Here is a 115343-nt window from a genome sequence, read left to right as displayed (position 1 = left end):
AAGCCATAATTTATTGTTCTTCTACTCTTGCAGGTAATTGGTAATACCAATTTTAAGTTGGTGCAGAAATTAACATAATTAAAACGCCACTGTCCAGCCGAAAATTGACCTAAATCATAGAACGAGCTTACTTCCAACACTCTGATAACAATCGACTGTTAAAACAGCAATAGAATTGGTATGACCAATTACATAAAGCATACAAATGGGAAGTCGACGTGCTAGCAATTTTGGAAAAGAAATACAGAAAATGACAAAATTATCAGTCTATTTCTTCACCAAAATGGCGTATACGAGCGTAAAAATGTAGTTAACTTTTAACAATCATTAATATTTCTGGTATCAAAAAAAGGCATACCTGATCGTATGCCTTATTTATTTCGCTTTTTTGAATTTACACTTTCGCTACAAATCAACGCTGTATAAGCTGTCTATATTTCACCCAATCAAAGCTTAGACCAGGATCGCTTTTTCTCAAGGGCGCAATATATTGATGACCGGTAATTCGTGGCAGGGTGATGTGGGGATAAGACTGCATAATTACCTCAGTGATCTCTGCAAGTGATTGATATTGCGCTTCTGTGTAGGCAGTAAATTCTGTCCCTTCAAGCTCGATACCAATGGAATAGTCATTACAACGCTCCCTGCCCGCGAAACTGGATTGACCGGCATGCCATGCTCTATCGAGAAAAGAAACAAATTGAACGACCTCGCCGTTTCTCTTAATCAAGCAATGTGCAGAAACGCCCATTTTGTGAATAACTTCAAAAAATGGATGTGCATTTGAGTCTAGCTTGCCAGTGAAGAAGTCCTCTATATATGGTCCACCAAACTGCCCAGGAGGCAAACTGATGTTGTGTACCACCAGCAGAGAGATATCGTTTATATCAGAGCGGGCATCAAAAAATGGTGACGGAACATGCTTTGCCTGTGTCAGCCAGCCATTCTCGATAATTGGGCGCATATCAACCTCTCTTCTTTGCAAATTAACTGCTGAAATTATTGACACCGGAGAGTATCATCCGTTGCCATCTCCCTTTCAAGACAAGATTTGCGATGAAGAACACACACAACATTCAAGAACGCCTAGAATACCTTAAACAACAACTCCCTTTAGAGATCACTCGCTCTGTCGCTGATACCTTAAAAGAAGATCTAGGTGGCAGTGTCGACGCAGATAACGACATTACTGCATCTTTGATCCCTGCCGAGGCGGTTAATACCGCAACGATTATTACTCGTGAGCATGGGGTGTTCTGTGGTCAAGCATGGGCTGATGAAGTTTTTAAACAGCTCGGTGGTAAGGTCAGCATTGAATGGCACGTAAAGGACGGCGATAAAGTCGAACCTAACCAAACCCTTTGTACGCTGACAGGCCCTGCTCGTGACTTGTTAACTGGTGAGCGTAACGCAATGAACTTCATCCAAACGCTGTCTGGCTGCGCAACAGTTACCGCAGAGTACGCTGAAAAAATCGCGCATACTGAGTGTCGTCTACTAGACACTCGCAAAACCATTCCTGGTCTGCGTAGCGCACTAAAATACGCCGTGACATGCGGTGGTGGCTTTAACCATCGCATCGGCGTGTTCGATGCTTACCTTATTAAAGAAAACCACATTATTGCTTGTGGTGGCATCACTCAAGCCATCCAAAAAGCGAAAGAGCTCAACCCAGGCAAACCGGTAGAAGTAGAAACGGAAAGCTTAGAAGAGTTGAAACAAGCGATAAACGCTGGTGCCGACATCATCATGCTAGATAACTTCACAAAAGAAATGATGCGTGAAGCCGTAGCGATTAACGCAGGTCGTGCCGCTTTAGAAAACTCCGGCAACATTACGCTAGAGACCATCGCAGAATACGCAGAAACCGGTGTCGATTACATTTCGATAGGCGCGTTGACTAAGCATCTAAAAGCGATGGATCTTTCGATGCGCTTCAAATAATAAAAGCAACACAATCTAAATTACTTCAACTAACTCAGTGAGTTGTGAGTAATTCATCATTAAAAAGGGCCAATAGGCCCTTTCTTTTTATCCATTAAAAAAATAGTACTACTCGCAAAACTCTGCATGCAATATGCAACTTTCTACCAAAGAGTTTTATCTCACTCGAGAGCCCATCTCTTCCCCATTTTCAACCCACCTTAACTCTCCATAATCTTTCGCTAATGCAAGAGCATTATTAATTTTTAGGAAAGGGTTAAAAATGAAAAACAGTAAACAGAAAAAACAACAGGGTTTTACTCTGATCGAATTGATGATTGTGGTGGCGATTATTGGTGTTTTGGCTGCTTTTGCAATTCCTGCATACCAAAATTATACAAAGCGAGCTCACGCGAGTGAGATGTTACACGCGTCGAATGCATTTAAAACCGCCGTGGGTGTCTGTCTATTAAGTTCTGAAACGGACTGTACGGACGGTACTGGTGGGGTTCCTAACGGACAAACTTTTGATAAGGCAACTGGTGACGATAAGTTTGCTATAAGCTCTTCTGTATTGCAAACAACACTAGGAACAGTTGATACGGACACATTTATCAGCGCAACTATTGATGCTACTGATGGCAAAGGTGGATTACCAGCCGGTTTTGAAGTGCGTTTAACACCAACTTTAAGTAACAGTGGAGTGGTATGGGGAGTAACATGTAATTCTACTGGTGGTAACCACGCAGATTTCTGCCCAACTAACTAGTAATGCTAACCAACCTCTCAACGGTTCTTCGTCAAGCGGGAATACTGTCTTTTTCCCAAGAAGAATCGTTACTTGAGCAAGCTAAAGCTTCTGGCATTTCGATGCCGGAGGCTTTGCTCAGTTGTGGCTTTTTCCAATCACATGAGCTGACTGAGCACCTTAGCTCTATCTTTGGACTTTCCTGCACATCACTCAGTCAGTATGAGTACTCGTCGCTGTGCCAAAAGCTTGGCTTGCGCGATCTGATCACTCGACATAATGCCTTGCCACTCAATCGCACATCTTCCACATTAACACTCGCGGTTGCAGACCCAACTAACTTACAAGCGGAAGATGACTTTCGTTTTGCGACAGGGTTGCAAGTAGAGCTTGTTCTCGCTGATTTTCGCGAGCTGACCGCTGCGATTCGGCGCTTATATGGCCGAGCACTTGGGCAAGAAAAGTCTGGATTAAAAGAGATCAACCAAGAAGAGTTAGCCAGTCTGGTTGACGTGGGCGCAGATGAAATCGACAACATTGAAGACTTGAGCCAAGACGAGTCGCCCGTCAGCCGTTACATAAACCAAATTCTGCTGGACGCTGTGCGCAAAGGCGCATCCGATATCCACTTTGAGCCTTATGAAAAGATGTACCGCGTTCGCCTACGCTGTGATGGCATCTTAATTGAAACACAGCAGCCACCAAGCCACTTAAGTCGCCGCTTATCCGCTCGTATCAAAATCCTCTCTAAGCTTGATATTGCAGAGCGACGTTTACCGCAAGACGGGCGTATTAAGCTCAAGTTGAATCAAGACACCGCAATTGATATGCGTGTATCCACGCTACCTACTCTATTCGGAGAGAAAATTGTATTACGACTGCTCGACAGCAGCTCTGCGTCACTGGATATCGACAAGCTTGGTTATAGCGAACAACAAAAACAATTGTACTTGGATGCGCTGCGTCGCCCACAAGGCATGATTCTAATGACAGGCCCAACTGGGAGCGGGAAAACCGTTTCTCTGTACACTGGGCTGAGTATTCTCAATAAACCAGAAATCAACATTTCCACGGCAGAAGACCCAGTAGAAATTAACTTATCGGGCATTAACCAAGTTCAAGTTCAGCCTAAGATTGGTTTTGGTTTTGCCGAAGCCCTGCGCTCTTTCTTACGTCAAGACCCCGATGTAGTAATGGTCGGTGAGATTCGTGACTTAGACACTGCGGAAATAGCCATAAAAGCATCGCAAACCGGTCACTTAGTACTTTCAACCTTACATACCAATTCTGCGGCTGAAACGGTGATTCGTTTATCAAACATGGGCGTAGAAAGCTTTAACTTGGCCTCCTCTCTTAGTTTGATTATTGCCCAGCGCTTGGCCCGTAAACTGTGCTCGCACTGCAAACAATCACAAGAGCTTACCGTTCAGCTACAACATCTCGGAATTCAAGAAAGCGACAACATTTTTAAAGCCAATCCCGATGGATGCAATGAGTGTACCCATGGTTATTCCGGCCGAACGGGGATTTATGAAGTAATGCGCTTTGATGAATTTCTTTCCGAAGCGCTTATTAAAGGCGCCTCGGTACATGAACTAGAAAAACTCGCCATCGCAAATGGTATGAGCACGTTACAAATGTCGGGCATAGAAAAACTCAAACAAGGGATCACAAGTTTTAGTGAACTACAGCGCGTACTTTATTTTTAATCCTTTAATCAGCAATCACCTCTATGAAAAGCACTACACCACAACTTAAAAACTTCCGCTGGAAAGGCATCAACAGTTCAGGCAAAAAGACATCTGGACAAACCCTCGCGATGACGGAAATTGAAGTACGCGAGCGTCTAGACGCACAGCACATCAAGATCAAGAAGTTAAAGAAAAGCAGTATCTCGTTTCTCACTAAACTCAGCCATCGCGTGAAAGGCAGAGACATCACGGTGTTTACCCGCCAAATTTCGACGATGTTGATAACCGGTGTGCCCTTGGTTCAGGCTTTAAAATTGGTATCAGAGAATCACAAAAAAGCAGAGATGAAATCCATTTTGATGAGCGTGACACGCGCCGTTGAAGCGGGGACGCCCATGTCAAAAGCCATGCGCACTGCAAGTGAACACTTTGACCCACTCTATACCGATCTTATCGCCACAGGTGAGCAATCCGGTAACTTAGCAGAAGTGTTCGAGCGCTTAGCCACCTACCGAGAAAAAAATGAACAACTCCGTGCGAAAGTGATCAAAGCACTGATCTACCCAGCGATGGTAGTGCTCGTAGCGTTAGGCGTGTCGTTTATCATGCTCACCAAAGTCATTCCCGAGTTTGAAAAAATGTTTGTTGGTTTTGGTGCTGACTTACCGTGGTTTACCAGGCAAGTATTAGATCTTTCCGCCTGGACACAAAACTGGAGTCCGTTTATCGCACTAGGCTCCATTAGTTTATTCATCTCGGCGAGAATCCTCTCTAAGCGTTCAGATTCTTTTCGCTTAATGCTCAACCGCTCTGTGCTTAAATTTCCTGTTCTGGGCCCTGTATTATCAAAAGCCGCTATCGCCAAATTTAGTCGAACACTCGCCACAAGCTTTACAGCGGGTATTCCAATTCTAACCAGTTTAAAAACTACATCAAAAACATCAGGAAACTTGCACTATCAACTCGCCATAGAAGAAGTTTACCGTGATACCGCCGCAGGTATGCCAATGTATGTTGCCATGCGTAACTGTAACGTGTTCCCTGAATTAGTGTTACAAATGGTTATGATCGGTGAAGAGTCTGGTCGACTTGACGATATGCTCAATAAAGTTGCAACGATCTACGAGTTTGAAGTCGATAACACCGTCGACAACCTTAGTAAAATTCTAGAGCCGCTAATTATCGTTTTTTTAGGCATCGTTGTTGGCGGATTAGTGACAGCAATGTACTTGCCAATCTTTAACTTAATGAGTGTATTGGGCTAGAATGAGCTGTTAACTCCTTTAAAACAGCATCTTGCTGATTTCACTCATCGCTCAAGAGACAAATATGGAAGTATTCCAGTACTACCCTTGGCTATTCGTTGTGTTTGCCACCATCTTCGGTCTGATCGTGGGTAGCTTCCTCAATGTGGTTATTTATCGACTACCTAAAATCATGGAACTAGAATGGCGACGCGAATGTGCCGAGTCATTTCCTGAATACAAAATAGAACCTCCTAAAGAAGTGCTGACCTTGAGCGTCCCACGCTCCTCCTGTCAGAAGTGCGCAACGCCGATACGTATTCGAGACAACATCCCTGTGATTAGCTGGCTGCTTTTAAAAGGCAAATGCCACAACTGTCAGACAGCCATTAGCGCACGCTATCCACTGATTGAACTGCTCACTGCGTTCTGCTCAGGCTTTGTCGCTTACCACTTTGGTTTTAGTTACTTTACCGTTGCCCTACTCTTTTTCACTTTTATCTTAATCGCCGCAACATTTATCGATCTCGATACTATGTTGTTACCTGACCAATTAACATTACCATTAACTTGGGCTGGCATTGCCTTAGCATTAGTCGAAATAAGTCCTGTTACTCTACAAGATTCTGTCATTGGTGCTATTGCTGGTTACCTATGTCTCTGGTCCGTTTACTGGGGCTTTAAGTTACTTACCGGTAAAGAAGGAATGGGATATGGTGATTTTAAACTACTCGCAGCACTAGGGGCTTGGCTGGGCTGGCAGTCACTGCCGATGATCATTCTACTTTCTTCTGTGGTTGGCATCGTATTTGGCATCATTCAACTACGCTTGCAAAAACAGGGAATTGAAAAAGCTTTTCCTTTCGGTCCTTACTTAGCAATTGCTGGTTGGATAAGCTTAATTTGGGGCGACCAGATTTTAAACTGGTACTTTACTTCAGTTCTAGGAGTGTAAATGGCTTTGGTTATTGGTTTAACAGGTGGTATCGCTAGCGGTAAAACAACCGTCGCGAATCTGTTCAAACAACAATTTAAAATCGATATCGTCGATGCAGACATTGTAGCAAGAGAAGTTGTCGAGCCAGGCACTCCCGGCCTAAACGCGATTATTGAACATTTTGGTCACGATATCGTTCGTGAAGACCAAACTTTAGATCGCGCAAAGCTGAGAGAGAAAATCTTTTCAAACTCAGATGAAAAAGCATGGCTCAACGCACTGTTGCACCCGATAATTCGTGAAAAGATGATCGAAGATTTGCAGCAAGTCACCTCAGAGTATGCGTTACTTGTGGTGCCGTTGCTCGTAGAAAACAAGCTAGACAGTTTGTGTGATCGAGTTCTTGTCGTTGATGTAGAACCGAATACACAGATATCTCGCACGATGAAACGAGACAATGTGAGTGAAGAACAAGCTCGCGCTATCCTTGCCTCTCAAGCATCAAGAGAGCAAAGACTCGCGCTTGCAGACGATGTGGTTAAGAATAATCCAAGTGACCCAGATCTTTTGCTTCAAATCACAGATTTGCACGAAAAGTACCTAGCCATGTGTAAGAAAAATCTGCGAAAATAGGAACGAAACTCACAAAGGCTTATGTCGATGACCACGCACAAATTTGAACATCCGTTAAATGAGAAAACTCGTATTTATCTAAGAGTGGAGTCTCTGCTGCGTCAGGCTCACTTGGCCTCTGGGTTTAGCGAAAATCACCAGTACCAACTGTTTTTCCGTGCGTTATTCGATATGGTTGAAATCTTCGAACAGATCCAGCTAAAAAGTGAACTGGCCAAAGATTTAGAGAAACAACGATTGTCGTACCGCCATTGGCTAAATGTTGATGGCGTCGATCAAGACGCATTAAATACCCTACTACAAGAGATAGATGTCGTTCATAGCCAACTGATGGGTGCAGAGCGTTTTGGTCAAGCGCTAAAAGAAGATCGCTTCTTAAGCTCTATCCGCCAACGCTTTAATCTACCGGGTGGTTCATGCTGTTTTGATTTGCCAGCGTTACATTACTGGCTTCACCTACCCATTGAACGTAAAAAGCATGATGCACAGCAGTGGCAAGTAAGCTTAAAGCCCTTATCTGATGCGCTTTCGCTATGGTTGAAACTCACCAGAGAGACCGGACATTTCAAAGCTCAAATCGGTCGTGCGGGTTTCTTCCAAAGTGACGCTGATGAAGCCAATATTCTAAGGCTCCACATCCCAATGGAATATGGCGTTTATCCTATGATTTCTGGCCATAAAAACCGCTTTGCGATAAAGTTTATGTCGTTTGAAAACGGTCAAGCGTGCACACAAGATATTGAGTTTGAACTTGCTGTGTGCAGTTAAGGCGACACTAAGCCTCACCCCCACAATCTAAAATTCAACGCTTTATTGCGCTTATATTGGATAAAATTTCGTAGCAGCAATAGCGCGTTGAATAAGCCATCTTGAATTCATTTAGGTATACTACCCTTTAACACCAATTAGTAATGGGACGCTCAACTATGTCTAAAATTACCATCGTTCAATGCCCACAATGTGGCGCCGACGTAGAATGGGGAGAACAAAGTCCTCATCGCCCTTTCTGCAGTAAACAATGCCAAATGATTGATTTTGGTGAATGGGCAGATGAAGAAAACACCATCCCAGGCGCCCCCGATATGTCCGACAGTGATGGCTGGTCTGAAGACCAGTATTAAATTGAGGCCTAGGGTAAGGGAATATCCTAGGCTCCTAGGTTTTAGGCTCTAGTGAAGTGGCAATGGAATACGGAGCACTTGGCTTACAACATACAGAAAGGACAATTTAACTCCACCATCTGTACTCCCATCATTCCGAAGAACTATCGCAACATCACGACTCTATTCACAGCAAGGGGGCAGCTAACAACTTAAACACTTGCATTCTCGGCTAGTAGATTCTGAATCACGCTCCTTCGTCGCTGTCCAGAATGACGAATTTAACCACGGTGCCCTGTAATCTTTGACCATCATTTCCCGTCATTCCGAGGAGCCATAGCGACATCAGAAATCTACTCACAGCAAGGATGAAGCTAACAACTTAAACACTAGTGCTCTCGACTAGTAGATTCTGAATCCCGCTACTTCGTCGCTATCCAGAATGATGAATTTTAACCATTGCGGTCTGCAATCGGTATTCATTCCCCTCTTTTCAACTCTGACTTCTAGCAAAGCTATTTTTATTCGAGCAAGGCGGAAGCGTGGAGAGTATGCCAGTGCATGAGCATCGACAGTACAGGTCGGGTGAAAAGAAACGAGCAAGCTAATTACACAAATAAAAAAACGGAGCCCTAAAAGGACTCCGTTTAAGATGAGAACGCTAGTTATAGCATTACTTCTTAGCAAGTTTCTCTTTGATACGAGCAGACTTACCAGAACGCTCACGTAGGTAGTACAACTTGGCACGACGTACTGCACCACGGCGTTTAACTTCGATGCTATCAACGATTGGAGAGTGTGTTTGGAACGTACGCTCAACACCTTCACCGTTAGAGATTTTACGTACAGTGAAAGCAGAGTGTAGACCACGGTTACGGATTGCGATTACAACGCCTTCGAAAGCCTGTAGACGCTCACGGTCACCTTCTTTTACCTTAACTTGAACTACAACAGTGTCACCTGGTGCAAATTTAGGTAGGTCTGATTTCATTTGCTCTTCTTCAAGAGCTTTGATGATGTTACTCATTTTTTAAATTCCTAGAATAAACTGATACTAAATAAATTAGGTTACTTTGCGTTATGTTCACTAATGAACTCAGCAAGTAATTGTTCCTGTTCGTCAGTCAGAGCTAGGTTTTCCAGGAGCTCTGGTCTTCTAAGCCAAGTTCGGCCCAGCGACTGTTTTAGTCGCCATTGACGAATGTCCTTGTGATTGCCTGACATCAGTACCGCTGGTACTTCTTTGTCATCCAATACTTCTGGACGCGTATAGTGAGGGCAATCTAACAAGCCATTTGCAAAAGAGTCTTCTTCTGCTGACGCGAAATCCCCTAGTACACCCGGAACAAACCGAGAGACAGAGTCGATTAACGTCATGGCTGGTATCTCACCACCCGTCATCACAAAATCACCAATCGACCATTCTTCGTCGACTTCAGATTGAATGATGCGCTCATCTATCCCTTCGTAACGACCACAAATCAGAAGCAAGTTCTCATTTGTTGCCAGTTCTTCTACTCCTTTCTGGTCGAGCTTGCGACCTTGAGGAGAAAGGTAGATGACTTTCGTCTTGCCCGGTGAGGCTGCTTTCGCGGTATGAATGGCATCGCGCAAAGGCTGAACCATCATTAACATACCAGGGCCACCACCGTAAGGTCGGTCATCGACTGTGCGATGTTTGTCGTGAGTGAAATCTCTAGGATTCCAAGTCTCAATCGACAAAAGACCTTTTTTAACCGCTTGACCTGTTACTCCAAAATCAGTAACAGAACGGAACATTTCTGGAAAAAGGCTAATAACGCCAACCCACATGTTTATCTCGCTCTGTAATTTTGGAGATTAGAATCCAGGATCCCAGTCAACTTCGATCCGTTGAGCTTCGCGATCAACATTAATGATCACTTGCTCTTCAAGGAACGGGATTAATCGTTCCTTCTGCCCGAAAGCATCTTTAAGATTTGCTTTAACAACCAGAACATCGTTTGAGCCAGTTTCTAGCATGTCAGTAACGACACCTAGATCGTAACCTTTAGTGGTTACAACTTGCATCCCAAACAATTCGCGCCAGTAGAACTCATCTTCTGACAATTCAGGCAGTACCGCAGGGTCAATAGCAATTTCAAAGTTCGTCATTAGATGCGCGTCTTCACGAACATCCATGCCTTCCAGCTTAGCCACCATACCTTTGTTATGGCGCTTCCAGCTTTCTACTTTGTACTCAACCCACTTGCCCTTTTGGTTAATATACCAAGGGCTGTAATCGAAAATGCTTTCAGCATTGTCTGTGTAGGAAAAAACCTTAAGCCAACCTCGAATGCCGTAAGTAGCACCAAACTTGCCTACAACAATCTTTTCGTTGCTCATTGTTTCTTTACCTTTCATCGACATAAACTAGTTTCTACTTTTCAAGTAAAAAATTAAGCCGCTTTTTGAGCGTCTTTAACTAGCTTAGCAACGCGGTCAGATACAGACGCGCCTTGACCAACCCAGTGGTTAACGCGGTCTAGGTCTAGACGTAGACCTTCTTCTTGACCTTTAGCAGTTGGGTTGAAGAAACCAACTTTCTCGATGAAACGGCCAGTTGCAGCGTTGCGGCTGTCCGCTACTACGATTTGATAAAATGGACGCTTTTTAGCGCCGTGACGTGCCAAACGAATGGTTACCATGTCGTCCTCTTTGCTTTCTCAAAAATAAAATTAACCCCAAAAACCATTCAAGAAATTAAATAGTTTGGGGTCTCGTGCCAAAATAAAGCTCCGGAATTTTACTCTTCTCCCGGAGCAATGCAAGGAGTTTAGTTACTTTTTCACCAACATAAATTGAATTTAAAGTTTGTGACGTACCTAACACCCTGAATCTATGCGTGATCGATTAATTAACGACCAAATGGGTTGAAGCCACCGCCTCCACCCATGCCGCCCATCATGCCTTGCATGTTGCGCATCATGCCTTTCATGCCACCTTTTTGCATCTTTTTCATCATCTTCTGCATTTGGGTGAACTGTTTTAGTAAGCGGTTTACGTCTTGAACCTGCACACCAGAACCAGCCGCAATACGTTTCTTGCGTGAGCCTTTGATAATCTCTGGGCGTTGACGTTCTTTCATTGTCATGGAGCTGATGATCGCTTCCATCTGCTTGAACATCTTGTCATCGACTTTGTCTTTCACATTGTCTGGTAGCTGAGACATGCCAGGAAGCTTATCCATCATGCCCATCATGCCGCCCATGTTTTGCATCTGGCCTAGCTGTTCACGGAAATCTTCAAGGTCGAAACCTTTCTTCTCTTTGAACTTCTTCGCTAGTTTCTCTGCTTTTTCTTGGTCAACATTGCGTTGTAGGTCTTCAATCAGTGACAGTACGTCACCCATACCTAGAATACGCGATGCAACACGATCAGGGTGGAACGGTTCTAGCGCGTCAGTTTTTTCACCGACACCCAAGAATTTGATTGGTTTGCCCGTTACATGGCGTACTGACAGTGCCGCACCACCACGAGCATCACCATCAACTTTAGTTAGAACTACACCGGTAAGAGGTAGCGCATCGCCAAAGGCTTTTGCTGTATTTGCTGCGTCTTGACCCGTCATAGCGTCAACAACAAATAGCGTTTCTACTGGGTTGATAGCTGCGTGAAGATCTTTGATCTCCCCCATCATCTCTTCATCAATCGCCAAGCGACCTGCGGTATCGACAATCAATACGTCGTAGAATTTTTTCTTCGCATGGTCAATCGCTGCATTGGCGATATCAATAGGCTTCTGGTCTGGTGATGATGGGAAGAAGTCAACACCGATGTCTGATGCCAGCGTTTCAAGCTGCTTGATTGCCGCAGGGCGGTAAACGTCGGCAGACACAACCAAGACTTTCTTCTTGTCACGTTCTTTTAAAAGCTTAGATAGCTTACCTACCGATGTGGTTTTACCCGCACCTTGTAGACCTGCCATAAGAAGCACAGCAGGTGGTTGAGCGGCAAGGTTTAGCGCCTCATTCGACTCACCCATTACGGCTTCAAGTTCTGTTTGAACGATCTTGATAAATTCCTGACCAGGAGTCAGAGATTTAGAAACTTCTACACCTACCGCTTTTTCTTTAACGCGGTTAACAAATTCACGAACAACCGGAAGCGCAACGTCAGCTTCAAGTAAGGCCATTCGTACTTCACGTAGGGTCTCTTTAATGTTGTCTTCGGTCAGACGACCTTTGCCACTGATATTTTTCAGCGTTTTGGATAATCGATCCGTTAAATTCTCAAACATCTTTGTCTCTTCGCTAAAATGGCGATTAATTAGTGTGAGTATACATTAGCCAAGGTCTGAGTCATACCCGTACCGCTGCTCTATTCTTGTCTCTATTTCTATATGGTGCGGTAACTTATTAATTTCAATATCTCATCTCTCACGATTGATGTCGGATATAACGTAGCCCCAAAGTGTAATGCAAGGTATAATTTCCTCATTGTGCACAATAATATTTAGGATTCATGGATAGCTTAATAGCCATCGCGGCCGCCATACTTTATGTTTTGGCGATAGCGACCATCATACCCGGACTCTCACAGCAGTCAGGAATCAAAGCAAAAACAGTGTTTGCTAGTGCTGCCTGTGCGCTTGTTTTTCATGCGTGGATTTTGAGTGATCTGATTTTTGATGGTTCAGGTCAAAACCTTAGTATTCTAAACGTAGCCTCTTTGATCAGTTTTATTATTTCTCTGGTCATGAGCCTTGCTATGTTGAAAAATCGGTTGTGGTTTTTATTGCCTGTCGTTTATAGCTTTGCTGCCATCAATTTATCTGCTGCCACATTTTTGCCAAGCACGTTTATCAAGCACCTAGAGAATGACCCTAAGCTACTCATTCACATTTCTTTTGCGCTGTTCTCATACGCAACTTTAACTATCGGTGCACTCTACGCACTTCAGCTGGCTTGGTTGGATCACAAACTGAAAACAAAAAAATCTTTGGCGATTAACCCAAACCTGCCGCCTTTATTAATGGTAGAGCGTCAGCTATTCAAAATCATTTTGATCGGTAACTTATTATTAACTGGCACGCTCATTACTGGCTTTGTCTTTGTGCAGGATATGTTTGCTCAAGGTAAAGCGCATAAAGGCATTCTTTCTTTCATCGCTTGGATTGTGTACTCAATACTGCTTTGGGGTCATTATCAAAAAGGTTGGCGTGGTAGAAAAGTTACTTGGTTCGCTGTCGCAGGGGCAACGCTGTTAACTCTGGCGTATTTTGGCAGTCGCTTTGTGAAAGAAATCATCTTGAATTAAGGAGCTCTAGGGCTCCTATCCTTTATATTTTAGGCTAGATAAAATACAGTACGCCTTAACCCTTTGACTTAACGGACTTACTCAACCGTTATATAACCCAATACTTACAAGGAACAGCAACGTTTTGGACGACATCTCTACGGGTATCTTGTTTGCGCTACTCGCGTGTCTTATCGTCATATCAGGTTACTTTTCCGGCTCAGAAACAGGGATGATGTCTCTGAACCGTTATCGCTTAAAGCACTTAGCCAAAAATGGGCATAAAGGCGCTAAGCGAGTCGAAAGGCTATTAGACCGTCCAGATCGTTTGATTGGTCTTATTCTTATCGGCAACAACCTCGTTAATATTCTCGCGTCCGCCATCGCGACCATTATTGGTATGCGTTTGTATGGTGATTTAGGTGTCGCTATCGCAACCGGTGCACTGACTATGGTTGTATTGGTTTTTGCTGAAGTTACCCCAAAAACAATTGCAGCGCTGTACCCTGAACGCGTGTCTTACGCGAGCAGTATCCTACTGACCATATTGATGAAGTTACTATCGCCTTTGGTGATGCTCGTTAACTTTATTACGAATGGCTTTATTCGTTTACTTGGCGTAAAAGCCGATCACTCAGTAGAAGACCATCTTAGTTCCGATGAGCTGCGTACCGTAGTAAACGAAGCTGGCGGATTGATCCCTCGCCGACACCAAGACATGTTGGTGTCTATTTTGGATCTTGAGCACGTCACTGTGAACGACATCATGGTGCCACGCAATGAGATTACCGGTATCGATATTAATGATGACTGGAAATCCATCGTTCGTCAGCTTACCCACTCACCACATGGACGCATTGTTTTTTATCGTGACCAAATTGATGAAGTGGTTGGCATGCTGCGCCTGCGTGAAGCTTACCGCCTGATGCTGGAAAAAAACGAGTTCAATAAAGAGACGCTATTACGTGCCGCGGATGAAGTCTATTACATCCCAGAAGGTACGCCACTGAACGTGCAAATGTTAAAGTTTCAACGCAACAAACAGCGTATTGGTCTGATTGTTGATGAGTATGGCGACATTATTGGCTTGGTGACATTGGAAGATATTCTGGAAGAAATCATTGGCGAATTCACGACCTCGATTTCTCCAAGCCTTTCTGATGAAATCAGTCCTCAAGGTGACGGAAGCTTCCTCATTGAAGGCAGCACCAATATCCGAGATATCAACAAAGGCCTGAAATGGGACTTACCAACGGATGGCCCAAGAACGTTAAACGGTCTTATTTTGGAGCACCTGGAAGATATCCCAGAGAGCCATTTAAGCGTGAGAGTGGCTGGTCATCCAATGGAGCTTGTTGAGATTGAAGAAAACCGCATCAAGCTCGTTCGTGTTTATCCTAAAAAGAAAAAATAGCCACCTATCTACAAATCACGATGAGAAAAACTCACGATAAGAAATAAAAAGAAAAGAGCCTGATCATGTCAGGCTCTTTTTAGTTCTGGATAAATATGCTTCTTGATAAGTTTTTAGCAACTAGTCGATGCGCAGCTCTTTTAGCATCGATTCAGGCAAAGCAAGTTCATCATTTTTGTTCACCGATACACCAGCATCCAAAATGCTCTTTGCGATCTGTTGTGCTTCTTCTAAAGAGTGCATCGCTGCCGTGCCACATTGGTATTCGTTGAGTTCAGGGATCTTGTTCTGGCTTTCTACCTTTAGTACGTCTTCCATGGCCGCAATCCAAGCATCCGCTACTTGCTGCTCTGATGGAGTGCCAATCAGGCTCATGTAAAAGCCCGTGCGGCAACCCATAGGCGAAATATCGATGATCTCAACAGAATCGCTGTTTAGGTGATTGCGCATAAAGCCTGCATAAAGGTGCTCTAGTGTATGAATACCTTTTTCAGAAAGGATGTCTTTGTTTGGCGCGGTAAAGCGTAAATCGAAGACAGTAATCGTGTCCCCTTTTGGGGTCTGCATGGTCTTCGCCACTCGCACTGCCGGTGCATTCATGCGAGTGTGGTCCACGGTAAAACTATCGAGTAAAGGCATTACATCTCTCCTGATTGTAACTCCAATACCTCTCGGTACTGGATAAATGTCATTCATCCCTTCAGCACATAAACAGGCTGTGGGTTAAAAGAACCAGCTGCTGTTGTCTTCCAATTCCTGACGACATTGCTTCAGCTGCCAGCCATAAGTTTTTGCAGTTTGTTCAACACGTCGAGCGACTTTGATCAAACTAGGCTTTCGCTTATAAGTACCTCGCTTGTACCCACCTCGACCTTCATGATAAGCCAGATATTGACTGTATGGGTCCCATAACGAAATCCCTAGTTGGCGCCTCGTTTCGTGAGTATACCAACCGACAAACATCATTGAATCATCAAAGTTGGTACGAGAACCGCCCTGACCCGTCGCATCTTGGAAATCTTCCCAAGCAGGATCTTGAGCTTGAGCGTAACCATACGCACTGCTGACTCGTCCCCAAGGGATAAATCCCAATAAATAGTCTTTGGGTGGTTTCGCATCGTGCCGAAAGCTGCTTTCTTGTTTAATAATAGCCATAGCGACATGAATGGGAGTTCCCCACTTTTCTTCCATATCTTTGGCATCATCATACCAGCCGGATTTCTCTCGAAATATCTCACATAAATTATTCTGCTGCTTTGGCGGTGCCGTGGCACAACCTGTAAGTAACATGCTTCCGAGTACCGATACTACTAACGGTTTAATGTTCAATCCCACCCAACCTTTACCTATTCACTACTGCTTCAGATAAGCAAAGTAATCTTCCAAAAAATCATCAAAAGATAGCGTGTCACTTTGTTCCGCTTGCTTTTGCTTTTCTACTGACGACGCCACTTCCGTTTCCATCGTATCTTGCGAGTAGTACTGATAACCGTGAGCTAGATTTTCCTCGCGGTACTTCATGCCAAGCGCACAGCCGACTTTACCTAACCCACCAAGCTCTTTCGTCAGCTCTAATAGTTGACCTGAAATCGTTAGTTCTGGGTTATCAATCCATGTCTCGAGTTTATTACACACATCTTGGTATGCACTGCCACCAGCAGCCATATCCATTTGCTGTGCTATCTGACGCAGCTCGACAAACACTCGATGCGCCCAATCTTGCAGAGATAGACGTTCACCTTGGCAACCAATTTGAAGCATTAGCCCTTTTTCACGACCAGAAACAATGACTTTGTTCCAGTTGTCGCGCCAACACTCTAATTCACAGTTGTCCATTGGATCCGAGTCTGACAAGGCCGCCCAAGTCAGGAAGAGATCAAGGAATCGTACTTGCTCTTCATCCAACCCCACTGCGCTGAATGGGTTAACGTCTAGAGAGCGAACTTCAATGTACTCAACCCCACCGCGTCGTAACGCATCTGAAGGCTTCTCACCACTTTTCGACACGCGTTTCGGGCGAATTGGAGCGTATAGCTCGTTCTCAATTTGTAAAATATTGGAATTAAGCTGGCGGTATTCACCGTCCACTTTGACGCCTATTTTCGCAAACTCTTCTGATGGGTGACGAATCGCATCGCTCAAACCATCCAGATACTGATCAATGCTGTTAAAGCCAATTTTCAGTACACTTTGCGCACTATTGGTGTAGCCCAGATCGCTCAAACGCAAAGACGTCGATTTCGGCAAATACAAAGTGCCGCCAATTTTCTCGAATGGCAGATCGGTTTCACGACCTTGAATAAAAGAGCCGCATAACGCTGGCGATGCACCGAAGAAATACGGAATCATCCAACCAAAACGGTAATAGTTACGGATCAGCGCAAAGTAGGCATCAGACTTCGCATCTTGGCGGGCTTGTTCATCTTGCTCGCCGTATAGCGCATCCCAAAATGTCTCAGGGAACGAGAAGTTAAAATGCACACCTGAAATGATTTGCATCAGGCTGCCATAGCGGCGTTTTAGGCCTTCTCGGTACAGGGTTTTCATTTTTGCTGCATTCGAAGAGCCGTACTGAGCAAGCTGAATATCCTCTTCCGAGCCAACATAACATGGCATAGAAAGAGGCCACATCTTTTCTTCACCCATTTTTGTCTGCGTGAAGTGATGGATATCTTTCAGTTGTGCCATCAGTTCTGGAATTTCATGTGACACAGGAGTAATGAACTCTAACAATGATTCAGAAAAATCAGTCGTGATCCATTGGTTTGTGAACGCTGAGCCTAACCCCTCTGGATGAGGTGTTGTTGCTAGATGTCCATCCTGACGATAGCGCAAAGTTTCTCGCTCAACACCGCGTCCAAACTGCTTAAATACTTCGGGGTTTGATGCAACTTTTTTTAGTCGCGCAGCAAAATCAGTCAAAATGAGGTTCGCTTATATTGGGAGCAGGACACTTATCACAAAGGACAAGCGTAAGCTAAGTTATTGATATTTAATGCATCTAGATAAATAACCCACGAAAAGTCGCTTATCTAGATGAATAGCGGAGAAACGTTTCTCCGCTATTAAATGTGTACTCTATCGAATGATTTCAAGCTCTTCTACGTCTTTCCCCAACTTTTCTAATTGAGGACGCAGTGATTTAGCATCACCAACGACGATAATTTGATAGTCATTTGGATCAAACCACTTTTGAGCCAATGCATTCAAAGTCTGCTTATCGACTTTTTCTACGATAGCGTTTCTTTGCTGCAAGTAATCTTGATCGAGGTTGTACTTAAGAATATCACTGATGAGTTCCGCTTTTTGTGTTGGCGTTTCATATTTCAGTGCATCTTTTTGACCGACCGCTTGACGCATAAATTTCATCTCTTCATCAGTAATTCCTGACTGCGAGTATTCATTTAGCTCATTTTCCATCTCAATGATAGAAGCAACCGTTGCATCCGCTCGTACTTGCGCGGTGAAAACAACCGAGCCAGTTTCTGGATTTCCAGAGAAGTAGCCGTAAGCGCCGTATGTGTAACCCTTGTCTTCACGTAGGTTTTGGTTAATGCGGCTATTGAAGTTTCCAGCTAAGTTGAAGTTTGCCAGTTGGCTTAGGTAAAAATCGCCCGTTGCATCGTAAGGCATACCTTGACGAACCATCATGACCACACTTTGTGGTGCACCTGGTTTATCAACAAGATGGATCTTTTGCTCACCTAATGCAGCGATGCTTTGCGGTGCATACAATGGCGCAGCTTCATCCTGCCAGTTTTTCCAGAACGTCAGTTGCTGTTCAATTTCCTGTTGATCAATGTCACCAACAACGACGATTTGCGCACTTTGTGGCGTGTAATGCTTCGAGTAGAATTCACGGACATCATCCAACGTTAGTGCACTGACACCTGCTTGCGTGCCGTCTTTTGGTCGAGCAAAGACAGAATCCCCATAGAGCACCTGGCGAGTCGCTTGTGATGCCATCCAACTTGGGTTTTGATGCTCATACACAAGACCTTCTAGCGCTTGCATCTTCACACGCTCGAAGTCTGCTTGCTTAAATGCAGGAGACAGCAACATCTCTTCGACAATTTTCAACGTCGGCTCTAAGTTCTTTTCTAAAGCAGAAACGCTGATGTTTGTTGTGTAGCCCGTTGCATTCACGGAGATGACACTACCTAGTTTATCGAGCTCAGCTTGAATCTCTTCGACACTACGTTTCGTTGTGCCTTCTTGCAACATCGCGGCGGTCAATTGGGCAAGACCTTCTTTGCCCTTTTCAACAAAACGTGTTCCCGCAGGTAAACTAAACTGCATCATGACCGTTGGTGTTTCATCGCTAACCGCACCAAGCAATTCCGAGCCATTATTGAAATGAAGCTCGTACAACTCAGGCATCGTCGCTTTCACTGGCTCCCCTACAGGCGGTTGCACAGAGCGATCGAAGTTATCGGTCGCACGACGATACGCCAATTGATCATCAGTGATCTTCTCGTATTCTGGTAGCGTACGCTTTGGCGTCACAAAGGTCGCTGGTTTTACGACAAGGTCAGTTTTTCCTTTTGGTACCACGCTTAGGGTCACTTTGTTCTTACCTTGGATAAAATCCGTATACGCTTTTTCTACCGATGCAGGCGTGACTGCGCGGATCTGCTCAAGCTGTTGCTCAAGACGGTCTGGATCGCCGAAGAATGTCTCGTTGGATGCCAACTGCGTTACTTTGCCTTTAACACTTTCTAATGCAAAGATAGCATCCGCTTCCGCCTTACCCTTCAATTGTTCAAGGCGATCTTCTGTCACGCCTTTTTCTGCAAACTGATTGAGTGACTGTAAAAGCTCGTCGTACAGTTTTGATAGATCGCCTTTGTCCCCTGAATCACCCATTGCATAAACGTAAAAGTTACACGCCAGTTCTGCACAGTCATGGAATGAGCCCGCATCGACGGCTTTTTGAGTCTTGACTAAGTCTTGGTAGAGCACGCTGTTTGTACCGCCACCTAGCACTTCAGATAGCGTATCGAGAGACGCTTGGCTTTCTTCGCCGTTGTAAGTTGTTGGCCACGCGATCATCACCATCGGTTGTTGAATGCGATCTTCTAGCGTGATGTATTTGTCTTCTTGCAGTTTTGCAGGTTGTTTCGGCGCATTTTCAACCTCTGGCCCACGAGGAATCGAACCGAAGTACTTATTTACCCACTCAAGAGTTTGTTCAACGTCTAAGTCCCCACCGATAGTGATAGTCGCATTGTTTGGGCCATACCAACGTAAGAAAAACGCTTTGAGATCGTTCACATCAACACGATCAAGATCTTCAACATAACCAATAGTTTGCCACGAATACGGATGACCTTCAGGATATAGCGCTTCAGACATGCGCTCCCAAATTAAGCCATAAGGACGATTATCGTAACGCTGAGCTCGCTCATTTTTTACAGTAGAACGCTGAATTTCAAATTTGCGTTGAGAAACCGCATCCAGCAAAAAGCCCATACGGTCAGACTCTAACCACAGCATTTTCTCTAGCTGGTTAGCCGGGACAGTTTCAAAGTAGTTAGTACGATCACGGTTTGTCGTACCATTTAACGTACCGCCAGCCTCTGTGATGATTCTGAAGTGCTCTTGGTCACCAACGTTCTCTGAACCTTGGAACATCATGTGCTCAAAGAAATGCGCAAAACCAGACTTACCCACTTCTTCACGAGCCGAACCAACATGGTAAGTCACATCCACATGGACCAATGGGTCAGAATCTTCAGGAGCTAAGATCACCGTTAAACCATTATCGAGTTTATACTTTTGGTATGGAATCTTAACTTTGCCTTCTTCAGCTTTCGATGACTCAACGAAAGTTACCCCTTTCGGCAGTGATGAAACAGGCGTATTTGATGCACAACCCGTGATCACCAAAAGTGAACACGCGCCAACCCAAAACATCTTCATGTACTTTCCTTAAAATAATCCGAGATAGATAGCCGCAAGTAAGCTATACCTGGCAGCCTTTCCTAAAAATATTAAAATCACGCAAGGCAGAAACTTCATTCTCAGCCACCCTGCGGCTAAACACAGCGGGTCTCCAATTATGGGTAACCAGCTAAAAAACAATCCCCAATAGCCATACTTAGACAGCCAGTTTAATGCGGTATGACCGTGCTTTTCTTCTTGCGCTTTGTTGGGAATCCACAAGCCAAGCCAATAATTTGTTAAGCCACCAAGCGTATTGCCGATAGTGGCGACCATAATAATTAACGAAACGGAATATTGATTTAATGAGAGAGTGGCAACTAAGCCCGCCTCAGAACCACCAGGTAACAAAGTGGCACTGAGAAAACCGGTCATGAAAAGCACCCATAATGCTGAATCTGAAAACCAAAGCGCTAAACTTTCAAAGCTCGTATTAAATGCTTCTAGCATGTCATATCAAGCAACACCTTGCCTCTGGTTCTTCCTGATTCAACTTGCTGGTGAGCAGCAATCACATCGCTCATCGGATAAACCTGTTGAATTTCAGTCTTCAGTAAACCAACGCCAACCATGTACAACAAGGTATCTAACTGCGCAGGATCTGGTTCAACCAACATGCCACTAGCCTCAAAGCCTAGGAGTTTGGCTTTTTCACAAATCAGCTCAGCTGTTATGGTTGGAACGGTGATGACTCTCGCACCGTCTTTCAGGCATTTAAGCGCATCTAACGCGGCATCTCCACCTACTAAATCAATCAAAACATCAACGTCTTCAACACGTTCTGACACTGGTGCAAATTGATAGTTCACTGCGTGAGCGCCAAGGGTAGCCAGGTAGTCTAAATTTCGTTCACTGCAGGTTGTAAAGACTTCCGCTTTAGTCGCGACCGCGATTTGTACCGCTAGGTGTCCAACGCCACCGGCTCCAGCGAGGATAAGTACGCGATCGTTTTCTGTCACATTGGCTTTGCTGAGTGCTTGTGCCGCAGTTTGGCCAGCCAACGGTAATGCTGCTGCAGCCTCTAAAGTAACTGAACTGGGAACATGACTTAACTCAGCTTCTGGAACACATATGTACTGACTGTACCCACCGCCTCGGACTGGGAAACCGATAAATCCAGCCACCTCATCACCATCATTAAAACGCGACGCCCCGTCTCCACAGGACACGACTTTTCCTGAGATGTCGTAACCTGGTACCCAAGGTAAATTATCCTTGTTCTGCGCAGCTGCCCAACCGAGTCCGGCTCGAGTTTTAACATCAATAGGATTTACGCCTGAAAAAGCGACTTTTACTAAGACTTCACCAGGCTGTGGTGATGGTGTAGAAGCATGTTGAATCGCGAGTACGTTGGCATCACCAAATTCAGTGATAACGATCTGTTTGTGTTCCATAAACCATTCCCTGCAAGAAAACAAAAAGGGATGCGAAAGCATCCCTTTGACTATAAACCATTTTGTTAACCGAAGTTAATCGTGATTTTGTAAATTGGTTGATCATTCCATTTTCGGTAATGACTAGCCGACAAGTGCTAGCAAGATACCAGCGGCAACCGCTGATCCCAATACACCTGCAACGTTTGGTCCCATCGCATGCATCAACAAGAAGTTTTGCGGGTTAGCTTGTAAGCCGACTTTGTTCACCACACGCGCGGCCATTGGTACCGCAGAAACGCCAGCCGCACCGATAAGTGGGTTGATGTCTTCTTTCGAGAACTTGTTAAGCAACTTAGCCATTAGCACACCAGCACCCGTACCAATACTAAACGCAACCGCACCAAGACCTAGAATGCCTAATGTTTCTAAGTTCAGGAATTGATCCGCTTGCAGCTTCGAGCCAACCCCTAAGCCCAAGAAGATCGTCACGATGTTGATCAGCTCATTTTGTGCGGTTTTCGATAGACGATCGACCACACCCGCTTCACGCATTAAGTTACCAAGACAGAACATACCGACAAGAGGCGTTGCTGAAGGTAGGAAAAGAATCGTCATGAGTAATACTGCCATCGGGAACAATACCTTTTCCCATTTACCCACGTGACGCAGTTGCGCCATTTGAATCTCACGTTCTTCCTTAGTGGTTAGCGCCTTCATGATTGGCGGCTGAATGATTGGCACTAAAGCCATGTAGCTATACGCGGCTACAGCAATCGCACCAAGCAAATCTGGTGATAACTTACTTGCTAAGAAAATCGCCGTTGGGCCATCCGCACCACCGATGATAGCGATAGACGATGCATCCGCCATGGAGAACTCCATGCCAGGTACATAGTTGAGCAAAATAGCGCCAAACAGTGTCGCAAAAATACCAAACTGAGCTGCCGCACCTAGCCACAAGGTTTTTGGGTTTGCGATCAAAGCACCAAAGTCGGTCATCGCACCCACACCCATGAAGATCAACAACGGGAACACACCCGATTCAATCCCAATGTAGTAAACGTAGTAGAGCAATCCGCCAGGCTCAGTAAAGCCAGCATTTGGAATATTCGCCAAGATAGCACCAAAACCAATCGGCAATAACAGTAAAGGCTCAAAGCCTTTTTTGATTGCCAAAAACAGCAAGGTACAACCAACCAGCATCATACAGATTTGGCCGAACTCGAAGTTAGCGATCCCTGTTTCTGCCCAAAGGGTTAACAATCCGTCCATGATACTCCCTTACGCCAGGCTCAACAGAGGCGCACCTACTGTGACAGCATCGCCTTCTTTAACGTTCAACTCTTGAACCACACCACCACGCGCCGCACGCACTTCTGTTTCCATCTTCATTGCTTCAAGAATCAGTAGTACATCGCCTTCAGCCACTTCAGCACCAGGCTGAACATTCACTTTAAAGATGTTACCGGCAAGAGGAGCAGGCACCGCTTCAGCAGAAGCGCTAGAAGGTGCGCTAGGTGCCGTCGATTTTGCAGGCGCCGCAGAAGGAGCGACAGAGGTTAGCTCGCCTTGAGGACCAACTTCCACCTCATACACCTGTCCGTCAACACGTACGCTATAAGTTTCTACTCCACCAGTTGCTGGTTGCGCCGCAGGTACGGCAGGCTTCGCGGCTTCTAGCGTTGGTGCAGGTTCAAATGCTTCTGGGTTTTCACGATTCTTAAGGAACTTAAGACCAACTTGAGGGAAAAGCGCATAAGTAAGTACATCATCAACACGTTCACTTGCTAGCTTAATACCTTCTGATTTCGCTTTCTCCATTAGATCAACAGTAAGCGTCTCCATTTCAGGCTCAAGCAAATCGGCAGGACGACACGTAATAGGCTCTTTGCCATCAAGTACTTTAGCTTGCAGCTCTGCATTTAACTCGGCTGGCGCTTGACCGTATTCGCCTTTCAATAGACCAGCGGTTTCCTTAGTAATGCTCTTATAGCGTTCGCCAGTAAGAACGTTAATCACCGCTTGCGTTCCGACGATCTGCGAAGTTGGAGTCACCAATGGAATGAAACCAAGATCTTCGCGAACACGAGGGATCTCTTCTAAGACTTCATCAATGCGATCCGCCGCGCCCTGTTCTTTCAACTGGCCTTCCATGTTAGTCAGCATGCCGCCAGGCACTTGAGCAATCAGGATGCGAGAGTCTACACCTTTCAACTGACCTTCCCACTTTGCGTACTTCTTACGTACTTCACGGAAATACGCGGCGATAGGTTCTAGTTGCTCGAGCTTCAAATTCGTATCTCGCTCGGTTCCTTCTAGCATCGCGACTACCGTTTCCGTCGGTGTGTGACCATAGGTACAACTCATTGAAGAAATCGCTGTATCGAGAATATCAATACCAGCTTCAACTGCTTTTACCGCTGTCGCAGTAGACAAGCCTGTCGTCGCGTGACAATGAAGTGCTAATGGCACATCACAAGACGCTTTGATACGCGTGATAAGCTCTTCCGCTTCATAAGGCTTGAGTAAGCCAGACATATCTTTAATACACAGTGAATGACAACCTAAATCCTCTAGGCGTTTTGCCAAGTCAACCCAAGTGTCTGCGTTATGCACAGGGCTTGTTGTGTAAGACAGCGTACCTTGAGCATGTGCGCCAACATCGACCGTTGCTTTAACAGCCTTCTGGAAGTTTCGCACGTCATTCATTGCATCAAAGATACGGAATACGTCCATACCGTTAGCATGTGCGCGTTCAACGAACTTCTCTACTACGTCGTCGGCATAATGGCGGTATCCTAAAAGGTTTTGACCACGCAGTAGCATTTGCATTGGCGTATTAGGCATCGCTTTTTTCAACTCACGTAAACGCTCCCAAGGATCTTCCCCTAAGAATCGAATACAAGAATCAAACGTTGCGCCACCCCAAGTCTCTAGAGACCAGTAACCAACCTTATCCAACTCAGCTGCGATAGGCAGCATATCCTCAATACGCATACGCGTAGCAAATAGTGATTGATGGGCATCACGAAGGACCACATCTGTAATAGCTAGTGGTTTAGACATGCTCTTAAACTCCTTTTTAATCCTGGTTCGGCTACTTCGCGAATGAGGCGCGATGTTTATGAATCGCAGCCGAGATCGCCGCCACTACTTGTGGACTAACAGCTGAAGAGGTTGATTGAATATTAGTATTTGTTTTTGGTGCTGCGATCGGCTCTGGTACTTCTTCTGGTACCAATTTCGACATTAGCCGAACGAGATAAACAAGAATAGTGAGGAAAATAAATACGACCGCCATCCCCGTTAGCATCAGAGTGGCCGCATCTACTAGCAGGCTTCCTATATTAGTCATGTTGCTTCCTTTCTTTGTCATCCTGACAACGTGCAGGACTTTAATAGCGTCAAATCCCGACCAATGGATTATCTCGATTGGTTAAATTTTGTCAATTTTGTTTAAGGAAGGTTTGTAATAATCCTGATAAATGATTATTTATTCACTACCCAGATCACAGTTCATGACAAAATAATTACTGCGAATCTGCTATCTCCTTACGAACAGAGTAAAGGAGGACATAAATAAAAACTGCGATTTGGATTTCAAAACCAAATCGAGATTTACACATAAAAGCCAATAAAAACAAAAGGATGTCATTTAATAACAATTAATAAACAAATAAAAAACAAAGAAGTTACATTTAAACAATTGAAGTGAAAGAAACGGAAATCAATATACAGGAGAGATAGTAAGGATGGATTCACAAACTACAGCAGAAACTTTATTCCAAATTGCTTAGATAAGCACATATTCGCTTTTGGAAAAGAAGGACCTCGCCTCTAACAACTCTAGGCTATCGTTCCTGATGTCCAGATACAAAAAAGCCTCGCAATTGCGAGGCTTTTTCAGTAAATGGCGCGTCCTGGAGGATTCGAACCTCCGACCGCCTGGTTCGTAGCCAGGTACTCTATCCAGCTGAGCTAAGGACGCGCAGTTTTCGATATCAACTTTCATCAATATCAGGGCAATACCCTTTAATAAGTGGCGCGTCCTGGAGGATTCGAACCTCCGACCGCCTGGTTCGTAGCCAGGTACTCTATCCAGCTGAGCTAAGGACGCGCAGTTTTCGATATCGACTTTCATCAATATCAGGGCAATACCCTTCAATAAGTGGCGCGTCCTGGAGGATTCGAACCTCCGACCGCCTGGTTCGTAGCCAGGTACTCTATCCAGCTGAGCTAAGGACGCGCAATAATCTTATTTTACTTTGTATAACCCGTTTATCAAACGAATTATTAAATAGTGGCGCGTCCTGGAGGATTCGAACCTCCGACCGCCTGGTTCGTAGCCAGGTACTCTATCCAGCTGAGCTAAGGACGCGCAGATCTTCTTGCTAGGAAGTTGTGAAGCAAATCACATTCATTTCTTACGAAACAAAAAAAAGGCCATCGGGCCAGTCAATGAATGGCGGTGAAGGAGGGATTCGAACCCTCGATACGGGATAAACCGTATACTCCCTTAGCAGGGGAGCGCCTTCAGCCTCTCGGCCACCTCACCGTTTTCATTGTTATATCTCAAAAGAGATATGGCGCGTCCTGGAGGATTCGAACCTCCGACCGCCTGGTTCGTAGCCAGGTACTCTATCCAGCTGAGCTAAGGACGCACTTTTTTGTTGATTTCTCAACGTTGCAAGAATGGCGGTGAGGGAGGGATTCGAACCCTCGATACGGGATAAACCGTATACTCCCTTAGCAGGGGAGCGCCTTCAGCCTCTCGGCCACCTCACCGTCTTGCGGAGGCACATATTACGTTTTACCGAAAATATGTCAAACACTTTCTTTGAAAAAATCCACGAAACTGACTTAACCGTTGCTGATTTAATCAAAGTGACTATTAAACGAACTTTACCACTCTATTATGATGAAAAAAAGAGAGTCTTCTCTGAAAAAAAGACATTTATTTTCAAACAACTTCCTGGTGTTCGATTCAACAATATTGACGGATTCACGGCCACACTCAACACAATGGTTTCCGCAAATCTTCAAAAACATTAAAGACTAAAAAGGCCAACCCTCCGGTTAGCCTTTTTCATTCAAACTAAGCTCTGTAAACAGGAGCGACTTAGTAGTTACCTGAAGCAACGTTGCCATTGCCTTTTTCAGCTTGAATGCGCATGTAGATTTCTTCACGGTGAACTGAAACCTCTTTCGGAGCGTTAACGCCGATACGTACTTGGTTACCTTTCACACCTAGTACAGTTACAGTCACTTCATCACCAATCATCAGTGTTTCGCCTACGCGGCGAGTCAAAATTAGCATTCTTTGCTCCTTGAGTAATCTCTAAATTTTCTTGCTACAAAGCTATTATCCAACAAAAGTTATATTTTCGTAAACTACCTTGTTAGCGAAAATTAGCCTAAAAAGGCATGTTTTTGTTGAATGTTTAATGCTTCACTAGACGTAATGTAAGCATCATGCAGAATGTTTGCTGCTGTATCCACACATTCGGGTGCTAAAACTAGCATCATAGTGAGTGCATTCGTTGCGCTGAAATTGATCTCAATATCTCGCTTTGCCAACAAATCGCATGCGTGCTCTACCATTCCATTGGCCTCAAGCCCCACTGCGGTCAACAGGCTTACCACTTCACTATTACGGATTTTGTCGCTGAACACCAGATCGAACTTGGCACATGCATCTTGTTTTATCATGATACCTGCCCGTTCTGCTTCCTCGATCACATTCCAAATGTCTATACCCAACATCTGACATTGTTTTGTAGCACTAGATAAATGTTCTTTATCGACTTCGATAATGGCAAGGTCACGTTGAATGGCTATACCAGAGACGGCTTGATTGCCTGACTCCCCCTTTACCAAACTGCCTTCATTAACATCAAATGTCGAAAGCACGCGTAGTGGCACATTATTCTTCCATGCAAATTGCACTGAAGGTAAATGTAATACTTTTGCGCCTCGGCTTGCCATCGCTTCCATTGAAGGAAAATCGATAACCGCCAATTTGCGCGCATTTTTCACTACACGTGGGTCACAAGTATAAATACCATCAACGTCGGTAAAGATTTGACACTCGTCAGCGCGCAATGCGCCCGCCAGTGCCACTGCGCTCGTATCTGAGCCACCTCGACCTAATGTGGTGATATCCCCGTTCTCATTCACACCTTGAAATCCCGCAACAATCACGATTTGGTCTTGCTCAAGCAATCCCATAATTGTCGTGGTATCAATGTGTTTAATCGTTGCGTCATTGTGTTGATTATCCGTCACAATATTCGCCTGTGCTCCGGTAAGCGAGCGCGCAGCATGACCCATTTTATTCAAAGTCATGGCTAACAGTGCCATTGACACTTGCTCACCAGCAGAGAGCAAAACATCAAGTTCTCGAGCTGTAGGTACGCTATCTATCTGTTTAGCGAGATCCATCAGTCTGTTTGTTTCGCCTGACATTGCAGACACGACAACAACAACTTGATTGCCATCATTTTTCGCCTTAATGATGTGTTCAGCGACTTGGTGGATTCTTTCAATTGAACCCACAGAGGTTCCGCCAAACTTTTGCACGATAAGGGGCTTTTTCACCAGTCTTCACCTTCCCAAGACCGAAGTCTCTTTAGAACTGCTTACATCTTAAATATTTCCTTTGAAAAAAATTATATAAGCAGTAGTTACAACAAAAACCAAGTAGCTTAAATGACTCGGTTAACTTTTGGTCAATTAAACCACTTGGTTGCTAAAAAAAATTACGCTCAATCAAAGAAACTTGATTGAGCGTAATTTTATTAGTTAAGAGCTTATAAACGCTCTTCTAGCCAAGGCTGAACTGTTTTGATTGCCTCTGGTAGTGCTGAAACATCAGTACCACCGGCTTGAGCCATGTCTGGACGACCACCGCCCTTACCACCGACTTGCTCTGCAACCATTTTAACCAGATCACCTGCTTTTACTTTACCAGTGAGATCCTTAGTCACACCAGCAATCAAGCCAACCTTGTCACCCGTTACGTTTGCAAGCAGTACAACACCAGAACCCATTTGATTCTTGATGTCATCAACCATGGTACGTAGGTTCTTGCTATCAGCACCTTCAAGGGCCGCAACTAGAACTTTTGTGCCATTTACTTCAACCGCTTTGCCCATGATGTTAGCGCTTTCTGCGGCTGCCATCTTATCTTTTAGCTTCTGCACTTCTTTTTCTAGTGCTTTTGCTTTCTGTGCAGACTCTGCCAGTTTCTCTTCGTACTTCGCGTTTTGAGCTTCAATAGCGTCTAATGCCGCCTCGCCTGTTACCGCTTCAATACGACGAATACCGGCTGCAATACCGCTTTCTGATGTGATTTTGAATAGACCAATATCACCCGTGCTTGATGCGTGAATACCACCACAAAGCTCAGTAGAGAAATCGCCCATAGATAGCACGCGAACTTCGTCATCGTACTTCTCACCAAACAATGCCATTGCGCCTTTCTTCTTAGCAGACTCAATATCCATCACGTTGGTTTCAATCGTGTGGTTACGACGAATTTGTGCGTTTACTAGACGCTCAACTTCTTTCAGTTCTGCTGCAGTTACTGCCTCTAGGTGTGAGAAGTCGAAACGTAGGCTGTCAGCTTTCACTAGTGAGCCTTTCTGCGTTACGTGCTCACCAAGAACTTGGCGTAGTGCTGCGTGTAGCAAGTGCGTCGCTGAGTGGTTAAGAGAGATAGCTGCGCGACGCTCTGCGTCAACGATAGTTGCCACTTCGTCACCTTTCGCTAGCACGCCTTCTGCCATTACACCGTGGTGTGCGATTGCGTTACCGAGTTTTTGAGTGTCTTCAACGCGGAATACACCAGACTCAGTACGGATTTCACCCGCGTCACCACACTGACCGCCTGACTCTGCGTAGAATGGCGTTTCACCAAGCACGATGATGGCTTTATCGCCTGCAGATAGTGAATCTACTTCGTTGCCTTCAACAAACATCGCAGCGACTGAACTAGAACCTTTAGTACCTGTGTAACCACAGAATTCTGTTTGCGTATCAACTTTGATTGCTGCGTTATAATCTGTACCGAATTGACCAGCTTCACGCGCACGTTGACGCTGCTCTTCCATCGCTTTTTCGAAACCCTCTTCGTCGATCGCGAACTCACGCTCACGTGCAACGTCGTTAGTGAGGTCTGCTGGGAAGCCGTAAGTATCGTAAAGCTTGAATACCGTTTCGCCGTCTAGCACTTTGCCATCTAGGTTATCTAATGCTTCGTTAAGAATTACCATACCGCGCTCAAGTGTACGACCGAAGTTTTCTTCTTCGATACGCAGCACTTTTTCAACCACTGCTTGTTGACGCTTCAGCTCTTCGCCTGCTGTACCCATTACTTCTGCTAATACGCCAACAAGCTTATAGAAGAATGCACCTTGTGCACCTAGCTTGTTACCATGACGTACGGCACGACGAATGATACGACGTAGTACGTAACCACGACCTTCGTTTGAAGGCATCACACCATCAACAATCAAGAATGAACATGAACGGATGTGGTCAGCAATAACGCGTAGCGATTGGTTCGATAGATCTTCATAACCAATGACTTCAGCCGCTGCTTTGATAAGAGTTTGGAATACATCGATTTCGTAGTTTGAGTGAACGCCTTGCATGATTGCAGAGATACGCTCGATACCCATACCAGTATCTACCGATGGTTTTGGTAGCGGTTCCATAGTGCCGTCTGCGTGACGGTTGAACTGCATGAATACGTTGTTCCAGATCTCGATGAAACGGTCACCATCTTCTTCAGGCGTGCCAGGACGACCACCCCAGATGTGTTCACCGTGATCGTAGAAGATTTCAGTACATGGACCACAAGGACCAGTGTCGCCCATTTGCCAGAAGTTATCAGACTCGTAAGGCTTGCCACCTTCTTTGTCACCAATGCGCACGATACGATCAGCAGGCACGCCAACTTTTTTGTTCCAGATGTCGAATGCTTCGTCGTCGGTTTCGTAAACGGTTACCAATAGACGATCCGCAGGCAGTTTAAGAACTTCGGTTAGGAATTCCCAAGCAAATGAAATCGCATCTTCTTTGAAATAGTCGCCAAAGCTGAAGTTGCCTAGCATTTCAAAGAATGTGTGGTGACGAGCGGTAAAGCCAACATTTTCCAGGTCGTTGTGTTTACCACCAGCACGTACACAACGTTGAGCCGTAGTCGCTCGAGTATAGGCTCGTTTTTCCAAGCCTAAGAAACAATCTTTAAATTGGTTCATACCTGCGTTTGTGAACAGCAGGGTTGGGTCGTTATGTGGAACTAACGATGAACTTTCTACGATTTGGTGTCCTTTGCTTTCAAAGAACTTGAGGAACGCGTTACGAACCTCGTCAGTGCTCATGTACATGCAGCTCTTCCTGAAAATAGTCGAGTTAGAATTTTGCCGTATTGTAGATCATGCAAACAGCTGAGACTAGTTTTCTTGAGGAAAAGAGGGAGCAGAAGAAAAAATTTGAAGCAAAACAAAAATCAGCGCAATTGGATCAACGCTAATCTTGGTCTTCAAAGGCAAGCGCATAGCTAATTTGGTCGAAACTGTAGCCTCGGTATTGTAGAAAACGGACTTGTTTTGCGTATTCTTTTTGGTCCTTGGCTTTGACGCCTTTGAATTTCTTTTCTGCCGCCTGCTTAGCAAGTTCAAACCAGTCTTGCGGTTCTTCAGCCATGGCTTGCTCAATCACCGATTCCGCAACACGTTTCTGGTTTAACTCTTGGCGAATTCGACGCTCTCCATGTCCTTTGTATACATGCTGCCGAATTTGGCTCTTCGCATAACGTAAATCATCTAAATAGTTATGGTCTAAGCAAAAATTAATCGCGATTTCGATGTCTGATGCTTCATAGCCTTTCATCGACAGTTTTTGGTACAGCTCATACTGACCATGATCGCGACGGCTAAGCAGTTGGATAGCCGCCTCTTTGCTCGATAATGTTGGTGTCTGGCGCTTTTGGTACATGGTGATCCTAAAGGTATTTTTGCTGTACAGACTCTCAATGGCCTTTGTGATGATTCGATTTTTGATGTCAATAGATACAACAAAGCCCCGCATTGCAGGGCTTTATCACTTTTTAATCTGTGAAGGGATTAAAACTCTTCAGCTTGCTCAGGCGCCTCGCCTGCTTCAGGAGCTTCCGCAAGGGCTGGCGCTAACAACATTTCACGCAATTTAGTATCGATGGTTTTAGCCACTTCAGGATGCTCACGTAGGTAGTTGCACGCGTTCGCTTTACCTTGACCAATCTTATCGCCTTGATAGCTGTACCAAGCACCAGCCTTTTCAACCAGCTTGTGCTTCACGCCTAGATCTACCAGCTCACCTTCGCGGTTAAAGCCTTGACCGTACATGATTTGCGTATTGGCTTCTTTAAACGGTGCAGCAATCTTGTTCTTAACCACTTTGATGCGCGTTTCGTTACCAACGACTTCGTCACCTTCTTTGATTGCGCCAGTACGACGAATATCAAGACGAACAGAAGCGTAGAATTTAAGTGCGTTACCACCCGTGGTCGTTTCTGGGTTACCGAACATCACACCAATCTTCATACGGATTTGGTTGATGAAGATACACATACAGTTAGACTGTTTTAGGTTACCAGTTAGCTTACGCATCGCTTGAGAAAGCATACGAGCCTGAAGACCCATGTGGCTGTCGCCCATTTCGCCTTCAATTTCTGCTTTTGGTGTTAGCGCCGCAACTGAGTCAACAACCATTACGTCGATAGCGCCAGAGCGAGCTAGTGCATCACAAATCTCCAGTGCTTGCTCACCAGTGTCTGGCTGAGAAACCAAGAGCGCATCGATATCAACACCAAGTTTCTTCGCGTAGACAGGGTCCAAAGCGTGCTCTGCATCAATAAACGCACAAGTTTTACCTTCACGTTGCGCAGCAGCGATAAGCTCAAGCGTTAGTGTTGTTTTACCTGAAGATTCTGGACCGTAGACTTCTACGATACGCCCCATTGGCAGGCCACCAGCACCCAAAGCGATATCAAGAGAAAGAGAGCCTGTTGAAATCGTTTCTACGTCCATTGCGCGGTTATCACCAAGGCGCATGATAGAGCCTTTACCGAATTGCTTTTCAATTTGACCTAGCGCAGCGGCGAGCGCTTTCTGTTTGTTCTCGTCCATTACTTTCTCCGATTTATTCATCTTCTTTGGGCGACGAATAGTAATTCATTTTTCTTAAGCAGCTAACCTGCTCAGCAATGAAAGTTATTATACTGTTGATTCATACAGTGTCTATACCTGTATAGAAAAAATTTAGTTCACTGCTTCTAAGGATTTGCTCTAGCCCTTATCAATTCTGGGCTAAGACGGTGTAAGAAATTCTAAATTAAATGTTGATGCAATCGAGTCAATGCATGCATCACCGCTTGTTGACGAACTTCCGCCCTGTCACCAGAAAAATGCATGGTCTCAACAAAGAGCCAGTCGTGCTTATCCGCAAAAGCAAAGCAGACGGTTCCAACCGGCTTTTCATCAGTGCCTCCCCCCGGTCCAGCAACACCACTGATGGAAACCCCAATAGTGGCATTCGAGTGTTGAAGCGCACCTTGCACCATTTCAAGCACAACAGGCTCACTCACGGCACCATGTTCCTCTAAGGTTTCCACTCTCACACCCAGCATTTCCATTTTGGCTTCGTTGCTGTAAGTGACAAAAGCTCTATCTAACCAACCTGAGCTGCCTGCAATATCAGTAATAGCGGTCGCAACACCGCCACCCGTGCACGATTCTGCCGTCGTTAAAACATGACCATGCTTTGCCAATAATGCGCCTAAATCTGCGCTCAATTTTGTTGTTTTTTCCATAGCCAAAATGCCCTTTGTCTCTTTTTACTTGATAGGGATTCACGTATCCTAAGCCGCTACGGAAATAAACAAAAGAACTTACCTGTGAAAGCTGAACAAAAACACACTCCGATGATGCAGCAATACCTCAAGCTAAAAGCTGAGAACCCTGAGATTTTGCTGTTCTACCGCATGGGCGATTTCTACGAACTCTTTTACGATGATGCAAAGCGAGCGTCCCAACTGCTTGATATTTCGCTAACTAAGCGCGGTTCGTCAGCTGGAGAGCCTATTCCTATGGCGGGAGTGCCATTTCACGCAGTAGAAGGCTATCTAGCAAAACTTGTTCAGCTTGGTGAATCAGTCGCAATCTGCGAACAAATTGGCGATCCAGCCACCAGCAAAGGTCCGGTAGAACGTAAAGTTGTACGTATCGTGACACCAGGTACTGTGACGGATGAAGCACTGCTTTCTGAGCGTGTCGATAACTTAATCGCAGCCATTTACCATCACAACGGTAAGTTCGGTTATGCGACGCTGGATGTCACTTCTGGTCGCTTCCAACTGACAGAACCAGAAACCGAAGAAGCGATGACAGCCGAGCTTCAGCGTACCGCACCACGTGAGCTACTATTCCCAGAAGATTTTGAACCTGTACATTTAATGGCAAGCCGCAACGGTAACCGTCGTCGCCCAGTATGGGAGTTTGAGCTTGATACGGCTAAGCAACAACTCAATCAACAGTTTGGTACTAAAGATCTGGTTGGTTTTGGCGTAGAACATGCGTCCTTAGGGTTATGTGCTGCTGGTTGTTTGATCCAGTATGTGAAAGATACGCAACGCACTGCTTTGCCTCATATTCGCTCTTTAACGTTTGATCATCAGGACCAATCCGTCATCCTTGATGCCGCTACCCGACGCAACCTGGAAATTACTCAAAATCTAGCAGGTGGAACCGATAACACACTCGCTGCGGTACTCGACCATTGTGCGACGCCGATGGGCAGCCGAATGCTGAAGCGTTGGTTACATCAGCCTATGCGTTGCATTGAAACGTTAAACAATCGTCTTGATGCGATTGGTGAGATTAAAGAACAAGCGCTGTTTGCCGATCTTCAACCAACGTTAAAACAAATTGGTGATATTGAACGTATCTTAGCACGCCTTGCACTGCGCTCTGCTCGCCCTCGCGATATGGCTAGACTTCGCAATGCCATGCAGCAGCTACCAGAGCTAGAATCTGTAACCGCTTCTTTGACCCATCCATACCTAGCAAAACTGGCGCAATACGCAGCTCCGATTGACGAAGTATGTGATCTGTTAGAGCGTGCAATTAAAGAAAATCCGCCAGTTGTTATTCGTGATGGTGGTGTGATCGCAGAAGGCTATAATGCCGAGCTCGATGAATGGCGCAAATTAGCAGACGGTGCAACAGAATACCTTGAGCAGCTTGAGCGAGATGAGCGTGAACGACACGGCATCGATACGCTTAAAGTCGGCTACAACAACGTACATGGCTTCTTTATTCAAGTGAGCCGTGGCCAGAGCCATTTGGTTCCACCGCACTATGTGCGTCGCCAAACACTCAAAAATGCCGAACGCTATATCATCCCAGAGCTCAAAGAGCACGAAGACAAAGTACTTAATTCGAAATCGAAAGCGCTGGCACTTGAAAAGCAGCTGTGGGAAGAACTGTTTGATCTGTTGATGCCAAATCTGGAGAAGCTGCAGAATTTAGCTTCTGCTCTGTCTCAACTCGATGTACTACAAAACCTAGCAGAGCGTGCAGATTCGTTGGATTACTGCCGACCAACGCTTGTGAAAGACGCTGGCATTCACATTCAAGCGGGTCGTCACCCAGTCGTAGAGCAAGTAACAACAGAACCGTTCATCGCGAACCCAATAGAGCTTAACTCAGCACGTAAAATGTTAATCATCACCGGTCCAAACATGGGTGGTAAATCCACTTACATGCGTCAAACTGCGCTGATTGCATTGATGGCACATATCGGCTCTTATGTACCTGCAGAATCTGCACAAATTGGTTCTTTAGATCGTATATTTACTCGTATTGGAGCGTCAGATGATCTTGCATCTGGTCGTTCGACCTTCATGGTAGAAATGACGGAAACCGCTAATATTCTGCACAATGCAACTAAAAACAGTTTAGTGCTAATGGATGAAATCGGTCGCGGTACCAGTACTTACGATGGCCTATCTTTAGCTTGGGCAAGTGCGGAATGGCTCGCAACACAAATTGGTGCGATGACACTATTTGCAACTCACTACTTCGAATTGACAGAGTTGCCAAACCAACTGCCAAACTTAGCGAACGTTCACTTGGATGCCGTAGAACATGGTGACAGCATTGCCTTTATGCACGCAGTTCAAGAAGGTGCGGCAAGTAAGTCTTACGGCCTAGCTGTTGCGGGCTTAGCCGGCGTACCAAAAACGGTCATCAAAAATGCGCGTAACAAACTATCTCAGCTAGAGCAACTAGGGCAAAACAGTGACGCACCACGTCCAAGTGCAGTAGATGTGGCTAACCAATTGAGTCTAATTCCAGAACCTAGCGAGATCGAACAAGCCTTATCTGGTATTGATCCTGATGATTTGACTCCACGCCAAGCACTTGAAGAGTTGTATCGTTTGAAGAAGATGCTTTAAATCGATTCACTTAAGCGAGCACAAAAGAAAAAAGGCTATGGATAACCATAGCCTTTTGCATATCTACTGAAGTACGGATTATTTAATCATCTTCGACGTTAAATAAGTTTTCCATGTTCAAACCTTGCTTGATTAAAACCTCACGAAGACGACGTAAACCTTCTACTTGGATTTGACGTACACGCTCACGTGTCAAACCAATCTCTCGACCAACTTCTTCAAGCGTCGAAGGCTCATAACCTAAAAGACCAAAACGTCGTGCAAGTACTTCTTTCTGTTTTGGATTCAACTCTTCTAACCAATGAATCAGCGATGATTTGATATCGTCATCTTGAGTCGAGACTTCTGGATCGGAGTTGTTTGCGTCGGGAATAATATCCAACAGCGCTTTTTCACCGTCACCACCGATTGGTGTGTCGACAGAGCTAATACGCTCGTTAAGGCGTAGCATTTTACTTACGTCTTCGACTGGAATATCTAACTGAGCAGCAATTTCTTCTGCGGTAGGTTCGTGATCGAGCTTCTGAGAAAGTTCACGCGCAGTACGCAGATAAATGTTCAGCTCTTTCACGACATGAATAGGTAGACGGATCGTACGAGTTTGGTTCATCAACGCACGTTCGATCGTTTGTCGGATCCACCAGGTCGCATAAGTAGAGAAGCGGAAACCACGCTCTGGATCGAACTTCTCGACCGCACGGATCAAACCAAGGTTACCTTCTTCAATCAGATCGAGTAGTGCTAGGCCTCGATTACTATATCGACGAGAGATCTTAACCACCAAACGTAGGTTACTTTCGATCATACGTTTACGTGCCGCTTCGTCGCCACGCAAGGCTCGTCGAGCATAAAGCACTTCTTCTTCGGCAGTAAGTAGAGGTGAGAAGCCAATTTCACCTAGATACAACTGAGTTGCGTCTAAGCTTTTACTGCTCGCATCAAATTCTTCACGCACAGCCGTTTTGCTTTCTGTGGATGATGATTTTTCGAGTTCGTTATCAATGGTCTTCACTGACGCATTATCAAATGCAAACTCTTCAACTTTGGTTACTGTGTTGCTGATGCTCATAACGCCTCCCCCTGGCGAGTTAGCAAGACATGACAACTCAATATGTCGCTAAATGATGTCGCAAGTTGTTTTTCAAAGTTTTAAGGCAAATAGCGTTTTGGATTCACCGATTTACCTTGATAGCGAATTTCAAAGTGTAGCTTGACTGATTTTGCACCTGAACTACCCATGGTGGCGATTTTCTGTCCGCTTTTTACACTTTGTCCTTCTGATACCAGCAGTTTGTCATTATGTGCATAGGCGCTTAAATAATTGTCGTTATGCTTTACTATAATTAAGTTGCCATAACCTCGTAGCGCATTGCCTGAATAAACAACGGTGCCGGCTGCGGTTGAAACGATAGGTTGACCACGCTGTCCTGCGATGTCGATACCTTTATTTCCCTGTTCTCCCGCCGAAAAGTTCTTGATTACTCTCCCTTTTGTTGGCCACAACCACTTAGAAACTTTATCACTCTTCGCCGTGGTAACTGGCGCTTTTTGCTTCACTTTTTGGTTATCTTTTGAACCAACATACTCCTTTGTTTTCGATTGTTCAACCTTCTTTGGAGGCTGTTTTTGTACGACTTTAGGCTTAGTCTCTGTAGGTTTTTGACTAGAGTTTTTACTTGAAGTTTTCGGTTTAGAGGCTGTTGATGTTTTCGTCACTGGGGCTGGTGGCGTCGTAACAACAGGAACCACAACGGGTTCAACTTTTTGGCCATATTTAGGGGCGACATATTTCGGAGCCCAAAGTTTTAGCCTCTGTCCAGGGTAGATGGTGTAAGGCTGAGTTAACTCATTGTAACGGACAAGATCATTTACATCTTTATCTGTGACATAAGCTATGAAGTAAAGTGTATCGCCTTTTTTTACCTCATAATAACTCCCTCTGTAACTTCCTCTTTCAAGGCTTGAATAGTCTTTCTTTAAGCTAGAGACAGGTGCAGGAGAATGCGCTGCACAACCAACTAGTCCTGCAGCAAACACAAAGCTAATACCAATATGACGTAATAACTTACTCACCTATCCCTAACCCTTAAGCTAAATCACCCGCAACCAGAGGTACAAATCGAACCATTTCCACAACAGTAGAGAGATATTCATCTCCCTTACGTTCAATTTTTAGTAACTGTTGCTCCTTATCTCCAACAGGAATCACCATCTTACCGCCATCTCTTAATTGTGCGAGAAGTGCTTGGGGGATCACTTCTGCAGCTGCAGTAACAATGATGGCATCGAAAGGACCACGAGCTTCCCAGCCTTGCCACCCATCAGCATGCTTGGTTGAAACATTGTAGATATCCAATTGTTTCAGACGGCGTTTTGCTTCCCATTGCAACGATTTAATTCGCTCAACGGAGTATACATGGTCAACAATTTTCGCCAGTACTGCGGTTTGATAACCGGAACCCGTTCCGATTTCCAGTACGTGACTCGTTGGCTCTAGTTCGAGTAACTCGGTCATACGAGCAACAATATAAGGTTGAGAAATAGTTTGTCCCTGACCAATCGGTAACGCATTGTTATCGTAGGCTTGGTGCACCATCGCTTGAGAGACAAAGCTTTCTCGTGGTAAGCGTTGGATAGCATCCAGAACTCTTTGGTCTTTGATGCCACTGGAGATAAGAAACGCTATCAACCTGTCAGCATGTGGGTTACTCATTACTTCTCTTCCTTTAACCAACTATCCATTGCACGCAGCGACTCATGAGCAGTGAGATCAACTTGCAGAGGCGTCATTGAAACTCGACCATGTTCAATCGCATAAAAGTCGGTGCCCTCCCCCGCATCTTGCTCTTTTCCTGGAGGCCCTAGCCAATAAATATCATGACCTCGCGGATCTTTCTGCTTAATCATATTCTCTGCGTGATGACGCGCACCTAAACGCGTGACTTCGATTTCGCCCAGGTTTTCTGCTGGTAAGTCAGGCACGTTTACGTTCAATAACCGATTCGTTGGAATCGGAGACGCTAAATGCTGTTGCACAATTTGACGTGCAATTTTTGCGGCAGATTCGAAATGACGCTTACCCACCAGCGAAAAAGCAACCGACTGAACACCAAGGAAATGCCCTTCCATTGCTGCAGCTACCGTTCCTGAGTAAAGAACGTCATCACCCAAATTTGCACCATGGTTGATGCCTGATAAAACAAGATCGGGCAAATCATCTTTCATCAGCTCATTCAGCGCGAAATGTACACAATCTGTAGGCGTTCCTTGCACTGAATAGATATTTGGGGCAATTTCAGTTACGCGTAATGGTTGCTCTAGTGTCAGTGAGTTCGAAGCACCTGAACGATTTCGGTCGGGTGCGACAATGGTCACTTCAGCGATATCTCGCAACTCATCAGCAAGTGCATGAATCCCTTGCGCATGTACGCCATCGTCGTTGCTGATTAAGACTCTTAGGGGCTTCGTGTTTAGTGAATCCTGTTCCATTAGTATTCTCTTTCTACTTCAACCTCATTAACTAACTCACGAACGATAGAGGTTGCAAAAGATCCTGCATCCAGTGAGAAAGTCAGCGTAATGTTGTTACCTTCAACCGTCCAAGCTAAATCTTGTGGCTTCAGCGCAATATCGCGACGGTCGTGGCGCATGCGATTACCACGAATCAGCGCCATGAGATCAGGCTCTTCATCTAAGAACGGTTGTTCTAAAGTAAGCGCATCCGCTTGAGTTGGCAGCGCATTATCACCTGCTAGGGCCGCGGTAATTGCCACTTCACCTGCAGCAAATTGTGCTTGTAGATCTGCGATATTGCTTGCATCAATCAACTGAGTGCCAGAACTTGTCTGTGCAATATCACCATCGATGAATTTATCAAACACACCATTTTCTAGACGAGCAGAAACGATACGGTTGAAGATCCACGAACGCGCCGCTGATAAATACATGCTGCGCTTATTTTGATTACGGGTACGAACGTTTTCGCGTCCCCATCGACGTGCTTCTTCAAGGTTGTTGCCATCATTGCCAAAGCGCTGACTACCAAAGTAGTTTGGCACACCAACTTGTTTCACTTTTTCAAGGCGTTGCTCTACATCTTCAACGTCAGTCACTTCAGACAAAGTGACAACAAACTCGTTCCCTATTAAGTCTCCAGGACGCAGTTTTTTGTTGTGTCGATCAGTCGCTAAGATCTCAATACTCGGATATTGAGCTAGGAATGCCGAGAAATCCGGCGTTTCCCCTTTCGGTAAATGGACACTCAGCCACTGTTCCGTCACGGCATGGCGGTCTTTAAGTCCTGCCCAGCTAACGTCTTTCGACTTTACGCCACAAGCTTTCGCCAGCTCATTCGCAACAAAACTGGTATTTTCCCCAGTTTTTCGAATGCGCACCATTAGGTGCTCGCCTTCGCCCGTAAAGGCAAAACCTAAATCCTCACGAACCTGAAAATGTTCTGGTTGCGCTTTGATTTTTGCCGATGCAACAGGCTTACCCGTTAGATAAGCCAATGAAGATAAAATATCTGACATGATGTTTTTCCGCTGTTTACACAGCATTAAGGAGCAAGTTGGTTAATTATTGCTTGAACAGAAGCACCACGGCTTCCGTTGCAATGCCTTCTTTGCGTCCAGTAAAACCGAGACGCTCTGTCGTCGTCGCTTTTACGTTAATGTTACTAATATCGGTTTCTAGGTCTTCCGCAATCGCCGCACACATCGCGTCAATATGAGGTGCCATCTTAGGTGCTTGTGCCATGATGGTGACATCGGCATTACCAAGGCGGTAGCCTTGCTCTTTGACACGACGATAAACGTCTTTCAACAATTCGCGGCTATTAGCCCCTTTCCATTTATCGTCGGTATCCGGGAAGTGACGACCAATATCACCCGCAGCAATCGCGCCAAGCAGCGCATCAGTCAAAGCATGAAGAGCAACATCTCCATCTGAGTGGGCTACTAAGCCCTGCTCGTAAGGGATAGCAACACCACCGATAATGACCGGGCCTTCACCACCGAGTTTATGTACATCGAAACCATGACCAATTCGAATCATTTTTTATCCTTTCTTTTTTAGCCGCGCTCACGGCTCAGATAAAACTCCGCTAACGCGAGATCTTCTGGCTGAGTAATTTTTATGTTATTCGCATTACCCTGGACTAAAGCAGGCGTTTCGCCCAACCACTCTAAAGCCGATGCTTCATCCGTGATGGCTACGCCTTGTTCTAATGCGTCAGCCAGTGCTCGAGTCAGTTGTTGAGTTTTAAACATTTGTGGAGTTAATGCATGCCACAATGCTTCTCTCTCTACCGTATGACCGATATCTTGTGCTACGTTTGCTCGCTTCATTGTGTCTCTCACTGGAGATGCGAGGATGCCACCCGTTGGGTGAGCGCAGCAAACATCAATCAAACGGTCAATGTCGGATGTTAATACACATGGCCTTGCAGCGTCGTGGACCAATACCCACTCGCTTTCCAGATGTTCATTGACATAGTTTAGCCCTGAAAGTACGGAATCAGCGCGCTCTTTGCCACCCGCGACTTGAATTACATCGGGATGGTTCGCGATGGTTAACTCAGGAAAATAAGGGTCACCTTCGGTAATGGCGACAACCACTTTCGAAATTCGTGGGTGCGACAGCAACTTTTCTACAGTGTGTTCCAGCACCGCTTTTCCGTCGATCAATAAATATTGCTTCGGGCGGTCAGCCTTCATTCGACTACCGACACCAGCAGCGGGAACAATTGCGACATGCGATGAGTTCACATCCAACATTTTAATGATTTTCCTCACCTATAATGCGGTAGAAAGTCTCGCCATCTTTAACTAAACCAAGCTCATGACGCGCACGTTCTTCAATCGCATCAAGACCTTGCCTTAAGTCATCAATCTCAGCAAACATTTCATTATTGCGAGCTTGTAGCTTGCTGTTCACTTGTTGCTGAACTTCAATTTCATCTTTTACTGTGTAGTAGTCAGACACTCCGTTTTTACCAAACCATAGAGTGTATTGAAGCAAGCCAAACAGTAGCGTAAGGGCTATAACAAAGATTCGCATATCGCTGCTAACATTCTGTACCGGAAGGAATTAGATAAGGTGACATATATAGCATAAATGCGAGGTCGCCTCTAGGGGAGAAAGGGAGACTCACACGCTCCTTACAAGAAATAAGCAGCAAAATGAAACAAAGACATATGAAGCTATTCTTAGCACTCACCAAAGTAAGACCAAGAAATACAAGCCTATAGATACAAAAACACCCCGCAAAATCAGGGTATTTTCAAAGCTTCAATCTAAGCGGTTAATCCAATGAAGAACTAAGCTTGAACTTCTTTAAGAGCGCTTCTTTGAAACATGGAGGAGCGTGCTCATCTAGAGCTTCCTCGATGCAGATAAATGGGTTGCTTTCTTTAGGTATGGCAAGCAACACGGCCAGAACGGCTCATCGCTCTTAAATAAAAAACGCCCCACCGAAGTGGAGCGTTTCTAGAAAGCTATTTAGCTAAACTTATTCAATTAAGAATTAAGCTTGACCTTTAACTTCTTTAAGACCGTTGAAAGGAGCGCGCTCACCTAGAGCTTCCTCGATACGGATTAGTTGGTTGTACTTAGCAACACGGTCAGAACGGCTCATAGAACCAGTTTTGATTTGACCTGCAGCAGTACCTACCGCTAGGTCAGCGATAGTTGCATCTTCAGTTTCGCCAGAACGGTGAGAGATTACTGCTGTGTAACCTGCGTCTTTAGCCATCTTGATTGCAGCTAGAGTCTCAGTTAGAGAACCGATTTGGTTGAACTTGATAAGGATAGAGTTAGCTACGCCTTTCTCGATACCTTCAGCAAGGATCTTAGTGTTAGTAACGAATAGGTCGTCACCTACTAGTTGAAGTTTGTCACCTAGTAGTTCAGTTTGGTGCTTGAAGCCATCCCAGTCAGACTCGTCTAGACCGTCTTCGATAGAAACGATTGGGAATTGGTTAGCTAGCTCAGCTAGGTAGTGGTTGAACTCTTCAGAAGTGAAAGTTTTACCTTCGCCTTTCATGTTGTAGATGCCAGCTTCTTTGTCGAAGAACTCAGATGCTGCACAGTCCATCGCTAGAGTAACGTCTTTACCTAGTTCGTAACCAGCAGCTGCAACAGCTTCTGCGATAACTTCTAGAGCTTCAGCGTTAGATTTAAGGTTAGGAGCGAAACCACCTTCGTCACCAACTGCAGTGCTGTAGCCTTTAGACTTAAGAACTTTAGCTAGGTTGTGGAATACTTCTGCACCGATACGTAGACCTTCTTTAAGAGTCTTAGCACCAACTGGTTGGATCATGAACTCTTGGATGTCAACGTTGTTGTCTGCGTGCTCACCACCGTTGATGATGTTCATCATTGGTAGAGGCATAGAGAACTGACCAGCTGTACCGTTTAGTTCAGCGATGTGCTCGTATAGAGGCATGCCTTTAGCTGCAGCAGCAGCTTTAGCGTTTGCTAGAGAAACAGCTAGGATAGCGTTAGCACCGAATTTAGATTTGTTTTCAGTGCCGTCTAGTTCGATCATTACTGCGTCGATTGCAGCTTGGTCTTTAGCGTCTTTGCCAACTAGAGCTTCAGCGATTGGGCCGTTTACAGCTTCAACTGCTTTAAGAACACCTTTACCTAGGAAACGTGCTTTGTCACCGTCACGTAGCTCAAGAGCTTCGCGAGAACCAGTAGATGCGCCAGATGGAGCTGCCGCCATACCTACGAAACCGCCTTCTAGGTGTACTTCAGCTTCTACAGTTGGGTTACCACGTGAGTCGATGATTTCACGACCTAGAACTTTAACGATCTTAGACATTAATGTTTCCTCTCGTTTCAAATATAAATGTCAATTTTAAAGGGCAGCAGCACAACCTTCGCCGCCGCCCGTATCCTTTTACTTCTCGAATTCGCCGCGTGCGTTTTGGCCCGCAGCCTTAACGAAACCTGCAAACAATGGGTGACCATCGCGAGGAGTCGATGTGAATTCTGGGTGGAACTGAGCCGCTACAAACCATGGGTGAGCTGGGTTCTCAATCATTTCCACTAACTTCTTGTCCGCTGATAGGCCAGAAACTTTCAGACCTGCTTTTTCGATTTGCGGACGAAGCACATTATTCACTTCGTAACGGTGACGGTGACGTTCATGGATCGTCGCGCTACCGTAAAGTTCACGAGCTTTCGTACCTTTCTCTAGGTGACATAGCTGTGAACCAAGACGCATCGTACCACCTAGGTCAGACTTTTCAGTACGCTCTTCTACGTTACCTGACTCGTCTACCCACTCTGTGATCAAACCTACCACAGGGTACTTAGTCTCTTTGTTAAATTCTGTTGAATGTGCACCTTCCATACCCGCAACGTTACGCGCGTATTCAATTAGTGCAACTTGCATACCCAAACAAATACCTAGGTAAGGCACATTGTTTTCACGTGCATATTGAGCCGCACGGATCTTGCCTTCAATACCACGATCGCCGAAGCCACCTGGAACTAGGATCGCGTCTAAGCCTTCTAGCAGCTCAACGCCTTTTGTTTCGATATCTTGTGAGTCTACATACTTAATTGTGACACTTAGACGGTTTTTCAAGCCAGCGTGTTTAAGCGCTTCGTTCACAGACTTGTATGCATCTGGCAATTCAGTGTATTTACCAACCATACCGATGGTTACTTCACCAGTAGGATTTGCTTCTTCGTAAATAACCTGTTCCCACTCAGAAAGGTCAGCTTCAGGAGCTGTGATGCCAAAGCGAGCACACACAAGATCATCTAGACCTTGAGACTTGATCAATTGAGGAATCTTGTAGATAGAATCTACGTCCTTCATTGAAATTACTGCTTTTTCTGGAACGTTACAGAATAGTGCGATTTTCTTACGTTCATTCGCTGGAATAACGCGGTCGCTACGGCAAACCAGGATATCTGGCTGAATACCGATAGATAGAAGTTCTTTTACAGAGTGTTGAGTTGGCTTAGTTTTCACTTCGCCCGCTGCCGCTAGGTAAGGAACAAGTGTTAGGTGCATGAACATTGCGCGCTCACGGCCTAGTTCAACGGCTAGCTGACGAATCGCTTCCATAAATGGTAGTGATTCGATATCACCAACGGTACCGCCAACTTCAACGATAGCTACATCATGGCCTTCAGAGCCAGCAATTACACGGTCTTTGATCGCGTTAGTGATGTGAGGGATAACTTGAATAGTTGCGCCTAGGTAGTCACCACGACGTTCTTTACGAAGTACGTCGGCATAAACACGACCTGCAGTGAAGTTGTTACGCTTGGTCATCTTGGTACGGATGAAACGCTCGTAGTGACCAAGGTCAAGGTCAGTCTCTGCGCCATCTTCTGTAACGAACACTTCACCGTGCTGAGTAGGGCTCATTGTGCCCGGGTCAACGTTGATGTAAGGGTCAAGCTTCATCATAGTCACTTTAAGACCACGAGCTTCTAGAATAGCCGCAAGAGATGCTGCTGCAATACCTTTACCTAGAGAGGATACAACCCCGCCAGTAACAAAAATGTAATTTGTCGTCATGTTTAACCTGAAATTGGTTGAATGAGGGAAATGGAGTGCTTCTGGACGGGAGATAAATATACCAGAAGCTCCTTACCGCCACAACGTGAAATCTATCACACCGTAATTTTTTATTTTTTGCTTCAAATCAAAGTGAGCAAAGACAAACCAAAGTCCGTTTTCGTGTTAAGAGGCAAACTGGCCTCATATTGTATATTCCGCCTATTTCCCCTATCTAGACTCTTCTCGCTTTACTTCATCCCAGAAATCATCGAGCTCTGATAAAGAACAATCTGTAAGCGCTTTGCCTGACAGCTGGACCTTTCCTTCAACTTGCTTGAAACGTCTCGCAAACTTTAAGTTTGCTTTACCTAGTGCGACTTCTGGATTTTTATCAAGATGGCGTGCCAAATTGACGGTCGCAAATAGCAAATCGCCGAGCTCCAACTCCACTTTTTCTTCATCTGGCTGGACTTGTAGTGCTTCTTCCATGACTTCATCAATTTCTTCTCGCACCTTATCGACGACCGGGCCAAGAGAGTCCCAGTCAAATCCATATTTCGCACATTTTTTCTGTATCTTTGTAGCACGAGAAAGTGCTGGCAAAGAGTTTGGTATTGAGTCTAGGATACTTTCTTCCGCTTTGCCCACCTGCGCTTTTTCTTTTGCTTTTTCGGCTTCCCAGTTGGCGTTGATTTCCTCGTCCGATTCAAACTCAACATCTGAAAAAACATGCGGATGACGGCGAGTCAGTTTTTCATTCACAGTTTCGACAACATCCGAAAAGTCGAACAGCTCTTGCTCTTTCGCTAGCTGACTGTAAAAAATCACCTGAAACAACAAATCCCCTAGCTCTTCTTTTAGATTCGGCCAATCTCGATTTTGAATCGCGTCCACCACTTCGTAAGTTTCTTCGATGGTGTGCGGAACGATGGTGTCAAAGGTTTGTTTTAAGTCCCAAGGGCAACCGTTTTCTGGGTCACGCAACTTCGCCATGATTTGTTCTAATTGTTCAATTGGATGACTCATTTTTTGTTCCTTTAAACCTTTCTACTAAAGAAAAAGGTGAGCAGCCAAAACCACTCACCTTAAGTTATTTCATTGGTCGTTTTTTACTAAACAGTTGGCTCTTTTAGCAAGGCAGCAAACTTATGAGACTCCTGAGCATGGTTCACCATGTGATGGAGCGAATAAGTGCAGCTAACGCAGATAAAAAGCCAAATGTGACGCAAAAATTAGCCGAGGCGTTTCACCGTCATGACATCCTTTATTTGTTCTACCCGCTTCGAAACACGAGAAAGCACCTCAATATTGGTGACTTCTAGGTCAAAGTCCATGATGGCAAGTTGACGTCTGTAATCGACTCGGTTCTTCATACTGGTCACTTTGATCTTTTCGTTGGCGAACAGTGTCGTAATGTCTTTGAGTAGACCACCTCGCTCCATCGCTTCAACACGGACGGTGAGGATGTATGACCCGACGAAGCCGCTGCCCCAGACAGTATCGATGATACGCTCTGGCGCGTGATGGCGCAGTTCTTCTAGCTGTTCACAGTCACTACGGTGTACTGAAATCCCGCGGCCTTGCGTGATGTAACCACAGATATCGTCACCTGGAATTGGCTGACAGCAACGCGCTAGGTGCGTCATTAGGTTATCAACGCCTTCTACAACGACGGCGTCTTTTTTCGGTCGGCTTTGCGCTGGTGATTTGTGCTCTGCTTCTTGCAGTTTTTCCAGTGCTTGCTGATCTTCTTCCTCTGCCGTTGGCTTGTTAACTAACGCGTTAATATGGTTAATGATTTGGTTGATGCGCAAATCACCGCTACCTACACCAACATACAATTCATCTGGTGTTTTGACGTTAAACCGCTTGAGGGCGTAATGCTCTGCATCTTTTAACGTTGCGCCAATTTTGGCTAACTCATGCTCAAGGATTTCTCGACCTGCTTCAAGATTCTTCTCACGGCTTTGTTTTCGGAACCAGGCGTTAATTTTGGCACGCGCACGACCAGAATGAACGAAGCCTAATGATGGGTTTAACCAGTCACGTGATGGGTTAGGTTCTTTCTGAGTGATAATCTCGACTTGGTCACCCATATGTAATTTATGCGTGAACGGCACAATACGACCTCCGACTTTGGCACCGATACAACGGTGTCCCACTTCGGAGTGAATGTGATAGGCAAAATCTAGCGGCGTTGCCCCCATTGGCAAATCGACAACATCACCACGTGGTGTAAAGGCATAAACACGGTCATCAAAGACTTGGCTACGCAGCTCATCGAGCATTTCGCCAGAGTCAGACATTTCTTCTTGCCAATCCAATAGCTTACGCAGCCACGTGATCTTCTCATCATAACCGCTTCGGCTGCTTGCCCCTTCTTTATATTTCCAGTGCGCTGCAACCCCCAGTTCCGACTCTTCATGCATTTGCTTGGTACGAATCTGGATCTCGATGGTTTTGCCTTCTGGCCCTAGAATTACTGTATGGATCGATTGATAACCGTTTGGTTTAGGGTTAGCAACGTAGTCATCAAACTCGCTCGGTAGGTGCTTGTATTTGGTGTGAACTACGCCTAAAGCCGCGTAACAATCTTGCAGTTTGTCTGCGATGATACGCACTGCTCGCACATCAAACAGCTCATCAAAGGCCAAACTCTTTTTCTGCATTTTTCGCCAAATGCTGTAGATGTGCTTAGGTCGACCACTCACTTCGGCATTGATGCCCGACACTTCCATTTCGTGCGTGAGGTCTTCAACAAAGTCTTTGATGTACTGTTCACGAACGATGCGTCGCTCAGAAAGCTGTTTGGCAATTTGTTTGTAAGTTTCCGGTTGTTGGTAGCGGAAAGCGTAATCTTCAATTTCCCATTTCAGCTGACCGATGCCTAATCGGTTTGCTAGCGGCGCATAGATGTTGGCACACTCTTTTGCCGCCGCACGTCGAACTTCATCTGGCGCTTTTTTAACTTCAATAAGGTTACAAATTCGTTCCGCGAGCTTGATAACTACGCAGCGGAAGTCATCCACCATGGCAAGCAGCATACGGCGTACGTTATCTACCTGAGATGACGCTGCACTGCCTTCCATGTTGACGTTGAGTTGGCCAATAGCAGCCATTTCTTCAACGCCGTCGATTAATTTTATGATTTCTTTGCTGTATTTCTCTTCCAGAATTTCTCTGTTAAAAGCACCACTTGAAACCAAAGGAAACAGTTGTGCAGCCACTAAGGTGGCCTGATCCATAGACAAGGTGATCAAAATTTCGATCATTTCTCGTCCACGCCACAACAACAGTTCCGCTTGCTCGTTATCGGCTAATACCGTCTGGCAATCTCGATATACTTCGATTAAGCGTGAGGCTGTGTTTTTCTCTTGTCCTAGGCTAGCCACCCAGTTTTCGAGTTCAAACTGTTCATCTTGGTTTAAATGCGCGCTTCTTACCGCAACCATCTCATCATCCTAATTATTATATTCGTGTGGTTTGACTAACACCGTCCAGGTTAGTTCTTTTACCTGCGCGTAAACGCTGGCTTTATGACCACCCACCACAAATAAGGGGCCAAAGTCCTAAAGTTAGGACTTTTCAAACAATGCCATCGATTCTAGATGACTGGTATGAGGGAACATGTCCAGCATACCTAATTTAGTTAATTTATAGCCTTGCTCCATCAAGCTTTGGCTGTCCCTAGCAAGGGTAGCAGGATTACAAGAAACATAAACTACACGCTGTGCGCCAAGCTCAGAAACTTGATCGATGATCCCACTTGCCCCCGCGCGTGCTGGGTCTAACAGCACTTTATCAAACTGTTCTGCCGTCCAGACCTGCCCTTCAAAATCTTGCTCAAGGTTAGCGTGATAAAATTGCGCATTATTGATTTGGTTCAAGGATGCATTATTTGTGGCTTTTTCGACCATCTCTGCAACACCCTCGACACCAACCACGTGCTTAGCTAACTTCGCAATCGGTAAACTGAAGTTGCCTACGCCGCAAAACAAATCTAACACTCGGTCACTCTTTTGCGGGTCTAACCACTCAACCGCTTGCTTGACCATTTTTTTGTTTACGGCTTGGTTCACTTGAATAAAATTATTTGGCGCAAAAGGAATTTTCACGCCAACTTCTTGATAGAAAGGCATATCGCCTTCAACAAGGTTTAGCTGATCTGTTGCTGGCATTAGGTACAGCGATGCACCATGACGTTTTGCCAACTCCGTTAGAGATTGAGTTTCACTCGCTGTCAGAGCACTCAAGTGACGCAACGTAATACACGGCCCATTATCACCAAGTACCAGCTCTACATGACCCAATTGCTCCGGCTTTTTAAACGCTTTTAGTGCTGAATAAATCTCTGGAAGCAGAACGTTCAGTTCCGGCGCCAGCACTGGGCAGTCGGTCACTTGCGCAATTTGCTTACTCTGCTTTTTACGGAAACCAAAATGTAGCTGACGTGTTTTTTTATCGACAAATAAGCTCACTCGCGCACGACGACGATAGGCCAGTGAATCCCCTAATAATGGCGCATCAAGCTCGATATCATTGCCTGAAAATTTTCGCATCAGCTGACGCAGTGTTTGCTGTTTGTACGTCAATTGTTGGTCATAATCTAGATGTTGCAAATCACAGCCACCACACTCGTGGTAATGCGGACAAAATGGCTCCACGCGAGTGTCACTCGGCTTGAGAATCTTAATCAGTTTACCGCGAGCAAATTTACTTTTTTCTTCCACTAACTGCGTGACGACTTCTTCTCCCGGCAATGCGCCATCAATAAACAGCGGTTTTTTCTTTAGGTAAGCAATACCTGCGCCGTGGTGATCTAAACGCTCCACTTGCACCGCTTGATGACGAGTATTGAGTTGGGTTTTCTTTTTCGGTTGAAAGATGCGTGCCATGCTCTATGCCTGATTTATGTCTAATTGCTCTTCGGCTTCACTATTCTTGATTGCAGCCGTTGTGTGATTCGAGTGACTTGATTATGCTTACCGTTTATTAGGTGACGTCACTTCTTTGCTCAACGCCTTATCGTGCGCTTGAGAAATAATGCGTTATTTTCCCATATCCAGACTCCGATGTAATTAGATAACATGACCAGATATGGCTTACGAGCACGTGTAATTACACTGACTCTCGCTCCCACTCTCATCATTGGTTTATTACTGAGCGGTTTTTTCTCTTTCAACCGCTACCAAGATCTTGAGAAACAAGTTATCACCACTGGTAACAGCATCATTGAGCCGTTAGCAATTGCCAGTGAAACTCATCTACTATCAGAAAGCCGAGAGGCGGTACGTCGCTTGATAAGCTACGCCCATCGCAAAAACTCTAAACTGGTTCGTAGTATCGCGGTGTTTGATGAACATCATGAGCTCTTCGTGACATCTAACTTTCACCCTAATTTCGAAGCCTTGATGTTCCCCAAAGATAAACCGATCCCGCAACTGGGCAATTCGGAAATCTACGAAAACTCACTGATATTGCGCGTACCTATTTTGTCCGAGGGTCACTATTTAGCTGAGCTGTCGAACGAAAGCCAAGGAACCAAAGCAATTGGTTATATTGCCGTTGAGTTAGATCTCTCCTCTTTAAGGCTGCAACAGTATCAAGAAGTTTTCTCTGCTTTTTTAGTTCTTATACTCGGTCTTGGCTTGGCAAGTGTGTTTGCTTCACGTCTGATGCACGATGTTACCCAGCCTATCACCCACATGAAGAATGTCGTTGACCGCATCCGCCGTGGTCACCTAGACGTGCGTATCGAAGGTAAAATGCATGGTGAGTTAGACCAACTGAAAAACGGTATTAACGCCATGGCGGTATCGCTATCGGAATATCACGTGGAGATGCAGCACAGTATAGACCAAGCCACATCAGACTTGCGTGAGACGCTTGAGCAACTAGAGATTCAGAACGTTGAGTTAGATATCGCGAAGAAACGCGCGCAAGAAGCGGCCAGGGTTAAATCTGAGTTCTTGGCGAACATGTCGCACGAACTGCGTACTCCGCTCAATGGGGTTATTGGCTTTACTCGTCAAATGCTTAAAACACAGCTTTCTAACAGCCAAACTGATTACCTACAGACGATTGAGAAGTCGGCGAACAATCTACTGAACATCATCAATGACATTCTCGACTTCTCGAAACTTGAGGCGGGTAAGCTGGCGCTGGAAAACATTCCGTTTGATTTCCGAGAAAGTTTAGAAGAAGTGATTAACCTACAAGCCACGAGTGCACATGAGAAAGGGTTAGAAATCACCCTAAAAGTGGACCCTAAAATTCCACCGGGTTTAGTTGGGGACCCACTACGTATCCAGCAAATTTTGACGAACTTGGTCGGTAACTCAATCAAGTTTACCGAGCGAGGCAACATTGATGTTAGTGTTGAAATGCGCTCTCAATCTGGGGACTCCGTCGAACTGCAATTCATGGTGCGCGATACTGGTATTGGTATTTCTGAACGTCAGCAAGCGCAATTATTCCAAGCGTTCAGCCAAGCGGATGCCAGCATTTCACGTCGCTACGGCGGCACTGGGTTAGGTTTGGTTATCACGCAGAAATTGGTAAGCCAGATGGGTGGCGAGATCAGCTTAACCAGTCGCTTACACCAAGGTTCGACGTTCTGGTTTACGGTGCGCTTGCACTCAACCGAAATGCCGATGAGCGAACTGATTGAAGTGGAACTTCTGACAGGCAAACAGTTGCTGTTGATTGAACCAAACATGCAAGCCGCATCCGTAACCCAACAGATTCTAAGTCAAGAAGGTATCTTAGTAACCTACCGTTCTTCGCTACCGAAAAACGAAGAACAATATGACTATGTATTACTGAATTTAGCGGCGAATCAAACGCATGATGCAGACGTCATTACACCTTGGATAGAACAAGCGAAACGCATGGCTCCGAGTGTGATCCTAGGGACGCCGAGTACCGAACTGGCACTTGCCGACCAAATTATGACAGAGCATCACGTCCAATGCCTGACGAAGCCGTTGTCTCGCCGTAAACTGCTACAAAGCCTGATTAGCGAACATGTCGAATCACCACCAACATTGAGTGCTCCAATTACGCCAAGCGAAGGGGAGCGTTTACCTCTGACGGTGTTAGCGGTGGATGATAACCCAGCGAACTTGAAGCTGATTTCCGCTCTGCTTCGCGAACGAGTAGAAACCGTCACCGCCTGTAGCAATGGCCAGCAAGCGGTGAACCTAGCGACAGAGAAAAAGTACGATTTAATCTTCATGGATATCCAAATGCCACAAATGGATGGGGTGACCGCTTGTCAGCACATTAAAGAGTTGGAGTTAAATAAAGACACGCCAGTGATTGCGGTAACTGCGCATGCCATGGCGGGTGAAAGAGATCGCTTGCTATCGGCAGGAATGGATGACTACTTGACCAAACCTATTGAAGAGCATGTGCTTCAACAGGTTTTGGTTCACTGGAACCCAAATTCTTGTACAGAGAGCATTGGCAAAGTCGCCCCTTCATACGTTGATGAGCCTGAAGGGAGCGCGCCTCAATCCGTTTCTTCGCCTCAACAGGATGTGATTATTGATTGGCAAGCTGCCTTAAAACAGAGCGCGAATAAAGAGGATCTCGCCAAAGACATGCTGCGCATGTTGATTGAGTTCATCCCTGAAGTAGAAGCAGTCGTTGACCAAACTCTGGAGCAAGAAGATATCTCCCGTGATGACCTAATTCATGTCATCCATAAGCTGCACGGCAGTAGCTCATATTGCGGAGTGCCTAGGCTGAAATCACTCTGTGCGACGCTTGAGCAAGCACTGCGCTCAGGGATCAGTCTTGAGGAGGTTGAGCCTGAAATGTTCGAGCTGCAAGATGAAATGATTAAAGTCACAACGACTGCAAAATTATACCTTGAACAGTAATCTGCTCGAGAGACAAGAAAGCCAGAGCATCTGCTCTGGCTTTTTAGTATTTTGTTTAAGACTTACAAGCTAGGATTCAAAAATGACCGTCGCCACAGCGTAATGACGCTCATCGGAAATGGACAGGTGAATGTGGTTAACGCCCATCGCATCCGCTATTTGTTTTGCTGTGCCCGTCAATGCGAGTACTGGTTTTCCAAGCGCATCGTTCGAGATGGAAAAATCGTGAAACGTGACCCCTTTCGCGATCCCTGTCCCCAATGCTTTTGAGGCCGCTTCTTTGACCGCAAAGCGCTTAGCAAGATAACGGCCTTGCAGCTTAAGCTGTGAAAATTTAGCCATTTCTTCTTCTGAAAGAATACGCTGAGCAAAAGGCTCACCACTACGAGCTAGCGCTTTTTCAATACGCTCAATTTCTGCAATGTCGGTGCCTAACCCTATAATCGCCATCTAGATAGCCCTATTACTGGCGTGCCTCAATCATCAGTGCTTTCATGTCCGCAACCGCTTTATTCAAACCATCAAATACCGCGCGACCAATGATTGAGTGACCAATGTTGAGTTCGTAAATTTCTGGTAATGCAGCAATTGGCGCGACATTGTGATAAGTCAGGCCATGCCCGGCATTAACAATAATACCTAGGTCATGAGCATAACTCGCACCAGCGGCAATCTTCTTCAGTTCAGCTTGTTGTTCGTCTTCTGTCGTCGCATCAGCATAATGACCCGTGTGTAGCTCAATAAACGGAGCACCACACTTTTTCGCAGCTTCAATCTGTTGACGGTCAGCATCAATAAAGAGTGAAACTTTAATGCCTGCATCTGTCAGCTTTTTCGTCGCAGCTTTAATTTTTTCAAGCTGCCCCACAACGTCCAAGCCACCTTCCGTCGTCAGTTCTTCACGTTTTTCAGGCACTAAGCACACAAACTCTGGTTGAGTTTGCAGCGCAATCTCAACCATTTCGTCTGTCACTGCCATCTCTAGATTCATACGCGTTTGAATGGTTTCACGCAGAATACGTACATCACGATCCAAAATATGGCGACGGTCTTCACGTAAGTGAATTGTGATACCATCCGCGCCTGCACGCTCAGCAATTTCTGCAGCGTGAACAGGATCAGGGTATTTTGTACCACGTGCATTGCGTAGAGTGGCAATATGGTCGATATTGACGCCTAAATAAATTGAGCTCATTTTCCGTTACTCCGTGCTCTGGGGGTCTGAATGAAAAATTCACGACTTTTTAAAGGTTTGCCGCCAAGATACGGCTTTAAGGCTATACGTGTAAAGCGTTTTGCCGCTTTTAGCTGCTCTTTAGTGACGAACCGCCGCTCACTGATAGCAATCAGTTCATTCCCTAAAAACGTGAGGTTATCGCGCCTAACCGAAGCTATGAAGCCTTTTTGTTCCCGGTAACGATACGTCATCTCTGGGTCGACGGGCTCGCCAGTACCTGCACAGTGCAAGAAATCTACGCCATATCCCATCGCAGATAGCAATGCTAACTCAAAACGACGCAGTGCTGGCTCAGGGTTCTCGTTGTGTGCCAACTCTGTTAGCGCATGCAAATAATCATGAAATAGCGCTGGCATCGGCACTTCAGCCATCAAGATACGGCCAATCAGTTCATTGACGTACATGGCAGAGTAGAGATTAATGCCCGTTAACGGTAAACCTAGGCTTATCGGCTCAGCTTGACGCAAAGTCTTCATTGAACCTTTTCCCGACCATTTAAGTAACAGCGGAGTAAAAGGTTGCAATGCGCCTTTTAAGTTCGAACGCTTACTGCGCGCGCCTTTGGCCATTAAAGTCATTCGGCCATATTCCTCACTAAATACATCAAGGATTAAGCTCGATTCACTGTAAGGGCGGCGATGTAAAACAAAACAGCGCTGTAAACCTTCGGAAGACAGATTACTCATCTAAGTCATTGTGCCTAAAAAGTGTGAAATAAAAAATAAGGAGCCGAGCGGCTCCTTATTTTAATCGATACTGAGTTTTCATCGATGTTGGAGCGAAGCATCTTCGCAGCCAAGATTATAAGTCGTCTATATAACCCAACGAGCGCAGTGCTCGTTCGTCGTCTGCCCAGCCAGATTTCACTTTTACCCAGGTTTCTAGGTAAACCTTACGACCGAACAACTCTTCCATATCTAAACGCGCTTCACGACCAATGGTCTTGATCTTCTCGCCACCTTTACCAATCACCATTTTCTTCTGGCCATTACGCTCCACAAGAATCAAGGCATTGATATGGAAACCGTCAGTTTCTGGGTTGTAATCAAAACGTTCAATCTCGACCGTTACCGAGTATGGTAATTCTTCACCCGTAAAACGCATTAACTTTTCACGCACAATTTCAGATGCCATAAAGCGCTGAGAGCGATCAGTCACGTATTCTTCTGGGAAGTGATGCGTTGCTTTAGGTAAGTGATTACGCACGTGCTTACGCAGTACATCAATGTTCTTCCCTTGCTTCGCAGAGATTGGCACAACGTCAACGAAGTCCATCTTTTTAGACATCTCAGCCATGTGTAGCATCACTTCGTTACGATCTTGCACGTTGTCGACTTTATTGACACAAAGCACAACTGGGAAGTTCGATTTTTGAAGCTTAGTTAGCACCATCTCATCGTCTTTAGTCCAATGCGTACCATCGACTAAGAAGAACACTAGGTTTACATCACTTAGAGATGAGTTAGCCGCACGGTTCATCAAACGGTTAATCGCACGCTTTTCTTCGATGTGAAGTCCTGGCGTGTCAACGTAAATCGCTTGGTAATCGCCGTCCGTGTCCACGCCCATAATGCGGTGGCGTGTTGTTTGTGGCTTACGTGAGGTGATCGAAATCTTCTGACCCAAGATTTTGTTCAGAAGTGTCGACTTACCTACGTTTGGGCGACCAACAATAGCAATAAAGCCACAGTGCTGGTTTTCTGGCGAGCTTGGCTCACCTTGTGATGCGAAAAACGCATCGATATCGAATTCGTTATCAGCCATTTGTTAATTGCTCAAGTGCTGTTTCAGCAGCCGCTTGTTCTGCCTTGCGGCGGCTGGTGCCTTTCCCGATTACAGGCTTGTCCACACCTGCTACTTCACACTCAACCGTAAACTCTTGGTTGTGCGCTTCACCTTTAATATTAGTCACTGTGTACACAGGCAGCGGTTTTCTTCTGCCTTGTAGGAACTCTTGTAGGCGAGTTTTCGGATCTTTTTGTGAGACGCCAGGTTTAATGGCTTCAAGGCGTGAGTTGTACCAACTCAGTACAATGCCTCGCACGACTTCAAGATCGCTGTCTAGGTAAATTGCGCCAATAATGGCTTCAACCGCATCGGCTAAAATAGAGTCTCGGCGGAAACCGCCACTCTTCAATTCACCTGGACCTAATTTTAAATAATCTCCTAGATCGAATTCACGACCCAGTTCCGCCAATGTATGTCCGCGAACCAAAGTAGCACGCATACGGCTCATGTCACCCTCGTTCACTTTCGGGAAACGATGGTACAGATCATCAGCGATGACAAAACTTAAAATTGAATCGCCCAGAAACTCAAGACGTTCATTATGCTTACTGTTGGCGCTGCGGTGAGTCAGCGCCAAGTTGATAAGCCCGGCATCTTGAAACTGGTAGCCGAGCTTTCTCTCTAGTTTATCAATTGGAGAATTCATACTCTCTCGATATAAAATGGTTAGTGAATACCACCGATGCGGTTAAAACGCACACCAGTTGGAATCCATGAAGGTAGAACGCTATCTGCGCCACGATCAAACTCGAAGCTGATCCAAATGGCGACAGCTTTGCCGACTAAGTTTGCTTCAGGAACGAAGCCCCAGTAACGGCTGTCAGCACTGTTGTCACGGTTATCACCCATCACAAAGTACTGACCTTGTGGTACAACCCACTCTGTCGTGCCGCTACGTGGGAAGTATTGCTCCACACGGTTACGAACAAGAGGGTTAACCAAAATATTGTGCTCCACGTTACCCAATTTTTCATCCAGTTGGATCATTGGAATACCGTTCGAGCTAAACTGACTTTCTTCAACATTGCTCAGTTTAACTGGTTTACACGCCGATTCACCTTGGCTTTGCACGCAAAGCTGCTTATCACTTGAATAACGCACGATATCACCAGGCAAACCAACAACACGCTTAATGTAATCCACACTTGGTTGTGGCGGGTATTTGAATACCACGATATCACCACGCTCAGGCTTACCTGTTTCAACTAACTGCGTGCGCCATACCGGATCTTTCAAGCCATAGGCGTATTTTTCTACCAAGATAAAGTCACCCACCAACAAAGTCGGCATCATTGAGCCTGATGGGATTTGAAATGGTTCGTAGATAAAAGAACGCAATACTAAAACGAACGCAATCACAGGAAAAATTGAGACGCTATTTTCAACCCACCAAGGCTGACGCTCAACTTTTTGCAAGGTCACTGCATCCAAACCATTAGACGTCTGAGCTTGAATCTCCGCCAGTTTTTCCTGACGCTTTTTCGCGAAAACCAGCTTTTCCAGTAGCCAAACCACGCCAGTTACCAAAGTCGCAATAACCAGCATCAGTGAGAATGTATTCGCCATTAAATTCCCTTATCTAAAAATACGAAAGTGAAAGAGCCGAAACCCTTTCACTTATTTTAATATCTAACGTCTTAAGACCGACAAGTGTGAGACAAAGTTCAACTTTAGTCTTTACCTACGTGAAGGATAGCTAGGAACGCTTCTTGAGGCAGCTCAACGTTACCGATCTGCTTCATGCGCTTCTTACCTTCTTTCTGTTTCTTCAGAAGTTTCTTCTTACGACTTACGTCACCGCCGTAACATTTCGCGATTACGTTCTTACGTAGCTGTTTTACAGTTGAGCGTGCGATAATGTGGTTACCAATCGCTGCTTGGATTGCGATATCAAACATTTGGCGAGGGATAAATTCTTTCATCTTCTCTACCAGCTGACGACCGCGAGTTTGAGACTGGTCTTTGTGTGTGATCATCGCCAGTGCATCAACGGTGTCACCGTTCAGAAGAACGTCTACACGCACCATGTTCGACGCTTCAAAGCGCTGGAAGTTGTAATCCAAAGACGCATAACCACGAGAGGTCGATTTCAGACGGTCGAAGAAATCCAGTACCACTTCGGCCATTGGAATATCGTAAGTCACGGCGACTTGGTTACCGTGGTAAACCATATCGACCTGAGTACCACGCTTTTCAACACACAGCGTGATGACGTTACCTAGATACTCTGAAGGTACCAGGATATTACAACGAGCGATCGGTTCACGAATTTCTTCAATATCATTGATCGCTGGTAGTTTAGCAGGGCTATCAACGTACAGTAGTTCACCATCCGTTTTTTCAACTTCGTAAACTACCGTTGGTGCCGTGGTGATAAGATCTAAGTCGTATTCACGCTCTAGACGCTCTTGGATAATTTCCATGTGCAGCATGCCAAGGAAACCACAACGGAAACCAAAGCCAAGTGCCGCGGAGTTTTCTGGCTCGTAGAATAGCGATGCGTCGTTTAGGCTTAATTTGCCCAGCGCATCACGGAAGTTCTCGTAATCGTCAGAAGATACCGGGAACAGACCTGCGTAAACCTGAGGTTTAACTTTCTTAAAGCCAGGTAGTGGTTTATCACAACCATTCTTAGCCATAGTCAGCGTATCACCAACTGGTGCACCAAGGATGTCTTTAATACCACAAACCACCCAACCTACTTCACCAGTACGAAGGATGTCGGTATCTACTTGTTTTGGTGTAAAAATACCAAGACGGTCTACACCCCAAACTTGACCCGTGCTCATCACTTTGATCTTGTCGTTCTTCTTCAGTTCGCCGTTTTTAATACGTACTAGAGAAACAACGCCAAGGTAGTTATCAAACCATGAGTCAATGATCAGCGCTTGTAGTGGCGCATCTGGATCACCTTCCGGTGCTGGAATCGCTGACACAATGTTCTCTAGAACGTCATCAACACCGATGCCTGTCTTCGCAGAACAGCGGGTTGCTTCCATTGCATCGATACCAACGATTTCTTCAATTTCTTCTGCCACGCGCTCAGGATCGGCTGCTGGTAGGTCAATCTTGTTCAAGATTGGCACAACCTCTAGATCCATTTCGATCGCGGTGTAACAGTTAGCCAGTGTTTGAGCCTCAACACCTTGACCCGCATCTACAACCAATAACGCACCTTCACAAGCTGCTAGAGAACGTGATACTTCATATGCAAAGTCAACGTGCCCCGGAGTATCGATGAAGTTCAGCTGATACGTTTCACCGTCTTTAGCGGTGTAGTTTAGCGTCACACTCTGAGATTTAATGGTGATACCACGCTCACGTTCAAGATCCATAGAATCCAGAACCTGTGCGGCCATTTCACGATCGGTTAACCCGCCACAAACTTGGATTAGACGGTCTGATAGGGTCGACTTACCATGGTCGATGTGGGCGATAATCGAAAAGTTACGAATGTGCTTCATAGATTTAGGGTGACTAACTCTTTACAAATAGGGACAGTAAGAAACGCCATCTACTGACGGCATTTCAATCAAGTTGGCAGATTCTACCGAATTTCGTTAACGGGCGCACGTAATTTAAAGTACATACCCAAATAACCTTTAGTGGAGGGGGACAACACTTACTGGATTGGCTCTCCAAGTACCCGAACGAGGGTAACTTGGCGCTTGGATTCATCCTCTAACGGACGAGAAACACGTTTTGCGATCCACATTCCACCAGCTGCAAATAGTACTGATGCCAATATGATGATACCTTCCCCGCCCGCGGTCAGCGGCGCTAATAGGAAGTGACCAAACATCGCACCGATAATCAAACCAAACAACGGCAGTAAATAAACCGCCATTGCTGATTTTATCAGGCTCGACTCAGGAAAGCCTATCTCGACGACTTGACCTATCTTCACTGATTTATCCGTGCGCAGGTGCCAAGATAAACTCTTGTTACCAATGGCTTTAGTCACAACGCCCGTTCCACAGCTTTTCTGTGAAGAGCAACTACTGCAACTGGTCTGCTGTTCGCAGCTTAAATCAATTTCGTATTGTTTACCGCGACGATGTACGTCTGTCACAGTAGCCAACGCGGTCATCATTGTTGTTTACTCTTTGTTACATTAAATGTGACAGATTGGGCGATACGTTGTGCTGTGGTCGGCGGAATGTCTCCTACAACGGAGATTTCATGTTGACCGCTCACAAAACTGTGTAGCGTTCTTCTGCCTTGGCGAACCAACTGCCCTTTTAACGAATGCTCATCTTTGTTTGCTACGTAAACAGAGAAGCTAAATAGACCGTCAGAGTACAGCTGACTCTCCACCATTTGATTGGTAACAGCCATGCGGTAGCGGTTCAGCTCGTTCGGTTCGAAACCTTCAGGGATCCAACCTACCTGCCAATTGCTGGTTCCAATATCGCCTTTTGGCATGGTGAGAACAGCTGGTAATTGAACATCTTGTAGGCCACTCATTAACTCTGCGATTTTTGGATTCACCGTGTAAGAAATAGTGCGATATTGTTCAAGCATCTCACCATCACGGTCCACAAGGTCGGCACGTAACGGCAATTTACTCTTTTCATCGATCCATAGTACGTATGAATAGCGCAGACCGTCTTTAGGGACGACACGCAGCACTTGTGTTGCTACACCTGCTTCACGAGCTCTACCCACTTTTACATAGTCGTAATACAAGTTTAGCTCATCGATATTGGTGTTGAGCATAGGCATGGTCGGAGCGACCATTTTACCTGACTCGATGGTGAATGGTTCTAAACCCGTTTCGATATAGCTTACTTCTGTGCCACGACGAATCACTTCGCGCACAGGGCCACTTAAATAAACAAGATGAGCATATTGATCGTCACCATGCGTCGCATGACGATACAGCAACGGCTCAATGCTGTTCTTTTTGATAAGGATATAAGAGAGTTCGTAACTTAAATTCTTACTCGCCTCGCTCATTTGATGCAATAAAGCCTCCGCTGGCTTATCACCAGCAAAGGCTTGAGAAGACATCATACTGAACAGAGCGCAAGCGCTGATCAGAAATTTTTTCATTCAATATCCGGATTCAGATTTGCATCTTGTTGAGATGCATCACTGTTAATTCGTAATTGCAATTCGTAGTCTCGCAGCATAGCATGAACACGCTTACGTTGCTCTTGCATATTTGCTTCACCTACAGAACGCTCAACAGACTCACGAGTTAAACTCACAGGCTCTGCGCTGCCAGCAAACGGAACTGTCTGCAACACAGGCAATTGGTCTGTTTGCGGCGACATTGAATCGCTACCACCGTACTGCTGTACACCTAAAATAACAACAAGCGATACACATGCAGCAACAGCAACTTGACCAAACTGTGTCAACCAACCTGGCAACTGACGTTTTGCTTTTTGCGGTTCTGGTTGCGACTCTTTTGGCGTATCAGCAATTGAGATAACATTTGCACTGTGCGCATCAAACGCACGGTGTGCAGGTTCATCTTCTAACGCTAACGCCACGCTTTCAGCAATATTCCACTCAGGTTTTGCTGGCGCTTCGCCTCGCATCACATCACCAATCAGGTGGTAGTTCTGCCAAGCATCACGGCTCTCTTGGTCTTGCTCTAACTCTTGAATTAAAGCCTTATCGACCAATTCTCCATCCATGAGAGCTGAAAGTTTTTCTTTGTCAGCCATTATTTTCACCATAGTTATTACTTGTACTAGCGTTGCAAAAGAGGTCTGATTTTCTTTTCCACCGCCTCACGAGCACGGAAGATACGCGATCGTACCGTTCCTACCGGGCAATCCATCACTTCTGCAATTTCTTCATAACTCAAGCCATCGAGCTCTCGTAATGTCATTGCGGTTTTTAAATCTTCAGGTAAAGCTTCGATTGCACTGAACACCACCCGTTGCAATTCTTTGGACAACGTTAAGTTCTCAGGGTTCGATATTTCTTTAAGTGCACTACCTGTTTCGTAAAATTCAGCATCTTCAGCATCGACATCTGTCGCTGGAGGTCTACGCCCTTGAGCAACAATGTGATTTTTCGCAGTATTCACTGCAATGCGATACAGCCACGTATAAAACGCACTCTCCCCACGAAAGCTGGGAATAGCTCGGTAAGCTTTAATAAACGCTTCTTGTGCTACATCTGGTACATCGCCAGGATTACTAACGTATCTGGAAATAAGATTACATACCTTGTTCTGGTACTTCGTTACCAGCAGGTTGAATGCTTGCTTATCGCCATTCTGAACTCGCTCAATCAATACTTGATCGGTCAGCTGCTCGTTCATTCGAGCGGATACTCCTATTTGTTATGCCCCTACTCTTCTCAGATATGGGTACTAATTATGCAAAACGTAGTATTGACACCACTGCTTACTTGAGCACTATTGTGACCCTAACGTGAATGAGAAAGTTCCATGGTTTCTCAAGTTTTTTGTCATTGTTTTTTCACAGTGTGATGTCTATACCCAAATGACCACCGTTGCCTGACTTTAGTCTAAGTTTGACAAGCGAGCATCTTGAGGGGAATTGGGTATAATGAATGATCTCTGTCCCAGATTGTGCTGGGTCGAGCATGGAAAAGCAATGGCATTGACAAACTATTACTTTTCATTTGCATGGCTAATGGCTATCTGAACACCGCGTTACAAATATAACTTAGGAAGCATGCTCATGCTCTGCATGAAAAAGAAGAGTGGCTCAGTCACCGCAGTAACACGGATGTCGATAGGTCTCCCAACTTAGCCCTTAGCGACAGGTGTCGCGATAATGGAATGCACATGGTGTGCAAATAATACACAAGGTGACTTTGTTACCTTAGCTTGGGATTATAAAAGTTATATGAACACAAATCGTGAACATGAGTGTGATGTGTTAGTGGTAGGGAGTGGCGCGGCTGGTTTGTCGTTGGCTTTGCGCGTTGCTAACCACTGTAAAGTGATGGTGCTGAGTAAAGGGCCACGCAGCGAAGGGGCGACCTATTATGCCCAGGGTGGTATTGCTGCTGTATTTGATGAGTCAGACACCATTGAGTCACACGTTGAAGATACACAAATCGCCGGCGATGGTATTTGTGACGAAGATACTGTGAGGTTCATTGCTGAACATTCAAAAGAGTGCGTACAGTGGTTGATCGACGGTGGTGTCCCATTTGATCGTGAAGAGGATGACTCTGACGATGAGCCTCGTTACCACTTAACTCGTGAAGGTGGCCATAGTCGTCGTCGTATTCTTCACGCGGCAGATGCAACAGGTATGGCGATGCAAACCTCTCTGCAAGATAACGCTCACAACCATCCAAATATTCATGTTCTCGAACGTCACAATGCGCTGGACTTAATCACCGAAGACAAAATTGGCGGTGATAAAAACAAAGTTATCGGTGCTTATATTTGGAACCGCAACGAAGAGCATGTCGAAACCGTGCGGGCCAAATTTGTGGTTCTCGCTACAGGTGGCGCTTCAAAAGTTTATCAATACACCTCTAACCCAGATGTTTCGTCTGGTGATGGTATTGCCATTGCTTGGCGTGCAGGGTGTCGTGTGGCAAATATGGAGTTTAACCAGTTCCACCCGACGTGTTTATATCACCCAGAAGCACGTAACTTCTTGTTGACTGAAGCGTTACGTGGCGAAGGTGCTTACCTGCGTCGTCCCGATGGTTCTCGCTTTATGCCAGATTTCGATGAGCGTAAAGAGCTTGCTCCGCGTGACGTCGTGGCTCGCGCTATCGACTTCGAAATGAAGCGTTTGGGTGCCGACTGTATGTACCTCGACATCAGTCACAAACCTGCGGACTTTATTACGAAACACTTCCCAACCATTTACTCACGCTTGATGGACTTGGGCATTGATATGACCAAAGAGCCAATCCCAATCGTACCTGCTGCGCACTACACTTGTGGCGGTGTCATGGTGGATAGAAATGGCTGCACCGATCTTAAAAACTTGTATGCGATTGGCGAAGTCAGCTATACAGGGCTGCATGGTGCTAACCGCATGGCATCAAATTCACTTCTCGAATGCGTGGTTTATGCTTGGTCTGCGGCGAAAGATATTCTAAAACATCACACTAACGTGGAGCTTCCTTCACAGGTGCCATGTTGGGATGAAAGTAAAGTGACCAACAGTGATGAAGAAGTGATCATTCAGCACAACTGGCACGAGCTTCGTCTGTTTATGTGGGACTACATGGGCATTGTACGAACTGACAAGCGTTTAGAGCGCGCATTACGCCGTATCCAGCTGTTGCAACAAGAAACGCATGAGTACTACAGCAATTTCCGCGTGTCGAACAACTTATTAGAACTGCGTAACCTTTTACAAGTAGCAGAGCTGATGGTTCGTTGTGCGATGCAGCGTAAAGAGAGTCGAGGTTTGCACTACACGCTTGATTATCCGAACCAACTGGAAAACAGCGGACCAACGATTTTGATTCCAGCTAAACAGCTTTAATTCGACAAAATAAACTATTACATCAACAGGGAGCATTGGCTCCCTGTTTCATTTCCCACTGGCGTAATACCAAAGATAATTGACGGTAATGCTGATCGTCACAGCTATCACGCCAAATCGTGACGCTACGGCCAGACTGCAATCGAAATGTTATCTTGAATGGCAATGTCGATGTATCGATTCGTTGTAACTGATCCTTTTCAGACTCAAGAGCCGCCGAGCATTCACTATACTCAAGGGCCTCAAACCTAACCGAACCATCGCAATGCACATACCAATAACCCTGACTTGTCGGTTTAACAAAGCCTTGGCTCAATAGTGCCTTAACAATCATTAATAACAAATAAATCGATAATACGAGAGGGATGCTAGAGAGGGTAACGGCCCAAGTCATCAGTAAGAAAAGTATTACATTGAGAACTTGGGCAGTCAGAGAGGGAGAAGCGGTAAAATTAACGAACTTTGCTGAGGTTATGGGCGACAATTTTATCAACCATTGCAGCATGACCTAAGTTTTCGCTGCGGCCATGCCCCATTATCCAAGTAAACAGATCAGGATCATCGCATTCAAGTAAAGAAACAAAGTCACGCTGCTCTTGTTCACTCAGAGTATCAAAGCACTCTTCAAAAAACGGCATAATTACTACGTCAAGCTCAAGCATGCCTCGACGACAAGCCCATTTAATACGCGCTTTTTCTTCCGGAGTGTACATTCACTATTCCTTCATAGATGTCTTGTTGTTAGTGCGGAGTGTAACAAGGGATGTGCTACGTCACTAGTGTGCGGGTCACAATACAATAGTGAAAGCAGACAAATGTTGATTCGTAAATCGCTCCCCTAGTATCTCAAGGTTATTTGGGTATAACATAGCGGAAAAATATCTTCAAAAGGCATTGTAATTATGGAATGGCAAACTCGTTTTTCAGCACTACCTCTCTCAACTCAAGACGCACTTCCAGAGTTATCTATCTCGCTGCTGGACAATTTCGGCATGATCACCATGGTCGGTGACGATAAAAAATCATACTTACAAGGTCAGGTTACCTGCGATGTCGTTTCTTTAGAACAAGACCAATCAACATTAGGCGCACATTGTGATGCGAAAGGTAAAGTGTGGAGTGTGTTCCGCCTTTTCCATCACCACGATGGCTACGGCATGATCCAACCAAAATCGGCGATTGACGTAGAACTTAGCGAAATAAAAAAATACGCCATTTTCTCTAAAGTAACGATTGAAGCTTCTGATGAAGTTATCTTAGGTGTTGCAGGCGTCAAAGCCGACGAGCTTATTTCTTCAATGAGCAAAACGACTGGCAGCGTTCGCCCTGTTGAAGGCGGCACCGCGGTACAAGTTTCACAAAGCCGCTGGCTACTGATATTAAGTGCGTCAGCTGCGCAACAAGTCGTTGAAAATACAGATGCTGCCCTTACGACAAATGAGCTTTGGAATCGTTTCGACATTGAAGCTGGTTTACCATTTGTCTCTGCATCCGCGCAGAATGCTCACATTCCACAAGCACTCAACGTGCAAGCTTTAGGAGGCATTAGCTTCACAAAGGGCTGCTACACAGGACAAGAAACGGTAGCACGAGCTAAGTATCGCGGTACAAATAAACGTGCGATGTACATCGTAAAAGGGGCAACTTCTGCTCCATTTAGTGACGAGCCAATTGAGCTCGAACGCAGCGTGGGTGAAAACTGGCGTTCAGTGGGTGCTTTATTAAACCACTACCAGTTCAGCGACAATCAAGCGATTGGCCTGATCGTACTGCCCAATAATCTCGATGAAGACACTCGTCTTCGTTTGGTTGCTCAACCAGAATGTGAATGGACAATCGAATCACTGCCTTACAGCCTTGATGATGAGTAATACAATCAATACTCCTTTGATGCAATTTCTCACAGACCAACACATTCCGTTTCGTCTGTTACCGCATCAAAGACCAGCAACCACTATTGAGGATGCCGCGCAACAACGCGGCATTCGCCCTTCTCAAATGGTAAAAGCGATCTTGCTACGAGACATGGGTAATCAATATGCTCTCGCCTGTGCTCCTGGTGATCGTAGTGTCGATCCCAAAAAAGTGCGCTCGTTACTGCAATGCCGCCGGATGACTTGCGTTGATCAAGCCGACGTTGAGGCCATCACGGGTTACAAAATTGGTACTGTCGCTCCACTATTACTCAAACGACACATGCCGATCGTGTTCGATCCTAGCTTACTAGAAGAACAGGAAGTCACGATCAGCAGTGGCGATCGTATGGCTGGACTGGCGCTTTCTATCCAAGATCTTATCCAATTGTGTCAGCCGACCGTAGCTGAGATCTGTCGTTAGTCGTCTAAAAATAATGTAATAGCACGTAGTTTTTCTATCACCACGTGATCTCGCTCATATCTATAAAAATAGACGAGAGAATTTTTAATCACATATAAAACATAAATAGTCACAAAGATAAAACTCGTATATGCTGAATTTGTTGGTTAAGTTTCAAACAAGCACTTAACCAACATAAAGTGAATCAGCTGACTGAATGACAGTATTCATGCCGTCAGCTGTCCACTTTTGTGTAATGCATCTGTGACTATTCGCCCGCTGAAGCGGGCTTTTTTTTGTGCGGAACTTTTTTCTCTTCCTCTTTCTCTAACCGTTAGGACGTAAAGTTTGTTCTGTTGGATACCACCTCAATAGAAACAATTAGCAAACAATCATTTTCGTTCTATTCTTAATTCTGTAACAAAACTATTGCTTAATGCGTCACGTAAAAAGGAGTGTATTGTTGTAAGGGTTCCTTGAACGGTGATTTTTTGGGGTAATCCTCACGCTATTTAAGAGATGACACTGTCAAATTGTCTAAGACAACACAAATCTCTGACGCAACACCCTACATCTGTATTTAATACTATGGCTGTCACAATAATTTTCGCGTCCAAAACGTAGAATACCTAGGCTAGGTTAGATAAAAGGAAAGTAAATATGAGACTGTTTAAGCGCTATACACCAAGTATGATTGCTAAACATATAAGTCGTCTTTTTAAAGGAAGAATTTATATTTACGGGGTCGGTAGATTCGAGTTTGATAACGGCAAGTTAATACTGCCGGAGAAAGCAGAGCAACGCCATTTCCGAGCGGTCAAAGAGATCAACCAAGAAATAATGAAACTCCGATGCGCATATGCTTAGCAAAACGTTGATAAAACAAAGGCTGGATTAACCAGCCTTTTGTGTATTTGAAGTTCGCTTTACACCTACTGACGTGCCAGATCAGGCAGATGACCTTTTAGACCAAGCGCACGCTTCATGATCTCATCTTTCGCTCCCGGCAATTGACCCGCTAAACTCAAACCAATGCCACGAACCAGCTTCTTAGCAGGATTCTCTCCAGAGAACAGGTCTCGGAACCCTTGCATTGCAGCGATCATCTTTGCTGCTTCCGCTTTGCGCCAACGCTCATAACCTCTTAGGTTGCGTTTGCTGCCAATATCTTGGCCTTGCTTCCATAGCGCTAACACCTCTTGAGCGAGGCTGGCTGCATCTAATAGACCTAAATTTACCCCCTGGCCCGCTAGAGGATGAATGGTATGGGCCGCATCACCAACCAATGCGACTCGCTCCACAACAAAATCTCGCGCATAGCGCATTTTCAAAGGAAACGCGGCACGCTCTCCCACGACTTCACATAGACCAAGTCGTGTATCAAATTCGCTCGTCAATGCTTTGTTGAAATCATGCTCACTCATTGCCAATAGCTGCTCTGCACGATTTGGCTCAGTGGACCAAACAATAGAGCACATATCTGGTTGCGACATTGGCAAAAACGCCAATGGCCCTTGAGGAGTAAAAATCTGTCGTGCAATGCTATTGTGCGGAGCAGCGGTTTTAACATTCGCGACCAGAGCATGATGTCCATAATCCCAATGCGTTAACGGAATATCCATTTGATGACGAAGCCACGAGTTTGCCCCATCGGCTCCGACCACTAACTTAGCCGTCATGGCTTGACCATTGTCAAGCGTCAACCAACTTTCTTGTTCGCCCACCGCTAAGGTCGCGCAACGTGCAGGCATGAACATAGTGACGTTATCGAGCTTTTGGACTTGTTCGAGCAGTGCGAGTTGAATCACTCGATTCTCAACAATATGCCCTAAATCAGGTTGTGCCATGCTTTGTGCATTGAACTCAATACTAGCGAAGCTATCTTGCTCCCACACTTCCATTCCGTAGTATGGTGAAGCTCGGCGTTGCTCTATTCCCTGCCAAGCGCCAAGCTTACGCAAGATCGTCTCACTAGAACGGCTCAACGCAGACACACGCACATCAGGTAACTCTTTCAACGACTCATCTGGCACCTTGCCTTCTATTACGGCGACACGCAGATCGCTGTCCTTGAACGCGGCAGCAAGTGCCAACCCAACCATCCCTCCGCCGATGATGGCGATATCTACACTTTGCATCATTGCTTTTTATTACCTAATTCAGTGCGGCCGTTCATCGTTTTACCAAACCAAGCGTATGGCGCAGTAGCGGCTGCTTAAAAATAGAAAGGTTATCCATCGCTGCTAAGGCTGTATTTCGCCCAATTCGCATCGCGGGTAAATCATTTGAAAAAATATGCACTAAGGCACTGGTTAGCCAGATCGTTTCGCTTCGATCTGCCTCTCTACGCTGACTAAAGCGCATCAAGCCTTGATAAAGACCAACATCATCGCTTTGCTGCACGATTTCTTCTGCTAGCGAGACAACGTCGCGAATACCAAGATTAAAACCTTGTCCAGCTATCGGATGCAGCGTTTGCGCCGCATTCCCAACAATCGCAAAACGATGAGAAATATTTTGCTTTCGATGGCGAAGAAGCAATGGGTAACTCGCACGTCGTCCCACTTTTTTCATCGCGCCCAAACGCCAGCCAAAATCTTGTTGTAAACGTTGGAGAAATGCTTGGTCAGATAACTCAAGAACTGCTTGGGCTTCCTCAGGGTGCAGACACCAAACTAAAGACATTCTATTGTCACTCATTGGCAATAAAGCAACAGGGCCATTTTCAGTAAAACGTTCAAAGGCTCTACCTTGATGAGGTTCTTGAGTCACAATATTGGCAATGACAGCCACTTGTTCAAAATCTTGCTCAGAAAGCTCTAAACCAATTTTCTGACAGCAGGTTGAAACAGCACCATCGGCTGCCACCAACAGTTTTGCTTCAAGCTTCCCACCGCTTTTCAACGTAATATGGGTACAGTCTTGCTCGCGCTCGATATCGGTAACAGAGTCAGGGCAAAACAGCGTAATGGATGCGCTGCTATCTAATAATTCTTGATATACGCGACCAACATCGGCTAATTCGACAACATACCCTAGTGCTTCAACGCCAATCTCTTGCTTGGTAATTTCCGTCATCCCAGCATGAGAGCGGTCAGAAACGTGGATATGTTCAATGGGTGTGACAAACGGCTCTATCGAGGTCCAGAGCTGTAGTTGACGCAACAGATTGACAGTACCGTAAGACAATGCGATTGAGCGAGAGTCAAAACCAGGGTGCATATCTGACTGCGCTTTAAAAGGCTCAACGACGGCAATGCGGAGCTTTCCCTGGGACAAATGGTCAATCGCCAATGCTAACGTTGCACCAGCCATGGCACCACCAGCAATGACTACATCATATTGCTTCATGCTAACCTCTGGACCATCTACGATTAATGAATAGTAGGCTTTTTATCGCTACTTTCAGGGCGAACACCAAACTCAGCATGAATCGTTAGTACGCAAGCTTTGATGTGTTCAATCACTTGTTCTAGCAATTGCGCTTGTTCACCGAGGTCGTCATCTTCATCAATGCCTAATTTGGCAATCTCTTCTAGGTCAGCCAATGCTTCTTTAGCGTCATCTGACGCTTTATTTAGCGCAACACCTGCTAGACCTAACCCAGAAATAAAGTGGTTTACGAAATCGGACACGCTGTCAGCCAACGCGAATAAGCCTTCTTCTCCCGGCTCATCTGGTAATAATAAAGACAGCTCCATCGACGTGCCCGTGAGTTCATTGACAGTAACGGTGAATACGCTTTGAGCAAACGCTAGCGCGGTAGAAGGCCACCCCATACCATCATTGGTGTAGTCAAACAGAATAGGCTGCCAAGTTTGATCATTAATCGCCAATCCACCACTTAACATGCCGACAAATAAGCCATGTAATTCCGCAGGTGTTACTGCTAGGCTTGCAGATTGCAGTTCAGCAGCAATAGATTGGTATTCAGGAAGGGTGATTTCACTCATAACTTGGCTCATTCTTGCATAATAATGTATTGGTATATCCTACCATCAAGGTTAGTGGTCTGAAACGGCTATCAAATTCAATTTTGAACAGCATTTGCTCAATTTGCCCAATTCCTGTGTGATCTCGTCATCATTTCTCTTTCTGTGATGGGAAATGCTTGAATCTTAATAGCGGTTTTCCTATAGTTTGCTCCTCGGTAGTTGTATGAAGCAACACCTTAGATAGCGCGAATATAGAGTTTATTCATCATGAGCAATCAAGCGATCGACGTTGAAATATTAGGCAAAGTTACACGAGTGAATTGTCCGACAGGACAAGAAGAGTCTCTTGTTGCAGCGGCAAAAGATCTGGATCGCCGATTGAAAGAAATGAGCGAACGTACTAAGGTAACCAATGAAATCCAACTGCTGACCTTCGCTGCATTGAATATTTGTTATGAGTTGCACACCAAGTCATACGAATCAAACGGTCAACAGCAAGAAATTACTGAGCGAATGGAAAAGCTCACTGCGTCTCTTGAGAACGCACTAAGCAAAGTTACGCAAGGACAGCAGTAAATACAAAATTTACCCTGGGGTGTGCGTCAGCAGGATTTAAGTCCCTGAGCCGATAAGCAATACCTAAGGGTTAGTATTTGGTAACTATTGAGCAAGCTCGGCATGCACCGAGAAGCCTACGGTTGTCATTGCTGATCCGCCTTGAACCAGCTGGTTCAAGGGCCACAATCCTCAACGGCACCCTGGGGTATTCTCTCTATGTCAGACCTCTCTCGACAAGACTTCCGCAAACTGATTCGTGAAAAGCGCAACGCATTGTGTAGCGACACGCAATTCCAAGCGGGGATCGACCTTGTCACTCAGTTCTCTCAACTTCCTGAAATCCAGCAAGCACAGCATATTGCTATTTATCTTTCTGCTGACGGTGAACTTGATACCAAGCCGCTCATTGAGTGGTTGTGGCAACAGGGAAAATCGATTTATCTACCTGTCATCCATCCGTTTGCCAAAGGTCAGTTACTGTTTCTTCTGTACGTAAGTGATGATCAATTGGTCTACAACAAATACGGCATCTTAGAGCCCAAACTGGACATCCGCCATCTCAAGCCCGTTCGTCAACTTGATATCATTTGTACACCTTTGGTTGGATTCGACAGCATCGGCCACCGCTTAGGCATGGGCGGAGGGTATTATGACCGTACCCTGTCTCATTGGTTTATAACCGGAGAAGGTGCCAAGCCTGTTGGTATCGCTCACGACTGCCAACATGTAGAACGCTTACCAATTGAAAGCTGGGACATTCCATTACCTAAGATCGTGACCCCAAGCCGAATATGGCAATGGGAAAGTGGCAAGTAAGCCGCTATAATCACGCCCGCAAACGTTAACGAACATCTATTCAGGAGATTGGCATGACTCAAGATGAAATGAAAAAAGCGGCTGGTTGGGCAGCACTAAAATATGTTGAGAAAGGCAGCATTGTCGGTGTTGGTACTGGCTCTACCGTGAATCACTTCATCGATGCACTAGGCACTATCAAAGACGATATTAAAGGTGCAGTGTCTAGCTCTGTCGCTTCAACTGAGCGCCTTAAAGAGCTTGGTATTGAAGTATACGAGTGTAACGACGTAATGAAGCTGGATGTGTATGTTGATGGCGCAGACGAAATTAACCCAGCGCGTGAAATGATCAAAGGCGGCGGCGCGGCTCTGACTCGTGAGAAAATTGTCGCAGCAATCTCTGATAAATTTGTATGTATTGTTGACGGCACCAAAGCAGTTGACGTATTAGGTCAGTTCCCACTACCTGTAGAAGTGATCCCAATGGCACGCTCTTACGTTGCGCGCGAATTAGTAAAACTGGGCGGTGACCCGGCTTACCGTGAAGGCGTTGTGACTGACAACGGCAACGTAATTTTGGATGTACACAACATGCAGATTACTAACCCGAAAGAAATGGAAGACAAGATCAACGGTATCGCGGGTGTGGTGACTGTGGGTCTTTTTGCTCACCGTGGTGCTGACGTCGTAATCACAGGTACACCAGAAGGCGCAAAAATTGAAGAATAAATAACAGCTCAAATCGACCTATCTGGTTCACTTTTCTGTTATTTCATTACATACGGTGCTGCAAGGCACCGTTTTTTATTCCTTTCTCTAAGAAAATTATCTCTTATTCCGTAATTTTCTTACCCAAAGCAATTTTTTTTTGTTACTTTATTGAACAGAAGACGCACAAGGAAACGTTTGTCCTCCTACAAAACTATCAATTATCCCCTTTTTAATAGTTTTGCCCAATGTGCGCCACATTAGCCCACCTTTCCATTTTAAGGACGAGAAAAAATGGCCAAAGTTTCACTGGAAAAAGAAAAGATTAAGATCCTCTTGTTAGAGGGACTCCACCCTTCTTCAGTTGAAGTTCTTCAAGCAGCTGGTTATACCAACATTGAGTACCATAAAGGTTCCCTTCCGGAAGAAGAATTGATTGAAGCGGTTAAAGACGTGCACTTCATCGGTATTCGCTCCCGTACGAACCTATCCGAAGAGGTAATCAATGCGGCGAATAAACTGGTTGCAATTGGCTGTTTTTGTATCGGTACTAACCAAGTAAACCTAGACGCAGCAGCAAAACGCGGCATTCCTGTGTTTAATGCACCGTTCTCTAACACACGCAGTGTGGCGGAGCTGGTACTTGGTCAAATCCTACTACTTCTGCGTGGCATTCCTGAAAAGAATGCGCTTGCACATCGCGGTATTTGGAAGAAAAGTGCTGACAACTCTTACGAAGCACGTGGCAAACGTCTTGGCATTATCGGATACGGCCACATTGGTACGCAGCTAGGTATTATTGCCGAAAACTTAGGTATGCGCGTTTACTACTACGACATCGAGAACAAATTGTCCCTTGGTAATGCGACGCAAGTACATACCATGAGTGAACTACTAAACAAGTGTGACGTAATTTCTCTGCACGTTCCTGAAACGCCAGAAACAAAAAATATGATGGGTGAAGCTGAGTTTGCTCGCATGAAGCCAGGCTCAATCTTTATTAATGCAGCACGCGGCACTGTCGTGGATATTCCAGCGCTTTGCCATAGTTTAGAAGCAGGTCATATTGCGGGCGCTGCGATTGATGTATTCCCGACAGAACCGAAAACGAATGCCGACCCGTTCGAATCTCCTTTACAGAAGTTCGATAATGTCATCCTCACTCCACACGTTGGTGGTTCAACGCAAGAAGCACAAGAGAACATCGGTGTTGAGGTCGCAGGAAAACTGGCGAAGTACTCTGACAACGGCTCTACGCTTTCAAGCGTAAACTTCCCAGAGGTGTCACTGCCAGAGCACGGTGGTGAATGCTCTCGCTTGCTTCACATCCATAAAAACCGTCCTGGTATTCTTACTCAGATCAACACCATCTTCGCGGAAGACGGTATTAACATTGCTGCACAGTACCTACAAACAGCCGCTGAAATCGGCTACGTAGTGATCGATGTTGAAACCGAGCGCTCAGAAGAAGCGCTAGCGAAACTGAAAAGTATTGAAGGCACTATCCGTGCTCGTATCCTTCACTAATTTGTGAAGCAGAAATAACAAAGGCAGGGAATACCCTGCCTTTTCTTTTTGCACCCAGTATTACTTCAGCTTGTAAATCACATCAACTTGATCGCGAATAATCATGGTAGAATCTTGGTAGCTGTTTGCCCCTTCTTTACTGTCCATCGCCATCGAGCGCATTAGAACTGGCTGAACGTGCATCTGTCTGTAATTGATCTGCCAGACATCACCCAACTTTTTCTCAAAGCCAGTAGCCAGTGACGCTGCTTTTTCTCGCGCATCTTGGATAGCCGCCATGCGTGCCTTTTGCTGATACTCAGCCTGGTTGCTTACCTTAAGTTGAATATTATCAACCTGATTAATCCCTGCTTCTAACGCCATATCTAGGTACTGGTTTAGGTTTTTTAGATCCGTAACCGTCACATCAATGCTACGAGAAGCGCGATAACCAACGAGCTCTGCTTTACCAGATTTAGGGTAGTGGTATTGAGGCGCAAGATATAAATTCGAGCTGGTAACATTGTCTTTTGATAAGCCAGCATCGGACAGATTTTTCAGAAATTGCTCAACAGTTTTGTCTACTGACTGCTTGGCCTGTTCAGCAGTCATTGTCGTGTCTACCACTTTTACAGAAAACGTCGCCATATCTGGTGTAGCAATAACTTCACCATAACCTGTCGTCGTTACGTGAGCAAATTCAGGCGAGTTCGCCAACACTGAAGCACTAGTAAGGCTGAGTGCAGAAGCCAGCAAAAATGAATACAGTCTCATTCAATAAATCCATCCATACAAAAATAAAGTACTTACTCTCAGCAGAAAGGCTCAAGATTTAGACAAAACTATCACTACTGAGAAAGTGTATGGTTTCATAATAGAAACTTCTGTCGATTATCCAAGCACTCAGAATGACTTCTAACACAACTTTGACTATGTAACATTGGCGTGATTTTTCAACGAAACACTCTGTCGGCAATGAACCCATCGATGCGACAATGAACTTATTGAGGTAAGTGTCGCTGAGCATACCCGACTATCGCGTGTGAGATTTCTTGTAGAACCCCCGTTTCCAGTTGCCAATGATGCCAATAAATCCGATGGGACATTAAAAAACCGGGAGTAACATCAACCAACGCGCCACGCTCTAGCTCGTCGGTAATTTGCAAACGAGGGATTAAGCAATAGGCTACACCAGCTAACGCCACTTTTAGAAACGCTTCAGAGCTGCTGATGTTATGGTGAATGACGCTATCAGGGCTGACATTGAAATGCTCGGTAAGAAAGGTTTTATGTAGGTCATCATATTGATCATACGAAACGGCCGGCGCCTTGGCCAAAGTCTGGTTATTGACGCCTTGAGCAAAGTAACGCTGATAAAACTCCGGACTCGCGACACAAACGTAATCAACACGTCCCAAGTAATCCGCTCTACAGCCAGGTATCGGCTGGGATTCTAAGCTGATCGCCCCCGTCACTTCGCCACTTTTTAGCTTTTCGATGGAACGAGATTCACCGTAGATAGTGAGTTTGAGTTCAACTTGACGCTGCTTCATGACATCTTGCAGTGCAGGCAGTAGCCAAGTAGCAAGGCTATCAGCATTGGTCGCCAAAGAGAGTTGTACAGGTCGAGTACTGGTATCATTCTTGAGCTCGGGCAGAATTTCATGCTCGAGTAAGCGCACTCGACGATAAAGGCCTAATAACTTTTTACCAATCGGCGTTGGCTTGGGTGGTTGACTACGAACCAAAACGGGTTGTGCGAGAAACTTTTCTAATTGTTTAATACGTTGAGAAATCGCTGATTGCGAGACAAATAAATGCTCAGCTGCACGCTCAAAGCTCCCCTGATAAACCACGGCATCTAATGCCTCAATCCATTTATAGTCCAACCCTCTCATCCTGCTCTTCCTCTCCTGATAAAACATCAACCCTTAAATTAGCTTGGCTAATATAATATTAAAATCATTAATTATACTTATTTAGATAAACTCTTTATCTTTCACTCTTCTGAGCATTTATTGGTTATTTTGAAGTGAGGTGAAGTGTGAGCTTGTGGGTTCTATTGCAAGGATTTGGTTTAGGGGCATCAATAATCATTCCGATCGGCGCACAAAATGCGTATGTCTTAAATCAAGGCATAAAGCGCAATCATCACCTGACGACTGCCACTATTTGTAGCATCCTAGATATGATCTTCATTTCTCTAGGTATCTTTGGTGGTGGTGCGATTTTGTCTCAAAATGAAATCTTACTAACATCGGTGACCCTTGGTGGTATTGCCTTCCTGAGCTTTTATGGATTACTGTCACTTAAGAGCGCGTTTAAGTCAGACAGTGACTCAGAATCAAAAGGTGAAGTCGTCGCTCGTGGTCGTCGAACGGTCATATTAGGCGCGTTAGCCGTCACTGTACTTAACCCACATTTGTACTTAGATACAGTCGTTATTCTGGGCTCTATTGGTGGGCAGTTTGAAGGCCATGACCGAATTGCTTTTGCACTAGGTACGATGATGGCTTCCTTTGTTTGGTTCTATACCTTGTCGATAGGAGCCGCAAAACTAGGCCCTACCCTATCAAAGCCAAGAGTGAAAAAAGGCATCGACATCGCGGTCGCAGTAATGATGTTCACGATAGCGTATATTTTAGCTAGCGAACTTATTGAAAAGTACTGGTAATCAACAGGACAACATAGACATGGAGTCACTAAAGCGTATCTATGATATCAATAGAGAGCGACTCAACGCGCTCTCTATTCCTTTTCGGGAATGGCAGCATGAAGCCATCTTAGACTTTGACACGGATATAAGAATTGCGTCCGAGCTTGGATGGACAGGCACGCACACCAAAAGCCTCTTCTTAAAACTTAAAGGACAAGGCTACGCAATTTATCTAACAGAAAAAGACTCTCGCCTCGATGCCAAACAAATAAAAGCCGTCACAGGTAAACGCCCATCAATTTGTGACGACGGTGAAATGGTCGAAGTGTTAGGTTGTTTGCCTGGAGCGGTATGTCCGATTGGCTTACCTGAATATGTCACGCTCATTGTAGATACAACCCTGTATCTACACGAAGAGTTGCTCTATACGCCAGGGTTGCCTGAATTCACCTTTGGCTTTGCCGGTAAACATCTAAAACGTCTATTGCTTGCCGGTAATCACATTCTTTATGACATATAAAAAAGCGGGGCCAATTGGCCTCGCTTTCGAATATCTACCGCTTGTATTAAGCGTCGATTTTGTTCAGATGAACATCCATTTGTGGGAATGGAATTTCGATACCATTTTCATCCAATGCTTCTTTAATACCTTGCATTGCATCAAAGTATACGCCCCAGTAATCTGCAGTTTTCACCCATGGGCGAACCACAAAGTTTACTGAAGAGTCTGCCAGCGTAAGTACGCCGATTGTGATATCAGGATCTTTCAAGATACGCGGATCTTTTTCTAGCGTCTCGCGAATTACTTTCTTCGTTAGTTTAAGATCCGCTTTGTATGACACACCAATCACTAAGTCGACACGTCGTGTTGCATGACGAGAGTAGTTAGTAATTGCACCACCGATTACTGACGAGTTAGGCACAACAACCATCTTGTTGTCTGGTGTTTTTAGAACAGTTTGGAAGATTTGAATTGCTTCAACACTACCCGCTACACCGCCAATTTCTACGTAGTCGCCAGATTTGAATGGACGGAACGCAACAATGAGTACACCAGCTGCAAAGTTTGATAGTGAACCTTGTAGCGCAAGACCAACAGCAAGACCTGCCGCACCGATTACAGCCACGACTGAAGCGGTTTGAACGCCTAATCGACCAAGAGCGGCGATAAGTACGATTACAAATAGCAAGTAACGAACAAGACCGTGAATAAATTCAACGACAGCCTTATCCATGTTTTTCTTTTCTAGTACCTTAGAAACACTACCAGCGACTGCTTTAACGATAATATTACCGATAAACAGAATAAGCAGCGCAGAGATAATGTTCACACCGTACTGAACCAGTAGATCTGAGTTGTTTGTCAGCCAAGTTTCAGCCTGAGTTAGACCATCCGTTAAAGTGGTATCGATACCCACCGATTCACCTGCCATAATTCTTATCCTCAAAAATAAAGATATATAAATCCAATTGCCGTTAATTTATGAACCTTGTTTTTTAAAGGCTCTTTTCTAAAACAACATCCCTATTGCCCCACTGAACAGTGTCAGATTTTTGGCACAATATCCCAACTTTGACTTTTTTCAAAGTCAGAGTTTCGCAAAGATATGCAAAACAAGACTTTATCAGAGTTTTCTGATATTGGCTTGTTACAGGTTACGCAATGCACTCTTATTTCGCCACTCCTATGACTGATATTCCTATGTTTTTATTTAAAAACGTTAAAGGGGGAACATCCCACCAGAAAATACAACCTGACGCATAAAGATATCAATAGGAAAACAGGGAAAGAAACATAGGGGCAAAATGATAGACATAAAAAAACCCGCTCAAAAAGCGGGTTTTTAAGTAACTTAATCAGTAACGATTATAGTACGTCAACTGCGTTTAGGTCAGCAAATGCTTGCTCTAGACGAGCTACCATTGAAGCTTGACCAGCACGTAGCCATACGCGTGGATCGTAGTACTTCTTGTTTGGTGCATCTTCACCAGTTGGGTTACCGATTTGACCTTGTAGGTAATCGTGGTTTTCAGCTTCGAACTTACGGATACCATCCCAAGTTGCCCACTGTGTATCAGTATCGATGTTCATTTTGATAACACCGTAACCGATAGACTCACGGATTTCTTCTAGAGAAGAACCTGAACCACCGTGGAATACGAAGTTTAGAGAGTTCGCTGGAAGACCGAATTTCTCAGAAACGTGCGCTTGAGAATCACGTAGGATAGTTGGAGTTAGAACAACGTTACCTGGCTTGTACACACCGTGTACGTTACCGAAAGATGCTGCGATAGTGAAACGGTGGCTGATTGCGCTTAGTTTCTCGTATGCGTATGCAACGTCTTCTGGAGAAGTGTATAGCTCAGACGCATCCATATCAGAGTTGTCAACGCCGTCTTCTTCACCACCAGTACAACCTAGTTCGATTTCTAGAGTCATGTTCATTTTAGCCATGCGCTCTAGGTACTTAGCAGAAATCTCGATGTTCTCTTCTAGAGACTCTTCAGAAAGGTCGATCATGTGAGAAGAGAACAGAGGCTTACCAGTTTGAGCGAAGTACTCTTCACCAGCGTCTAGTAGACCGTCGATCCAAGGAAGTAGTTTCTTAGCAGCGTGGTCAGTGTGTAGGATTACTGGTACACCGTAAGCTTCAGCTACAGCGTGAACGTATTTCGCACCAGCAACAGCACCTAGGATTTGAGCCTCTTGACCTTCAAGTTTTAGACCTTTACCAGCAAAGAAAGCAGCACCACCGTTAGAGAATTGAACGATAACTGGAGCTTTAACTTTTGCAGCTGCTTCAAGTACTGCGTTTACAGAGTCAGTACCCACACAGTTTACTGCTGGAAGTGCAAAGCTGTTTTCTTTTGCAACTTCAAATACTTTCTGAACGTCATCGCCAGAGATAACACCTGGTTTTACGAAGTCGAAGATCTTAGACATGGATGTAATCCTATTTATCTGTCGTTTTTAAACAAAACTTGTTAAGTTGAAAATCTTGCAAACGTTTGCTCACAACTGAGGCTATTCTAGCAGAGTTCCTCACACGTTGCAGCAAACAAGAAAGCGGGAGAATCACTCCCCCGCTTTGCTTTAATTACTTAGCGCGTGCTTCTAGCATTTCTACTGCTGGAAGAACTTTACCTTCTACGAACTCAAGGAAAGCGCCGCCACCTGTAGAGATGTAAGAAACGTCAGCTTTGATACCGAACTTATCGATAGCTGCTAGCGTGTCACCACCACCTGCAACAGAGAAGCCTTCAGATGCTGCGATAGCTTCTGAGATACCTTTAGTACCTGCTTCGAAGTTCTTGAATTCGAATACGCCTACTGGACCATTCCATAGGATAGTCTTCGCGTTCTTAAGGATTTCTGCTAGTTCAGCTGTTGAATCTGGGCCAAGGTCGAAGATCATGTCGTCGTCTTGTACTTCAGAAACGTGTTTAATTTCTGCTTCTGCGTTTTCGTCGAATGCTTTCGCACATGCAACGTCAGTTGCTACTGGAATTGCACACTCATCCATTAGCTTCTTAGCAGTGTCTACTAGATCCGCTTCGTATAGAGACTTACCAACGTTGTGGCCAGCAGCTGCGATAAATGTGTTAGCAATACCACCACCAACAACTAGTTGGTCAGCGATTTTAGATAGAGACTCAAGTACAGTTAGCTTAGTAGAAACTTTTGAACCACCTACGATAGCAACCATTGGACGAGCTGGGTTGTCCATTGCTTTACCTAGCGCTTCAAGCTCGTTTGCTAGAAGAGGGCCAGCACAAGCGATAGGTGCGTGCATACCAACACCATGAGTTGACGCTTGAGCGCGGTGAGCCGTACCGAATGCATCCATTACGAATACGTCACATAGTGCTGCGTATTTCTTAGATAGCTCTTCGTCGTTTTTCTTTTCGCCTTTGTTAAAGCGAACGTTTTCTAGAACAACAAGTTCACCAGCGTTTAGCTCTAGGCCATCTAGGTAGTCTTTTGCTAGCTTAACTTCACAATCTAGTGCGTCGTTTAGGTAGTTAACAACTGGTTGTAGAGAGAACTCTTCAGCGTATTCACCTTCAGTTGGGCGACCTAGGTGAGACGTAACCATTACTTTAGCGCCTGCTTCTAGGCAGTGCTTAATAGTTGGAAGAGATGCGATGATACGTGCATCTGAAGTTACTTTACCGTCTTTTACTGGCACGTTTAGGTCAGCACGGATAAATACACGTTTACCTGCAAGATCCAGGTCAGTCATCTTGATTACAGACATGATGTGTCCTCTCAAATATTGATAATTAAAGTTTTTGAAAACTCGGCAACCCTGCCAAGCCTGTTAATTCTTCAAACTGGTTATAGATGATATGGAGATATCATGGATTTATTTCAAGGCTTGAAATAAAAATTCTCCATCACTTCTTCGTCATTACTGCTCCACTTGAGAAGAAGCTTGCATTGCTAAGGCAGTATCCAGCATCCGGTTAGCAAAGCCCCATTCGTTGTCGCACCAAACGAGCATTTTTACGAGTTGCCCGTTACTCACTCTAGTCTGGCTTCCATCAACAATCGCACTATGGGGGTCGTGGTTAAAGTCGATGGAAACGAGTGGCGATTCAGTATAGTCAACAATGTTACGTAATGTACACTGAGATGCGTTAACAATGGTTTGATTTACGTCATTAACTTTCACATTTGTATTAATTGTGACACTTAAATCCATTGCGGTGACGTTAACGGTTGGGACACGAACAGAAATTGCTTCGAATTTGTTGGAAAATTTCGGGAAGATTCTTTCAATCCCCTTATGCAACTTGGTGTCAACCGGAATAATAGATTGGCTCGCTGCGCGGGTACGGCGTAGATCGTTATGGTACGCATCGATTACTTGCTGATCGTTCATGGAAGAGTGAATCGTGGTTATGGTACCGGACTCAATACCGAAGGCTTCGTCTAACACTTTAATGATGGGAACGATACAGTTGGTGGTGCAAGAGCCATTGGAGACAACACGGTGCTCGTCTTTCAGAGTTTCGTGGTTCACACCATAGATAATCGTATTATCTATGTCGCTTGCGCCCGGGTGTGAAAACAGCACTTTCTTCGCGCCAGCTTCTATATGCGCTTGCCCATCGGCTTGTGAACCAAACACGCCAGTGCAATCCAAAACAATGTCGACTTCTAGATCGCGCCAAGGAAGTAATTCGAGTTCAGAGAGGTGAAGAATGCGAATAGAATCATATTCGCCGCTGTCATGATGAACATGCAAGTGTTCTTGGTCGTGGGAGATTTTTTTACCGAAGCGACCATGACTAGTGTCATATTGCAGTAGGTGCGCCATCGCTTCTGGCTGCGCTAATTCGTTAACCGCCACAACCTTGATCTGCTGATGTTTTCCGCTTTCATACACGGCTCGCAGAACATTACGACCTATACGTCCAAATCCATTGATCGCAACCTTTAGCATTTATCCTTCGCCCTACCAAAAATTTCGTGTCACAGATACTACCTGATCAGGCTGAAAAACGCACCTGTTGAATCATAGTAAAGCAGGATTAAAAAAGGCCGAGACAATGCTCGGCCTTATTACAACAATAATTAAAATGCGACGTCTAAACCTAACCAGTAGCGACGACCATCTTCGACATATCCGTATTCTTCGTAACTGATTTCCTCATCCAGCAAGTTATAGATCGCGCCTTTAATACGAGTATTATCGGTTAACTGGTATGTCACACCAGCGTCCACAAAGGTATAAGCAGGCTCTACAATACTGTTTCTTGATGGGCCAGTAACCGGATCCATTTCTTTACCTCGGTAAGTGACTTTAGCCCAGCTTTCTAGATCTGTTGTTGTTTGCCAAGTTACATCCACATTAAACAAATGCTTTGGTAACTGCTGCAGCGGCATGCCTTTGTATTCACCTGTTTTTTGCTCTGAGTCGGTAAATGTGTAGCTCGAGCTGAGGTAAATGGTTTCCGTTAATGGCGATGCTAAAGTCGCTTCAATACCTTGTGTGACCGCTTCGTCCACGTTAATGCGGTACGTTGGATCTGCACCCCATTGGTTTGGTCCATCTGTACAGATGGTATCTGGACAAACAACACGTGTGATCTTGTCTTTGAACTCATTATGGAACGCAGTCAAAGAGACATCTAAACCAGAGTCACCTTGATACAAGACACTAATTTCTTTGTTTAGCGACGTTTCAGGGTCAAGGTCTGGGTTACCGTAGATATTACCGCCGCCACTGACTTGCGCCCAACCAGGAGTAATTTCACGTAATTGCGGAGAACGGAAACCTGTTGCCACACCGCCTTTCACAGTCCAAGATGGGTCAACTCGCCATACACCATAGACACGCGGACTAAAGTGCGCACCATAGTTTTCGTCATGATCTAGACGACCACCAAGCGTAACGCTAAACGGATCGGCGATTCTCCACTCATCTTCAATGAAAACAGCCCACTGCGTATTCGATGTTTCGGTCTTCGATGACGCTTTATTGGAAGTAAAATCCTCAAGTTCGGCATGAGTAGCATCCACACCGGTCGTCAACGTATGGTTTCCAATACCAGTCACCAAGCTCGATTTGAACGTGGTGTTGGTGATCGTCATCTCGCGAGATTTGTTCTCGCTCTCTTCACGTTGTAAGTAAGTATCTGAGATGCCAACCGAGTCCCAGTCGCCATTGTGACTTAGCGTTACATAATTACGACGATATTCGTTGAGTGAATCCTCACAACCTCTTCGGCAACCCGTCGTTGGTACGGAAAGGCCAACGTTACCGCGACGACTTTGTGCCGATGTACCCCCCTCTAATTGCACAGAATGGCGGTCATTAATCTGGTAGGTCAGTTTTGAAGAGATACTTTGCATATCTTTATCTTCATAACCGTATTCAATATCGTCTTCTTCTCTTGCGGTATACTGACCGTATACTTGGAGAGATAGATTTTCGGCTAGCGGCCCATTGACGAAGAAATTCGCGCTCTGCTCTCCGCCCGAGCGACTGTTTTCTTGCAGAACCGTGCCTAGCTGAACATTACCTGTCCACTCCATCGCGTCTTTTCGCGTGATCACGTTAATTACACCACCAATCGCATCAGAGCCATAAAGCGTCGACATTGGACCACGGATAATTTCAATTCGCTCAATCGCTTGAAGAGGAGGCAACCAACCTTGTTCGATACCAGGGCCGTCACTATTTGGGCGAGTTTCACGTGTGCTTTGACGTTTACCATCGACCAGTATCAAAGTGTATTTGGAGCCCATACCACGGATACTGATGTCGGTAGTGTCACCACCACCTGTCACGACGACACCAGGCACACTTTTTAGTGCATCAGTCACATCACGGTAATAACGAGAGTCCAACTCCTCACGCGAAATCACACTAATACTTGCAGGCGCGTCCGCTTGAGATTGCTCATAACTTGATGCAGTTACAACCACTGTTTCCATTTTAGAAACCGCATCATTGGCAAACACATGAGGGACACTGACGAAGGCTAAAATACCAGTTGCAGTAATAACTGGCAGTCTAAGAGTAGACATCTACATCTCCATAATTGATAATGATTATTATTTTCGAAAGTGAATTATTCACAAATAGAATGAGATGCATAGTGAGAGTTATGGAACGGTTCTTCCCATTTATGGAACCCGTGCATAACGCAGTAAGGAGTTAATGAAATATGCACGACTTAGCATCAATTCGAGCCTTTGATGCGCTCAATCAGCATAAGAGTTTGACCGCCGCTGCCAAGGCCCTCAACCAGCCTAAATCAACGCTGAGTCGTCGCTTAGCACAATTAGAAGAAGATTTCGGTCAGGCTCTAACCGCAAGACAAGGTAACCGATTAGTTCTGACAAGAGCGGGAGAAATTTTTGCCCACTACAGTCGCCAGATTCTTGAGCTAAGTGAAGAGAGTTATGACGCGCTTCAAGGTTTAACAAACCAAGTTTCAGGGCCGCTACATATTGTTTGTCACACAGCATTAGTTAGAAGTTGGCTAGGTGGTGTGCTCAACGGTTTTCTTGCCGATAATCCTGACGTTAGGGTTCAACTTACCAGTGACTTTTCTGAAGCGCACCATGACCCAGATTTGTTCATCTGGCTCGGTGAGCGTAAAGATCTCGATTGGCGCAAAGAGGTATTAGGCTCATTTCGTTACACGCCCTTTGCCTCTCCAGCTTATCTTGAACAACACGGTTCGATCCTGCACCCCAAAGAGCTTGAAGCGCATCCGTGGATCGATTTTGGCTCGGTACAAGAAAATGGATTGATGCTCTCACACCCTCAACACGGTGAGTTCTTTTTAGAGCCATTTGTGAGTCGCTTGTACAGCGACAACATCGCAATGCAGATCGACAGCATCGCGAATGGTCATGGTATTGGACTGCTGCCAACTTGGACAGCAAGCGGCTACGAGAAACATCATCCGGGTCGAATCACACCTTGCTTAGAAGGTTGGCTTTCAGAGCCCATCTCCATTAACTGCTATACGCCTGCAGGAAGACCACCACTGCGCTTATCCGTACTTTTAGACTGTATTCACCAAAGCATTCCACAAGGTTGGAAAAACTGACAAAAAACAAAAAGGCCATCGCAATGATGGCCTTTCCAACTTTAGTATCTAACAGTCGTCCTTTACGTTCGGACTATTGAGACAATCTAGCAGTTACGCTAGCAATTCTTTTGCTGTGTTCACTACGTTTTCAGTCGTGAAACCAAACATCTCGAATAGCTGACCAGCAGGTGCAGATTCACCAAATGAAGTCATACCGATGATGCGACCGTCGAAACCAACGTACTTGTACCAGAAGTCTGCGATGCCCGCTTCGATAGCGATGCGTGCCGTTACGTCTGATGGCAATACTGCTTCACGGTAAGCGGCGTCTTGTTTGTCGAATGCATCTGTTGATGGCATTGAAACCACGCGCACTTTCTTACCTTCTGCTGTTAGTTGAGTCGCAGCTTCTACTGCTAGCTCAACTTCAGAGCCTGTTGCGATAAGGATAAGCTCTGGCTTGCCTTCACAATCTTTCAGGATGTAAGCACCTTTCGCGATGTTCGCTACTTGCTCAGCTGTACGATCTTGTTGCGCTAAGTTTTGACGAGAGAAGATAAGTGCTGTTGGTGCATCTTTACGTTCAATCGCTAGTTTCCATGCTACGGCAGACTCAACCTGGTCACATGGACGCCATGTGCTCATGTTTGGCGTTACGCGTAGAGATGCCATTTGCTCAACAGGTTGGTGAGTTGGGCCATCTTCGCCAAGACCGATCGAATCGTGCGTGTACACTTGGATATTCTGAATTTTCATCAGCGCAGCCATACGCATTGCGTTACGAGCGTATTCCATGAACATTAGGAATGTCGCACCGTAGGGAACGAAACCACCGTGCAATGCGATACCGTTGATGATAGCGGTCATACCGAATTCACGTACACCGTAGTGGATGTAGTTGCCAGAGAAGTCATCCGTTTCTAGAGACTTAGAACCAGACCACATGGTCAGGTTAGAAGGCGCTAGGTCAGCAGAACCACCCATAAACTCAGGAAGCATTTGACCAAACGCTTCTAGTGCATTTTGCGATGCTTTACGTGATGCAATGTTCGCTGGGTTTGCTTGAAGATCAGCAATGATTTGGTTCGCTTTTTCTTCCCATTCCGCTGGAAGTTCGCCGTTTAGACGACGTTTAAGCTCTGCTGCTTCTGCAGGGTAAGCTGCTGCGTATGCTTCGAACTTTTCATTCCAAGCCGCTTCTTTCGCTGCACCTGCTTCTTTTGCGTCCCACTCAGCGTAAACATCTGCAGGGATTTCAAATGGACCGTACTCCCAACCTAGGTATTCGCGAGCCGCTTGAATCTCATCGTGACCTAATGGCGCACCGTGACAGTCGTGCGAGCCAGACTTGTTAGGAGAACCGAAACCGATAATTGTTTTAGTACAGATTAGAGTCGGGCGAGGATCCGCTTTAGCCGCTTCAATCGCTGCGTTGATTGCTTCAGGATCGTGACCGTCTACCGCTGGGATTACGTGCCAGCCGTAAGCTTCGAAACGCTTAGGTGTATCGTCAGAGAACCAACCTTCAACGTGACCGTCGATAGAGATACCGTTGTCATCCCAAAACGCGATCAGTTTGCCTAGACCTAGCGTACCTGCTAGAGAGCATGCTTCGTGCGAGATGCCTTCCATCAGACAGCCGTCACCCATGAACACATACGTAAAGTGGTCAACGATGTCGTGGCCTTCTTTGTTGAACTGTGCCGCTAGTGCTTTCTCTGCGATAGCCATACCAACAGCATTAGTGATGCCTTGGCCAAGAGGACCCGTTGTTGTCTCGATACCAGGCGCGTAACCGTACTCTGGGTGACCTGGGGTTTTTGAGTGCAATTGACGGAAGTTTTTCAGATCATCAATAGATAGCTCATAACCGCTTAAGTGCAGTAGAGAGTAAATAAGCATTGAGCCGTGACCGTTTGATAGCACGAAGCGGTCGCGGTCGGCCCACTCTGGGTTTGATGGGTTGTGGTTTAGGTGAGAGCGCCAAAGAACTTCAGCGATATCAGCCATACCCATTGGTGCGCCTGGGTGGCCTGAGTTAGCTTGTTGAACACCATCCATGCTTAGAGCACGAATTGCATTGGCAAGATGTTTACGAGACGACATGTCTGCTCCTGAGTACATTAAGCGAAACGAAAAGTAGGTCATAATTCTCTCAAAGCCCTGTTGGGTGTGCAAACGTTTTCCAGTCCAAAACCTCACAAATATTGCACCTTTCGCGCCAAATCGTTCGAAGTTCTTAAAATTGTCAATAAATCAGGCAAACGTTTGGTTATAACAAAAACCAAAAAAGAGCTTGTAATTCGAGCAATCAAATTTAGAATAGACGTCTAGATGTAGATACACCTACAAAAATTAGTATTAATTTGCGCTGGAGAGTTTATCATTCCCCAGTTTTAAACCAGATATAGTGGAGCTAACATGGCTAAGCACCTGTTTACTTCTGAGTCAGTATCAGAAGGTCATCCAGATAAAATTGCAGACCAGATTTCTGATGCGGTTCTTGACGCGATTCTAGAGCAAGATCCAAAGGCTCGTGTTGCATGTGAGACTTACGTTAAAACCGGTATGGTAATGGTGGGTGGTGAAATCACGACTTCAGCATGGGTAGACATCGAAGAGTTAACTCGTGAAACCGTTCGTGAAATCGGCTACGTACATTCAGATATGGGCTTTGACGCAGATTCTTGTGCGGTACTAAACACAATCGGTAAACAGTCGCCAGATATCAACCAAGGTGTTGATAAAGCTGACCCTAAAGAACAAGGTGCAGGCGACCAAGGCATTATGTTTGGTTACGCTTGTAACGAAACTGAAGTACTAATGCCAGCGCCAATTACTTACTCTCACCGTCTTGTTCAAAAGCAAGCAGAAGTTCGTAAAAACGGCACACTACCTTGGTTGCGTCCTGATGCAAAATCTCAGGTAACATTCCAATACGATCAAGGTAACATCGTTGGTATCGACGCGGTTGTTCTTTCAACTCAACACTGTGATTCAATCTCAACTTCAGACCTGCGTGAAGCGGTAATGGAAGAGATCATTAAACCAGTGCTACCTTCTGAGTGGATCAACAAAGAAACAAACTTCTTCATCAACCCAACTGGTCGCTTCGTAATCGGTGGTCCTATGGGTGACTGTGGTCTAACAGGTCGTAAGATCATCGTAGATACTTACGGCGGCGCAGCTCGTCACGGTGGCGGTGCGTTCTCTGGTAAAGATCCATCAAAAGTTGACCGTAGTGCAGCATACGCAGCACGTTACGTAGCGAAAAACATCGTAGCGGCTGGCATGGCTGACCGTTGTGAGATCCAACTTTCTTACGCAATCGGTGTTGCTGATCCAACGTCTATCATGGTGGAAACGTTCGGTACTGAGAAAGTATCTCACGACATCATCATTGAAGCAGTTCGTCAATTCTTCGACCTACGTCCATACGGCCTACAAGAAATGCTTAACCTTCTTCAACCTATCTACAAGAAGACAGCGGCTTACGGTCACTTCGGTCGTGAAGAATTCCCGTGGGAAGCGACAGACAAAGCTGCACTTCTACGCGATTTCGCTGGCATCAAATAATCAAGCCAAGCAAGAATCAATCAAGCCCTCGCCTATGGCGGGGGCTTTTTATTTTCAGCAACGTTTATCCAGCCATTTCAGCTCATACCGCCCTGCCCCACAAAGCAGTCCTGTTTCTCCCTCATTTTTATACCGAATAAATTTTAAGCAATTATTTGTAAATTATCCCATCTCCGCCAATAGTTAAAATATTGTTAATTCCAATTTAAATAGAGACGTCGGATGCTGGCGACTGTGGAAGCAACACTTAAGTAAAGACATGAGTCAGGCATCTTTATGGCCGATACCAAACTAAGCCAATGCTCAGATGTAAACTTGAAAAAGTCGCTTCAAGTTTGACTGAACAAAAACCGCTGTCAGTTGGTATAAGCGGATAATGTGGGAATAAATCAAGGAGGAGTTATGCCTCGAACTGTTAATCCATCGGACTTCCACAACAAGCGAAAGGAAGTGCCAGATAACGAATATGCCAGAACCATACCGTGCAATACGGTTAATCTTTCTGCACCTTTTCATTGGCTCGCATTAGGTCTGCATGATTTCGTGCGAATGCCCCTCATCAGTGCTTTCTATGGCATCTGTTTTATGGCGGCTGCGATAGGCATTGTTTTGCTCGTACAGTGGCAAGGCACACACTTGGTCGTCATGCCCAGTTTGATTGTTTACATGTTAATCGGTCCGTTTCTCGCGCTGGGCTTGTATGATGCCAGTTGGGAGAGAGAGCGCGGACACAAAGCAAGCTTGTTCCACTCAATGAAAGCGATCGGTCGTAACTCAACATCTCAATGGGCGTTCGCCGTGTTACTCGCAGTGTGTATGATATTTTGGATGCGCATTGCCGCTCTACTTCATGCACTCTACCCTTCTGTTCAAGGGGCACCTTTAAGTGAGTTCCTACCCTTCCTTGTCATCGGTTCTTTAGTTGGCTTTGTTTTGGCTTGTGTGGTGTTTAGCATTTCAGCCTTTTCTATTCCGCTCATGATGGAGCGTCGCGTAGACATGATGACCGCTGTATTTACCAGCTTTAATGCCGTGAAATCCAACATTCCAGCAATGATTGTTTGGGCAGCGATCATCTGTGGCGGTATTCTTATCGGCTTTGCGACCTACGGGATCGGAATGTTGTTTACCATGCCAATTCTAGGCTACGGTACATGGCACGCTTACCATGCCACCATCAAGAAAAAACACACACCATAATTAACTGATGCTATGATCTGGCCCTCGCAAATGCGGGGGCTTTTTTATTTGATTTATCGAGGTGAATTGTGGATATAGAACTAAGCTATAAAGCCAAGCAAGTGATGGCGGACTGCATCGCGATGGCAGAGCAAGCTTTCAAACGTTCTTTCCCTATTCCAACAATCACCTTCAACGTCCGCGGGAAAGCGGCAGGAAAAGCCTACCTTCAATTGAATCAAGTGCGCCTGAATCCCGTTTTATTTCGCGAAAACACCCAAGCATTCTTAGATGAAGTCATTCCTCACGAGGTGGCACACCTGATTACTTATCAGGTTTACGGACGAGTTAGGCCTCACGGCAAAGAATGGCAAGGTGTCATGGAAGCCGTATTTAGAGTGCCGGCCAAAACCACTCACAGCTTTGAAGTAAAATCCGTTCAAGGTAAAACCTTTGAGTATCGTTGTGGTTGTATGACCTACCCTCTATCGATTCGCCGTCATAATAAAGTGCTGCGCAAAGAGGCGACGTACTCTTGTCAAAAATGCCGCCAACCACTTAACTTCACGGGCGTTCAATTATCGTAATCTATATCTCATAGTGTTACTTGCGTTCCCAAAATAAAGATCGAGTTTATCAAAACCTTCCCTTCGCCACTTATTGTTAACTTACTCATCACTAAAGCTATTTTATGCGTGTTATCATGAATAAAGTCATACTTTATAAAGACTTTAATCATGAAATACCTATTCTCTTTGTTACTTATCGCGCTTTCTAGCACTGCGGTTGCCGCGCCACCAAGCTCATTCTCTGCCGCCAAACGTGAGGCGGTAAAAATTTATCAAGACCATCCAACGAGCTTTTACTGTGGCTGCAACATTCAATGGCAAGGCAAAAAAGGCTCCCCAGATTTAGCCTCTTGCGGTTACCAAGTCCGTAAACAGGAAAAGCGGGCCGCACGAATCGAATGGGAGCATGTGGTACCTGCGTGGCAATTTGGCCACCAGCGTCAATGCTGGCAAGATGGCGGACGTAAAAACTGCAAGAAAAAAGACAAAACCTTTCGCTTGATGGAAGCAGACCTGCACAACCTAACCCCTGCCATTGGTGAAGTAAACGGTGACCGTTCGAACTACAACTTTAGCCAATGGAACGGTATCGATGGCGTGAGTTATGGTCGCTGTGAGATGCAAGTGAACTTTAAGCAGCGTAAAGTCATGCCACCAGACCGTGCTCGAGGTTCGATTGCTCGTACCTACCTATACATGAGCAAAGAGTACGGCTTTAAATTATCAAAACAGCAAACGCAGTTGATGAGTGCTTGGAACAAAACCTACCCAGTCGATAAATGGGAATGTGAGCGTGACGAGCGCATTGCCAAAGTACAAGGCAATCATAACCCATTTGTTCAAAAAGCCTGTCGCGCACTCTAGTGCTCCTCTGCCTTGAAGCGTTTCAATAACTGATATTGAAACGCTTCTTGCCCCTTGTTTTTTCGGTGGAAAGCATCCATGTTAGGGTTTAAGTTTATTCTCTTGCTGGAAATCTCATGCGTATCCCTCGAATTTATCATCCAGAAACCATTCATCAACTTGGCTCACTTGCTTTAAGTGACGACGCAGCAGGCCATATTGGCCGTGTTCTGCGCATGAAAGAAGGCCAAGACGTTCTCCTATTTGACGGCAGCGGCGCAGAATTCCCAGCGGTTATCAGTGAAGTCAGCAAAAAGACGGTTTTGGTTAACATTACTGAGCGTGTAGAAAACAGTATTGAATCCCCTTTAGACCTGCACCTTGGTCAAGTTATTTCACGTGGCGATAAGATGGAGTTCACTATCCAAAAGTCAGTGGAACTTGGCGTCAATACCATCACACCTCTGATTTCCGAACGTTGTGGCGTCAAGCTTGACCAAAAGCGCTTTGAGAAAAAACTCGCGCAATGGCAAAAAATCGCCATCAGTGCCTGTGAGCAGTGTGGACGCAATGTCGTTCCAGAAATTCGTCCAATTATGAGCTTGGAAGAGTGGTGTAAAGAAGAGTACGATGGCTTAAAGCTCAATCTTCATCCTCGTGCTAACTACTCAATCAACACACTGCCAACACCTGTTGAGAAAGTGCGCCTACTGATCGGCCCTGAAGGCGGTTTATCGTCTGAAGAGATCGAGATGACTCGAGAATATCAATTTGAAGAAACGCTACTCGGCCCTCGCGTTCTGCGCACCGAAACAGCGGCTCTGACAGCAATTACAGCCTTACAAGTTCGTTTCGGCGATCTTGGTTAAACGGAGAAAAATAATGATCAAACTCGGCATTGTGATGGACCCAATTTCGTCCATTAACATCAAAAAAGACTCTAGCTTTGCCATGATGCTTGAAGCGCAACGACGCGGCTATGAAATCCACTACATGGAAATGAATGATCTGCATCTCGATCAAGGCGTTGCCATTGCAGATACTAAAGTGGTGGAACTAAAAGAAGATCCAAACGGTTGGTACGAGTTCAAATCAGAGCAAACGATCGAACTGTCTGAGCTAGACGCTGTACTAATGCGTAAAGATCCTCCGTTTGACACAGAATACATCTACGCGACTTACATCCTTGAGCGTGCAGAAGAACAAGGTGCACTGATCGTTAACAAACCTCAAAGTCTACGTGATTGTAATGAAAAACTGTTTACAGCGTGGTTCCCTGAGCTGACACCAACGACAATCGTGACGCGAAAAGCAGAGAAAATTAAAGAGTTTCGTGAAAAACATGGTGATGTCATCCTAAAACCGCTTGATGGTATGGGCGGCGCATCTATCTTCCGCGTAAAAGAAAACGACCCTAACGTCTCTGTAATCATCGAGACACTGACCAACCACGGTCAAAACTACGCAATGGCGCAAACCTTCGTGCCAGATATCAGCAACGGTGACAAACGTATCTTAGTCGTAGATGGTGAACCAATGCCTTACTGTCTAGCTCGTATTCCTGCAAAAGGTGAAACGCGCGGCAACCTAGCCGCTGGTGGCACAGGTGAGGCTCGACCACTAAGCGAGACCGATATTAAGATTGCTCAAACTGTCGCTCCGACACTGAAAGAAAAAGGTCTTATTTTTGTTGGCCTTGACGTAATTGGCGATAAGCTAACGGAAATCAACGTCACCAGCCCAACCTGTATTCGCGAAATTGAAGCGGCTTTTGACATCTCAATCACTGGCAAACTGATGGATGCGATTGAGCGTCGAGTAAAAGGCGAATAACTCAAACTGTATTACAGTTAATAGAGAGCGTAGTACATTAACTTAAGCAAACTCATGCACATACCTAGATGGTAAACTGTATGATGTTTGCTTAAGGGCATTTACGAGAGTTAAGGGTCAATATGAGTATGAATCTCACAAATCACTTTTTAGTTGCCATGCCTGGGATGAAAGATCCGTACTTTCAAAATAGCGTGATCTACGTTTGTGAGCACAACGAAGACGGCGCTATGGGGTTGATGATCAATGCTCCTGTTGATATCACCGTCGGCAACATGCTCAAGCAGGTGGAAGTTCAGCCAGTACACCCGCGCCTATTTGAAGCCAGCCTAGATAGACCAGTCTACAATGGCGGCCCAATCTCGGAAGATCGTGGTTTTATTCTGCATAAACCTAAAGATTACTACGAGTCCAGCGTCCAAATGACTGATGATCTCGCTGTAACCACTTCACGTGATATTCTTTCGGTGTTAGGAACAGAAGCAGAACCAAGTGATTACTTAGTGGCACTTGGCTACTCAGGTTGGAGTGCAGGCCAATTAGAAAATGAGCTGGTCGAAAACTCTTGGCTCACCATTGAAGCGACGCCTGAAATTATCTTTAATACACCAATCAACGAGCGTTGGAAGAAAGCAGTCGAAAAGCTGGGCATCGACCCCAGTCATCTTTCAGCAGACTCTGGACATGCTTAGTCCGAAATACAGTTACATTAGATAGAGACACCTTATGTCACGCACAATTATGGCTTTTGACTTTGGAACCAAAAGCATTGGTAGCGCTATTGGCCAAGAAATTACTGGTACGGCTTCCCCATTAAAAGCCTTTAAAGCCAATGACGGTATTCCAAATTGGGACGATATCGAAAAGCAAATCAAAGAGTGGCAGCCAGATTTGCTAGTGGTCGGTTTACCAACTGATCTTCATGGCAAAGACCTTGAGACCATAACCCCTCGTGCACGAAAATTTGCTAAGCGTCTGCAAGGCCGATACGGCTTACCTGTTGAACTGCATGATGAGCGTTTATCTACAGCAGAAGCTCGTGCGGAGTTGTTCAGCATGGGCGGCTACAAAGCCCTATCGAAAGGGAATGTGGACTGCCAGTCAGCGGTGGTGATTCTAGAAAGCTGGTTTGAAGCCCTCTGGGGTGAATAAAACACAATACTCAAAACAAGAAAAGGTTGGCAAGTGCCAACCTTTTTTCGTCTAAACACGCTTAATCCATATCGATCTTAACGTTAGCAAGACTGCCCGTAGAGAATGCTTCGCCACGCTGTGTTTTCAACATCAAGCGCAAATCATTCGCCGAATCGGCACTGTGCAGCGCATCTTCTTCGCTAATCTTACCTTGCATCACCAACTTATAAAGAGATTGATCGAACGTCAGCATACCAAACTCATTTGAGCGAGCCATGGTTGACTTCAACTCATGCAAATCTCCGCGACGGATCAAATCAGATACTCGTGGGCTATTTAGCAAGATCTCAAACACACCATGACGCCCCTGCCCATTCTTATCTCGGATCAGCTGCTGACCAACCACGCCTTTTAGGTTCATCGACAAGTCGAACAAGAATTGTTCTTTTTGATCTTTCGGTACCAAGTGAAGAATGCGCTCTAAAGCTTGGTTGGCATTGTTGGCGTGCAACGTTGCCATACACAAATGGCCCGTTTCGGCGAAGGTCATCGCGTATTCCATTGTTTCACGGCTACGGATCTCACCAATCAAAATCATATCTGGTGCTTGGCGCAGCGAGTTTTTAAGCGCAACTTCATAGCTTTCCGTATCTAACCCAACTTCGCGTTGAGTCACGATACAGCGCTTGTGCTCATGCACGAATTCGATCGGATCTTCGACCGTCAAAATGTGCCCCGTCTTGTTGCTGTTTCGATAGCCCGTCATTGCCGCCATTGTGGTGGACTTACCTGACCCAGTAGCACCAACCACCAGCACCAAACCACGCTTGGCTATCGCTAAATCTTGCAACACTAACGGTAACTTTAATTGCTCAAAGGTGGGAATATTGGTTTCAATACGACGAATCACTGCGCCTGGTAACTCGCGTTGAAAAAAGGCACTAACACGGAAGCGGCCACAATCTCTCACAATGGCAAAATTCGACTCACGACTTTTACGAAATTCCTGACGCCTATCTGGCTCCATAGCACTGTCGAGTAATGCCGCCACATCACTCTCGGTGAGTTTTTCACCTTGTGGTCGCAATTCGCCATCCACGCGAAACAAAATTGGCGCACCAACCGTAATGTAAAGATCCGACGCTTTCAGCGCCAGCATACCTTCGAGAAATTTATTTAGATCCATCTTCCGTGTTCACCTACGTATTACGAGAATTGCTGCACTTCTAACCCGATCTTACTATCGACCTCTTCACGAGCGACCATACCTTGTGCCATTAACTGACGAGCATTTTGCTCCATGGTTTGCATGCCGTGAGCCGCACCAGTTTGAATGATCGAATACATCTGCGCGACTTTGTCTTCGCGGATCAAGTTACGAATCGCAGGCGTTGCCATCATGATTTCATGGCATGCAATACGGCCACCACCATTACGTTTCAATAACTTTTGCGCGATAACCGAACGAAGGGATTCAGAAAGCATCGAGCGCACCATGTCTTTATCACTGCCAGGGAACACATCGATAATACGGTCAATGGTTTTTGCCGCCGAGCTGGTGTGTAACGTGCCGAACACTAAGTGCCCCGTTTCCGCCGCCGTTAATGCAAGGCTGATGGTTTCTTTGTCACGCATCTCACCAACCAGAATGACATCCGGGTCTTCACGTAATGCGCTGCGCAGTGCGTTTTGGAAACTGTGCGTATCACGGTGTACTTCACGCTGGTTGATCAAACATTTATTGTTGTTGTGAACAAATTCAATCGGATCTTCAATTGTGAGTACGTGCTTGTTGTGATTACGATTAATGTAGTCAACAATGGCTGCTAAGGTCGTCGATTTACCAGAACCTGTTGGGCCAGTAACCAGAACTAAGCCTTTTTCAGCGTTCGCAATTTTTTTGAAGATCTCGGGAGCTTCCAGCTCTTCCAAAGTTGGAATGCTACTTGGTATGGTACGGAATACTGCCGCACAGCCACGAGATTGGTTGAAAGCGTTGACACGGAAACGACCAACGTTATGCAACTCAAAAGAGAAGTCGACTTCGAGTTTTTCTTCGAACTCACTGCGTTGGGCATCGTTCATGATTTCGAAAACCAAACGATGCACTTCTTGGTGTGTAAACGCTGGAATGCCTAGTTTTCTCACATCCCCATCAATACGAACCATTGGTGGGACACCTGCAGAAAGATGTAGATCTGAGGCATTATGTTTTACACTAAAATCCAGTAACTCAGTGATATCCATTTAAAATCCTTAAGTCTAAAGTACAGCTATGAGTAGTATTCAACAAAATATTGAACATATCACCTCTCAAATTCGATATGACGAGCAAAAATGTGGTCGAACTCCAGAGTCAGTGCAACTTCTAGCGGTAAGCAAAACTAAACCTGTCGAGGCAATTCTCGAAGCCTACCAAGCGGGACAAACCGCCTTTGGTGAAAACTACGTCCAAGAGGGCGTCAGTAAAGTTCAGCACTTTGCCGAGCATTATCCAGATAATCGAATCGAATGGCACTTCATTGGCCCGATTCAGTCGAATAAATCGCGACTTGTTGCTGAACATTTCGATTGGGTTCACACCATCGATCGAACCAAGATTGCTCAACGCCTGAATGATCAGCGTCCCAGTGAACTTAAACCGCTACAAGTTCTGATTCAGGTTAACACCAGTGGTGAAGCATCTAAGTCTGGTGTCACCGAAGCGGAAGTATTCGAGCTGGCGGAGTTGATTTCTCGCCTACCCAACCTCACTTTAAGAGGGTTGATGTCGATTCCTGCCAACGTGTCTGACTACGAATCACAACTTCATGAGTTTCAGAAGTTGGCCACATTGAAGCAAACACTCGAAGCTCAGTTCCCAGAAATCGATACATTATCAATAGGAATGAGTGGTGATATGACCGCTGCAATCGAAGCTGGTAGTACAATGGTTCGTATTGGAACCGCTATTTTCGGCGCACGAGACTACAGCTAAATTAACAAAACGCTCACTCGCGACATAAATTCGTCGTTAAATTAAAGAGTAAATCGCGCAATCATCTTACTCGCCAATAGGAGCAGTAAGTAACAGCGGCGCCATTATACACCTGAGCGCACAACAAACTCTAAATATCATGATGGAAATCAGACAAATGGAACATAAAAAAATCGCCTTCATTGGTGCTGGCAACATGGTGAGAGCCATTGTTTCTGGCTTGGTTGCTAACGGATACCCAGCGCAAAACATTACCGCGACAGCTCCTTCAGAGGCTCGCCGTCTTCCGCTAGAACAAGATTTTGGCATCCGTACCACCAGCGATAACATCCAAGCTGCGACCGAAGCGGATGTGGTGGTATTGTCTGTGAAACCGCAAATGATGGCTGATGTTTGTAAACCACTGCAAGCGATCGATTTCACTAATAAACTGGTGATTTCTATTGCCGCTGGCATCAACTGTTCACGATTGGATGATATGCTAGCCACCAAATTGAACTTGGTTCGTGTTATGCCAAATACGCCATCACAACTTGGGTTGGGCATGAGTGGTTTATTCGCACCAGCCCATGTAACTGAGCAAGACAAAGCTTTTGCTGCAGAGTTAATGGAAGCGGTCGGTAAAGTATGTTGGGTTGAGCAAGAGTCTGGCATCAATAATGTGATTGCCGCAGCAGGCAGTGCTCCGGCATACTTCTTCCTGTTTATGGAGGCGATGCAAGCAGAAGCGATTGCTCAAGGTTTTGATAAAGACACCGCTCGACTATTGGTTCAGCAAGCTGCATTGGGCGCGGCCAGTATGGTGGTTAGCAACCCAGAAACTGAGCTATCGACCCTGCGTGAGAACGTGACATCGAAAGGTGGGACAACGGCAGAAGCACTGCGTACATTCAACGAACATCAACTTTCAGATATTGTTGCTAAAGCCATGCAAGCTGCTGTGGCTCGCGCGGAAGAAATGGAAAAACTGTTTTAATTATTTGGATGAACTCCGTTTAGTATCATCCATCACTTGTTAAGGGTACCTTATGAATTCAATGAGTTTTCTCATCTCAACCCTATTTGACCTGTACATCATGGTCGTAATTTTGCGAATTTGGTTGCAAGCTGCACGCGCAGACTTCTACAACCCATTCTCGCAATTCATAGTAAAAGCGACTCAGCCGGTCATTGGTCCACTGCGCCGCATTATCCCTTCCGTGGGGAATATTGACCTAGCAACCGTGTTGTTTGCCTACGTGTTGTGTGTGCTTAAATTTGTCGTTCTGATCCTGATAGCTTCGAACGGTTCCGTCTCTTTCAGCGCTGATTTCTTGTTCTTGGGCTTGTTATCATTAATCAAAGCCGCTGGAGGTCTGCTGTTCTGGGTACTATTGATCCGTGCAATTTTGAGCTGGGTAAGCCAAGGTCGCAGCCCTATCGAGTACGTATTCCATCAATTAACCGAGCCAATGTGCGCACCAATCCGTCGTATTATTCCGGCTATTGGTGGTCTTGATTTGAGCGTACTGGTACTGTTTATCGGCTTGCAGTTCGCGAACTTCTTGATGGGTGATATCATTGGTCCAATTTGGTTCCAGTTATAATGTCAGCCGCAGTTTGGCAAGATGGCGAGGACATCATCCTAAAGCTCTATATTCAACCTAAAGCAAGCCGCGATAAAATTGTTGGCTTGCATGGTGAAGAGCTCAAAATCGCCATTACTGCTCCACCTGTCGATGGCAAAGCTAATGCGCACCTAACTAAGTTCTTAGCCAAGCAGTTTAAAATCGCTAAGGGTTTGGTTCACATAGAAAAAGGTGAATTAGGACGGCACAAACAAATTCGGATAGAATCACCTACCCAGATACCGACAGAAATTAAAGCCATCTTATGATGGCTTTTTATTTACAATTTTGTACCACACTTACTAGTACCAATGACTGAGTTCGCATTTTTACCCCGTGACCAAGGTAAAATTGCGGCTATGGTTGTTTTATAACAAGTGCTTTGAGGAAGTAACAATGAGCAAATGGATTACCGCATTACTGATCAGCCTATTGTCGTTACCAAGCTTCGCCGATCAGTTTAAAAATATGAAAGATATCGAAGTACACTATGTCGCGTTTAACTCGACATTCTTAACACCGAAAGTCGCACGTAGCTACGATATCAAGCGTAATGGATACCTCGCTGTGGTTAATATTAGCGTGCTAGATAGAGCTTCATTGGGTAAACCTGCATTAGAAGCAAAAATTGCTGGACGCGCGAAAAACCTCATCGGCCAAACTCAGACCTTGTCCTTTCGTGAAGTCAAAGAAGGCAATGCGATATACTATTTAGCCGAACTGCCAATTACCCACGAAGAAACTTTTACTTTCGATATTGACGTAAAAGCTGGAAACAAAGGCTCAGGTAAGCTTAAATTCACCCAGAAGTTTTATGTTGAAGAGTAATTGGGTTGTGATGATCCAAAAGCTTTTGGATCTAAGCAGGCTAAAAACCACTTATTAGTTAAAGAATATCTAGAGGAGAACGATTTGTTCTCCTCTATCACTATTAAAAGAGATTCCCATGAAAAAAATTGTGCTAGCAACCGGTAACCAAGGCAAAGTTCGTGAAATGGCAGATTTATTGTCTGACTTCGGTTTTGAAGTATTAGCGCAAAGTGAATTCAATGTATCGGAAGTAGCAGAAACGGGCACAACGTTCATTGAAAACGCGATCATCAAAGCTCGCCATGCCGCACAAGAAACAGGGCTTCCTGCCATTGCAGATGACTCTGGCTTAGAAGTCGATTTCTTAAAAGGCGCTCCGGGCATTTACTCTGCACGTTACGCAGGCGAGAACGCATCTGATCAAGAGAATCTAGAAAAATTGCTATCGGCAATGGAAGGCGTACCAGAAGCAGAACGTACAGCACGTTTCCACTGCGTATTAGTCCTCATGCGCCACGAGAACGACCCAACGCCTATCGTCTGCCACGGAAAATGGGAAGGCCGCATTCTAACTGAAGCGCACGGTGAAAATGGCTTTGGCTACGACCCAATCTTCTTTGTTCCTGAAGACAACTGTGCGTCAGCCGAACTTGAACCTGCACGTAAGAAACAACTGTCTCACCGCGGTAAAGCGCTCCAGTCGTTGTTTGCTCAACTATCTGAGCAAGTGTCTCAGTAATCACGAGCGAATTAGACCATGTTAACGCCCCCAGCACTCAGCTTGTATGTACACATCCCTTGGTGTGTACAAAAGTGCCCGTATTGCGACTTTAACTCTCACGCGCTCAAAACCGAGATTCCAGAAGAAGAGTACATCAGTGCCCTTCTAGAAGATTTGGATACTGACATTCAGAAATACCGCCTTAACGAAGCGCCACGTCCACTGCATTCAATCTTCATTGGTGGTGGTACGCCGAGTTTGATTTCGGCAGAAGGCATCGAGCGTCTACTTAAGGGCATTGAAGCGCGTATTCCGTTTAAGCCAGAAATTGAGATCACCATGGAAGCGAACCCAGGCACCATCGAAGCAGAGCGTTTTGTTGGCTACCGCAAAGCTGGTGTAACGCGTATCTCTATCGGCGTGCAAAGCTTTGAGCAACAGAAGCTTGAGCGTTTGGGGCGCATTCACGGCCAAGACGAAGCCGTCAATGCTGCTAAGCTGGCGCACCAAATCGGTTTGAACAGCTTTAACCTCGATCTCATGCACGGCTTACCAGATCAAAGCATCGAACAAGCCTTGGCAGATTTGGACAAAGCGATTGAGTTGGCACCGCCGCACCTGTCTTGGTATCAGCTGACCATCGAACCAAACACCATGTTCTACTACAAGCCACCAACGCTACCTGACGATGATGACTTGTGGGATATTTTCGAGCTCGGACACCAAAAACTTTCAGCCGCGGGTTATGTGCAATATGAAATCTCGGGTTACAGCAAGCCGGGCTATCAGTGTCAGCACAACCTCAACTACTGGCGCTTTGGCGATTACCTTGGTATTGGTTGTGGCTCTCATGGCAAACTCAGTTTTACCGACGGGCGTATTATTCGAACGACAAAGGTAAAACACCCGCGTGGCTATTTAGCGGCTTATCAAAATATGGTCAAACCTTATCTGCATACAGAACATGTCGTCGCGGATGAAGACCGTCCATTCGAGTTCTTTATGAACCGATTCCGCTTAATGGAAGCATGCCCGAAGCAAGATTACGTGGACACCACAGGCTTGCCGCTCAGTACGATTCAAGAAACTATTGATTGGGCGTTAGAAATGGGCTACTTGAGTGAAACCGCCACTCATTGGCAAATTACTGAAAAAGGGAAGCTCTTCCTTAATGACTTGCTCGAAGCCTTTATGGCCGAAGAAAGCGAAGAGTAACGCAGCCCAAAAACAAAAAAGCCTCTCAATTGAGAGGCTTTTTATATAGAACCTTCAACATTAGAAAATCGAACGGCCAATTCGCTCCGATAGCAATTCAAGCGCCTTAGTACCAGCAAGGGAGTTACCTGAAGGGTCAAGCTCTGGAGACCATACTGCAATGGTCATTTCGCCAGGTACTACCGCGATAATGCCACCACCGACACCAGACTTACCAGGCATGCCAACACGATAAGCAAATTCGCCCGCGCCATCATACAGGCCACACGTTGCTAACAGTGCATTAAGTTGTTTGGTTTGCACGGGAGAAACAACGGGCTTACCCGTTTGTACCGATGTGCCCTTATTTGCCAAATAGCTAAACGTTTTAGCCAAGTCGACACAGCTCATCTTCAGTGCACAAGCGTGGAAGTAGTTTTGCAGCACTGGAATTACTTCATTTTCGAAGTTACCAAACGAGCGCATGAGATATGCAATCGCCGCATTCCGATCACCATGCATCATTTCGGATGCCGCGACGACTTTGTCATACACAATATGAGTATCACCAGAAAGCTGACGTACAAATTCCAATAGGCGCTGACGAGGTGCAGATAAGCGAGTTTGCAACAGATCCGCCACAACTATCGCTCCAGCATTAATAAAAGGATTGCGAGGAATACCTTGCTCCATTTCTAGCTGGATTAGCGAATTAAATGCCTGCCCCGAAGGCTCTTTTCCCACTCGAGACCAAATTTCTTCTTGCTTGTACAAGCACATCGCTAACGTCAAGCTCAATGCTTTTGAAATAGATTGGATAGAGAAAGGTTCATCGGCATCGCCCGCCTTAATAACCTCACCTTCGTTGGTGTATACCGCAATACCTAACTTGTTGCTGGGTACTTTTGCCAGAGCAGGAATGTAATCAGCCACTTTGCCTTGGCCGATTAAAGGGCGCACTTCCGCCAAAATATCTGTCAAAATTTCCACTGTCGGTTTCATTCTCTACCTTCTATTTACAAGAGAACTCGTTGAGCTCAGAGGTAAAAAAAGCCAACGTGTCGTTGGCTTTTCCATAGGGTTCGTTCGACTCAAGTCGATTATGGTTTTACTGCCACAATAATATTGCGGTTGATAGATTGATCAACACGGTGAAGATAACCGATGTAAGGCTCTCCTGAAAGTACCTTCCAACCTTGCTCTTCAAATAATGCCGCGACATCTTTCCATTTCAATGTAAATTCATTGAAAGACAACACCACTGAACCTTGTTTTTTCAATACCACTTTCCATGCAGGCAGAGCCTCTTTTAAAAGCTCTAGTGGACTACGGTTCAGTTTGCTGTCCTTGGCATTTTTGCTGCCGTGCTGCACGCCGTAAGGCAAGTCAGACACCATCACATCAACTGAGTTCTTTTTCACGACTTGATCAGCGATACGAGTATCAGCCGAATACAGCTTCATAAACTGAAGATTGCCTTGGTTGTAATCTTCTTTATTTGCTGCAGCTTCAACCACGAAACCATCCGCCACTTTCTTGCCACCCGCAGTGCGCTTTTCTTTGCTCACTTTGTGCTTAAAGCGGCCATTCTTCATGAACTTAACGATAAAGGTCTGGATCTCTTGCACCCACTTGGCATTGATCTCTACCCCCACTACGTTCAAACCATGGATCAAGCCTTCAAACAAGGTTGTACCTTTACCACACATTGGATCCATTAAGGTCAGCTGCTCACTTCCCGTATTGGATGCACTAATGCCGATATTCACCATCAAGCGAGTAAACTGCTCGTTTGTTTTACCGGTATAACGCAGAATCTGACTCATGCTTTCCGGGAAAGTATTGAACGCTGGCGCTTGAATTGGTCGAAGTAAACCATCTTCGCGCACTTCAAATAGTGCATAGTAAATCGAAGAGGCTGCGATTCTTCGCGTCTGCTCATCGCTTAGAGCTTCCTGACAAGAAAACACCAACGCAGCAGGTAAGCCAACCTCTTTACTACCAATTTCTGTCACATCCACGCCTTGTGAAGCTAAAATTGCTTTTAGCTCTGAACAGGCAATGGTCATTGCGCTATCAAAGTAAATTCGGTTATGACCCGGATTCGCTAATATCGCGTAATGGTACATCCCATGAACTCCTCTAGTTACGCGATACGCTTATATTTGATATCCCACACACCGTGACCAAGACGGTGACCACGAGCTTCAAACTTCGTTAAAGGACGGTCGTCTGGACGAGGAACGAAATTACCATCTTTAGCAATGTTTTCGAAACCTGGTGCTTGGTTCATAACTTCAATCATGTGCTCTGCGTAGTTTTCCCAGTCTGTCGCCATGTGGAAAATACCTTCATTAGGGATCAGCTTCTCACGAACCATTTCAGCAAAACCTAATTGAACGATGCGACGCTTGTGGTGACGTTTCTTGTGCCAAGGGTCTGGGAAGAACAACTGCAGTGTCGATAAGCTGCCGTTTGGAATCATATGCTCAAACACTTCCACTGCGTCATGGCACATCACACGCAGGTTAGTAACTCCCGCCTCACGCGCATCCGCTAGACAAGCACCAACACCCGGGCTGTGTACTTCGATACCAATGAAGTTCTTCTCTGGTGCATTCTTTGCCATTTCAACCAATGAAGCACCCATACCAAAACCGATCTCTAGTACAACGGGGTTGTCGTTACCAAACACTTCTTTCCAATCGAGAAGTTCAGCTTTGAAGTCAATACCCATCGTTGGCCAGCATTCATTCATCGCGCTCTCTTGACCTTTAGTCAAACGCCCTTCACGGCGCACAAAGCTGCGGATTTTGCGGATCAGCTTTCCGTCTTCGTTGTATTCGTTAGTGGTTACTTCACTCATTGATTTTGCCTGCACATTGATTAATCAAAGCGGGGATTATCCAAAGAATTTACTGAGGTGCAAGTATTTGTTGAGCTCTTGGCCTATGGCAGCCCAAAAGCAATAGCACACATCTTTATATCCCTACTGTTTATCCGTTGTACTTCTTGCCCATTATGTGGTGCAATTTTGCACCTAACCAATAATAGAATACAGAGCAAGTCGTGACACCTTTCGCCAGTGCCATCCTAGAATGGTATGACGCATATGGAAGAAAAGATCTTCCGTGGCAACAAAATAAGACCGCATACAGTGTCTGGTTGTCTGAAATCATGCTTCAGCAAACTCAGGTCACTACGGTTATTCCGTATTACCAACGTTTCTTAGAGCGTTTTCCAACCGTGCTCGATCTTGCCAATGCTGAGCAAGATGAAGTCCTGCACCTTTGGACTGGCTTAGGGTATTACGCCCGAGCTCGTAACCTTCACAAAGCAGCACAAGAGGTCGCCTCTACATACAATGGTGAGTTTCCTCTTGATATAGAGAAAATGAACGCCTTACCGGGGATTGGCCGCTCTACCGCAGCCGCCGTTTTATCGTCTGTGTATAAACAACCACATGCGATTCTTGATGGCAACGTGAAGCGCACCCTATCCCGCTGTTTCGCAGTCGAAGGATGGCCAGGACAAAAAAAGGTTGAAAACCAGCTGTGGGAAATTGCCGAAACGCATACCCCACAAACGGACGTAGATAAGTATAACCAGGCAATGATGGACATGGGCGCGATGGTCTGCACACGCAGCAAACCCAAATGTAGCCTCTGCCCTGTTGCGGATCTGTGTGTGGCAAAACAACAAGGCAATGTGCTCGACTACCCGAGTAAAAAACCGAAAAAAGACAAGCCAATCAAGCAAACTCGTTTTGTAATGCTTCACCACAACACCGAAAATGGTCATGAGGTGTGGTTAGAACAAAGACCACAAACAGGCATTTGGGGTGGCTTATTTTGCTTCCCACAAACCGAACATGTGGATGTAGAAAGCGACATTGAATTGCTACTGGATCAACGTGGCATTCAAGCCAGCAATATCAAGCAGCAGCAAACACTGATTACCTTTCGTCATACATTCAGCCATTACCACCTAGATATCACGCCAATTTTGATTGATTTATCAAAGCAACCGGACGTGATAATGGAAGGCAACAAAGGTCTTTGGTATAACTTATCTAAACCTGAAGAAGTCGGTTTAGCCGCGCCAGTAAAACTATTGCTGGAAGCGCTACCCCACGAACTTCGTTAATTGAATACAAGGAGTCATTATGAGCCGCACTGTATTTTGTGCTCGACTAAAAAAAGAAGGCGAAGGTCTAGACTTTCAACTTTACCCTGGTGAACTAGGTAAACGCATTTTCGACAACATCTCGAAAGAAGCGTGGGCTCAGTGGCAACACAAACAAACCATGTTGATCAACGAAAAGAAACTCAACATGATGGATCCAGAGCACCGAAAACTGATCGAAACAGAAATGGTAAACTTCCTCTTTGAAGGAAAAGACGTTCATATCGAAGGCTACACACCGCCGAGCGAATAAAGTTGCTTGAGTTAAAACAATGACATCACAACCACTTGTGGTGTCATTTTTCTATTACCTTCAATAGCCCTGATACTTATGAAAAAAATTGTCTTTATTGCTGCCGCACTTTTAATGGCTGGCTGTAGCCGTGAATTCGTCGAAAAGATTTATGACGTCAACTACGAGCCCACAAACCGTTTTGCCAATAACTTAGCTGAGCTACCTGGACAATTTGAAAAAGATACCGCCGCGTTGGATGCCCTGATCAATAGTTTCTCTGGTAATATTCAAAAGCGCTGGGGTAAAAAAGAAATTAAGTACGCAGGCAAAAGTAATTACGTCAAATATATCGATAACTACCTTAGCCGTGCCGAAGTCGACTTTCGCAAAGGCGTGATCACGATTGAAACCGTATCACCGACCGAGCCCCAAAAGCACCTCAAAGAGGCGATTGTCACTACCTTACTCACGCCAGACGATCCAGCTCACGTCGACTTGTTCTCCTCAAAAGGAATCACGTTAGAAGGGCAACCATTTCTGTATAAACAAGTTGTCGATCAAGACAATAAGCCAATTCAGTGGTCTTGGCGGGCAAACCGATTTGCGGAGTATCTCATCGCAAACAAGATCAAGACCAAAGACGTTGATTTCAAGAAAGCGTATTACGTCGAAATCCCCATGGTTGAAGACCATTTTTCAACACGCAGCTACCAATACGCCGATATCGTGCGCCGAGCTTCCAAAAAATACGATATTCCAGAAGATTTGATATACGCCATTATTAAAACCGAGAGCAGCTTCAACCCGTACGCAGTAAGTTGGGCAAATGCGTATGGCTTAATGCAAGTTGTACCTAAAACCGCCGGTCGAGACGTATTCAAGCTCGTGAAAAAGCGCTCAGGCCAGCCAAGCCCTGAATATTTGTTTAATCCAGAAAACAACATCGATACCGGTACTGCGTATTTCTACATTTTAAAAAATCGTTATTTAAGAGAAGTCCATCACCCTACCTCTCTCGAGTACAGTATGATTTCCGCTTACAATGGCGGTACTGGAGGTGTTTTAAACACATTCCATCGCAGCGATCGCAAACGCGCAATGCAAGATCTTAATTCGTTGCAACCCAACCAAGTTTATTGGGCACTAACTAAGAAACACCCGAACGCAGAAGCACGTCGTTACCTAGAAAAAGTTACAAATTTCAAAAAGGAATTTAACTCAAAGCAAACTTTGTAGTGACAGTTGAATAAAAAGCGTTCGAACAAGCACTTTTTTGAAATTATTTAAAAAAAGTGGTTGACGCAAAGCGGGAAAATCCGTTTAATAGCGCTCCGTTGCCCGGATAGCTCAGTCGGTAGAGCAGAGGATTGAAAATCCTCGTGTCGGTGGTTCGATTCCGCCTCCGGGCACCACAATTTGATTTGTTGGTGTCTTAACGAAATGTTATAACACGGACAAAAGCACAAAGAATAAAGTGTGCCGACTTAGCTCAGTAGGTAGAGCAACTGACTTGTAATCAGTAGGTCACCAGTTCGATTCCGGTAGTCGGCACCATTCTTTTGCCTCGATAGCTCAGTCGGTAGAGCAGAGGATTGAAAATCCTCGTGTCGGTGGTTCGATTCCGCCTCGAGGCACCATATTTGGTGCACTTGCTTAATTTAAATCATTGGCAAGACACAAAACAGAATAGTTCCTCCTTAGCTCAGTTGGTAGAGCGACGGACTGTTAATCCGCAGGTCACTGGTTCGAGTCCAGTAGGAGGAGCCAAATTCAAGAATTTCATAAAAATGAGATTCTTAAAACGAAGAGTTCATCTCTTCTAAAAAGAATAAAGTGTGCCGACTTAGCTCAGTAGGTAGAGCAACTGACTTGTAATCAGTAGGTCACCAGTTCGATTCCGGTAGTCGGCACCATTCTTTTGCCTCGATAGCTCAGTCGGTAGAGCAGAGGATTGAAAATCCTCGTGTCGGTGGTTCGATTCCGCCTCGAGGCACCATTATTTGGTGTCATTGCTAAACACGATACACGAATAATTCCTCCTTAGCTCAGTTGGTAGAGCGACGGACTGTTAATCCGCAGGTCACTGGTTCGAGTCCAGTAGGAGGAGCCATTTTTAAAAAGCCGCATCTTTTGATGCGGCTTTTTGGCATCTGCCCTACGCTCATTTCATTTTCTCTGTTTCTCTGTTTCTCTGTTTCTAGCGTCGCAAAATATTAAGCTCAATCTCTAAAAAATACTTATTTTACGATAAAAATTTAATCCTCATCATAATTTCAATACGCATTAGTATGCGCGAATATTCATCTTCACTAAGATGCCCGAGTTATTACATTTCTTCTTTTAGCTATGCCTTGCATAGTGATGACACTTTATTTGTGAGCCAAATATGAAACTAAAAACTCAAGCCTATTTATTATCTGCGATCATATTGTTAGCACTCCTAGCACTGACCGCAACGGGCTTATGGACACTTCGCGTCGCAAGTAACCTTGATAACAAAGCTCGGGTTACTGAGCTATTCAAAAGTGCGTACAGCATTCTTACCGAAGTAGAAAAAATGGCTATCGAAGGCAAAATGCCAGAGGACGAAGCGAAATCATTAGCCACTCGCCTACTTCGTAATAATATCTACAAAGACAACGAATACGTTTATGTCGCAGATGAGAACATGATTTTTGTTGCAGCTCCGCTTGACCCTCAATTACATGGCACAAGCTTTCACGACTTTCGTGATGGAGATGGCAACAGCGTCGGCCAACTTATCTTAGATGTTTTGGGGCGCAAAACAGGTCAAATCGTCGAATATACTTGGAGTCAAAAGCAGGCCGACGGAAGCATTGAAGAAAAACACTCTATTGCCGAGAAAACACCACATTGGGGCTGGGTTGTAGGTACAGGGATCGGTTTTAATGAGGTGAATGCTCGCTTCTGGGCTACCGCCCAATGGCAGCTTGTACTGTGTTTAGTTATCGCGGGGAGTATTCTCGGTGGCCTGATTATCTCGATTCGCAAGATGCTCAATCTACTTGGTGGAGAGCCAAACGATGTGCGCAAAGCCGTTCAAGCTGTCGCACAAGGCGACATTCAGACCAGTTTTGATACAGTGGCGCCGAGAGGAAGTATCTATCGTGCGGTGCAAGATATGAGTCAATCACTAGCCACCATGGTGACAAACCTTGAGAAATCCATGCACGCACTGCGCGCTGAGTTATCTGCCGTAGAATCTCGCTCAAATACGATTGCCGATCTCACCGTATCCCAGCAGCAGTCAACAGCAATGATTGCCACTGCGATGACTGAAATGGCATCTTCAGCCAACCATGTTGCCAACTCGGCAAGTGATACAGCAAACAACACAGACGAAGCCGATAAACAAAGTCAGCATACTCAGAAGTTGATTCACAGTACTGTTGAAAACATTCAAGGTTTGGCTTCTCAATTAAATACTGCAAGTAAAGCGGTCGCCGATCTAGATCAGGATGTAAATAATATTGTAAAAGTGCTCGATGTAATTGGCGATATTGCAGAGCAAACAAACTTACTCGCACTCAATGCTGCCATTGAAGCAGCACGTGCCGGAGAGCAAGGTCGAGGCTTTGCCGTTGTTGCCGACGAGGTGCGTAACCTGGCAGGCCGAACACAAGATAGCACCAAAGAGATTCAGCATATGATCTCCAACCTGCAAGAAGGTTCCCGCAACGCTATTCACACAATGGAAGTGTGTGCAGAAACCAGTGAGGGCACAGTAACAGAGTCTAAGAATGCCTCTGAAGCTCTGCAGCAAATTGTAACGGCTTTAGAATCTATCACCGCAATGAGTCAGCAGATCGCGACCGCAGCAGCCGAACAAACTCAGGTTAGCGATGATATTGCGCTGCGTGTCAATCTTATCGAGGAAAGCGGAAGCCAGCTCAACTCTGTGGTAACGGAGAGCCAATCAAGCACTCAAAGTTTAGCTTCGCTGGCAGATGAGCTAGAAGGTTGGGTAAACAAGTTCTCTGTAAAGCACTAGGTTAAAGTCAATTGTTTAGTATAAAGCACGTTTTCAAGCGTGCTTTTTTTGTTTTTATCCATTTACTCTACTTTCAAACTCCTATCTCTCCATTAAAGAAAGCTTAGTTAATGGTGTATTTGTATCAAAAATGCATAAAAACAGCCCACTCCGAGCACATTTTCATCAAACGATATTTTATTTTAATTTTATGGTTGACCTAAGAGCCGAAAAACCGTTTAATACACCTCGTCGCCCGGATAGCTCAGTCGGTAGAGCAGAGGATTGAAAATCCTCGTGTCGGTGGTTCGATTCCGCCTCCGGGCACCACAATTTATTAATTGTTGGTGCTTAGCACGAACAATAGTTAAAGAATATAGTGTGCCGACTTAGCTCAGTAGGTAGAGCAACTGACTTGTAATCAGTAGGTCACCAGTTCGATTCCGGTAGTCGGCACCATTTATTCTTTTAAAAAGACAATTCCTCCTTAGCTCAGTTGGTAGAGCGACGGACTGTTAATCCGCAGGTCACTGGTTCGAGTCCAGTAGGAGGAGCCATTTTTCAGTTAGTAAGTCGATTACTTATTAACGAAAATGTGCCGACTTAGCTCAGTAGGTAGAGCAACTGACTTGTAATCAGTAGGTCACCAGTTCGATTCCGGTAGTCGGCACCACTTATTAAAATTTGTTCCTCCTTAGCTCAGTTGGTAGAGCGACGGACTGTTAATCCGCAGGTCACTGGTTCGAGTCCAGTAGGAGGAGCCATATTAGAAAAAGCCGTATCTCTTGATACGGCTTTTTTGCATTGGTTTAAAGTCAAACTCTTTTCTACTCATGTCACTCAGGAAAGAAAATCAGAGTTTAGATCATTACCTTGAAGGCATCGCTTAACTTAGAGTGGAATATCTGCTCACCAACAACTCTGCTTTCTATCGATAGTCCCACCATAAGCAATGTTCACCAATAAATAATAATCATAGTGGGTGGCACACATCTCCCAGATCAAAAAAGCCAGGTAAAACCCAGCTTTTTGCTTAAATCAACCAACTCAGCTTAAACCACCGAGACAAATATACTTTGTCTCCAAATATTCATCGAGCCCTTGTTTCGCACCTTCTCGGCCAACTCCTGACTCTTTCACTCCACCAAACGGGGCCACCTCAGTAGAAATAATCCCCTCATTGACACCAACCATGCCGTATTCCAGGCCTTCGCTGAAAGCAACAATACGCTTGAAGTTATTCGTGTAGAAGTAACAAGCCAAACCATACTCTGTGTCATTCGCCATTCCGAGAACTTGTTCATCATTCTCAAAGGTAATAATAGGTAACACAGGCCCGAATAGCTCTTGCTGAACAATCGACATATGCTGCTTGACGCTATCCAAAAGAACGGGCTCCATGAAGCGCCCAGGGCGTCTCTGTGGAGAGTTGGCAATAGAAGCTCCTTCTTGTACGGCTTGATCGATCACTGCCTCTAGGCGATGTTTAGAAGCCATCGTAATAACCGGACCTAATGTGACACCTTTCTCTAAACCATTACCAAGCTGTAATTTGTTTAACTTCGACAATACTTTTTCAATAAAAACTTGTTTTACACCTTCATGAACATACAGACGATTGGTACAAACACATGTTTGCCCTGCATTACGGAACTTCGAAGCGACAAGCCCTTCCGCAGCCGCATCTAAATCTGCATCTTCAAAAACAATAAAAGGTGCATTACCACCTAACTCCATCGAAACCGCTTTGACAGAGTCACTGGCTTGTTTCATCAAAATCTTCCCGACTCGCGTAGAGCCCGTAAAAGAAACTTTCTTAATCCTAGGATCAGTACTTAGTACTTGGCCAAACTCAGCTGCCTGCTCTGATACCACCACAGGAAGCAGTTCTTTTGGGATTCCTGCCTGATAAGCTAATTCAACAACAGCAATTGCAGTAAGAGGAGTAAGCTCAGAGGGTTTAATCAGCATACCACAACCTGCCGCCAGGGCTGGTGCTGCTTTTCTTGTAATCATCGCAATAGGGAAGTTCCACGGCGTAATTGCAGCGCATACCCCTACAGGCTGGCGAATAGCAGACAGACGTCGATCTGTTGTGGGGGCAGGTATAACTTCGCCATAAGCACGTTTGGCTTCTTCTGAGAACCACTCGACAAAAGAGGCGCCATACATCACCTCTCCTTTACTCTCGGTTAATGGTTTCCCCTGCTCTAAGGTAATAATTGTGGCAATGTCTTCTGCATTATCAAGGAGTAATTGATACCACTTTTTCAAGCGACGAGAGCGCTCTTTAGCACTTAGCTTTCCCCAGCGAATTTGCTCGGTTTTACACTTACCAATAATGTCATCTAATTCCTCAAGAGCACTGGGCTTTAATCGAACTAACTCTTGCTCAGTTGCAGGGTTGATGACCACAATTCCCTCTTCGGAAGACCATTGTTTAAATACGGATTTCAAGGTTTCATTTTTTATTTGTTGCATCATCAAACTTACTCCTACGAGAACTCCTCTTAGGTTAATCTTTACTAGCAAGATCAGCAAAGAAAACAAAGTTTTCTAAAAGACATGAATGTTCGAATGACTTTATTCTCTTAACAGTCTAGACGCTCATTCTCTTCCAATGACTAAATCAGACTAGCGGTAACAAACTCCAGCAATCCATTCTCCTAGGGACTATCCAGAACACTAGAACGATGAGTATTTGCGAAGTAGCAGTAGAAACCCCTTGCTAGAGAAAAGCGTTAACGAAATACGCAATGACAGAGTGCAGACGGCGAGCTAGCTTATGCGGATTCATCGGTCTAATTACCGACATAACCCATCAGTCTCCAGCATTTACTATAGGTTCGAATCTGTAGAGAAATGAGCAAGATTACGTTCAACTAGAATTGTGCAACTCGGTTACAGAGAAAACTGGCACTACAGATACCAAAAGTCTTAGTCTTTTAAAAGTGGCAGCGGAGCCGGGCTACGAGTAGGCCTTCTGCGGGAGTCATTCGATCGAAGGGAGAAATATACTTGCATTAACGAAAAAAGCCCCAGTCTTTCGACTGGGGCTTAATATAAGTGGCGGAGTGGACGGGACTCGAACCCGCGACCCCCGGCGTGACAGGCCGGTATTCTAACCAACTGAACTACCACTCCGCAGTGGTATCACTCGCTTGTAATCAGCAAGTGTCCAAAATTTAAAGCCTGGCGATGTCCTACTCTCACATGGGGAAGCCCCACACTACCATCGGCGCTATTTCGTTTCACTTCTGAGTTCGGCATGGAAATCAGGTGGGTCCAAAACGCTATGGTCGCCAAGCAAATTCTTTACGTTTTGTTTTAGGCTTTAATTTAAAGTCTAAAACAAACAATAAATGGTGCTGATACCCAGAATCGAACTGGGGACCTCATCCTTACCAAGGATGCGCTCTACCGACTGAGCCATATCAGCACATTATTTGTGTCCGTAAGGACTAAAAAAGCCCGCTTTTACAAACGGGCTCTCTTAACTTTTGTCTTCACCTTTTAAAAAAGGAGAACACTAAATTTAAAGCCTGGCGATGTCCTACTCTCACATGGGGAAACCCCACACTACCATCGGCGCTATTTCGTTTCACTTCTGAGTTCGGCATGGAAATCAGGTGGGTCCAAAACGCTATGGTCGCCAAGCAAATTCTTTAATCTGGAAAGCTGTTTCTTAATTCTCGTTACTACACATTCAATGTTCTTTCATTGAGTCCATCAAAACCCCTTGGGTGTTGTATGGTTAAGCCTCACGGGCAATTAGTACAGGTTAGCTCAACGCCTCACA

The 115343-nt window shown here is 45.3% G+C and carries 107 protein-coding genes, 21 tRNA genes, 2 rRNA genes and 1 other RNA gene (1 of these 131 running past the window's edge); 55 read left to right on the top strand and 76 right to left on the bottom strand.

The annotated features are described in order from the left end of the window. Both pdhR and ampD read right to left on the bottom strand, forming a co-directional pair. Positions 1–7 carry the start of a pyruvate dehydrogenase complex transcriptional repressor PdhR gene (pdhR, locus tag L3V32_RS05970; RefSeq protein WP_005396680.1) on the bottom strand. 761 nt of this gene lie to the left of the window's left edge, so 7 of the gene's 768 nt are visible here — the first part of the coding sequence; it begins with the start codon at positions 5–7; its stop codon lies beyond the left edge, outside the window. 405 nt (positions 8–412) lie between these two features. Beyond that, the gene (gene ampD, locus L3V32_RS05965) at positions 413–964 is read right to left on the bottom strand and encodes a 1,6-anhydro-N-acetylmuramyl-L-alanine amidase AmpD (RefSeq protein WP_237283973.1); all 552 of its coding nucleotides are present in this window, start codon (positions 962–964) and stop codon (positions 413–415) included. 92 nt (positions 965–1056) lie between these two features. Here ampD and nadC point away from each other — a divergent pair, with 92 nt between their 5' ends. From nadC to yacG, 8 genes are all read left to right on the top strand, one after another. Further along, positions 1057–1944, top strand: coding sequence for a carboxylating nicotinate-nucleotide diphosphorylase (gene nadC / locus L3V32_RS05960; protein WP_237283972.1), 888 nt, complete (start codon positions 1057–1059; stop codon positions 1942–1944). A gap of 262 nt (positions 1945–2206) precedes the next feature. Further along, positions 2207–2692: a prepilin-type N-terminal cleavage/methylation domain-containing protein gene (locus L3V32_RS05955; RefSeq protein WP_025768185.1), complete on the top strand. Its 486-nt coding sequence runs from the start codon at positions 2207–2209 to the stop codon at positions 2690–2692. A 2-nt stretch (positions 2693–2694) separates the two neighbouring features. Then, a complete protein-coding gene (gene pilB, locus L3V32_RS05950; protein WP_237283971.1) occupies positions 2695–4380 on the top strand; it encodes a type IV-A pilus assembly ATPase PilB in 1686 nt (561 codons plus the stop codon). A gap of 23 nt (positions 4381–4403) precedes the next feature. After that, on the top strand, positions 4404–5627 hold the full coding sequence (locus L3V32_RS05945; RefSeq protein WP_017635918.1) for a type II secretion system F family protein: 1224 nt from the start codon (positions 4404–4406) through the stop codon (positions 5625–5627). A 64-nt stretch (positions 5628–5691) separates the two neighbouring features. Beyond that, positions 5692–6561, top strand: a complete 870-nt coding sequence (locus L3V32_RS05940; protein WP_012841418.1) for an A24 family peptidase — start codon at positions 5692–5694, stop codon at positions 6559–6561. Then, positions 6562–7176: a dephospho-CoA kinase gene (coaE, locus tag L3V32_RS05935; protein ID WP_047008979.1), complete on the top strand. Its 615-nt coding sequence runs from the start codon at positions 6562–6564 to the stop codon at positions 7174–7176. Between the two features lie 27 nt (positions 7177–7203). Continuing rightward, complete coding sequence (zapD, locus tag L3V32_RS05930; RefSeq protein ID WP_012841416.1) at positions 7204–7944, top strand: cell division protein ZapD; 741 nt, start codon at positions 7204–7206, stop codon at positions 7942–7944. Between the two features lie 158 nt (positions 7945–8102). Beyond that, the gene (gene yacG / locus L3V32_RS05925; RefSeq protein WP_005396692.1) at positions 8103–8297 is read left to right on the top strand and encodes a DNA gyrase inhibitor YacG; all 195 of its coding nucleotides are present in this window, start codon (positions 8103–8105) and stop codon (positions 8295–8297) included. A gap of 652 nt (positions 8298–8949) precedes the next feature. On the opposite strand, the gene rplS is transcribed toward yacG, so the two are convergent. From rplS to ffh, 5 genes are all read right to left on the bottom strand, one after another. Beyond that, positions 8950–9303 (bottom strand): 50S ribosomal protein L19, encoded by a 354-nt coding sequence (rplS, locus tag L3V32_RS05920; protein ID WP_005379971.1) that lies wholly within the window; start codon positions 9301–9303, stop codon positions 8950–8952. A gap of 41 nt (positions 9304–9344) precedes the next feature. After that, positions 9345–10088, bottom strand: coding sequence for a tRNA (guanosine(37)-N1)-methyltransferase TrmD (gene trmD, locus L3V32_RS05915; protein ID WP_085342646.1), 744 nt, complete (start codon positions 10086–10088; stop codon positions 9345–9347). 27 nt (positions 10089–10115) lie between these two features. Then, positions 10116–10664 (bottom strand): ribosome maturation factor RimM, encoded by a 549-nt coding sequence (gene rimM, locus L3V32_RS05910; RefSeq protein ID WP_005379964.1) that lies wholly within the window; start codon positions 10662–10664, stop codon positions 10116–10118. 29 nt (positions 10665–10693) lie between these two features. After that, positions 10694–10942, bottom strand: coding sequence for a 30S ribosomal protein S16 (gene rpsP / locus L3V32_RS05905; protein ID WP_005379962.1), 249 nt, complete (start codon positions 10940–10942; stop codon positions 10694–10696). Positions 10943–11151: 209 nt separating this feature from the next. Then, on the bottom strand, positions 11152–12534 hold the full coding sequence (gene ffh, locus L3V32_RS05900; protein ID WP_005385423.1) for a signal recognition particle protein: 1383 nt from the start codon (positions 12532–12534) through the stop codon (positions 11152–11154). 224 nt (positions 12535–12758) lie between these two features. On the opposite strand from ffh, the gene L3V32_RS05895 reads away from it, so the two are divergent. Together L3V32_RS05895 and L3V32_RS05890 are read left to right on the top strand one after the other, a co-directional pair. Beyond that, the gene (locus tag L3V32_RS05895) at positions 12759–13553 is read left to right on the top strand and encodes an inner membrane protein YpjD (RefSeq protein WP_005396694.1); all 795 of its coding nucleotides are present in this window, start codon (positions 12759–12761) and stop codon (positions 13551–13553) included. A 124-nt stretch (positions 13554–13677) separates the two neighbouring features. Further along, on the top strand, positions 13678–14946 hold the full coding sequence (locus tag L3V32_RS05890; RefSeq protein ID WP_005396696.1) for an HlyC/CorC family transporter: 1269 nt from the start codon (positions 13678–13680) through the stop codon (positions 14944–14946). A gap of 120 nt (positions 14947–15066) precedes the next feature. Here the strand turns inward: L3V32_RS05890 and luxS are convergent, their stop codons facing one another. The 22 genes from luxS to pncC form a co-directional block, all read right to left on the bottom strand. Further along, entirely contained in the window at positions 15067–15585 is a 519-nt protein-coding gene (luxS, locus tag L3V32_RS05885; protein WP_005396698.1) for an S-ribosylhomocysteine lyase, read from the bottom strand. Positions 15586–15669: 84 nt separating this feature from the next. Next, on the bottom strand, positions 15670–16275 hold the full coding sequence (locus L3V32_RS05880; protein ID WP_176320214.1) for a hypothetical protein: 606 nt from the start codon (positions 16273–16275) through the stop codon (positions 15670–15672). A gap of 24 nt (positions 16276–16299) precedes the next feature. Further along, positions 16300–17868 carry a glutamate--cysteine ligase gene (gshA, locus tag L3V32_RS05875; protein WP_046875082.1) on the bottom strand — a complete coding sequence of 523 codons (1569 nt, stop codon included), beginning with the start codon at positions 17866–17868 and terminating at the stop codon, positions 16300–16302. Between the two features lie 156 nt (positions 17869–18024). Next, a complete protein-coding gene (locus L3V32_RS05870) occupies positions 18025–20868 on the bottom strand; it encodes a pitrilysin family protein (RefSeq protein WP_150919419.1) in 2844 nt (947 codons plus the stop codon). A 9-nt stretch (positions 20869–20877) separates the two neighbouring features. Next, positions 20878–21339, bottom strand: coding sequence for a YqaA family protein (locus L3V32_RS05865; protein ID WP_237283970.1), 462 nt, complete (start codon positions 21337–21339; stop codon positions 20878–20880). Next, positions 21333–22283 carry an NADP-dependent oxidoreductase gene (locus tag L3V32_RS05860; protein ID WP_237283969.1) on the bottom strand — a complete coding sequence of 317 codons (951 nt, stop codon included), beginning with the start codon at positions 22281–22283 and terminating at the stop codon, positions 21333–21335. Before L3V32_RS05860 ends, L3V32_RS05865 begins: the two co-directional genes overlap by 7 nt. Positions 22284–22406: 123 nt before the next feature. After that, positions 22407–23537, bottom strand: a complete 1131-nt coding sequence (locus L3V32_RS05855; RefSeq protein ID WP_005396706.1) for a sodium ion-translocating decarboxylase subunit beta — start codon at positions 23535–23537, stop codon at positions 22407–22409. A gap of 9 nt (positions 23538–23546) precedes the next feature. Next, the gene (oadA, locus tag L3V32_RS05850; protein ID WP_005396707.1) at positions 23547–25331 is read right to left on the bottom strand and encodes a sodium-extruding oxaloacetate decarboxylase subunit alpha; all 1785 of its coding nucleotides are present in this window, start codon (positions 25329–25331) and stop codon (positions 23547–23549) included. A 31-nt stretch (positions 25332–25362) separates the two neighbouring features. Next, the gene (locus L3V32_RS05845; RefSeq protein WP_005379932.1) at positions 25363–25620 is read right to left on the bottom strand and encodes an oxaloacetate decarboxylase subunit gamma; all 258 of its coding nucleotides are present in this window, start codon (positions 25618–25620) and stop codon (positions 25363–25365) included. 556 nt (positions 25621–26176) lie between these two features. After that, a tRNA-Arg gene (locus L3V32_RS05840) sits at positions 26177–26253 on the bottom strand. Positions 26254–26305: 52 nt separating this feature from the next. Beyond that, positions 26306–26382: transfer RNA gene (locus tag L3V32_RS05835), tRNA-Arg, on the bottom strand. A gap of 52 nt (positions 26383–26434) precedes the next feature. After that, positions 26435–26511 (bottom strand) — tRNA-Arg (locus tag L3V32_RS05830). 55 nt (positions 26512–26566) lie between these two features. Further along, positions 26567–26643 (bottom strand) — tRNA-Arg (locus L3V32_RS05825). 85 nt (positions 26644–26728) lie between these two features. After that, a tRNA-Ser gene (locus L3V32_RS05820) sits at positions 26729–26820 on the bottom strand. Between the two features lie 29 nt (positions 26821–26849). Then, positions 26850–26926, bottom strand: a tRNA-Arg gene (locus L3V32_RS05815). Positions 26927–26958: 32 nt separating this feature from the next. After that, positions 26959–27050: transfer RNA gene (locus L3V32_RS05810), tRNA-Ser, on the bottom strand. A 334-nt stretch (positions 27051–27384) separates the two neighbouring features. Continuing rightward, positions 27385–27582 carry a carbon storage regulator CsrA gene (gene csrA / locus L3V32_RS05805; protein WP_004415691.1) on the bottom strand — a complete coding sequence of 66 codons (198 nt, stop codon included), beginning with the start codon at positions 27580–27582 and terminating at the stop codon, positions 27385–27387. Between the two features lie 92 nt (positions 27583–27674). After that, on the bottom strand, positions 27675–28862 hold the full coding sequence (locus L3V32_RS05800) for an aspartate kinase (RefSeq protein WP_005393869.1): 1188 nt from the start codon (positions 28860–28862) through the stop codon (positions 27675–27677). Between the two features lie 212 nt (positions 28863–29074). Then, entirely contained in the window at positions 29075–31657 is a 2583-nt protein-coding gene (alaS, locus tag L3V32_RS05795) for an alanine--tRNA ligase (RefSeq protein ID WP_005393870.1), read from the bottom strand. A 142-nt stretch (positions 31658–31799) separates the two neighbouring features. Then, a complete protein-coding gene (gene recX / locus L3V32_RS05790; protein ID WP_005393871.1) occupies positions 31800–32267 on the bottom strand; it encodes a recombination regulator RecX in 468 nt (155 codons plus the stop codon). A gap of 128 nt (positions 32268–32395) precedes the next feature. Then, positions 32396–33439 carry a recombinase RecA gene (gene recA, locus L3V32_RS05785; protein ID WP_005393872.1) on the bottom strand — a complete coding sequence of 348 codons (1044 nt, stop codon included), beginning with the start codon at positions 33437–33439 and terminating at the stop codon, positions 32396–32398. Positions 33440–33639: 200 nt separating this feature from the next. Further along, positions 33640–34122 carry a nicotinamide-nucleotide amidase gene (pncC, locus tag L3V32_RS05780; protein ID WP_046875089.1) on the bottom strand — a complete coding sequence of 161 codons (483 nt, stop codon included), beginning with the start codon at positions 34120–34122 and terminating at the stop codon, positions 33640–33642. An 84-nt stretch (positions 34123–34206) separates the two neighbouring features. On the opposite strand from pncC, the gene mutS reads away from it, so the two are divergent. Continuing rightward, positions 34207–36768: a DNA mismatch repair protein MutS gene (gene mutS, locus L3V32_RS05775; RefSeq protein WP_237283968.1), complete on the top strand. Its 2562-nt coding sequence runs from the start codon at positions 34207–34209 to the stop codon at positions 36766–36768. An 82-nt stretch (positions 36769–36850) separates the two neighbouring features. Here mutS and rpoS read toward each other — a convergent pair whose 3' ends face one another. The 13 genes from rpoS to rlmD form a co-directional block, all read right to left on the bottom strand. Continuing rightward, positions 36851–37837 carry an RNA polymerase sigma factor RpoS gene (gene rpoS / locus L3V32_RS05770; protein ID WP_237283967.1) on the bottom strand — a complete coding sequence of 329 codons (987 nt, stop codon included), beginning with the start codon at positions 37835–37837 and terminating at the stop codon, positions 36851–36853. Positions 37838–37917: 80 nt separating this feature from the next. Beyond that, positions 37918–38841, bottom strand: coding sequence for a peptidoglycan DD-metalloendopeptidase family protein (locus tag L3V32_RS05765; protein WP_006743295.1), 924 nt, complete (start codon positions 38839–38841; stop codon positions 37918–37920). 13 nt (positions 38842–38854) lie between these two features. Beyond that, the gene (locus tag L3V32_RS05760; RefSeq protein ID WP_237283966.1) at positions 38855–39481 is read right to left on the bottom strand and encodes a protein-L-isoaspartate(D-aspartate) O-methyltransferase; all 627 of its coding nucleotides are present in this window, start codon (positions 39479–39481) and stop codon (positions 38855–38857) included. Then, entirely contained in the window at positions 39481–40257 is a 777-nt protein-coding gene (gene surE / locus L3V32_RS05755; protein WP_237283965.1) for a 5'/3'-nucleotidase SurE, read from the bottom strand. Before surE ends, L3V32_RS05760 begins: the two co-directional genes overlap by 1 nt. Beyond that, positions 40257–41300, bottom strand: a complete 1044-nt coding sequence (gene truD / locus L3V32_RS05750; protein WP_237283964.1) for a tRNA pseudouridine(13) synthase TruD — start codon at positions 41298–41300, stop codon at positions 40257–40259. Before truD ends, surE begins: the two co-directional genes overlap by 1 nt. 46 nt (positions 41301–41346) lie before the next feature. After that, a complete protein-coding gene (gene ispF, locus L3V32_RS05745; RefSeq protein WP_237283963.1) occupies positions 41347–41823 on the bottom strand; it encodes a 2-C-methyl-D-erythritol 2,4-cyclodiphosphate synthase in 477 nt (158 codons plus the stop codon). Between the two features lie 17 nt (positions 41824–41840). Next, on the bottom strand, positions 41841–42545 hold the full coding sequence (gene ispD / locus L3V32_RS05740) for a 2-C-methyl-D-erythritol 4-phosphate cytidylyltransferase (protein WP_047008818.1): 705 nt from the start codon (positions 42543–42545) through the stop codon (positions 41841–41843). A 1-nt stretch (position 42546) separates the two neighbouring features. Next, the gene (gene ftsB, locus L3V32_RS05735; RefSeq protein WP_005380907.1) at positions 42547–42828 is read right to left on the bottom strand and encodes a cell division protein FtsB; all 282 of its coding nucleotides are present in this window, start codon (positions 42826–42828) and stop codon (positions 42547–42549) included. 466 nt (positions 42829–43294) lie between these two features. Continuing rightward, positions 43295–44596 (bottom strand): phosphopyruvate hydratase, encoded by a 1302-nt coding sequence (gene eno, locus L3V32_RS05730; protein WP_005383785.1) that lies wholly within the window; start codon positions 44594–44596, stop codon positions 43295–43297. Positions 44597–44674: 78 nt separating this feature from the next. Next, positions 44675–46315: a CTP synthase gene (locus L3V32_RS05725; RefSeq protein ID WP_005393892.1), complete on the bottom strand. Its 1641-nt coding sequence runs from the start codon at positions 46313–46315 to the stop codon at positions 44675–44677. 210 nt (positions 46316–46525) lie between these two features. Continuing rightward, positions 46526–47323 (bottom strand): nucleoside triphosphate pyrophosphohydrolase, encoded by a 798-nt coding sequence (gene mazG, locus L3V32_RS05720; RefSeq protein WP_237283962.1) that lies wholly within the window; start codon positions 47321–47323, stop codon positions 46526–46528. A gap of 206 nt (positions 47324–47529) precedes the next feature. After that, complete coding sequence (gene relA, locus L3V32_RS05715; protein ID WP_005393896.1) at positions 47530–49749, bottom strand: GTP diphosphokinase; 2220 nt, start codon at positions 49747–49749, stop codon at positions 47530–47532. 123 nt (positions 49750–49872) lie between these two features. Then, on the bottom strand, positions 49873–51192 hold the full coding sequence (rlmD, locus tag L3V32_RS05710; RefSeq protein WP_176320199.1) for a 23S rRNA (uracil(1939)-C(5))-methyltransferase RlmD: 1320 nt from the start codon (positions 51190–51192) through the stop codon (positions 49873–49875). 192 nt (positions 51193–51384) lie between these two features. Here rlmD and barA point away from each other — a divergent pair, with 192 nt between their 5' ends. Continuing rightward, a complete protein-coding gene (gene barA / locus L3V32_RS05705; protein ID WP_237283961.1) occupies positions 51385–54183 on the top strand; it encodes a two-component sensor histidine kinase BarA in 2799 nt (932 codons plus the stop codon). A gap of 69 nt (positions 54184–54252) precedes the next feature. On the opposite strand, the gene acpS is transcribed toward barA, so the two are convergent. The 11 genes from acpS to rpoE form a co-directional block, all read right to left on the bottom strand. Next, the gene (gene acpS, locus L3V32_RS05700; RefSeq protein ID WP_012841407.1) at positions 54253–54633 is read right to left on the bottom strand and encodes a holo-ACP synthase; all 381 of its coding nucleotides are present in this window, start codon (positions 54631–54633) and stop codon (positions 54253–54255) included. A gap of 13 nt (positions 54634–54646) precedes the next feature. Further along, positions 54647–55378, bottom strand: a complete 732-nt coding sequence (gene pdxJ / locus L3V32_RS05695) for a pyridoxine 5'-phosphate synthase (protein ID WP_006743311.1) — start codon at positions 55376–55378, stop codon at positions 54647–54649. Next, positions 55375–56106 carry a DNA repair protein RecO gene (gene recO, locus L3V32_RS05690; RefSeq protein WP_005384578.1) on the bottom strand — a complete coding sequence of 244 codons (732 nt, stop codon included), beginning with the start codon at positions 56104–56106 and terminating at the stop codon, positions 55375–55377. Before recO ends, pdxJ begins: the two co-directional genes overlap by 4 nt. A gap of 115 nt (positions 56107–56221) precedes the next feature. After that, positions 56222–57184 carry a GTPase Era gene (era, locus tag L3V32_RS05685; RefSeq protein WP_006743309.1) on the bottom strand — a complete coding sequence of 321 codons (963 nt, stop codon included), beginning with the start codon at positions 57182–57184 and terminating at the stop codon, positions 56222–56224. Next, entirely contained in the window at positions 57177–57854 is a 678-nt protein-coding gene (rnc, locus tag L3V32_RS05680) for a ribonuclease III (RefSeq protein WP_005393907.1), read from the bottom strand. The genes era and rnc overlap by 8 nt, the downstream gene beginning before the upstream one ends. Before the next feature lie 20 nt (positions 57855–57874). After that, the gene (lepB, locus tag L3V32_RS05675; RefSeq protein WP_005380933.1) at positions 57875–58774 is read right to left on the bottom strand and encodes a signal peptidase I; all 900 of its coding nucleotides are present in this window, start codon (positions 58772–58774) and stop codon (positions 57875–57877) included. Between the two features lie 104 nt (positions 58775–58878). Then, a complete protein-coding gene (lepA, locus tag L3V32_RS05670; protein ID WP_237283960.1) occupies positions 58879–60672 on the bottom strand; it encodes a translation elongation factor 4 in 1794 nt (597 codons plus the stop codon). A gap of 158 nt (positions 60673–60830) precedes the next feature. Beyond that, complete coding sequence (locus tag L3V32_RS05665; protein WP_005384575.1) at positions 60831–61301, bottom strand: SoxR reducing system RseC family protein; 471 nt, start codon at positions 61299–61301, stop codon at positions 60831–60833. Beyond that, positions 61298–62263, bottom strand: coding sequence for a sigma-E factor regulatory protein RseB (gene rseB, locus L3V32_RS05660; RefSeq protein ID WP_005393918.1), 966 nt, complete (start codon positions 62261–62263; stop codon positions 61298–61300). The genes L3V32_RS05665 and rseB overlap by 4 nt, the downstream gene beginning before the upstream one ends. Beyond that, positions 62260–62886 (bottom strand): sigma-E factor negative regulatory protein, encoded by a 627-nt coding sequence (locus tag L3V32_RS05655; protein ID WP_012841405.1) that lies wholly within the window; start codon positions 62884–62886, stop codon positions 62260–62262. The genes rseB and L3V32_RS05655 overlap by 4 nt, the downstream gene beginning before the upstream one ends. Positions 62887–62912: 26 nt before the next feature. Continuing rightward, on the bottom strand, positions 62913–63491 hold the full coding sequence (gene rpoE / locus L3V32_RS05650; RefSeq protein ID WP_005380946.1) for an RNA polymerase sigma factor RpoE: 579 nt from the start codon (positions 63489–63491) through the stop codon (positions 62913–62915). Between the two features lie 553 nt (positions 63492–64044). On the opposite strand from rpoE, the gene nadB reads away from it, so the two are divergent. After that, a complete protein-coding gene (nadB, locus tag L3V32_RS05645) occupies positions 64045–65658 on the top strand; it encodes an L-aspartate oxidase (RefSeq protein WP_182037132.1) in 1614 nt (537 codons plus the stop codon). 22 nt (positions 65659–65680) lie between these two features. Here the strand turns inward: nadB and L3V32_RS26220 are convergent, their stop codons facing one another. Both L3V32_RS26220 and L3V32_RS05640 read right to left on the bottom strand, forming a co-directional pair. Beyond that, positions 65681–66163 (bottom strand): protein YgfX, encoded by a 483-nt coding sequence (locus L3V32_RS26220; RefSeq protein WP_308191684.1) that lies wholly within the window; start codon positions 66161–66163, stop codon positions 65681–65683. Beyond that, positions 66111–66371 carry a succinate dehydrogenase assembly factor 2 gene (locus tag L3V32_RS05640; protein ID WP_005393925.1) on the bottom strand — a complete coding sequence of 87 codons (261 nt, stop codon included), beginning with the start codon at positions 66369–66371 and terminating at the stop codon, positions 66111–66113. Before L3V32_RS05640 ends, L3V32_RS26220 begins: the two co-directional genes overlap by 53 nt. Positions 66372–66560: 189 nt before the next feature. Between L3V32_RS05640 and ygfZ the strand changes: the two genes are divergently transcribed. From ygfZ to L3V32_RS05625, 3 genes are all read left to right on the top strand, one after another. After that, complete coding sequence (ygfZ, locus tag L3V32_RS05635; RefSeq protein WP_104974800.1) at positions 66561–67529, top strand: tRNA-modifying protein YgfZ; 969 nt, start codon at positions 66561–66563, stop codon at positions 67527–67529. Further along, the gene (locus L3V32_RS05630) at positions 67522–67995 is read left to right on the top strand and encodes an aminoacyl-tRNA deacylase (RefSeq protein WP_237284219.1); all 474 of its coding nucleotides are present in this window, start codon (positions 67522–67524) and stop codon (positions 67993–67995) included. The genes ygfZ and L3V32_RS05630 overlap by 8 nt, the downstream gene beginning before the upstream one ends. Before the next feature lie 639 nt (positions 67996–68634). Next, on the top strand, positions 68635–68841 hold the full coding sequence (locus L3V32_RS05625; RefSeq protein ID WP_005380970.1) for a DUF1107 domain-containing protein: 207 nt from the start codon (positions 68635–68637) through the stop codon (positions 68839–68841). Between the two features lie 65 nt (positions 68842–68906). On the opposite strand, the gene L3V32_RS05620 is transcribed toward L3V32_RS05625, so the two are convergent. From L3V32_RS05620 to L3V32_RS05610, 3 genes are read right to left on the bottom strand one after another with little or no spacing between them, the layout of a single operon-like run. Continuing rightward, positions 68907–70115 (bottom strand): FAD-dependent 2-octaprenylphenol hydroxylase, encoded by a 1209-nt coding sequence (locus L3V32_RS05620; RefSeq protein ID WP_005393929.1) that lies wholly within the window; start codon positions 70113–70115, stop codon positions 68907–68909. 31 nt (positions 70116–70146) lie between these two features. Then, entirely contained in the window at positions 70147–71325 is a 1179-nt protein-coding gene (gene ubiH / locus L3V32_RS05615; protein ID WP_047008827.1) for a 2-octaprenyl-6-methoxyphenyl hydroxylase, read from the bottom strand. Between the two features lie 23 nt (positions 71326–71348). Then, on the bottom strand, positions 71349–71927 hold the full coding sequence (locus L3V32_RS05610) for a YecA family protein (protein WP_033907447.1): 579 nt from the start codon (positions 71925–71927) through the stop codon (positions 71349–71351). A gap of 249 nt (positions 71928–72176) precedes the next feature. Here L3V32_RS05610 and L3V32_RS05605 point away from each other — a divergent pair, with 249 nt between their 5' ends. The 5 genes from L3V32_RS05605 (at position 72177) to serA (ending at position 75499) form a co-directional block, all read left to right on the top strand. Further along, positions 72177–72485: a cell division protein ZapA gene (locus L3V32_RS05605; RefSeq protein WP_005393932.1), complete on the top strand. Its 309-nt coding sequence runs from the start codon at positions 72177–72179 to the stop codon at positions 72483–72485. 8 nt (positions 72486–72493) lie between these two features. Next, a non-coding RNA gene (gene ssrS, locus L3V32_RS05600) (6S RNA) lies at positions 72494–72678 on the top strand. A 5-nt stretch (positions 72679–72683) separates the two neighbouring features. Beyond that, on the top strand, positions 72684–73283 hold the full coding sequence (locus L3V32_RS05595) for a 5-formyltetrahydrofolate cyclo-ligase (RefSeq protein WP_237283959.1): 600 nt from the start codon (positions 72684–72686) through the stop codon (positions 73281–73283). Positions 73284–73336: 53 nt separating this feature from the next. Next, positions 73337–73993, top strand: a complete 657-nt coding sequence (gene rpiA, locus L3V32_RS05590) for a ribose-5-phosphate isomerase RpiA (protein WP_005380982.1) — start codon at positions 73337–73339, stop codon at positions 73991–73993. A 273-nt stretch (positions 73994–74266) separates the two neighbouring features. Continuing rightward, the gene (gene serA / locus L3V32_RS05585; RefSeq protein WP_005393937.1) at positions 74267–75499 is read left to right on the top strand and encodes a phosphoglycerate dehydrogenase; all 1233 of its coding nucleotides are present in this window, start codon (positions 74267–74269) and stop codon (positions 75497–75499) included. 60 nt (positions 75500–75559) lie between these two features. Here the strand turns inward: serA and L3V32_RS05580 are convergent, their stop codons facing one another. Both L3V32_RS05580 and L3V32_RS05575 read right to left on the bottom strand, forming a co-directional pair. Beyond that, entirely contained in the window at positions 75560–76252 is a 693-nt protein-coding gene (locus L3V32_RS05580; RefSeq protein ID WP_005393939.1) for an oxidative stress defense protein, read from the bottom strand. Between the two features lie 227 nt (positions 76253–76479). After that, positions 76480–77376, bottom strand: a complete 897-nt coding sequence (locus L3V32_RS05575; RefSeq protein WP_046875104.1) for a LysR family transcriptional regulator ArgP — start codon at positions 77374–77376, stop codon at positions 76480–76482. 146 nt (positions 77377–77522) lie between these two features. Between L3V32_RS05575 and L3V32_RS05570 the strand changes: the two genes are divergently transcribed. Both L3V32_RS05570 and L3V32_RS05565 read left to right on the top strand, forming a co-directional pair. Continuing rightward, positions 77523–78152 carry a LysE/ArgO family amino acid transporter gene (locus L3V32_RS05570; RefSeq protein ID WP_237283958.1) on the top strand — a complete coding sequence of 210 codons (630 nt, stop codon included), beginning with the start codon at positions 77523–77525 and terminating at the stop codon, positions 78150–78152. 19 nt (positions 78153–78171) lie between these two features. Next, on the top strand, positions 78172–78654 hold the full coding sequence (locus tag L3V32_RS05565) for a YbaK/EbsC family protein (protein WP_237283957.1): 483 nt from the start codon (positions 78172–78174) through the stop codon (positions 78652–78654). Positions 78655–78700: 46 nt separating this feature from the next. On the opposite strand, the gene mscS is transcribed toward L3V32_RS05565, so the two are convergent. The 5 genes from mscS to L3V32_RS05540 all read right to left on the bottom strand — a co-directional run bounded on the left by mscS (position 78701) and on the right by L3V32_RS05540 (position 85674). After that, complete coding sequence (gene mscS, locus L3V32_RS05560) at positions 78701–79567, bottom strand: small-conductance mechanosensitive channel MscS (protein WP_005393946.1); 867 nt, start codon at positions 79565–79567, stop codon at positions 78701–78703. 434 nt (positions 79568–80001) lie between these two features. Beyond that, complete coding sequence (fbaA, locus tag L3V32_RS05555) at positions 80002–81078, bottom strand: class II fructose-bisphosphate aldolase (protein ID WP_005393947.1); 1077 nt, start codon at positions 81076–81078, stop codon at positions 80002–80004. Between the two features lie 154 nt (positions 81079–81232). After that, a complete protein-coding gene (locus tag L3V32_RS05550) occupies positions 81233–82393 on the bottom strand; it encodes a phosphoglycerate kinase (protein ID WP_005393948.1) in 1161 nt (386 codons plus the stop codon). A gap of 153 nt (positions 82394–82546) precedes the next feature. After that, entirely contained in the window at positions 82547–83584 is a 1038-nt protein-coding gene (gene epd, locus L3V32_RS05545) for an erythrose-4-phosphate dehydrogenase (protein WP_046875106.1), read from the bottom strand. A gap of 131 nt (positions 83585–83715) precedes the next feature. Beyond that, positions 83716–85674, bottom strand: a complete 1959-nt coding sequence (locus L3V32_RS05540; RefSeq protein ID WP_237283956.1) for a ligand-gated channel protein — start codon at positions 85672–85674, stop codon at positions 83716–83718. A 140-nt stretch (positions 85675–85814) separates the two neighbouring features. Here L3V32_RS05540 and L3V32_RS05535 point away from each other — a divergent pair, with 140 nt between their 5' ends. Beyond that, positions 85815–86708: a LysR family transcriptional regulator gene (locus L3V32_RS05535; protein WP_170892839.1), complete on the top strand. Its 894-nt coding sequence runs from the start codon at positions 85815–85817 to the stop codon at positions 86706–86708. 93 nt (positions 86709–86801) lie between these two features. Here the strand turns inward: L3V32_RS05535 and tkt are convergent, their stop codons facing one another. Next, positions 86802–88796 carry a transketolase gene (tkt, locus tag L3V32_RS05530; protein WP_104970967.1) on the bottom strand — a complete coding sequence of 665 codons (1995 nt, stop codon included), beginning with the start codon at positions 88794–88796 and terminating at the stop codon, positions 86802–86804. A gap of 315 nt (positions 88797–89111) precedes the next feature. Here tkt and metK point away from each other — a divergent pair, with 315 nt between their 5' ends. The 8 genes from metK (at position 89112) to ruvX (ending at position 95842) form a co-directional block, all read left to right on the top strand. Continuing rightward, positions 89112–90266: a methionine adenosyltransferase gene (metK, locus tag L3V32_RS05525; RefSeq protein WP_005381027.1), complete on the top strand. Its 1155-nt coding sequence runs from the start codon at positions 89112–89114 to the stop codon at positions 90264–90266. Between the two features lie 402 nt (positions 90267–90668). Beyond that, on the top strand, positions 90669–91466 hold the full coding sequence (locus tag L3V32_RS05520) for a DUF2189 domain-containing protein (RefSeq protein WP_005381026.1): 798 nt from the start codon (positions 90669–90671) through the stop codon (positions 91464–91466). 68 nt (positions 91467–91534) lie between these two features. Further along, positions 91535–92032, top strand: a complete 498-nt coding sequence (locus L3V32_RS05515) for a SprT family zinc-dependent metalloprotease (protein WP_065646156.1) — start codon at positions 91535–91537, stop codon at positions 92030–92032. A 150-nt stretch (positions 92033–92182) separates the two neighbouring features. After that, positions 92183–92878, top strand: coding sequence for a deoxyribonuclease I (gene endA, locus L3V32_RS05510; RefSeq protein WP_047008832.1), 696 nt, complete (start codon positions 92183–92185; stop codon positions 92876–92878). A 116-nt stretch (positions 92879–92994) separates the two neighbouring features. Then, the gene (rsmE, locus tag L3V32_RS05505; protein WP_005393970.1) at positions 92995–93726 is read left to right on the top strand and encodes a 16S rRNA (uracil(1498)-N(3))-methyltransferase; all 732 of its coding nucleotides are present in this window, start codon (positions 92995–92997) and stop codon (positions 93724–93726) included. A 13-nt stretch (positions 93727–93739) separates the two neighbouring features. Beyond that, positions 93740–94690, top strand: a complete 951-nt coding sequence (gene gshB / locus L3V32_RS05500) for a glutathione synthase (protein WP_006743090.1) — start codon at positions 93740–93742, stop codon at positions 94688–94690. Positions 94691–94818: 128 nt separating this feature from the next. Continuing rightward, on the top strand, positions 94819–95382 hold the full coding sequence (locus tag L3V32_RS05495) for a YqgE/AlgH family protein (protein ID WP_005393973.1): 564 nt from the start codon (positions 94819–94821) through the stop codon (positions 95380–95382). A gap of 34 nt (positions 95383–95416) precedes the next feature. Continuing rightward, positions 95417–95842, top strand: a complete 426-nt coding sequence (gene ruvX / locus L3V32_RS05490; RefSeq protein ID WP_005381017.1) for a Holliday junction resolvase RuvX — start codon at positions 95417–95419, stop codon at positions 95840–95842. Positions 95843–95903: 61 nt separating this feature from the next. Here ruvX and L3V32_RS05485 read toward each other — a convergent pair whose 3' ends face one another. Next, entirely contained in the window at positions 95904–97010 is a 1107-nt protein-coding gene (locus L3V32_RS05485; protein WP_006743091.1) for a PilT/PilU family type 4a pilus ATPase, read from the bottom strand. A 20-nt stretch (positions 97011–97030) separates the two neighbouring features. After that, the gene (locus tag L3V32_RS05480) at positions 97031–98071 is read right to left on the bottom strand and encodes a type IV pilus twitching motility protein PilT (protein ID WP_005381015.1); all 1041 of its coding nucleotides are present in this window, start codon (positions 98069–98071) and stop codon (positions 97031–97033) included. Between the two features lie 28 nt (positions 98072–98099). Between L3V32_RS05480 and L3V32_RS05475 the strand changes: the two genes are divergently transcribed. The 7 genes from L3V32_RS05475 (at position 98100) to hemW (ending at position 103154) form a co-directional block, all read left to right on the top strand. Then, the gene (locus tag L3V32_RS05475) at positions 98100–98801 is read left to right on the top strand and encodes a YggS family pyridoxal phosphate-dependent enzyme (protein WP_237283955.1); all 702 of its coding nucleotides are present in this window, start codon (positions 98100–98102) and stop codon (positions 98799–98801) included. Positions 98802–98958: 157 nt separating this feature from the next. Next, entirely contained in the window at positions 98959–99777 is an 819-nt protein-coding gene (gene proC / locus L3V32_RS05470; RefSeq protein WP_047008834.1) for a pyrroline-5-carboxylate reductase, read from the top strand. A gap of 52 nt (positions 99778–99829) precedes the next feature. Beyond that, positions 99830–100387 carry a YggT family protein gene (locus L3V32_RS05465; protein ID WP_012841393.1) on the top strand — a complete coding sequence of 186 codons (558 nt, stop codon included), beginning with the start codon at positions 99830–99832 and terminating at the stop codon, positions 100385–100387. Next, positions 100387–100677: a DUF167 family protein YggU gene (yggU, locus tag L3V32_RS05460; RefSeq protein ID WP_005393980.1), complete on the top strand. Its 291-nt coding sequence runs from the start codon at positions 100387–100389 to the stop codon at positions 100675–100677. The genes L3V32_RS05465 and yggU overlap by 1 nt, the downstream gene beginning before the upstream one ends. 127 nt (positions 100678–100804) lie before the next feature. After that, on the top strand, positions 100805–101236 hold the full coding sequence (locus tag L3V32_RS05455; protein WP_005393982.1) for a DUF4426 domain-containing protein: 432 nt from the start codon (positions 100805–100807) through the stop codon (positions 101234–101236). A gap of 118 nt (positions 101237–101354) precedes the next feature. After that, entirely contained in the window at positions 101355–101957 is a 603-nt protein-coding gene (locus L3V32_RS05450) for an XTP/dITP diphosphatase (protein WP_193447896.1), read from the top strand. Positions 101958–101975: 18 nt separating this feature from the next. Further along, positions 101976–103154, top strand: coding sequence for a radical SAM family heme chaperone HemW (gene hemW / locus L3V32_RS05445; protein WP_237283954.1), 1179 nt, complete (start codon positions 101976–101978; stop codon positions 103152–103154). Between the two features lie 60 nt (positions 103155–103214). On the opposite strand, the gene glsB is transcribed toward hemW, so the two are convergent. From glsB to trmB, 3 genes are all read right to left on the bottom strand, one after another. Further along, complete coding sequence (gene glsB / locus L3V32_RS05440) at positions 103215–104135, bottom strand: glutaminase B (RefSeq protein ID WP_005393987.1); 921 nt, start codon at positions 104133–104135, stop codon at positions 103215–103217. Between the two features lie 98 nt (positions 104136–104233). Then, the gene (locus L3V32_RS05435) at positions 104234–105262 is read right to left on the bottom strand and encodes a TRM11 family methyltransferase (protein ID WP_237283953.1); all 1029 of its coding nucleotides are present in this window, start codon (positions 105260–105262) and stop codon (positions 104234–104236) included. Positions 105263–105279: 17 nt separating this feature from the next. Beyond that, positions 105280–105999, bottom strand: a complete 720-nt coding sequence (gene trmB / locus L3V32_RS05430; RefSeq protein WP_237283952.1) for a tRNA (guanosine(46)-N7)-methyltransferase TrmB — start codon at positions 105997–105999, stop codon at positions 105280–105282. 203 nt (positions 106000–106202) lie between these two features. Between trmB and mutY the strand changes: the two genes are divergently transcribed. The 16 genes from mutY (at position 106203) to L3V32_RS05350 (ending at position 112308) form a co-directional block, all read left to right on the top strand. Beyond that, positions 106203–107279, top strand: a complete 1077-nt coding sequence (mutY, locus tag L3V32_RS05425) for an A/G-specific adenine glycosylase (RefSeq protein ID WP_237283951.1) — start codon at positions 106203–106205, stop codon at positions 107277–107279. Positions 107280–107298: 19 nt separating this feature from the next. After that, positions 107299–107571 (top strand): oxidative damage protection protein, encoded by a 273-nt coding sequence (locus L3V32_RS05420; protein WP_005381002.1) that lies wholly within the window; start codon positions 107299–107301, stop codon positions 107569–107571. 78 nt (positions 107572–107649) lie between these two features. Continuing rightward, the gene (gene mltC, locus L3V32_RS05415; protein ID WP_005393998.1) at positions 107650–108789 is read left to right on the top strand and encodes a membrane-bound lytic murein transglycosylase MltC; all 1140 of its coding nucleotides are present in this window, start codon (positions 107650–107652) and stop codon (positions 108787–108789) included. Between the two features lie 100 nt (positions 108790–108889). Continuing rightward, positions 108890–108965 (top strand) — tRNA-Phe (locus tag L3V32_RS05410). A 66-nt stretch (positions 108966–109031) separates the two neighbouring features. After that, positions 109032–109107: transfer RNA gene (locus L3V32_RS05405), tRNA-Thr, on the top strand. Between the two features lie 7 nt (positions 109108–109114). After that, positions 109115–109190: transfer RNA gene (locus tag L3V32_RS05400), tRNA-Phe, on the top strand. A 54-nt stretch (positions 109191–109244) separates the two neighbouring features. Next, a tRNA-Asn gene (locus tag L3V32_RS05395) sits at positions 109245–109320 on the top strand. A gap of 70 nt (positions 109321–109390) precedes the next feature. Beyond that, positions 109391–109466 (top strand) — tRNA-Thr (locus L3V32_RS05390). A gap of 7 nt (positions 109467–109473) precedes the next feature. Further along, positions 109474–109549 (top strand) — tRNA-Phe (locus tag L3V32_RS05385). 38 nt (positions 109550–109587) lie between these two features. Then, positions 109588–109663 (top strand) — tRNA-Asn (locus L3V32_RS05380). 276 nt (positions 109664–109939) lie between these two features. After that, positions 109940–111565: a methyl-accepting chemotaxis protein gene (locus L3V32_RS05375; protein ID WP_237283950.1), complete on the top strand. Its 1626-nt coding sequence runs from the start codon at positions 109940–109942 to the stop codon at positions 111563–111565. Between the two features lie 233 nt (positions 111566–111798). Then, positions 111799–111874, top strand: a tRNA-Phe gene (locus L3V32_RS05370). Between the two features lie 53 nt (positions 111875–111927). Continuing rightward, positions 111928–112003: transfer RNA gene (locus L3V32_RS05365), tRNA-Thr, on the top strand. Positions 112004–112025: 22 nt separating this feature from the next. Next, positions 112026–112101 (top strand) — tRNA-Asn (locus L3V32_RS05360). Positions 112102–112141: 40 nt separating this feature from the next. After that, a tRNA-Thr gene (locus L3V32_RS05355) sits at positions 112142–112217 on the top strand. A 15-nt stretch (positions 112218–112232) separates the two neighbouring features. Beyond that, positions 112233–112308: transfer RNA gene (locus tag L3V32_RS05350), tRNA-Asn, on the top strand. Between the two features lie 283 nt (positions 112309–112591). On the opposite strand, the gene L3V32_RS05345 is transcribed toward L3V32_RS05350, so the two are convergent. The 5 genes from L3V32_RS05345 to rrf (L3V32_RS05325) all read right to left on the bottom strand — a co-directional run bounded on the left by L3V32_RS05345 (position 112592) and on the right by rrf (L3V32_RS05325) (position 115201). Next, entirely contained in the window at positions 112592–114028 is a 1437-nt protein-coding gene (locus L3V32_RS05345) for an NAD-dependent succinate-semialdehyde dehydrogenase (protein ID WP_237283949.1), read from the bottom strand. A 583-nt stretch (positions 114029–114611) separates the two neighbouring features. Further along, positions 114612–114688, bottom strand: a tRNA-Asp gene (locus tag L3V32_RS05340). A 46-nt stretch (positions 114689–114734) separates the two neighbouring features. Then, a 5S ribosomal RNA gene (rrf, locus tag L3V32_RS05335) occupies positions 114735–114851 on the bottom strand. 56 nt (positions 114852–114907) lie between these two features. After that, positions 114908–114983: transfer RNA gene (locus L3V32_RS05330), tRNA-Thr, on the bottom strand. A gap of 101 nt (positions 114984–115084) precedes the next feature. Beyond that, positions 115085–115201: ribosomal RNA gene (gene rrf / locus L3V32_RS05325) — 5S ribosomal RNA — on the bottom strand. Positions 115202–115343: the final 142 nt, after the last annotated feature.

The sequence above is a fragment of the Vibrio sp. J2-4 genome (assembly GCF_021728155.1).
In the GTDB taxonomy this organism is placed as follows: Bacteria; Pseudomonadota; Gammaproteobacteria; order Enterobacterales; family Vibrionaceae; genus Vibrio; species Vibrio diabolicus.
This window is presented reverse-complemented; position numbering and strand designations above follow the sequence as displayed.

Excerpts from the sequence above, each read along its gene's own strand:
- ampD (WP_237283973.1), bottom strand. The coding sequence starts at position 964 with ATGCGCCCAATTATCGAGAATGGCTGGCTGACACAGGCAAAGCATGTT.
- nadC (WP_237283972.1), top strand. The coding sequence starts at position 1,057 with ATGAAGAACACACACAACATTCAAGAACGCCTAGAATACCTTAAACAA.
- L3V32_RS05955 (WP_025768185.1), top strand. The coding sequence starts at position 2,207 with ATGAAAAACAGTAAACAGAAAAAACAACAGGGTTTTACTCTGATCGAA.
- pilB (WP_237283971.1), top strand. The coding sequence starts at position 2,695 with ATGCTAACCAACCTCTCAACGGTTCTTCGTCAAGCGGGAATACTGTCT.
- L3V32_RS05945 (WP_017635918.1), top strand. The coding sequence starts at position 4,404 with ATGAAAAGCACTACACCACAACTTAAAAACTTCCGCTGGAAAGGCATC.
- L3V32_RS05940 (WP_012841418.1), top strand. The coding sequence starts at position 5,692 with ATGGAAGTATTCCAGTACTACCCTTGGCTATTCGTTGTGTTTGCCACC.
- coaE (WP_047008979.1), top strand. The coding sequence starts at position 6,562 with ATGGCTTTGGTTATTGGTTTAACAGGTGGTATCGCTAGCGGTAAAACA.
- zapD (WP_012841416.1), top strand. The coding sequence starts at position 7,204 with ATGACCACGCACAAATTTGAACATCCGTTAAATGAGAAAACTCGTATT.
- yacG (WP_005396692.1), top strand. The coding sequence starts at position 8,103 with ATGTCTAAAATTACCATCGTTCAATGCCCACAATGTGGCGCCGACGTA.
- rplS (WP_005379971.1), bottom strand. The coding sequence starts at position 9,303 with ATGAGTAACATCATCAAAGCTCTTGAAGAAGAGCAAATGAAATCAGAC.
- trmD (WP_085342646.1), bottom strand. The coding sequence starts at position 10,088 with ATGTGGGTTGGCGTTATTAGCCTTTTTCCAGAAATGTTCCGTTCTGTT.
- rimM (WP_005379964.1), bottom strand. The coding sequence starts at position 10,664 with ATGTCGATGAAAGGTAAAGAAACAATGAGCAACGAAAAGATTGTTGTA.
- rpsP (WP_005379962.1), bottom strand. The coding sequence starts at position 10,942 with ATGGTAACCATTCGTTTGGCACGTCACGGCGCTAAAAAGCGTCCATTT.
- ffh (WP_005385423.1), bottom strand. The coding sequence starts at position 12,534 with ATGTTTGAGAATTTAACGGATCGATTATCCAAAACGCTGAAAAATATC.
- L3V32_RS05895 (WP_005396694.1), top strand. The coding sequence starts at position 12,759 with ATGGATAGCTTAATAGCCATCGCGGCCGCCATACTTTATGTTTTGGCG.
- luxS (WP_005396698.1), bottom strand. The coding sequence starts at position 15,585 with ATGCCTTTACTCGATAGTTTTACCGTGGACCACACTCGCATGAATGCA.
- L3V32_RS05870 (WP_150919419.1), bottom strand. The coding sequence starts at position 20,868 with ATGAAGATGTTTTGGGTTGGCGCGTGTTCACTTTTGGTGATCACGGGT.
- L3V32_RS05865 (WP_237283970.1), bottom strand. The coding sequence starts at position 21,339 with ATGCTAGAAGCATTTAATACGAGCTTTGAAAGTTTAGCGCTTTGGTTT.
- L3V32_RS05860 (WP_237283969.1), bottom strand. The coding sequence starts at position 22,283 with ATGGAACACAAACAGATCGTTATCACTGAATTTGGTGATGCCAACGTA.
- L3V32_RS05855 (WP_005396706.1), bottom strand. The coding sequence starts at position 23,537 with ATGGACGGATTGTTAACCCTTTGGGCAGAAACAGGGATCGCTAACTTC.
- oadA (WP_005396707.1), bottom strand. The coding sequence starts at position 25,331 with ATGTCTAAACCACTAGCTATTACAGATGTGGTCCTTCGTGATGCCCAT.
- L3V32_RS05845 (WP_005379932.1), bottom strand. The coding sequence starts at position 25,620 with ATGACTAATATAGGAAGCCTGCTAGTAGATGCGGCCACTCTGATGCTA.
- csrA (WP_004415691.1), bottom strand. The coding sequence starts at position 27,582 with ATGCTAATTTTGACTCGCCGCGTAGGCGAAACACTGATGATTGGTGAT.
- alaS (WP_005393870.1), bottom strand. The coding sequence starts at position 31,657 with ATGTACATGAGCACTGACGAGGTTCGTAACGCGTTCCTCAAGTTCTTT.
- recX (WP_005393871.1), bottom strand. The coding sequence starts at position 32,267 with ATGTACCAAAAGCGCCAGACACCAACATTATCGAGCAAAGAGGCGGCT.
- recA (WP_005393872.1), bottom strand. The coding sequence starts at position 33,439 with ATGGACGAGAACAAACAGAAAGCGCTCGCCGCTGCGCTAGGTCAAATT.
- pncC (WP_046875089.1), bottom strand. The coding sequence starts at position 34,122 with ATGGAAAAAACAACAAAATTGAGCGCAGATTTAGGCGCATTATTGGCA.
- rpoS (WP_237283967.1), bottom strand. The coding sequence starts at position 37,837 with ATGAGCATCAGCAACACAGTAACCAAAGTTGAAGAGTTTGCATTTGAT.
- L3V32_RS05760 (WP_237283966.1), bottom strand. The coding sequence starts at position 39,481 with ATGAGTAACCCACATGCTGACAGGTTGATAGCGTTTCTTATCTCCAGT.
- surE (WP_237283965.1), bottom strand. The coding sequence starts at position 40,257 with ATGGAACAGGATTCACTAAACACGAAGCCCCTAAGAGTCTTAATCAGC.
- truD (WP_237283964.1), bottom strand. The coding sequence starts at position 41,300 with ATGTCAGATATTTTATCTTCATTGGCTTATCTAACGGGTAAGCCTGTT.
- ispF (WP_237283963.1), bottom strand. The coding sequence starts at position 41,823 with ATGATTCGAATTGGTCATGGTTTCGATGTACATAAACTCGGTGGTGAA.
- ispD (WP_047008818.1), bottom strand. The coding sequence starts at position 42,545 with ATGTTGGATGTGAACTCATCGCATGTCGCAATTGTTCCCGCTGCTGGT.
- ftsB (WP_005380907.1), bottom strand. The coding sequence starts at position 42,828 with ATGCGAATCTTTGTTATAGCCCTTACGCTACTGTTTGGCTTGCTTCAA.
- eno (WP_005383785.1), bottom strand. The coding sequence starts at position 44,596 with ATGTCTAAGATCGTTAAAGTTCTAGGTCGTGAAATCATCGACTCACGT.
- L3V32_RS05725 (WP_005393892.1), bottom strand. The coding sequence starts at position 46,315 with ATGACGACAAATTACATTTTTGTTACTGGCGGGGTTGTATCCTCTCTA.
- mazG (WP_237283962.1), bottom strand. The coding sequence starts at position 47,323 with ATGAGTCATCCAATTGAACAATTAGAACAAATCATGGCGAAGTTGCGT.
- relA (WP_005393896.1), bottom strand. The coding sequence starts at position 49,749 with ATGGTTGCGGTAAGAAGCGCGCATTTAAACCAAGATGAACAGTTTGAA.
- rlmD (WP_176320199.1), bottom strand. The coding sequence starts at position 51,192 with ATGGCACGCATCTTTCAACCGAAAAAGAAAACCCAACTCAATACTCGT.
- barA (WP_237283961.1), top strand. The coding sequence starts at position 51,385 with ATGACCAGATATGGCTTACGAGCACGTGTAATTACACTGACTCTCGCT.
- acpS (WP_012841407.1), bottom strand. The coding sequence starts at position 54,633 with ATGGCGATTATAGGGTTAGGCACCGACATTGCAGAAATTGAGCGTATT.
- pdxJ (WP_006743311.1), bottom strand. The coding sequence starts at position 55,378 with ATGAGCTCAATTTATTTAGGCGTCAATATCGACCATATTGCCACTCTA.
- recO (WP_005384578.1), bottom strand. The coding sequence starts at position 56,106 with ATGAGTAATCTGTCTTCCGAAGGTTTACAGCGCTGTTTTGTTTTACAT.
- era (WP_006743309.1), bottom strand. The coding sequence starts at position 57,184 with ATGGCTGATAACGAATTCGATATCGATGCGTTTTTCGCATCACAAGGT.
- rnc (WP_005393907.1), bottom strand. The coding sequence starts at position 57,854 with ATGAATTCTCCAATTGATAAACTAGAGAGAAAGCTCGGCTACCAGTTT.
- lepB (WP_005380933.1), bottom strand. The coding sequence starts at position 58,774 with ATGGCGAATACATTCTCACTGATGCTGGTTATTGCGACTTTGGTAACT.
- lepA (WP_237283960.1), bottom strand. The coding sequence starts at position 60,672 with ATGAAGCACATTCGTAACTTTTCGATTATCGCCCACATCGACCATGGT.
- L3V32_RS05665 (WP_005384575.1), bottom strand. The coding sequence starts at position 61,301 with ATGATGACCGCGTTGGCTACTGTGACAGACGTACATCGTCGCGGTAAA.
- rseB (WP_005393918.1), bottom strand. The coding sequence starts at position 62,263 with ATGAAAAAATTTCTGATCAGCGCTTGCGCTCTGTTCAGTATGATGTCT.
- L3V32_RS05655 (WP_012841405.1), bottom strand. The coding sequence starts at position 62,886 with ATGGCTGACAAAGAAAAACTTTCAGCTCTCATGGATGGAGAATTGGTC.
- rpoE (WP_005380946.1), bottom strand. The coding sequence starts at position 63,491 with ATGAACGAGCAGCTGACCGATCAAGTATTGATTGAGCGAGTTCAGAAT.
- nadB (WP_182037132.1), top strand. The coding sequence starts at position 64,045 with ATGAACACAAATCGTGAACATGAGTGTGATGTGTTAGTGGTAGGGAGT.
- L3V32_RS26220 (WP_308191684.1), bottom strand. The coding sequence starts at position 66,163 with ATGCTGCAATGGTTGATAAAATTGTCGCCCATAACCTCAGCAAAGTTC.
- L3V32_RS05640 (WP_005393925.1), bottom strand. The coding sequence starts at position 66,371 with ATGTACACTCCGGAAGAAAAAGCGCGTATTAAATGGGCTTGTCGTCGA.
- ygfZ (WP_104974800.1), top strand. The coding sequence starts at position 66,561 with ATGGAATGGCAAACTCGTTTTTCAGCACTACCTCTCTCAACTCAAGAC.
- L3V32_RS05630 (WP_237284219.1), top strand. The coding sequence starts at position 67,522 with ATGAGTAATACAATCAATACTCCTTTGATGCAATTTCTCACAGACCAA.
- L3V32_RS05625 (WP_005380970.1), top strand. The coding sequence starts at position 68,635 with ATGAGACTGTTTAAGCGCTATACACCAAGTATGATTGCTAAACATATA.
- L3V32_RS05620 (WP_005393929.1), bottom strand. The coding sequence starts at position 70,115 with ATGATGCAAAGTGTAGATATCGCCATCATCGGCGGAGGGATGGTTGGG.
- ubiH (WP_047008827.1), bottom strand. The coding sequence starts at position 71,325 with ATGAAGCAATATGATGTAGTCATTGCTGGTGGTGCCATGGCTGGTGCA.
- L3V32_RS05610 (WP_033907447.1), bottom strand. The coding sequence starts at position 71,927 with ATGAGTGAAATCACCCTTCCTGAATACCAATCTATTGCTGCTGAACTG.
- L3V32_RS05605 (WP_005393932.1), top strand. The coding sequence starts at position 72,177 with ATGAGCAATCAAGCGATCGACGTTGAAATATTAGGCAAAGTTACACGA.
- L3V32_RS05595 (WP_237283959.1), top strand. The coding sequence starts at position 72,684 with ATGTCAGACCTCTCTCGACAAGACTTCCGCAAACTGATTCGTGAAAAG.
- rpiA (WP_005380982.1), top strand. The coding sequence starts at position 73,337 with ATGACTCAAGATGAAATGAAAAAAGCGGCTGGTTGGGCAGCACTAAAA.
- serA (WP_005393937.1), top strand. The coding sequence starts at position 74,267 with ATGGCCAAAGTTTCACTGGAAAAAGAAAAGATTAAGATCCTCTTGTTA.
- L3V32_RS05580 (WP_005393939.1), bottom strand. The coding sequence starts at position 76,252 with ATGAGACTGTATTCATTTTTGCTGGCTTCTGCACTCAGCCTTACTAGT.
- L3V32_RS05575 (WP_046875104.1), bottom strand. The coding sequence starts at position 77,376 with ATGAGAGGGTTGGACTATAAATGGATTGAGGCATTAGATGCCGTGGTT.
- L3V32_RS05565 (WP_237283957.1), top strand. The coding sequence starts at position 78,172 with ATGGAGTCACTAAAGCGTATCTATGATATCAATAGAGAGCGACTCAAC.
- mscS (WP_005393946.1), bottom strand. The coding sequence starts at position 79,567 with ATGGCAGGTGAATCGGTGGGTATCGATACCACTTTAACGGATGGTCTA.
- fbaA (WP_005393947.1), bottom strand. The coding sequence starts at position 81,078 with ATGTCTAAGATCTTCGACTTCGTAAAACCAGGTGTTATCTCTGGCGAT.
- L3V32_RS05550 (WP_005393948.1), bottom strand. The coding sequence starts at position 82,393 with ATGTCTGTAATCAAGATGACTGACCTGGATCTTGCAGGTAAACGTGTA.
- epd (WP_046875106.1), bottom strand. The coding sequence starts at position 83,584 with ATGCTAAAGGTTGCGATCAATGGATTTGGACGTATAGGTCGTAATGTT.
- L3V32_RS05540 (WP_237283956.1), bottom strand. The coding sequence starts at position 85,674 with ATGTCTACTCTTAGACTGCCAGTTATTACTGCAACTGGTATTTTAGCC.
- L3V32_RS05535 (WP_170892839.1), top strand. The coding sequence starts at position 85,815 with ATGCACGACTTAGCATCAATTCGAGCCTTTGATGCGCTCAATCAGCAT.
- tkt (WP_104970967.1), bottom strand. The coding sequence starts at position 88,796 with ATGTCGTCTCGTAAACATCTTGCCAATGCAATTCGTGCTCTAAGCATG.
- metK (WP_005381027.1), top strand. The coding sequence starts at position 89,112 with ATGGCTAAGCACCTGTTTACTTCTGAGTCAGTATCAGAAGGTCATCCA.
- L3V32_RS05520 (WP_005381026.1), top strand. The coding sequence starts at position 90,669 with ATGCCTCGAACTGTTAATCCATCGGACTTCCACAACAAGCGAAAGGAA.
- endA (WP_047008832.1), top strand. The coding sequence starts at position 92,183 with ATGAAATACCTATTCTCTTTGTTACTTATCGCGCTTTCTAGCACTGCG.
- rsmE (WP_005393970.1), top strand. The coding sequence starts at position 92,995 with ATGCGTATCCCTCGAATTTATCATCCAGAAACCATTCATCAACTTGGC.
- gshB (WP_006743090.1), top strand. The coding sequence starts at position 93,740 with ATGATCAAACTCGGCATTGTGATGGACCCAATTTCGTCCATTAACATC.
- L3V32_RS05495 (WP_005393973.1), top strand. The coding sequence starts at position 94,819 with ATGAATCTCACAAATCACTTTTTAGTTGCCATGCCTGGGATGAAAGAT.
- ruvX (WP_005381017.1), top strand. The coding sequence starts at position 95,417 with ATGTCACGCACAATTATGGCTTTTGACTTTGGAACCAAAAGCATTGGT.
- L3V32_RS05485 (WP_006743091.1), bottom strand. The coding sequence starts at position 97,010 with ATGGATCTAAATAAATTTCTCGAAGGTATGCTGGCGCTGAAAGCGTCG.
- L3V32_RS05480 (WP_005381015.1), bottom strand. The coding sequence starts at position 98,071 with ATGGATATCACTGAGTTACTGGATTTTAGTGTAAAACATAATGCCTCA.
- L3V32_RS05475 (WP_237283955.1), top strand. The coding sequence starts at position 98,100 with ATGAGTAGTATTCAACAAAATATTGAACATATCACCTCTCAAATTCGA.
- proC (WP_047008834.1), top strand. The coding sequence starts at position 98,959 with ATGGAACATAAAAAAATCGCCTTCATTGGTGCTGGCAACATGGTGAGA.
- L3V32_RS05465 (WP_012841393.1), top strand. The coding sequence starts at position 99,830 with ATGAATTCAATGAGTTTTCTCATCTCAACCCTATTTGACCTGTACATC.
- yggU (WP_005393980.1), top strand. The coding sequence starts at position 100,387 with ATGTCAGCCGCAGTTTGGCAAGATGGCGAGGACATCATCCTAAAGCTC.
- L3V32_RS05455 (WP_005393982.1), top strand. The coding sequence starts at position 100,805 with ATGAGCAAATGGATTACCGCATTACTGATCAGCCTATTGTCGTTACCA.
- L3V32_RS05450 (WP_193447896.1), top strand. The coding sequence starts at position 101,355 with ATGAAAAAAATTGTGCTAGCAACCGGTAACCAAGGCAAAGTTCGTGAA.
- hemW (WP_237283954.1), top strand. The coding sequence starts at position 101,976 with ATGTTAACGCCCCCAGCACTCAGCTTGTATGTACACATCCCTTGGTGT.
- glsB (WP_005393987.1), bottom strand. The coding sequence starts at position 104,135 with ATGAAACCGACAGTGGAAATTTTGACAGATATTTTGGCGGAAGTGCGC.
- L3V32_RS05435 (WP_237283953.1), bottom strand. The coding sequence starts at position 105,262 with ATGTACCATTACGCGATATTAGCGAATCCGGGTCATAACCGAATTTAC.
- trmB (WP_237283952.1), bottom strand. The coding sequence starts at position 105,999 with ATGAGTGAAGTAACCACTAACGAATACAACGAAGACGGAAAGCTGATC.
- L3V32_RS05420 (WP_005381002.1), top strand. The coding sequence starts at position 107,299 with ATGAGCCGCACTGTATTTTGTGCTCGACTAAAAAAAGAAGGCGAAGGT.
- mltC (WP_005393998.1), top strand. The coding sequence starts at position 107,650 with ATGAAAAAAATTGTCTTTATTGCTGCCGCACTTTTAATGGCTGGCTGT.
- L3V32_RS05375 (WP_237283950.1), top strand. The coding sequence starts at position 109,940 with ATGAAACTAAAAACTCAAGCCTATTTATTATCTGCGATCATATTGTTA.
- L3V32_RS05345 (WP_237283949.1), bottom strand. The coding sequence starts at position 114,028 with ATGATGCAACAAATAAAAAATGAAACCTTGAAATCCGTATTTAAACAA.